Origin of the sequence: Oribacterium asaccharolyticum ACB7 (assembly GCF_000238075.1) — a bacterium.
GTDB classification, from domain to species: Bacteria; Bacillota; Clostridia; order Lachnospirales; family Lachnospiraceae; genus Oribacterium; species Oribacterium asaccharolyticum.
Genome location: NZ_JH414505.1, coordinates 405,904 through 521,246, shown reverse-complemented (window position 1 = coordinate 521,246; position 115,343 = coordinate 405,904). Strand labels below are relative to the sequence as shown.

Below are 115,343 nucleotides of genomic sequence, written 5' to 3'. Positions count from 1 at the left end.
ACAGAAAGATTAAAGTCGGGAAAAGCGATTTTTGAGACGCTTCATAAAGAACCAGTTGTAGAGAGTTTAAAGAAGAAATCGAGGAAATGATGGAAAAAAGCGAAATGAAAGATTTCACGCCTATTGTTCACAATGAAGAGAATATTTTGGAAGTGAACGGGTTAAAAAAATATTTTCCGATTAAGGGCGGATTCTTCAATACCGTTGTCGGTCAGGTAAAGGCAATTGACGGAATCTCTTTCCATATCAAGAGAGGAACGACCATGGGTCTCGTTGGAGAGTCCGGTTGCGGAAAGACCACTACCGGAAGAGCAATTTTACGTCTCGGCGGAGAAAAGACAGCAGGACAGGTTCTCTTTAACGGAAGAGAAGTTTACGATATTCCGAAGAATGAGATGAATGAGATGCGTACCAAAATGCAGATCATCTTCCAGGATCCTTTCTCCTCTCTCTCCCCCAGACTTCCGGTCGGAGAAATCATCGGAGAAGCGGTGAAGGAGCATAAGCTCGTTCCGATGAATGAATATGAGGAGTATATTGATAAGATTATGGACGAATGCGGTCTGCAGCCCTTCCATAAAGGACGCTATCCACATGAGTTCTCCGGCGGACAGAGACAGAGAATCTGTATTGCAAGAGCTTTGGCTTTGAACCCGGAATTCGTAGTCTGCGATGAGCCGGTTTCCGCACTGGACGTATCCATTCAGGCACAGGTGATTAACCTTCTGGAGGATTTACAGGAAAAGTTTAAGCTGACTTATCTCTTTATCTCCCACGACCTTTCCGTAGTGGAGCATATTTCCGATACGGTAGGTGTTATGTATTTGGGGAATATTGTGGAGTTCGGCGATACCAAGGACCTCTTTGCCAATCCGCTCCACCCTTATACGAAAGCGCTCTTCTCCGCAATCCCGATTCCGGATCCGGAGGCTAAGATGAGTCGAATCATTCTGGAAGGAAGCATTCCTTCTCCGGCAAATCCGCCTTCCGGCTGTAAGTTCCATACCCGTTGCAAGGAGTGTATGAAAATCTGCAAGAACAAAGTTCCGGAAAAGAAGGATATGGGGAATGGTCATATTGTGTACTGCCACCTTTATGACGATGTAAAAGGTGCAGAATAAAAGATAAATAATAAAAGATAAATAATAAAAGATTAATAATAACTCTAATAATACAAACCTGTTAAAAAAAAGGGGTGCCGCGTGATATGCGGCACCCTATTTTTTTTACTGTCCTACTTTTTCTTTCTAAACGAACTGTAATTCTTTCCGGCCTGTAAGGAGACACCTCTTGCCTTGGCCAGCTCAGACACGGTAACCAGCTGATAGCCTCTTTCTTTCAGAGCGGGAACAATCTGCTCCGCGGCTTCTGCAGTCTGCTTGTAAATGGAATGCATCAGGATGACGTCTCCATCCTTTACCTGCGTGAGCACAACATTGACCGTATTATGGGTATTCTTGGTCTTCCAGTCCAGTGTATCGATACTCCAAAGAATGGAAGGCTGCCCTGTGGAGGCTAAGGCAGACTTAACGCTGCCGCCGGTTGCTCCGTACGGAGGACGAACCAGACTCACGGATTGACCGGAAAGCTTACGAAGAATGGAATTGGTCTTCGAAAGAGAAGTTTCGATACCGGCTTCCGAAAGCTTTGGAAGATTTTCATGCTTATAGCTGTGGTTTCCGATTTCCATTCCGGCATCGGCCATCCGCTTTACTGTAGAAGGATACTTCTCAGCCTGGGTTCCGACATAGAAAAAAGTAGCCTTGGCATTGTACTTCTGTAATACGGCTAAGATGCGGTCTTCATAGTTTCCGGGACCGTCATCAAAGGTAAGAGCCACCATGGGCTTTTTTGAATCGACATTTCCCTCCGTAGATACAGCTTTTTCCGGACTTGCAGCGGCTTGCTCTTCCTGCGGATTTTCACCCTTTTTTACAACCGTAACCACTATTCCGTCAATGTGCTTTCCGACTCCGACGGGATTGCTGTCCTCCCCATTTTTCGCCCAGTTCTGCCACTCTCCGAGTACGGAAGTGCGATAACAAACATCATATTGCGATACCAAGTCTCCGTTTAGGAAAATGCGAATGCCCTCGAGCGGCATCTCCTGCCCTTCTCCGACAACCTGCCCGTTTTCAAAGACGCCTGACCACCCGCTTCCGGAAATATTTGCCTGATACTGAATCGTACCGCTAAGCCCCTCGGGCTGATGCTTCAACAATACCTTCATTGCGGTGGGATAGCTATCGGTACGGCTCTGCCTTTGGCCGTCATTACTGTAGGCGGAAAAGCCAAGACCCTTATACTGCAAGCTGTAGTAAGACTTCAAGCGATGTCCCGTGTTTTCTTCCGCATAGCCTTTCATCGAAAAGAAAAATAAAAAGCTGAAAAGAAGAAAAAGGGCAAAAAGAAAAAGATTTTTGTTAAGTCGGGAAGAAATCCCTCTGCAATAAGCCTGCCTCATATTTTTTCGAAACTCCTTTGCTGTTATTCCTCTATCTTTCCGTTGCATTGTTTTTACCCTGCAAGCCGAAAAGTATTTTTGTGCATAGCCAAAAGTATTTTTGGTGCATACTGAATAGGACAAAATTTTTGACACTGAAGTTACAGTATACGACAAAAAGAAAAAAAGACAAAGACAACAAGAGAATTAAGGAAAATTCTTCTTTTTATTCTATATAATCGGAAGAATTTTTGATAGAATAAAACAATACGGTTCATCCTAATGATAGTGGAGCAGGAAACCATACATGGCCGAAAGGAGAAAGAAAAATGGACAGTATTGCAGAGAGAATCAGTGAGGTGGGGATTGTTCCGGTGATTAAGTTAAAGAATCCGGAAAGAGATGCCGTGAATTTAGGAAAGAGCCTTTGTAAGGGAGGGGTTCCGATTGGAGAGGTTACCTTTCGTGCAGAAGGGGCGGACACCGCACTTCGCCTGATGAGTGCGGCAATCCCGGAGATGCTGCTTGGAGCCGGTACGGTGACCACTACGGAGCAGATTGACAGAGCAGTGGACAACGGCGCGAAGTTCATCGTATGTCCCGGCTTTGATGAGGAGCTGATTCAGTATGCACAGGAGAAAAATGTGCCGATTTATCCCGGAGTAAGCTGTGCGAGTGAATATCATAAGGCTTTAAAGTATGATTTAAAGGTTTTGAAATTCTTCCCGGCAGAGCAACTCGGCGGCTTAGCCATGATTAAAGCCTTAGCAGGCCCCTTCCCCATGTTTAAGATTATGCCTACCGGCGGTATTTCTCTAAAGAATTTAGGAGAATATTCTGCCTCTCCTCTCATTTGCGCTTGTGGCGGAAGCTATATGGTAAAGGATAAGATGATTGAAGAGGGAGCTTGGGACGAAATTACGAGACTCTGTGAAGAATCGGTTGCCATTATAAAAGAAGCAAGAAATGCATAGATCAATAGAAAAAATTTGGAGGTATTCATGGCAAAGGTAGTTTGTTTCGGAGAAGTGATGCTGCGCTTGCAGCCTTATCATTATGAGCGCTTTGTGCAGGCGGAAAATGTGCAGTTTACTTTCGGCGGAGCGGAGGCCAATGTGGCCGTTTCCCTTGCCAATTTCGGAGTCGATGTTTCCTATGTAACAAAGCTTCCCTCTCACATGATCGGGCAGGCGGCAATCAATTCTCTTAGAAGATACGGAGTGGATACCGGAAAGATTGTCCGCGGAGGAAACAGAGTCGGCATTTACTTTAATGAAAAGGGTGCCTCTCAGCGCCCCAGTATTTGCACCTACGATAGAGCGCATTCCGCGATTTCCGAAGCAAAGAAAGAGGACTTTGACTGGGAGAGTATCTTTAGCGGTGCGGAGTGGTTCCATTTTACCGGAATCACCCCTGCCTTATCTGAAAATGTTCTGGAGATTTGTCGGGAAGCCTGCCAAGTCGCAAAGAAGAAGGGAATCAAGATTTCCTGCGATGTCAACTACCGCAGTAAGCTTTGGACGAAGGAGGCGGCAAGAGAAGCCATGACGGAGCTTAGCGAGTATATTGACCTGATTCTTATTAACGAAGAGGATGCGAAGACCGTCTTCGGGATTCAAGCGGATAAGACCGATGTGCATAGCGGAAAGTTGAATAAAGAGGGCTATGAAGAGGTGGCGAAGAAGTTAATGGAACAGTTCCGCTTCTCTGAAGTGGCCATTACGCTTAGGGAAAGTAAGAGCGCCTCGGATAATGACTGGTCGGGTCTTCTCTATGACGGGAAGGAATGTCTCTTCTCGAAGGTCTATCCCGTGCATATCGTGGATCGTATCGGCGGCGGAGACAGCTTTGCGGCAGGCCTCATTTACTCCTTCTTAAAGGGAGATGACAGCAGAAAGGCGCTGGAGTTCGCGGTAGCGGCTTCCGCCTTAAAGCACAGCATCGAAGGGGATTACAACATGGTTACCGTTCCCGAAGTCGAGAAGCTTGCGGGCGGAGACAGCTCCGGAAGAGTACAGCGATAAGGCAAAGCGGAATGCAAAAGGGCGCTTAAGAAGAGGCTACTCAGCGGAACGCAAAAGGGTGCTTACAGAAGAAAGCACGGTAAACAAGGCAGGCATTGTAAAGATAGAGGGAAATATGGATAGAGAAAAATTAAAGAGAATTTACAAAAAAATGGAAGAAAGAAATCTTCCGCAAATGATTATTACCGATCCTCCCGCGATTTTCTATTTGACGGGCAAATGGATCCATCCGGGAGAAAGAATGCTTGCCTTGTATATCAGTACAAAGGGAAAGGAAAGATTCTTTGTGAACCGCCTTTTTCCGATTGAAGAGGATTTAGGCGTAGAGATTCAGTACTTTGACGACACGGAAGACAGCGTGGAGCTCCTTTCCAAGGTGGTGGACAAGGAAAGCCCCTTGGGCGTGGATAAGACCTGGTCTGCCCGCTTCCTCCTCCGCCTGCAGGAGTTGAAAGCCGCTTCTTCCTATGTAAACGGTTCCGTTATCGTGGATAAGGTGAGACAGATTAAGGATAAGGATGAGCAGGAGAAGCTGATTCAGTCGTCTTTACTGAACGATGCAGTCATGGCGGAGCTCATTCCCTATGTGGTAAAAGGGCATACGGAGAAGGAATTGAATGCGATTGCGAGGGAACTTTATAAAAAGCACGGTGCGTCCGATGTTTCCTTTGATCCGATAACCGCTTACGGAAGAGGTGCGGCGGATCCGCATCATGAGACGGACGATACGAAGGGAAAGAGAGGGGACTGTGTCCTTTTGGATATCGGCGGAGTCCTCAATAACTACATTTCCGACATGACGAGAACCGTTTTCCTCGGGGAGGTCAGTGAAAGACATAAGGAGATTTATCAGATTGTCCGGGATGCAAATCTTCGAGGCATTGCCATGGCGAAGCCCGGAAACAGGATGTGTGATGTCGACCTGGCCTGTCGAAATTATATTGAAGAAAAAGGCTTCGGAAAGTATTTTACTCACAGAACCGGACACTCTGCGGGAATTGAGGATCATGAAGTGGGTGACGTTTCTTCCGTAAATGAGGAAGTCATTGAGGTAGGACAGTGCTTTTCCGTGGAGCCGGGCATTTATATTCCGGAGGAAAATATCGGCGTGCGTGTGGAAGACCTTGTCTTAATCACGGAAGACGGCTGCATGGTATTGAACCATTATCCGAAGGATCTTCTTATCGTAAAGGAAGACGGCACCACGGAAATTGCAGAGTAAAAGAACGAGGAAAGATTTCCAAGAAAGGGAGACCGCTGTGCACTGCACGGTAAAGAGAAAGCATAGATTGGAGAAAGAGTAGAAAAAATGGCAAAGATTACGGAAGGGATGATGCCCTATCTACACTATGAAACCTATTATCGGATTGTGGGGGAGAAAAACCCGAAGAAAGCGCCTCTCTTGCTCCTTCACGGCGGGCCGGGTTCAACCCACAATTATTTTGAGCTTCTGGATGACATAGCGGATCGGGATCAGAGACAGATCATCATGTACGACCAGCTTGGCTGCGGAAAATCCTTCCTGGAGGGAAAACCCGAGATTTGGACGAAGGAGACCTGGGTAGAGGAGTTAATAGAGCTTAGGAAACACCTTAATCTCGAGGAAATCCACCTGCTTGGACAGTCCTGGGGAGGCATGCTCGCCATTATTTACGGCTCGGATTATGCACCAAAGGGCATCAAATCCATGATTCTTTCCAGTACGCTCCCCTACAACAGCGTTTGGGAAGCGGAGCAAAAGCGCCGTATCGGCTATATGGGAAAAGATGTGCAGGAAGCCTTCCGAAAGGCGGAAGAAACGGGAAATTATGAAGCGCCGGAGTATCTCAGTGCACTCAAGCTTTTTATGGAAAGATACTGCGCAGGGCCTTTCCCGGAGGACAGTCCGGAGTGCCTTAAGAGAAAGAAGATAGTCGGAACGGAAGCCTACGTTTCCGCATGGGGACCGAATGAATTTACGCCGACAGGAAGTCTTCGTGACTATGACTATAGGGAGAAGCTCCGGAGCTTTTCCTACCCGACCATGATTATTAGCGGTGCGGAGGATCTCTGCTCACCTTATATTGCCAAGCTGATGTACGATGCGATACCGAATGCCGAGTGGGAGCTCTTCCAAAATTCCAGACACATGTGTTTTGTGGATGAGCCGGAGAAGTATAAGGAGCTCCTGATCGATTGGTTAAATCGCCATGACTAAGCGGGAGTGAAGAGCAATTTCGAAAGTCGTCTGCCTTTTGGCAGGCGGCTTTTTTGTTGAGCGAAAGCACTCTATAATATAAAAAATTAATTATTTTAGACAAAATGCAAACAAAACTACTTATTTAATTATTATAAGCGGTCGATGTTCCTAAAGATATGGAAAAACTGTAATTCAGATAAGTATATATAACTATAGGATAGAAAGAAGGAGGAATCATGAAGCATTGGGCAAAAAAAGGACTTATACCTTTGAGTATTGCGGCATTGACTGCATTTTCCCCGCTGGCAGTAAGAGCGGAAGAGTCAGGGACGGCCGGAAAATGGGTGCAGACCGGTGACACATGGATTTTTCTGGATCAAAATGGACAAAAGAAAACGGGCTGGGTAGAGGATAAAGGACAGAAATACTTTATTGATCCGGTAAAAGGAACGCTGGCAACAGGCTGGGTACAGATGGAAGGAAAGTGGTACTTCCTGGACACGAAGGAAGCCTCTCTTGGAAAATTGGCGCAGGGCTGGCAGTGGATTGACGGATACTGTTATTATTTTGCTGCCGATACCGGGAAAATGGCGGAGAATGAAAAGACTCCGGACGGCTATTTTGTGTCAAGTGGCGGAAAGTGGGCCAACGAAAAAGGTGAATCCGTCTTTAAGCCGGAACTGGGCGTAAAAAGTACGGTAGAGAAAGAAAAGGAAGCGGAGAAGGAGAGAAAGCAGACCGAGGCCTTGAACGCCGGAGGACAGGACAAAGAGAGCACAGTGGCTTTTAAGGCCGCAGGCGGTTCCGGCGGAGGAAGCGGTATTCGATCCGGCGGCTCAGGAGGTTCAGGCGGCGGAGGCGGTCGTTCCGGTGGCGGATCAGGTGGATCCGGTGGAGGCGGACGTTCAGGCAGTTCCGGAAGCTTCGGCGGATCGGGAAGCGCCGGTGGAGCAGGATCCGGCAGCACTTCCGCTTGGCAAACAAGCTACAACCCCTCAACAACGAATCCGTTTGAGACAGCGGAAGAGCTCTATCAATATCACGCACAAAATGAGCTAAGGCGAAAAGAAGAGATTGAACGAAGAACGGAGGCGGAAAGAAAGCAAAGAGAGAAAGAGGAAGCGCAGCAGAAGAAAGATAGTGAAGAAGAGGCACGTCTTAAGGCGGAGAGGGACAGACTGGAGCGGGAGGCTTTGGAGAAAAAGCGTCTGGAGGAAAGAAGAGAATCCTTCTTCATAGCCGGAGTAGACCTTCATGAATCGGATTTTAGCAGTAAAAAAGTCCATGTGGAAGAAAAGACGTACAGCTACGGCTTCAAGGAATATGCAGCAGGGAGCGGAATCATTGATCGGGCGAACATTCCGGAGCAGGTAGAGAATGCGGAAGGAGAGAAGGCGTATTCTGCAGCACTTTCTTACTATGCTGTTGAAAGGGATCTCTTGGACTACTACTTGGGGAGTCATGATGCGGAAGTACAAAACATCCTGCGTGGCAACGAAGATGCTTCTCTTAAGATTTTCGGACGGAATCATAAGCTAAAGACTGTGCTGGAAGAGAAAGAGAACGGTGCCGATCAAACGGCAATCGCTCTATATAAGAAAGGAGCGGAAGCGGGAACGGCCGTTAGCAGTGCATCGAACTTAAGTGCGGATGCAAGAGGGAAGAAAATTCCCGCAAACTATAGCGAAGAAACCCTACTAAGCAGAAGAAACAGCGGAAATTTGAATTCCTTCTCCGAGTGGGCCAAGGAACAAATTGAGAACGATCAGCCGTTTATTTTGGAGCATAGCGGACTTCGCGACGTGAAGAAGAAAACTTCCGGAGTCGCATTGGTTCTTGGAGGAGAATGGACTCACGCAGGAAAGCTTACCGCACTTTACCTGACGGAACCGGACGATTTCCTGCATGGAGTAAAGCGGTATGAGGTGGAAGAAAGGGGAAATGCAGTTGTTTTAGTTCCGGGAAATCACAGTTCCGTTTATGCTACGGTGAGAGGACTGTACAGTGCGGAATTTTATACGGACGGTCTGGAAAACCACCTTTCACAATAAAATAATGACAAAATAAGAAGAGGTCTTGTCGGAAACAGAAGAGACGGAGCAGAAAGAGAAATCCTTTTTGCTCCGTCTCTTTTATTCTTAACAAGTGGTGCAGGCGAAGCCTGAGACATTTTGTTCACAACGAGTATCGTGCGCAAGGCGTGCGATATTCGTTATGAACCGTGCTGAAAATGCGCGATCCTATTCCGTCCTTGTGCAATACATAAAATAAGTATTTCCGGTCTCAAGGTGTTGCATGCCCTTTAAATTGGGACGAACCAGGTAATTGTCTTTAGAAAATACCATGGGAGCCATCGGCAGGTCCTCGAGCAGAATCTGCTCTGCCTCATGCAGGATTTTCGAACGTTTTTCTCCGTCACTTTCGGCCATGGCTTCCTGCATCAGCTTGTCATAGGATTCATTACTGTAGCGGCCGTAGTTGTTCCGATCCTTGGAACGGAAAACATTCAGAAGCTGTGAGGGCTCATTGTAGTCATAAACCCATGCAAAACGAGTCAACTGGAAGTCTCCGACGTGCTGGGTTGCGGAAACGACCTTCCACTCCTGGGTATCAATTTCCAATTCCACTCCGAGCTCTTTGAAGGCACTCTGCAGATATTCGGAAATGGTATTGTTTGCTCCGCCGGCATTGTTTAAGTATTTTACCTTCGGGAAACCTTCTCCGTTCGGGTAACCTGCTTCCGCCATCAACTTCTTGGCTTCTTCCAGGTCTTTTTCATAATCGTCCGGATGGAAGGGCGTTCCATAGTCCTGCAAGGTCTTTTCCACAAAGGAGCTTCCGTCTGCAGGATCCGTGATTCCTTCGCAAACGAAGGTGGAGGCAGGCGTACGATAGCCTTCAAAAATATTTTCGGCAATATACTTTTTATCAATGGCTAATGCAAAGGCTTTGCGAACCTTCGGATTGTCAAAAGGGGCCTTTTCCGTGTTAAATACCATCCCCGAGGTGCCGAGCATGGGATAGGTTTTAAAATCTTCGGTATTCCGAAGGGAAGCCATTTCCTCGGAAGGAATACGGCTCGTGACATCCAGACTTCCCTCCTGATAAGCATTGTAAGCGGAATTATCATCGTCCACCAGGTGGAAGATCAACTCGTTTACGCTGACTTTGTCGGCATCGTAATAATAGGGATTTTTCTTTAAGGCAATGTAGTCTCCATCCACAAACTCGCTCATCTGATAGGCTCCGTTTGAGATGTAGCTGGAAGCATTGATGCTCCAGGATTCCCCGTTTTTCTCCAGAATGTCTTTTCGAAGCGGAACCAAAGAAACAAATGCCGCAATTTTCTCATAATAGCTGAGCGGAGTAGAAAGATGAACGATAAAGGTCTTCTTATCCGGCGCTTCTACCTGCAATGCTTCCGGATTTCCCTTTGTCGCTTCTTCATAGCCTGCTACCATGTTCAACATATCGTAGCTATAGGGAGCCGCCGTCTTTTGGTCTGCCAGTCTTCTGAAAGAGTAAACGAAGTCTTCCGCACTCAGTTCTTGACCGTCCGACCACTTTAAGCCGTCCCGTAAATGGAAGGTCCAGCTGAGCCCGTCTTTCGAGGCTTCCCAGCTTTCCGCCATTGCAGGGAGGACTTTCCCGTCTTCTCCGTATTTTAGCAGTCCTTCAAAACAGTGCATAATCATAGTGCCTCCGTCCAGCGTGGAGTTCAGCTGGGGATCCATGGTTTCCGGAGAGGGACCGATGCAGACATCCAGCTTATCTATGGGACTTCCGGCGTCCGTAAGCTCTTGATTCTTTTCTTCAGCGGAACTCTCCCCGGCGGTCGTTTGAAGATTGCTGTTTTCTTTAGCGGCTCCGCAGGCTGAAAGAGATAGGGCGAGCAGCCCCAAAGAAACGGCATTTGCCAATATTTTATTCATAGAAACCTCCTCGTTCGGCAGTCAGCTGTAACAGGATGGATCAATCCGTATTTGCAAAATAACTGCAATGATTGGAAATATCTTATCATTTTATAGGAAAAATCTCAAAATGATTTCAAGCCATTTAGGAAAACAAAAGAAAAAGAAGAAAAAAACGGACTAGAGAGTAAAGATTTTGTCAGTTGATAAAGAAATAAAAGCAAAAGTGATTAATTTTTGAAATTATGTTAGAATTGAAACCAGTTTGAGAAAAAATAAGAGAATCGGATGTACCGTATAAAGGCTATGACATAGTACAAGAAAGGGGTCATAATGGGAAGAAAGATCAATCTGGGAGTGGTCGGTCTCGGACAGAGGGGGGCTGAGCTGGTAAAGAACGTGTATTCAGAGCATCCGGATGTGGAATTTATTGCACTTTGCGATGTGTATGAGGATCGAAGAGAAGATATTGCGAAGGCCCTGGAAGAGATGGGTCGGGAAAGACCGAAGTGCTTTTCCGACTACCGGGAGATGCTGGAGATGAAAGAACTGGATGCAGTTCTCATTTCCGCCTCATGGGATACCCACAGTGAAATCGCGATTGCCGCTATGCGTGCCGGAAAGGCGGTGGCTTCCGAGGTAGGCGGTGCTTATTCCGTTGCCGAGTGCTGGAGACTCGTGGACTGCTATGAGGAAACCAAGACGCCCATTATGTTTATGGAGAACTGCGTCTACGGCAGAGACGAAATGATGGTTTATCATATGGCGGAGACGGGAGTTCTCGGAGAGATTGTTCATTGTGAGGGCGGCTATAAGCATGATTTGCGGGAGGAAATCGCCTTCGGAAGAGAGAATCGCCATTATCGTTTGGATAATTACATCCATCGGAATTCGGAAAATTATCCCACGCATGAGTTAGGTCCGATTGCTAAAATTTTACATATTAATAGAGGAAACAGGATGCTGAGCCTCTGCTCTATGGCATCCAAAGCCGCAGGACTTCGAGACTATATTCAGGAAAAGAAGCCGGAAGACAAGGTACTGCAGAATACGGTTTTTCAGCAGGGAGATATTGTGAACACCATGATTCACTGCAGTAACGGAGAAAGCATTTTACTGACCTTGGATACCACGCTTCCACGCGCTTATTCCCGAGGCTTTACCGTACAAGGTACGAAGGGCATGTATATGGAAGACAATGCTTCTATTTTCCTGGACGGAGATGAGGGGGCAAAGGATCATTTTGACTGGAAGAAACAGTGGGGCAATGTGGAACGCTTCCGCGCGCAGTATGAGCACCCGCTTTGGAAGGATTACCTTAAGGCCGGAGTAAAGAAGGGTCATGGAGGAATGGATTATCTCGTTTTCTCTGAATTCATTCACTGTCTTAAGGAAGGGCTTCCCATGCCTATCGATGTCTATGATATGGCAAGCTGGATGAGCATTACGGCTCTTTCCGAGGAGTCGATTGCGCTGGGCGGACAGGCAGTGGCCATTCCCGACTTTACCAATGGAAAGTGGATTAAGAGATGAGCGAACAAATTGTAAATGATAAACGCCTGAAAGGGATTATCTCCATTATGATTTCCGCGGCGGGATTTGCCGGGATGAGCTTTTTTGTAAAGCTGTCCGGAAAGGTTCCGGTCATTGAGAAGGCCATGTTCCGAAATGTGGTAGCCTTGGTGGTTGCCTACATTATCATGCGACGTGAAGGCGTGTCCTTTTATGTGGAGAAGGAGAATCGACTTCCTCTTTTTCTACGCTGTCTTTTCGGAACGGTCGGGCTGATTTGTAATTTCTGGGCGATTGGGTATTTGAAATTGGGGGATTCCAGCATCTTACAGAAAATGGCACCGTTTTTTTCTATTGTGATGTCCATTTTCATCTTGCAGGAAAAACCGAATCTGACCAGTATTGTTTCCGTCCTGGTCGCCTTACTCGGTGCGGCCTTCGTTGTTAAACCGGGACAGGGAATCTTGGGGCTTCCGGCTCTGGTCGGCCTTCTGGGAGGATTTTGTGCCGGAACGGCTTTTACCTTTGTGCGAAAGCTTGGAACGCATGGCGTAAGAGGAGCACAGATTGTGTTCTATTTTTCCTTTATTTCCTCTATTGCGCTCTTACCTATCTGCTTTCTGCAGTTTAAGCCTTTAAGCCCGGAACAGCTGCTTTTCCTGACGGGGGCGGGTCTTTGTGCGGCCGTGGGACAGATTTTCGTAACGAGGGCTTATTCCTATGCCCCCGCAAAGGAAATCTCCGTATTTGATTATAGTCAGGTTATTTTCTCCGCAATACTCGGCTTTGTTATATTGGGAGAATTGCCGGATATTTACAGCTTTATAGGATATGCCTTGATTTTCAGCATGGCGATATGGAAATGGAAGAAGGACTAGCATGGACGAGACGATATTGCATCGGAAATCACAACGATATTTTTCTAAAGAAGAATTGCAGGAAGACTGCATTCGGAAGATACAGGAAGAGATTCTGGAGGTAAATGCGGAAAGCGGCTTTACCATTGAATTTGTAGAAGACGGAAGCAGAGCATTTTCCCGTTTCGGAAAAAGCTATGGACTATTTAAAAATGTACGAAGCCTCCTTCTTTTAAAGGGGAATCCGGGACAGCCCCACTTTCGGGAGAAAATCGGTTACTACGGTGAAAAACTCCTTCTTTTTGCGGAAGGTCTGGGCCTTAGTACCTGTTGGGTGGGAGGAACCTTTGACAGGGAGAGTTTCTCCTATGCGGAGGAGGAGCATGTGCAGGCTGTAATTCTTCTTGGCTATGCAGGAGACGGGGGACTGAGAGGAAAGCTGTTCCATTCCCTTCTTCCTACGAAAAAGAAGGATTGGACTGCCCGTATCGAAGGGGACAGGGCTTACCCCAAGTGGGTGAAGGAAGGCATGGAGGCGGTGGCTCTTGCGCCGAGTGCTTTGAACAAGCAAAAACCTTTCTTTCATTATCATAATGGGATTGTTACGGCTACGGTGGAAAACAGTTACGAAATGGATTTGGTGGATCTCGGTATTGCGAAACTCCATTTTGTATTGGGCGTAGGGTGCGGACATTTTGTTCCCGGAAACGGGGGAGAATTTGCTCCGGAAGATTAAATTGTTTGAAAAAATTTTATTCAAGGAAGGGATTTTAAGAAGCCCTTCCTTTTTTTAAACCTTTCTGACATTTCTTACAAAAAATGTTTAAGATTTTATTTAATTTTCATAATTTAAAAATTAATTATCTATTGCATTTCCCCTAGAATACGTAGTATAGTTGTTGGCGTTGTTTAAAGAAATAATTGTGGACAATTTGATGGAGCCCTCTGAAGGAAAATCGTGTTCTGTCTGAAGTCTTTGTCCGAAATCCATACCATAGGACATTTTCAAGGATTGAGCAGTAACTGCTATGGTACATTTACCCAAGGAGAATGAAGATGAGAAAGAAAAATTTGAAGATTCAGGTAGCGGCACTCGCTGTGACGGGAGCAATCGCAACAACTCCATTTGTAGCAAGAGCAGAAGAAACAAGCAGCTCGGCAGTAACCGGCACTGAGGCGACAGCTACGACCACTGCAACAGAAGCAGGCACAACAACAGCAGAAACGACGACAGCAGCTGCAGCAACACCGGCAGCTAGTACAACAACAGCAGCTCCGGCTAGTACAGCTACAACAGCAGGTACAGAGGCTACTACAGCTGCAACGACAGCAACATCCGGAACGACAGCAACAGCTCCGGCAGCAAGTGGAGTAGCTACTACACCCGCAGCAAGCACAACAACTCCGGCGGCAACAGCTACTGCTACACCGGCAGCACCGGTCACTGTTTTCGAGTCGCCAGCAGATTCGGGAACTACTGCACCGAACAATGCGAACAAAGAGGATCATGTGGATCGTGTGGTGGAGAATGATAAGCAGGGGACGGATATTCACTTTAAAGCGGATGGTCTGGCTGGAGGAATATTTCCGATTCATGATAATTATAACGGAGTGATTAATCCGGAAGATACAAAAGACGGAAAGAAATTAAAGGACACGGCAAGGGATTTTAAGTATACCGCTTTAGGCAGACTTAAAAATGATGATTTGGTTATGCATGGCGATTTGTCTATTCAAAAGGAGAGGGATACAACTCCGTTTGATAGTACAAGTGATAAAGCGAAAGACGTGGAGAAGACAGATACGTATACATTAAAGGCTGATTTGGATGTTTCTCCTGTACATAATACTATTAATGCAATAGGTACTTTGGTTGGAAATTATATAAGTAATGGAAAAGATGTTTATGTAAATAATTTGGAAACCGGGCTTCGCGCAACATTCACCATGGAGAATAATCTGGATGGAAGTTTTCATCTTCCAACTGACTTAGAGGATGCGAAAAAGCATTATGAACTTAGTTCTGCTGATGCTGATGCTGATGGGAAGCCGAAGCCGATGATTTATCGCATTAATTATGGCAATTCTTCTTTTGCAGAAGATAAGGTTACTCTTGCGATGGACTTAGACCTTACAAAAATGGGTTCATTGCCAAACCAGTACAGTTCTGCCGGTGCGGATTATAAGAACTTGTATGGTAAGGATTCTGCTACAGGCAAGGCAAACCATGTGGAGAATTTTAATCATCCGGATTCTGATTATGGAACCTATTATCAAACCAGCGTTTTTGGAAACTTGAAAGAGTTGGTAAATCATTCCGCAAAGAAGATTCAGCTGATTATGAAAGGAATTAAATTCAATTCAGCTAACGGAAATAGAGCTGAGTCCGAAAATAATACTGAGACAGAAACAGAGCGTATTACGGACAAAACTGTGACCACAGAGGGTACAGTACTTGGAACCTTAGTTGGTTATATGAATGCAGATACCGGTAAGCAAAATGTACAGGGAAAAGCGAAATTTGTTTGGGGCGCCATCCAGAACGATGCCGGTCGTGACAAGGTTGCCGGTCAGGATAACGACAAGGTTTACTTGACTGTTAAGTTTACGGATAAGGAACGTACGGTAACACCGATTACACCGGTAAATCCCGTACAGCCGGTTAATCCTGTAACACCGAGCAACGGCGGTAACGGTGGAAATGGCGGCAACGGCGGAAGCAGAACTCCGATTGTGAATCCGTCCACTCCGTCTCAGCCGGGGAATGTATTGGGAGAGGATCGTCCGACACCGTCTAACCAGGGCGAAGTTCTTGGGGAGAATCGTCCTGCACCGACTGCTGTAGAGACTGTAGAAAAGAAGGGTGAGGTTCTTGGAGAGTCCCGTCCGAGCGGAAAAAATGTTTCCGGTCGTGCTGTAGTGGCTACGGGAGACAATAACTTCACAGCACTTTGGGCATCTCTGTTCGGCCTTTCCGCAGCATCATTGGCAGGTTTTGTTGTTCTTCGCAAGAAAGAGCAGGAAGCGTAAGGGAAACCGTTTTTGATTTATAGGACAAAAAGGTATTGATAAAAACCGCTCTGCGTCAAGATCAATAAAGGCTGCATAAACGCCATCTATATAGAAAAGGATTGTATGTTTCGCTATGAGCATACAATCCTTTTTCATTAAGAGCATACACGAGTCGGGCATGAGATAACGAGCTTAGGGGGACTTCTTTCTAATCGTTGTCTTCCCTTTTCCTTCGCAATTTAAACTTTCCAACCAAGCCGTTCATTCTTTCCGACTGCTTGGAAAGTGCGGTGGATGCCAGAGCAGACTCTTCAGCCGTAGCATTGTTTTTTTGTACTACGGAGGAAATCTGCGTCAAGCCGTTACTAAGCTGTTGGATTCCATCCGCCTCTTTTTCCGAAGCATTCGAAATAGAAGAGATGATTGTGTTAATTTTTTTGGTTTGCTCGGAAACAAGAGATAAGGATTCCTTTGTTTCTGTAGATATTTTGGCACCTTTATTCACAGAGCTAATAGTTTCCTGAATTAAATTTGCCGTATTTTTAGCGGCCTCTGCGGATTTTTGTGCAAGATTACCGACCTCATCCGCAACAACGGCAAAACCTTTTCCGGCTACACCGGCCCTTGCCGCTTCTATAGCGGCATTAAGGGATAGAATATTTGTTTGAAAGGCAATGTCATCTATAGTCTTAATGATTTTACTGATTTCATGAGACTTTTCCGTGATTTCCGTCATGGCTTCGGACATCTCTTCCATCTTCAAATTACTCTTTCCTACGGCCTGTTCCGCCTGATCGGATAAGGTAAGGGCGTGGATAGACATATTTGCTGTTTCCTGGATATTAGCGGAAATTTCATCCATGGTCACACTCAATTCCTTAATAGAGGAGGCCTGGTCAGAGGCTCCGTCCGAAAGGAACTGTGCAGATTCACTTAGCTTAAAGGCGGAAGAGTTGACGGACGTGGAACTGTCTTTGATTTCTCCCATGGTATTGTTTAAATCAAGCAGTATTTCTTTGAGATTATCCAAAAGAGGGGAATACTCTCCGATATAGAGATCCGTGTTTTGAAAGTCCGTGGAAAGGTCACCCTTGGCAATTTGGGATAGTTTTTCGGATAGATCATGGATGATACTTTTTATTCGACTGACCACTCTTCCCATACTGAGGAAAATACTTCCAATCTCATCTTGATAAGCATATTGGATATCCTGAGAGAAATCTCCTACTGCCAGACGATCTCCTGCAGTCACAATGCTTTGCAATGGCTCAAGTCCTTTCCGAATAAAGAAATGACCCGCAGCGACCAGAATCAGAATTCCTAAAAGAGAGAGGGGAAGTGCAACCAGAACCATATGAGAAATGGCGGAAGTATACTCTTTTTCGGAAACGGAAATAGAAACCCACCACGTTACGCCCTCTACCTGTAAAGGCATAGCATTATATTGCAGGAGCTCCCCCTTGCTATTTGCAATATGCGTTGAGAAAGGCTCATTTTTATCAAAAAAGGACTGTAGGGTAGACATGCTGTCGGCGGGGAGTACATCCTTTAGATTTTTTTTATCTTCTTCGGCATCCATACTGTACATCACAAAGCCATTTGTATCGACTACACTACTGTAGAGAGTTTTAAAACGGGAATCCTCCTGCTCCACAATGCCGAAGGCTTCTGTATTCATATCCAGAATTACGACACCTTTGAATTCATTTCCATAGAAGATAGGCTCCACAACGGAAACAACATACTCGTTTGTTCCGAAGTTTTCATAGGCATTGGTCAAGACGAGTCCCTTACTTTCGCGTGCTCTCAGGTAATATTCCTGGTCTTTGTAATTGACATAGGCGGCATTGGTAACTTCTCTTTTCTGCACCTGTTCACTGGTCATATAGGGAGCATATTCGTCAATTCCCTTGTAAAAGGCATCCGGTTCCAAGAAGACACCGGCGCCCAGGAGAGACTCATTATTTTTGATGGCGGAATAAAGGGAATCCAGTATGGTGGTTTCCGCATTGTAACGACTCGCGGGAATCGTGGTATCAATGATTCTGGAGCGGAATATGGTGCCGCTCATATCTTTGGTTTCCAGTAAATTCCCGTAATCGTCATAGATGGTCCAGGGATTTGCCGGAACACCACCCGACAGATCGGTCTGATCGTAAATGTAAATCATCCCGTCTTTTATGGTATTTGCGGTAGTTTCCGCCTGCGTTACCACATTGTCCAGATCTGCAATACCCAGCCGGATTTTATCGTTCATATTTCCCTGCAGAGATTTGTACAATGCATTTTTTCCCATGTGAATTATAGAGATACTGACAGCTGCCAGAATCAAAATACTGAGAAAGCCGGTAATAACGGATATGCGGGAACTTAGCTTCATCTTCTTCCAGCGGGAGCTTTTTCCCGTATTCTCTCCAGTTGCTGATTTCTTTTTCATTTTTTTTCCTCTCGTAAGTCATTTTTGTGTCATTTCAGCTACTATTCCTTCGACGGAAAAACTTAAAAATCGAGATAGTTAAAACATAAATGTTTGAAAGGATAAGACTAAAGTATATTTAATGGGAATTGCGAGATAAAACGAAATGAAGGGCTGTGAAAGTGTGACATTTGCAACAAATATAGTGTAAACTGCATGTTACAGTATACCTGTAAAGAGAAAGGAGAAAGGAGGAAAGATGAAACTGGAAGCAGGAAAAGTATTTTCCATAGAAAAGGAGAATCAGCCGCTGAAGGGCTGTACGGTGTCGAAGGAGCTTGAGGGCGGCCGTAATCCGATTCTGATTTTTTCCATGGACAGGAATACCGATATCAGCCCGGAGATTTTTTCGGAGCATAAGTTTCTGATTCTCCATGCGGGAGACCTCGAGGTTTATGGGGGAAAATCCCAAAAGCTGCAGAATCCCACGGTCCTTTCACAAGGGGAGTCCATTCTCTGCAAGGTGGATGAGCCGGTAGGAATGCGAAGCAAACAGGGTGCAATTTATACGGAAATAAATATTAGGAGGGAAGATAAGATGAATGAAGTGATTAAGGCGGGTGAGGTTTTTCAATTAAAGGATTTACTTCCGTACGGGGAAGGAAAAATTGTGAATATGGATGTTGTTCACAATGAGAAAATGAAGTTCGTGCTGATGGCATTTGATGAGGGGACAGGCTTAAGCGAGCATGCGGCTCCCGGAGAGGCGATTTTCTTCGCGCTGGAAGGAGAGGCAATCATTAATTATGAGGGAACAGACCATACCATCCATGCCGGAGAACAGTTCCATTTTGCTAAAGGCGGACGGCACAGCGTGAAGGCTCTCGGGAAGTTTAAGATGGCACTTCTACTTACTTTGGAATAGTTTGATTCAAAGCTTGAAAATTCGAAAATACAAGAGAAGGCTTGAAATGGCACCTCCATTTCTGTACAATAGACTGTACAGAAATGGAGGTGCTTTTATGATAGCGGTAAACTATACAACAATGAGAAATAATTTGAAGGAATACTGCGATTTGGCTACGGATAATGGAGAAACGATCATCATTACTCGAAAAGAAGATAAAAATGTAGTTGTTTTAAGCCTGGAACAGTTCAATGAGATGGAAAAGGAATTACGAAATGCACGGTATTTAGATAAACTGGAGAGAGGATTTAAACAATTGCTGGACGGCAAGGGAACTGTGCACGAATTAATTGAGGATTAAGATGAGAAAGATATGGTCTGATGAAGCCTGGGAGGATTATCTGTATTGGCAGGGGCAGGATAAAAAAACATTGAAGAGGATTAATTCCTTAATAAAAGATATAGAGAGAAATGGTTTACAAGGAATCGGAAAATCTGAACCCCTAAAATATCGTGATGGCTGGAGCAGAAGAATTGATAAAGAAAATAGGCTTGTTTTTACCATTGTCTCCGGAGAGTTGCTGATTGTTTCCTGTAGAGGGCATTATGAAAAATGATGTTCCTGTGGTACTATATTTCGGAACAGCATACAAAGATTTGAAATTAAGAAGTAGTTTATTAAAGAGATTTTTGAAAAAAAGGAGGTACTTTTATGATTATCGATCATCTTGATAACATTCATTTTTATGCACCGCTTCTGCCGAACCTCGAGAAGGGCTTACAGGCGATTAGGGAGGAGAAGGAAAAGGCCGGAGGAGAGATTCCTGCCGGAAGATATGATTTTGACGGCGGTTTTTTTAAGGTGGAAAGAGGAAAGACCAAGGCTTTCTCCAATGGCACATATGAAGCGCACAAGAACTTTATTGATGTGCAGATTATTGAGGAAGGTTCGGAAGAAATTGCCTGGGCAATTTTAGAGGAACTTACGGAAAGTATCCCGTACAATGCGGAAAAGGATGCTGCGCGCTATACAGGAGATTTTTCTCATCAGATGAAGATTAAGAAGGGCATGTTTTGGGCAGCCTTTCCTTGGGACGGACACAGACCCGGCGCGCATTCGAAAGAAGAGCAGAACTATGCAAAGATTATTTTAAAGCTTCCATTTAAGGAGTAAGAAGGGGTTAATTTATGAATTTACAAATGATTGCAATCATTCTCTTCATTCTGATGTATGTCGTGATGATTGCAAAAACGGAGTGGAGGCTGTATGCAATCTGGAGTGTGGCCGTGCTCTTTGTCCTTTTCGGTATTTTAAAGAGAAATCCGCTCTACTGGCTTTCGGTCATCAATTGGAATGTAATCATGATGATCGGAGGCACCATGGTCATCGTTTATTACTTTATTGAATCCAAGATGCCGAACCGTTTGGCGGAGATTATTTTGGAAAAATGTCCCACGGTGATGTGGGTGATTATTCTGATGTCTCTCTTTGCCGGTGCGGTTTCCGCCTTTATCGACAATGTGGCGACGGTGCTGATGATTGCGCCGGTCGGACTTGCGATATGCAAGAAGCTGAAAATCAGTCCGGTATCGATGCTCCTTGCGATTGCCGTTTCCTCTAACCTGCAGGGGGCGGCAACTCTCGTGGGGGATACGACCTCCATTATGCTCGGCGCCTATGCGAACATGAACTTTATGCAATTCTTCTTTATGCATGGAAGGCCGGGAATCTTCTGGGCAGTGGAGCTTGGGGCATTGTTCACGGTTCCGGTCATGATTTTCCTTTTCCATAAGCTGAATCAACCGGTGGAAGCGACGGAAAAAACGGAAGTGGAAGGGATATTTCCGACGGTGGCTTTATGCGGTGTCGTAGTATGTCTGATTATCGCTTCCTTTATCCCGAATACACCGAGTACGATTAACGGCATCATTTGTTGTGTGATTGCCGTGCTTTGCATGCTCATGGATTTTCGGATGAAGAGGATGCCTGAGAATCTCAAGAAGGCTGTTCTTTCTGTTGACTTTGAAACGCTCTGTATCCTGACCGGCTTATTTCTGGTGATTCAAGGCATCACCGATGTCGGCATTATTGATATGGTGGCAAACGGCATTGCCAAAGTCGGAGGAAAGAATCTGTTCCTGCTTTATACCATCATTGTCTGGGGCTCCGTACTTTTTTCCGCCTTTGTGGACAACATTCCCTATGTGGCGACCATGCTTCCGATTATTACGGGAATCAGCCAACTGCTCGGAATTGAACCTTATCTGCTTTATTTCGGGCTGCTTTCCGGAGCGACTCTCGGAGGAAATATTACCCCGATTGGGGCCAGTGCAAATATCACGGCAGTGGGCATGCTGAAGCAGAACGGCTATACGGTGAAGTTTTCCGATTTCATGAAAATCGGGATTCCTTTTACCTTTGTTGCCGTAATGGCGGGCTATCTCTTCATCTGGTTTACCTGGCACTAGAAGATTATCTAAATTTTTATAAAGCAGAACGTACCATCGTAGATTTTGATGTACCCCTCAAAAAAGTAGACTTTTTAAGCGTAGCAGTTTTTGGCTGCTACGCTATTTTTATGAAGCAAAGAGGCGAAGACTGAGATATCTTATTTACAGGGGGTGTATAATGTAGGGGAAAGAATGTAAGGTGGAGCTTCAATAAAGGAGGCAGAAAATGAAGAAACAGACAGCAGGTAGAGAATATCTTGGAAGGATTGCTCCGCAATTTGCAGAGTTGAACGATGATGTGCTTTTCGGGAAAGTTTGGGCGAGAGAAAAGGAACTCTCCTTGAGAGACAGAAGTATGATTACGATTGCGTCTCTCCTCACCGCGGGACAGTATCCGCAGTTAAAGAGTCATCTTGCCCTCGGAAAGGAACACGGCATTCAAAAGGAAGAGGTGGTGGAAATCATCACGCAGCTTGCATTTTACTGCGGTTGGCCGAAAGCATGGAGTGCCTTTCCTCTAATAGAAGAGATTTATGGAGAGGAACCTGCGATTTCAGAAGAAAGAACCGCCATCGCGGAACATAATAGAATTACGGATCAAAACCCGAACAGCGGAAGGAAGCGCATTACGGCAATGCCGGAGACTCTCGCACCGTTTCCCGTGGGGGAGGAGAATACGACGTATCAAGACCATTTTGTCGGGAAGAGCTACCTTGCGACCCTTAGCCTTGGACAGATGAATGTTTTCCATGTGAGCTTTACTCCGGGAGCAAGAAATAACTGGCACGTGCACCGCGCGGATCGGGGCGGTGGACAACTGCTTCTCTGTACCTATGGAAGAGGCTGGTATCAGGAATGGGGAAAAGAAGCGAGAGAGTTGCATGCCGGAGATACGGTCTTCATTCCGGCGCATGTAAAGCACTGGCACGGTGCGGCATCCGACAGCTGGTTCCAGCATATTGCGGAGGAGTTGCCCGGAGAACATTGCAGTTTGGAGTGGTGTGAAGCGGTAAGTGATGAGGACTACAGTAAGTTACCGTAGAAATGAGGGATAAACACAAAATTAATAAATTATATTTATATATATAATAAATAAACTTATAAGAATAAAAACTTATATAATTTCCATCCCCGACGAAATCTTAGTATAGGCAAAAAAATCTACCTCTTCTAAGCCGGCAAAGGGGAGTGTGGAGTGAGGACAGGGAGGTTCTCTGAATAGGACGGATTTCTATGACCGCCAAAAATAAAAACGGTACATAGCGATCAATAAGTCGCCTAATAGGAGGAAATTTTATATGGTTATTCAACACAATATCGCTGCTAACAACGCTTACAGAAACTTATCTATGAATGCTACCGGTTCTCAGAAGAACTTAGAGAAGCTTTCTTCCGGATACAGAATCAACCGTTCTGCTGATGATGCTGCAGGTCTTGCTATTTCCGAGCAGATGCGTTCCAAGATCAATGGTCTTGATCAGGCTACACAGAACGCTCAGGATGGTATCGGTTTGATTCAGACTGCTGAAGGTGCTTTAACTGAGACTCACAACATGCTTCAGAGATTGGTTACTCTTTCCACACAGGCAGCTAACGGAACTTACAATACCACTGCTAGATCTTCCATCACAGAAGAGGTTGAAGAGCTGAAGAAGGAAATCACCAGAATCGCTAACACAACTGACTACAACGGTGTTAAGCCGATTGCAAGTAGTGCTACGAAGCCGATTACCCTTCAGATTGGACCAACTTCCGGCGAAATTCTTGCAGTTGCAGTAAGTGGTCTGACAGCAACAAAGCTTAGCGTTAATGATATCAAAGTTTCGACTATTTCTAAGGCTAACACTGCTATCACAAAGCTGAACAAAGCTATTGATCAGGTTTCTAAGCACAGAGCTAAGCTCGGAGCTGCTCAGAACCGTCTCGAGCACACCATCAACAACTTGAAGGTTACTTCCGAGAACATGACCTCTGCTGAGTCTCGTATCCGTGATACAGATATGGCTAAGGAAATTGCAGCTTTCACTAAGAACAACATTCTTAACCAGGCTGCTCAGTCTATGCTTGCACAGGCTAACCAGCAGCCGCAGGGTGTATTATCCTTACTGAGATAATAGACTTTCGGTTGACTAGGGACTTGCTTTGTGAAAAGAGCTGCGCTGCGTAAGCAGTGAAGCACCGGGAAGATTTTATCCGAAGTGAAAACGGAGGAGAGGGATTTTCCTGAAGCAGGTTTAACTTGTAAAATTGAAGAAGAGGCAATGCGTTAGGTAGGGACGCAGTGCCTCTTTTTTTATTCTTAACAAGCGGCGCAGGCGAAGCCTGAGACATCATGTTCATAACGAGCATCGCTCGCGAAGCCTGAGACATCTTGTTTATAACGAGCATCGCTCGCGTAGCGCGATATCTCATTTTATAAAATGGCTAAAAGCTTTTCTACATCTTCTTCTTCCGTAGACCAGCTGGTGCAGATTCGTAGGATGGAGTGTTCGTCGTCCGGATCATCCCAGTGAGTCAATTCCACGGCTTTTCCGATTCTTTCCGCCTCGTCCTTTTTCAAAAGAATAAAAATCTGGTTGGTTGGGGAAGAAACGGCCAAAGGAATCCCCTTTTTCCGTAAAGCGGAACGAATTTTATCCGCGAGTTCTATAGCATGCTTCCCAATCTGCAGATACAGATTATCGGTAAACAAAGCATCGAACTGCACGCCGAGAGCCTTACCCTTTGCAAGCAAGGCGCCGTGCTGTTTTATCGTTGTCGGGAAGAAGGGAAAATTTCTCTTTTCGGGAATCACTACAGCTTCTCCGAATAAGGCTCCGCATTTTGTACCGCCGATATAAAAGGCATCGCAAAGTTTGGCGAGATCGGGAAGACGGACGTCATTTTCCGGACAGGCCAAAGCATAGGCCAAACGGGCACCGTCAACATAAAGGGAGAGACTGTATGCATTGCAAATTTCGCGAATGTCCTTAAGCTCCTGTAAGGAGTAGAGTGTTCCGAACTCTGTGGGCTGAGAAAGGTAGACCAGCCTGGGCTGTACCATATGGGCATTGTTACCGTCTGCATGGAAATGCACCATATACTCCCGTATCTGTGCGGGATAAATCTTTCCCTCCTTATGGGGAATGGTCAGGACTTTGTGCCCGTGTACTTCGATAATGCCCGCCTCATGTGTGGCAATGTGCCCGGTGTCGGCAGAGATAACTCCCTCATAAGAACGTAAAAATGTGGAAATGACGGTGTCGTTGGTTTGTGTTCCGCCTACCAGAAAGTACACATCGCCTTCTTCCAGTTCACAGGCATTCAGGATTTTTTTCTTGGCGGCGAGGGTGAATTCATCGGTTCCGTAGCCCGGCGCTTTGATCAGATTGGTTTCGATTAAGCTTTGCAGAATCCGCTCGTGACAACCGGCCAGATAATCGGAGTTAAAATAGAGCCTTTTCTCCCCGCATTCTTTACTTTGCATAGCATTTTTCCTTCCTTTTGAAGAGAGTGTGAAAATAAAAACAAAGAGAAATAAGCAAAAAAATAATAGCTAAATTCTCCAGTGATTCGGTACTTTATCCATTATTTTACATCAAATTAGACAAAAAAGAAACCGAATGTCCCGGTGTTCCCGGATGACATTCGGTTTAAAACAAGCAAAAAACTATTTCTTAAAACGGGCAATATCGACATGGTAGATATGCTCTAAATCCGCCTTCGGTTCCCATCCCAGTGCTTTCAGCTTGGTGCAGTCCTGCACGATGCTTCTATGCGGTAAAAAGCCGTCAGACTGTTTTGCTGCATTTTCAAAAACAATCTTGATGGAAGGATTGAATTTTTGAAAAACTCTGTCAGCGAGATCTCGTACGGTCAGGAAGGTATCCGGATTGGATGCGTTATACGCTTCTCCATTTTCCCCTTTTAACAAAACGGTGAAAATGGCACTGATGGCATCGAGGGAGTACAACATACACTTTTTGGTTAGTCCGTCGGATTTCATATGCAGGTCTTTGTTTTCCACAATGCAACGTAAAATTTCATTCACCACCCTGGGTTCCTCATAGCGCTGGAAAAGGCCGTGGATTACGGTGGGACGAATAATTCTCGTGTTTAAATGATATTCCTTAGCCGCTGCATGACAGAGAAACTCGCAGGCTTTCTTCCCTAAGGGGTAGCAGCTTCTTAAGTGCAAGCTGTCGATTGCGCCGACTGTTTCTTCCGTGACAAGCGGAGCATCATCTTTCGGTAAGCCGTAGACCTCTTCCGAGGAAAGATAGAGGAGGACAGTGTCTTTTTTCTGACTACATAAGTCGAGCAGTCTCTCTATGCCGTCCACATTTGTGCGGAAGGTTTCCAAGGGGTATTGCATGTGGTATTGATTTCCGGTCGGGGATGCGGCATGCAAAATATAATCCGGAGCCTTGCAATACTCCGCTTCTTTTCCATGGGGGATGTAGTGGATTTGATCACCGGCTTCTATGTAGTCCGGAACCTGCTCCGGATTTCTGGTGGAAGCATAGAGTACGGTATCCGTCTTCTTGATTTCATTTTGCAGCAGAATCCACTTGGTGATTGCAGTACCGACCAGTCCCTTTGCTCCGGTAAGTAAGATGGTCTTCCCTTTAAAATCCCGGTCAAAAGAATGGGTCTCGATATATTTCGTGAGCTCTTCTCGCTCAATGGTGGATAGTCTCATTTATTTTTCCTTTATCAGTTCTATAATGTCTTCTGTGATTTGCTCGGGGAGCAATCGATTTTCCCGCATGAATTCTTCCGGAACATAGCTGGAAGGAATGGCTTTGAAAAAGCCTTTATTCAAGACTTTCATCTTATCCAGACTATAGTATTGGGAAATCATGCTTCCGAAACCGCCTTGCAGTATGCCGTCTTCCAAGGTAACGACCAGTCGATGCTTTTTCTTAAGTGACTCCAATAAGGTCTCATCCTTTTTATTGATGTAAAGCGGGTTAATGAGGCTGGCGTGGATGCCGGCTGCTTTCAATTTTTCTCTGACTTCCACTCCAAGCTGATAAAAACTGCCCAGAGCCAGAATCGCAACTTCTTCTCCCTCTTCCGTCATCATGTATTTTACGTCGGAGTAGTCTTTTCGCACTGCTTTTTCCGCATGACAGACCCTGGTCCAGGGAATGCGAATCGCAACGGTGCTTTCCTTTTGCTCAATACTCCAATCCAAAATCGCGAGATACTCTTCCAGATTTGTCGGTGCAAGATAAGTAAGATTCGGGATGGACGAGAGCAAAGCCATATCGTATAAGCCGACATGGGTATCATTGGTATGACCCCATACGGAGGCGTGGCTAAGGAGGAGCGTCGCCGGACATTTTCCGAGACACATCTCCTGGGCAATCTGGTCATAGGCTCTTTGATAGAAGGTACTGTTTGTCGCAAAGACGGGCTTTCCTCCGGCTTTAGCCATTGCGGCAGTCATGGTAATGGCGTTTTGTTCGGCAATACCGACATCGATGTATTGTTTTCCCGCCTTTTTCCGATTTTCTTCATGAAAACCGATACAGAGCGGCGTGGAGGCAGCCACGACCACAACGCGCGGGTCCTCTTTCATCTTGGCCAAAAGATGCTCGGCAACCAGTGCGCCATAGTTTTCCTTCGGTACAGAGGATAAAAATTCTCCGCTTTCTATAGAAAAGGGCTTTGCCCAATGCCATTTTTCTCTGTCCTTTTCGGCAAAGGAATAGCCTTTTCCTTTTTGCGTACAGCAATGAATGACCGTGGATTTCCCGCTGTTTTTTGCGGAAGAAAAAGCTTCTGTAAGGGCATCGATGTCATGGCCGTTTCGGACAAGGACATATTCCAGGCCGAGAGACTTGAAGAAGTTATTTTCGACTTCTCCGTTTTGCGCTTTCAAACGATTCAGGAGATTATGCAATCCCCCGTAATTTTCGGGGATGGACATATCGTTGTCATTGACCACAATGATAACCGGGCCATCCAGCTCCGCTACATAGTTCAGAGCTTCAAAGGCTTCTCCGCCGTCTAAAGATGCATCGCCGATTACCGCGACGATCTGTTCTTTTCCGCCCTGTAAATCCCGTACCTTGGCCATGCCTGTTGCAAGGCTGATGGCAGTGGAAGTATGCCCGATGGGAAAGAAGTCGTGTACGCTTTCCGCGGGATTACTGTATCCCGAGACATCATGGTAATGCGCTTCTTCCAGAAAGGCCTCTTTTCTTCCGGTCAGGATTTTATGGGTGTAGCACTGATGAGATACATCAAAAAGGATCTTATCCACGGGGGAATGAAAGACCTTGTGCAGGGCTACGGTTATTTCAATCATACCCAGATTCGATCCCAGATGTCCTCCGGTCTTACTGAGTTTCCGAATCAGACAGTCCCTTATTTCGGCGGAGAGGGTTTTCAATTCCTCCGAAGACAGGGCCTGTACATCTTCCGGGCTGTTTATTTTTTCTATAATCATTTTTTATCTCCAATTGGGATTCATGATGGGGGTTTGCTGAATTTCTTTTCCTTCTTCCAGGTCACGGACCTGCTGTACTCTGGGTGCATGGTGTCCCCCTATGAATTCCGTATTCAAAAAGATGTCCACTCTATGTTCCACATCTTCATATCCCATGTGTTTCTGCCCGAAGGCAATCATGTTGGCGTCATTGTGCTTACGCATATACTCCGTAACAAGGTCCGCATAGCCAAGACCGCAGAGAATCCCTTTTACTTTATTGGCGGCCATAACCATACCCGTTCCGGTGGCACATAAGAGAATCCCGTATTGACAGTCCCCGGAGGCCACCAATTTCGCTGCTTTGGCGGCAAAAACGGGGGTATCGCAGGGAATATTTTCCTCCGTACCGACATCTATGGTTTCATGCCCGAGTTCTTTCAAATGGGCAATAATTCTTTTTTTATAATCCAGACCGTTTCGGTCACTTCCGAGTGCAATTCGCATATCTTTCCTCAATTCTATTCGCTATTTTCTGAGCCAATCCGGTCTTTCGACGGAAAGCAGGGCTGTGAAGATTTCGATGTCTTCCGAAGTGGTCAGCTTAATATTTTTTTCCGATCCGATGGAATGATAGAGTTTTCGGCCCAATTCCACATAAAGAGAACAGGAAGCGACAGAATCATCAATTCCCTTTTCGATGGCTTCTTTGTGCACCTCCAGAATTTCCTTCAGGAAAAAGGTTTGTGGGGTTTGCGTGATTTTCAAGTTGTCTCTGGGAACCTGATCCATGGAAGAGAGTCCATCCATGGTTTTCAGCATAACCGCAGTACAGGGAATGACCGTAATGGCATTGCCGTATTCCCGGCATACACGGATGTTGTCGGAAATGATATCCTGACTGACCATCGGACGAATGGCGTCGTGAATCAGTACGATATCATCCTCTCCCTGATAGCGCTTTGCAATATCATATAATCCTTTTCGAATGGATTTTAAACCGGTTTCGCCTCCGGTGACTACATTTTCGAGTTTGGTAATGCCGAATTGCTTTGCATAGGCACATAAGATATCCCGCCATCCTTTTAGGCAGACTACCTCGATAGCGTCGATATTGGGATGCTTTTGAAAGGCCTCCAGCGTATAGATAATGATTGGTTTATCGTTAACGTTTAGAAATTGCTTCGGGATATCCTGGTGCATCCTGCTTCCGACCCCTCCGGCAATGATTAATGCGATGTTTTTCAACTCAGCCTCCTTTCTGATGTTTCACATACTATATTCATCGGAAAGAAGGCTGAATTTGATAAGAGAAAAAGCCTGTTTAAGTATATTGATTCGTTTCTTTTTTCATTTCTTCCCAGTGCCGCTCCATGTCCTTTACTAAAGCAATCTGGGTTCTTGCACGGTCCAGATTATGTCCCGGGCGCGCAGTATGGAAATAAACATCTCCCTCGAGATAATCGGTCAAAAAGCGCATACCGCATTCCAAAGTCATGATTTTAGCGCCTTCCGGAAGAGACTCAATTTCCTTTTTTGTAAGCTTTCCGCCGGCACCTTCTAAAAATCCCTTTACATAGGTAGAGAAGAGGGGAAGGGAGAGGGAAACTTTGGAGAGATCTTTCTCATCTTCCTCTGCAGTATTGGCTCCGAAACGAATCGCGTCTCCGAAGTCGAAGATGGAGAGACCCGGCATGACGGTGTCCAAGTCAATGATACAGAGTGCTTTTTCCGTTTTGGCATCGAAAAGCACGTTGTTTAACTTGGTATCGTTATGGCTGACCCGAAGCGGGAGCTCCTTTTTCGCAAGAAGATCCATCGCATAGGAGAGATCCTTCTCGTGATTTAAGAAGAACTGTACTTCTTCTTCGCAGTCCTTTCTTCTTCCGAAAGCGTCTTTTTCCAGGACTTCTTTAAAGCGGGCAAAACGCTTTACGCTGTTATGGAAGTCGGGAATGGTCTCGTGAAGCTTTTCTGCAGGGAAGGAGGCGAGCAGATTTTGGAAATGCCCGAAAGCACGGGCGCTTTCATAGAAGTGCTCCGGCTTCTCCACAAGATTATAGGACTTGGTATCTTCCACAAAGAGATACATGCGGAAGAAATTCTCTTCCGGATCTTCATAGTAGCCGAGTCCCGCCTTTGTGGGGACAAGACGTAAGCCTTCTCTTTCGGGGTCACCGCCCGCCTTTAGAATTTCTTTTTCCATAAAGTCGCAAACCAAGGTGACATTCTCCATGAGTTCCTTGGGCTGTTTGAAAATGTTCGTGTTCATCCTCTGCAGGATATAATCCCGATCGGCTTTTACCAGGAAAGTGTCGTTGATGTGTCCTGAGCCATAGGGAGCACAGGATTTCACCTCTCCCTGAATTTGAAATTGGGAGAGGGCGTTTTCAATTTCTTTTTTACTTAATTCTTTATTCATTTTTGATTGTCCTATTTGTTTCTACTTTCTTTCTCTACCGTAACATTCTTATTGCGGTATCCTGTCCTACGTATCAAGCCGTTCCTTTAAGAACGTGCCTTAGCCCTTAACACCGCCACCGGTCACTCCTGCAATAATCCGCTCCGATAAGAAGAGGTAGAGGATGAAGGTGGGGAGGAAAACAATGATTACCGAGGCAAACATGCCGGCCCAGTCTCCGGTATATTTCATGGAGTTAATCATGGAATAGAGTCCTACCGCAACGGAACGCACCTTGTCGGAGTTTCCGAAGATCAGAGAGATAAAGTACTCGTTCCACACATTGATGAAGTTGAAAATACTTACCGTGATAATGCCGGGCTGTGCCATCGGAAGCATAATTTTCCAGAAGGTTTTTCCGGGAGGACAGCCGTCAATCGCGGCAGCTTCCTCAAAGGCACGGGAGATATTGGCAAAAAATCCCATGAGGAAAATGGTGGTATAAGGAACATTAATACCAACATATAAGAAAATCAAGGTCAATTTATTGGCTGCCACATGGTTTAAAATATCAAGCCCCGCAACAAGGGCAAAGAGAGGCAGGACAATCATCACGACCGGAACACCCATGGATGCGACGAAGGAATGCTGTATAAGCTTATTTCCGATAAATTCAAAACGGGATAAGGCGTAAGCAGCAGGTGCGCAGACCAGGATGAGTAAGCTTACGGAGACCAGGGAGTAGAAAAGGGAATTGAAGAATATGGTGGACACATCGGAGTTCACCCAGGCCTTTTCATAATTCTCAAAATGGAAACCGCTACTTAAGAGTTTGTTCGCAAAGATTTCCTTGGTAGTGGAAAAACTTGCGATAAGCACCCAACCGAGGAGAACAATCGTAAAGAAAATCCAAAGGAGGAGAAGAAGATAGCCCGGAAAAAGGCGCAACTCCTTCTTTAAGCGGAAGGGTTCGGCATAGCTTTTTTCTTTTTTAAACAATGAAAACATAATCCCCTCCTTAAAATTCCAGCTCTTTATCCTGCAAGAGCTTATTACAAACGGTGAAAATAATGACAACGCAGATACTGAGGAGTACCCCGACTGCCGCACCGATGCCGGCATTTCGTTCCGTCACACTGTTTCCGGCTCCGAAAATCTGCATATACATGTAAACCATGGGGGTAATCGTCTGGGTATCGGCCGTTACGGTTGAAAAGAGTTGCGACCAAACGAAGAAGCCTACACTGCTGACGGACCACATGGTAATGTTTGTGTGAAACATTCCCTTTAAAAGAGGGAGAGTGATGTGTTGAAATTGCTGGATCCTGTTCGCGCCGTCGAGGGTTGCCGCTTCAAAGTAATCACTGCTGATGCGTTCGATTCCGCTGGAAAAAATGAGCATGTGATAGCCGACCATGCCGAAGCAGTAGGCAATGAGCAGAGCCATGAATTTATGGTCGTTACTGAGCCACTGGATCGAAGCCAGCTTCGGCAGATGGAGAAATGTGAAGAGGCTCTTCAACAAACCGAATTTCGGGCTGTAGACATATTGTAACCACATGGTTGCGAGCGCTACGGCGGAAACGATATTCGGCAGGTAAATCATGGCGCGGAAGAAACTCCGACCGCGGATTCCTGAGGTAATAATGACGGCAAAGAGCAGGGCCAGGGAGAGGACAATCAGCCCTCCGAAGAGCCAGATGCGAAAAAGATTCCACATGGAAATGCGGAAAAGGGTTGTGCCGAGAAGCTTTCCATAGTTTGCAAATCCCACAAACTGCCATTTGGAAAAACTGTCCGTTACCCCTTCGATGCGAAAGAAACTCATCAAAAGAGTACGTAAAATGGGATACAAAAAGATGATGATAAAAAAGAGCGCTGCCGGACTTACAAAGGCAATCAGCATGGCGGAATTCTTTTTCACGAAAAACCTCCTAGAAAGATTTCTTTTAAAAAAGGAAGTGGAGCATTGAATCGGCGCCACCTCCTTGAGATCACAGGATAGTATTATCCTATTATTTCTTTAAATTAGCAACAAATTCTTCAGCAGTAATACTTCCGCCGCAGAGCTTCATGAAGTTCTCCTTTAAAATCGGAGTCATATCTACATTGTCTTCTGCAGAGGCTGCCCAGGGATAACGAGTCTTTAACTCTTCCATAACCGGTCTTACATTCTTAAGCTGCTTCGGCCAATCCTTATTGTCGGAGTCTGCCGGAATTCCTAAAGATTCCTGAGAAAGCTTCTCGTCGAATTTGCCCTTTGTAAAGAACTGGATTAACTTGAAAGCGTCTTCCGCCTTCTTGGACTTCTTATTGATGGCGAAAACCTGTGCCCCGTAGTTGGAAGCTTCCACGCCGTCTTTTCCGCCCTTTACTGCAGGATAGCTGAAGCATCCCCAGCTGAAGTCTTCTCCGGTAATATCCTTAACCTCGTTCGGAAGCCAAGAACCGTTTAAGTAGATTGCGGCAGTTCCAAGAGCCAATTCCTGGTTCTGTCCTGCAGGCCATACGTTGGATGCGATCTGCTCGGAGAAATAGCCCTTCTTTGCAAAATCCTCGTAAGCCTTTGCGACTTCCAAAACGGAAGGATCGTCCCACTTTCCTTCTTTTACAATTTCGGAAGCTTTCTCATAGCCGTTGATTCTGGATAAGTGATAGCCGAAATTGCTTAAGATATAAGCATCGTCACTGGTAATCGGTGTGAAGCCCGCCTCTTTAATTTTTGCACAAGCCGCATCGAGCTCTTCCCAGGTCTTCGGTACTTCCTTAACACCCGCCTTGTCAAAAATTTCCTGATTGTAGAACATGGCGAAAACGTTCGGCTGGTAAGGAATGGACTTTAAAGTACCGCCTCCTACCTCACGGCAAGCATTGATTAAACCGGCATTGGCGGTCTTCTCATAATCATTTGCCTTAGCGAGCTCTTCCAGATCCAGAAGATAGTCTCCCCAGGTCTTGTTTACTCTGTCGATATCCTCGTCAAAAAGGTCGATATTGGTTCCAGCATCCAGAGCGGGCTGCAATCCTTCACGGATACCGGTTCTGCCCTTAAACTGTACATCTACAGGGATTCCCGTTTCAGCGGTAAAAGCCTCTACTGCCTCTTTTAAAACCTGACCTTGCGGCTCTGTTGCTTCCCACATGGACCAATAAACCAATCCGTCGGAAGAAGCTTCCGTTTTTTCTGCAGCACTTGTATCTTTCTCATCCGTCTTTTCCTGAGCGTTAGCAGGAGCTTCTGTCTTTGCCTCTTCTTTCTTTCCGCCGCAAGCGAAGAGCGTTAATCCGGAAAGAATGGCTACGGCAGTTCCTAAAATTCTTCTTTTCATATATACCTCCCAATTTACTTCCTCTTTTGCGCAAAATGCTAAATAAAGAGGGTGAATTTATGGTCAGTATAGGTTGAAATAACAGAAAACTCTTTGTCTTATTGCGCAAACAATTTACACGATTGATTATTATAAAACAACAAAAAACATCATTTTTTAAGTTTTTGAAAGAAAGAAAAATGATTTTCTTTGTTTTTCTTGGAAAAGAAAGATTTATCTTTGTTTCTTTTATCCGATTTCATACCAAAGCATTGCGCCGGGGGCAAGATTTGCGGAATGCTTCTCTCCCTTTCCGTCATAAAAATCGGTGCTCTGCTTTTCCTTACTGTTGTTTAGGACAGCATAAATTCCCTTTTCCGGATAGGCGTGAAGCTCACAGGCAAGATTCGTGCATTGCCATTTCCGCATTTCTTCTTCCTTGTGCGCACTATAGAGGAGGGCACGGAGGAGGAGACGGGTATTTTCCAAATTGTAGGGAAGACCTGCAATATAGATGCCGCGCCCTTTTCCATAATCGTGAGAGGATAAATGTACAGAGCCGTCACTGTATTCCAGAATCTCCGTGTCTTTTTCCAAGGCGTAGATGCTCTTCTGACTTTCTCCGAAGTTTAAGTTTTCCACAGGGAAGTCCTCGAGGAGGAAATGCTCAGTTTTGGCTGTTTTAAAATATTTGTCCGTAGAAAGACTGAAGCCCATTTCCTTATCTACACCGAAGACGTCCGCCAGCTGGAAATATTTTCCCTGGAAGGAGCAGGCGCTCGGCTCTCCGACTCCGATGAGTCCGCCGCCATGATAGACGAAAGTGCGGAGGAGGCTAAGGAGCTTTTCTTCCTTCCAGATTTCTCCGCCCGACCAGGAGGTCATAGCATCTCCGGCATTGATAAGAACATTCACATCTTTTGGAACGCCCCCCTGCAAAAGCTCGTCAAAGGAGTAGAATTCCACATCTGTGTCCATTCCGGAGAGGGCCTCCAGGATTCCGAAGTAGCTGTAGGCCTTTTGATAATAGAGGGCATGGGCAACCATGTAGGCCTGCCAGGAACGAAGCTTTCCCCAAGCGTTTACAATACCGACTTTCAGCTTTGCATAGGGCTTTGTACCTTGGACTTTTTCGTAGAGGTCACGGAATTCTTCCGCGACTTCCGCAATGTAGTCAATAAATTTCGGGAACTTATAGGCAAGGCTTAAGTAGCCGCCATAACCGATGCGGTCCACGGGTTTCCGCATAATGGCGCGACGCGCACTCACCCAGTTTTCCATGGCTTCCGGCACAGGATCATTTCCCTCGTAGAAGGTATCCGGGAAGAAATAGGGGAGGAAGCGCCCTTCGGTGTAGCGCACCCCCGGAATATCCGCGATTAAGCGGAGTGTTGCACCGCCTCCGACACTGCCGACCACGCTGTCCAGTCCGATTTCCTTAAAATACTTGCCATAGGGCTCGGTACCGATCCAGTTGTCTCCGAGGAACATCATGGCCTCTTTTCCGGCAGCGTGCACCAGATCTACCAGCTCCTTCGCTTCCTTTGCCACAAAACGGGCGATAAAGTCCATATAGTCGAGGTAAGCCTTTGTCGGGGTACGGAAGGTGCTGTGGAAATAGCCCTCATCCACAAGGTCTTCCGGGCGAAGGCGGTAGCCGTATTCTTTTTCAAAGGCTTCCAAGGCCTCTACGGAAACCGTTCCGCCGTAACCGAACCAGTCTACGAATTTTTCCTTTTCTTCGTGATTAAATTGCAGAGTAAAATGATAGAAGAAGGTGGTGAAACGCACCACATCCGTCTTAGGGTGCGCTTTAAGCCAGCGCTTTAGTTCTTCCTTTGCAAAGCGATTGCTGTAGGGCTTTCGAATATCGAAAGGAATATCCGCAGGTTTATCGCCCCAGTTGTTCGTGATGTGGTTATACATTTCCGTCGGATCCCAGAGCGCAAAGGCGAGGAAACTCAAAGTATACTCATGGAAGGGAGTGGCGTCCTCCAGGATAAGAAGGGCGGTTTCTCCATCTTGCAGAAAATAGGAAGGAAGTCCTGCTTCTGTTGTCTTTTCCGTAGAGCTTTTCGAGTTTTCTTTCGAAGCTTCCGCTTTTTCGCCGAAGTCTTTTCCAAACTTATCAGGAGAAAGTCTCCACCGGTCCGGAGAAATCACTTCTCCCGTTGTTCTGTCAATGAGCTCCCACCACTTCTTCGGGTCATGCAGGAAGTCCGGTGTGACCTGCTTTCTGAAAAAACCGTCCATATAGGGGATTTCCAGATGATGGGAAAATGCGGTTACTCTTTTGGACATGAGGTAGAACTGCTGACATTCTTCCATGTGTTCTTTGGCAAATTCATTATGGCCTCTCGCCACGAAATAGGTGCTGTAAACCTTCACCGGAAGAGAAAGGGTTTCCTCATCCAGCTTGGTTCCGTCACTGTCTCGTATCGCATCCGCTCCCAGGCGTGCAATCAATTCTTCCGTTTCTTTTAGAAAATTGTTTTCGCTGGGGAGGGTCAGTCTTCCGCTTGTTTTCTTCATGTTTATCTCCTCGTATTTCGTACTGCTGTTTCCGTATTTTGCGCTGCAAAAACTTATTCATAACGAGTATCGTGCGCAAAGCGTGCGTTATCTCGTTTAGTATCTGTTCGCATTATAAAAGAAATTCAAGAGTCTAGCTATATCCATCTATTGTACGATTGCTTACTTTATTGGTACAATTGCACATAGAGGCATTATATCATTTTTCTTTGACAAGTGGCGCAGGCGAAGCCGGAAACATCTTGTTTTGCATGAGTATCGTGCGCAGAGCAGAGGTATCTCGTTCATAATGAGTATCGTGCGCGACGTGTGCGGTATCTCGTTTAATATCGGTACTGTGCGTGATGTGACAGTTAATTGAGGACAGAAAATGGACTATCAAAGCGTTTGCTTAAAGGATTGCATGGAAATCAGGGAGATTGTTTCCCTACATTATTTTCAATATAGAAGTGACTTTTATTTTCCCGGGGAGACGCATCCTTTCTGGGAATTCGTTTGCGTGGATGCCGGGGAGATTACGGTAGAGGCAGGAGAAGAGACGCATCTTCTGAAAAAAGGAGATATTCTTTTTCATGCGCCAAATGAGTTTCACTCGGTGAAGGCGGATGGGAAGAGCAGCCCCAGTATCGTGGTCATCAGCTTTTATTGTAACAGTCCCGCTATCTGGCGTTTTCAGAAGAAGTGTCTGCGAATCAGCGATAAGGAGAAGAGTCTTCTTGCGAAAATCATTACCGAGGGGAAGGGCGTTTTTTCCGGAAGAATGGATCAACCCTACCAGAAAAAACTCCTCTTTCTGGAAGAGGAAAGTTTCGGCGGACAGCAGCTTATCCGTCAGTACCTTTCCGAGTTTTTGATTCAACTTTACCGTCGTTATTTTTCCTATCCGCTGCCGATGGAGGCCAAGGACTACTATGTGGAAAAAAGTTCCAGGCAGAGTGAAAGTTATAATCGCCTGGTGGAATACTTGGAAAGTCATGTTTATGAGAAGCTCAGTATGGAACGGATCTGTAGAGACAACCTGATGGGACGTTCCTACGTGCAGAAAATTTTCCGGGAAGTCGGAAATACCGGAGTTATGGCTCTATTTTCCAAAATGAAAATGGATACGGCGAAGCGCATGATTCGGGAGGGACAGCTCAACCTCACGCAGATTGCGGATAAACTTGAGTTTTCTTCTATTCACTACTTTTCCCGGCAGTTTAAGAAAGAGTGTAAAATGTCTCCGTCAGAGTACAGTTCGTCGATTCGTTCGCTGTCGGAGGAACGTGAAGTGTAAAATCAATTGATTCCCCTACCTTATAAATCAAAAAAGCTATAGATAAAAGGAATTTGTCTAAGAAAATAGCTTGCTCTATGCTTAAAGCAGGAGAATTTGGTCAATATTTTAGGAGGAAACTATGGAGCTGGTTAAAGATTTACCGGAGATATTTGCAAGCTTTTCCGAGCAGAGACAAAAGTCTTTTCTTTCCGTAAAGGAGTGGAAGGACAAGGGAAAGCCGGTTGTGGGATCGTACTGTACTTATTTTCCGAAGGAAATTGCGATGGCGGCCGGGGCGGCGAGCATTTCCCTCTGTGCGACCTCCGATGAAACGATTCCGGAGGCGGAGAAGGATTTACCGAAGAATCTTTGCCCGTTGATTAAGTCCAGCTACGGCTTTGCGAAAACCGACAAGTGCCCCTTCTTTTATTTTTCCGATGTGGTGGTAGGGGAAAGCACCTGTGACGGAAAGAAGAAAATGTATGAGCTGATGAGCGAGTTTAAGGATGTCTTCTTCCTTCGCCTTCCGCACGAGCAGACGGAGAAGGCGGTTGCGCTCTACAGAGACGAGATTGTGCGCTTAAAGGACTATCTGGAACAGAAGTTTGAAGTGAAGATTACGGAAGAAATGGTGCGAGAAGCGACAAGAGTCAACAATCGTGCGAACAAAGCCTTAAAGGATTTGTATTCCGTGATGAAACATGATCCGACTCCCGTTTCCGGCTACGACATTTTCAAGGTGCTCTACGGCTCCACCTTCCGTTTTGACCGCGCGGCTCTTGCGGACGAGGTCAATGCCTTACGAGAGAAAATCGAGCGGGAATATGCCGAAGGAAAACATTTTGAAAAAAGACCGAGAATCCTTATTACAGGTTGCCCTATCGGCGGAGCTACGGAGAAGGTGATTCGTGCCGTGGAGGATAATGGAGCTGTAGTGATCGGCTACGAGAACTGTAGCGGAGAAAAGGCGGTGGGCATTCAGGTAGAGGAAGATGCGGAAGATATTTATGAAGCGCTTTCCCGGCGTTATCTGGCTATCGGCTGCTCCATTATGACGCCAAACAAGAATCGTTTTCAGAGCCTTTCGGAAATGATTGACGAGTACCACGCGGACGGCGTGCTGGATATGACTTTGCAGGCTTGCCATACTTATGCCATTGAGACCAATAAGGTCCGCCGATTTGTTACGGAAGAAAAGGGTATCCCTTATATCAATGTGGAAACGGACTACTCTCAGTCGGACATCGGACAGCTGAACACCAGAGTGGCGGCCTTTATTGAAATGCTGTAAGAAGGCTTTGCTAAGCACGAAAGAGTAGCACAGAAGACGATTCTGTGACGAAAAGCTGTTCTGAAAATGGACTTAGCAGAAAGGAACTGAAAAATGGAGCGAAAATTTCTGGGGATCGATATCGGTTCCACAGCGGCCAAGGCGGTGGTACTCGATGAAAAAGGAGAAATAGAACAGGCCTTCACCGTGCCTACGGGCTGGAGCAGTTTTGAAGCCCTAAAATCCATAGGTTCTAAACTTGGTATGCCGATGGACGAGGAGCATTACGCCTGCATTGCAACCGGTTACGGGAGAAATGCGGTCGCCTTTGCGGGAAAGACCATGACGGAAATTACCTGTCACGCGAAAGGCGCGATGACACTTTTCGGGGAAAATCCCATGAATGTGGTGGATGTCGGCGGACAGGACACGAAGGTCATCACCTGTCAGGGGAAGGCGGTGGAAGAATTCTTTATGAACGATAAATGCTCCGCCGGAACGGGAAAGTTTTTGGAAGTCATGGCAAATCGCTTAAATATTTCTCTGGAAGAATTGAATGAGCTTGCAAGAAAGCATACGGAAGAGGTGAAAATCAGTTCAATGTGTACGGTATTTGCGGAGTCGGAGGTGATTTCTCTTGTAGGGCAGGGCGTTCCTCGGGAAAATATCGCTTACGGCATTCTGCAGTCTGTTGCCGGAAAGGTTTCCCAGATGCTCGGAAAACTCCGGAATCAGGACTTGGACGTGTATCTTACGGGCGGACTCTGCGAGGCGGAGTATTTTCAAGAGCTTCTTTCTGATGTCCTTGGAAGACCAATTCACTCCGACAAGTATGCACGCTACGCCGGCGCCCTCGGGGCGGCAGTCTTTGCGAAGGAGCAGGCGGAGAAGGGGCGGATTTAGGGTTTTACTTAGAATAATTCCCCCGCATACCCTATTGCACAAAGTCGCTCTCGCTCGGTTCCGAGCTAACGGCACTAAGCATCAAACTTCGCTTTTGCTCGTTTTCTGCAAGTGCCGAGCTCTCCAAACGCTTTGTTCCACAGGGTATGCGGGGGAATTTATTCATAATGGGTAAAACGCATAAAAGAGCTCGCTTACAATGGATTTTATGCTTAGTTTATCTTCTGGAACTGTTTAAATCCTATACCTTCGTCAGAACATAATCGAGATCCATACTGCACTCGCCGTTTTCCAGACGGAAGCAGGGAAGTCCGATACGGCCTTCATCGGCATAATCGGGTTTTTCGGCCTGCTCACGGAAGGGCTTAAAAATGTCTTCCTGTACCCAAAAGGCCAGGAAACGCTTTAAGTTGTATAAATCTCCGTTCACATCGATAAATTCGTATTCCACTCCCTTTTCCTTCAGAATCTTCTGACTCTCTACACACTTCGGGCAGAGGTGGCTACCATAGAATTGTAATTTCATAAGTACTCCTTTCTTGGTCAAGTTAGACCCTTGTAAAAACCCTTCGTTTTATTACGACAAGAATAAATGGGATGTCTTAGACTTCGCTTCCGCCACTTGTTAAGAATAAATATTTCTATATATTATCCATGATTCTAACATGAATTGCAAATAATCTGAAGTAAGCTTTGCTGAAACAATTTTTTAATTATTGCAAAATGGGGGACAGTTTAGAATTAAAGAATAAAATGAAAGAAAAACAAATATCGATATAAAATATTCCGATATAATCATTATTGATGGATTTTTTGCTTGTGGTATAATGAAAAAAGTAAAATCGAAGGAGGAAATAGAGATGAAAGACTACTATCTGCGCCTTACGGATTTAGAGATAAACGGTTTAAAAAATGTAAAAAACGGAAAATTAAATTTTGTAAATAAAAGAAAGGCATTTAAAGCCAGCGTTCTTGGACTCTATGGGCAGAACGGTACCGGAAAGACTGCTCTTATCGATGCCTTACATATTTTAAAACTGCTCCTTTCCGGAAAGCCGATTCCGGATGAGTATTGTAACTATATCAATGTGGATTCACAGGAGGCAAAGCTCTCTTACCGTTTCCGGATTTATGTTTTGGAAACGGAAATTTATGATGTAGATTACGAAGTTTGTTTGACAGTGGACGAGCAGGGAGAAGAATCGTTTTCTACTTCCGGGGTAGCAGAGGGGGAGCTCTCCTATTTATCGGAAAGAGGAGGAAATCTGTGGAATTCCCTGGGAAAAAAGAAGCGTCGATTGGAAATAAAAAGTGAAAAGCTGAGTTATGCCTATACGGATGGGGAGAAGAGGATCAAAAAGCATACTTTTCTGCAAAGCACAAGGACGGAATTGATTGCTCCTAAAAAGTATTACGCTCTCCTCTTTGGAAGGAAAAAGGAAACAGCGGAAAGGTTGAAGCTCATCAGTTTAATGGCAAAACAGAACTCGCAATCTTTATTCTTTTCCGATGATTTTTTTGAAGAGGCTTTACTACAAGCTTTAAAAAGGGATAATGAGAAACAAAAGTTTTGCGTCGAACTTTTGTTCAGACTATTAAATTACGGTCGTACCGAACTTTTTGTTCTTGGCGCGTCCAGCACGGGGAAGATTAATTTAGGAGAGCTGCCTATCCGGTATAACGCTTCGGAAAAGCAGGAACACGGGATAACGGGAGAATATTTTCTGTCTTTAGATGAGGCGACTGAACTACCGGAAGAACTTTTTCCGGAGACGAAGAGATTGATTCAAAACATAAATGGTGTTTTGGAGCAGATTATCCCCGGCCTTACCATCTCCGTAGCGGACCTAGGTACTATTATGCTTATGGAAAACGGAGAAGGAAAAAAGGGCCGCCGCATACAGCTTATGTCCAATAAAAACAGTAAAGAAATCCCGCTTCGTTGTGAATCGGAAGGAATCAAAAAGATTGTCTCCGTGCTGCATCTTCTAATAGGAATGTATAATCAGTCCTCTATTACAGTGGCGATTGATGAGTTGGATGCCGGGATATTCGAATATCTTCTTGGGGAAATCCTGCACATCCTCTCGGAAAAGGGAAAGGGACAATTGATTTTCACCTCACATAATTTGCGCCCATTAGAAACGATAGACCGGGGCTTTATTGCTTTTACAACAACGAATCCCGAGAACCGCTACATTCGCTTTACCAATATCAAAACAACCAATAATCTACGGGATTTCTATTTCAGAGATATTGTCCTCGGCGAGCAAAATGAGCCGGTTTATGAGATGACCAACAATGCGGAGATTGCCTTAGCTTTGAGAGAGGCGGGTGAGTAGCTTGACTCGGAAAAAAATTGTCTTCATTATTGTGGAAGGTCCATCGGATGATGAAGCCCTTGGGGTAATCTTTAGCCGTGCTTTCGATAAAAATGCTGTTTATGTGGAAGTGATGCATGGAGATATCACCAGTGTAAAAGGAAATCATAGTGGAAATATTGTAGGAAAAGTTGGAGATTTACTGAAACAATATGCGAAGTCCAATCACTACAGTAAAAGTGATTTTCTGGAAGTGATTCATATTATGGATACGGATGGCGCATTTATTTCCGAGGAAAATGTGGTAGAAGATCATAGCCTTAGAACATTGCAATACAGTTTGTCAGAGATTCGTTGTAAAGATGCCGCCTTAATTCGCAGTCGAAATAAGCAAAAAAGTGAAAATATGGATAAGCTGAGCAGGCAAAGTCAAGTTTGGGATTCCGTTCCTTATCGATGCTATTATATGTCTTCTAACTTAGACCATGTCTTACACAATCTCTTAAACTGTTCTTCGGAGGATAAGGAGAGAAATGCTTTTCTCTTTGCTAAAAAATATAAAAATGCTCTGGGAGAATTTTTGCAATTTCTTTGCAAATCAGATTTTTCCGTAAACACAGGCTATAGGGAATCTTGGGATTTTATTAAAGAAGGACTGCACTCTTTGGAAAGACATAGTAATCTCGGACTTTGTTTTAAAGATATTTCTCTAAAATAATCTGAAGTAAGCTTTTAGCTTTATAGTGTGATATAATCTCCATATACAAGAAAGTGGCAACTTTCTTGTATTGGTCTTGGAAAATGCGTATGCAGTGAAAGGAGAAGTAAGGATGATTAAAAAGAGCTACGAAAGAGAATTGGAAAAACTTGGAGCATTTGAAATTAGCTTTGATATGTTGAAGCTGTCAGAAAAGAATGAGAAGCATTTGAAATTTTTAAATGCCGGAAGGGGAAATCCGAATTGGATTAATTCCTTGGGCAGATTAGCTTTTGCACGACTGATGGAATTCGGCGTGGCAGAAAGCAAAAGGACTCTGGACAAGGGAGACTTGGCGGGATATGTAGACTCTAAAGAAATTGCGGAAAGGTACAATGCATTTCTAAATCATGGCGATGAGGTGGATGTATTCCTGAAAAAAATAGTGGAGTATAGCGCAGAGCATCTGGGATTAGATAAGGAAGCTTTGATTACGGAACTTACAAACGGAATTATCGGAAACAATTATCCGGTACCTAGCCGTTGTCTTGAGAATACGGAGCACATCATCAATGCATTTCTCCAAAGTATTCTGTACGGGAAGGCTGACTTAAGAAAGGAAACGAAGGTATTTCCGGTAGAAGGCGGTACGGCTGCAATCGTCTATATTTTTGATGCTTTAAAGCACAATGGTCTGCTCAATGAGGGTGACCGCATTGCCATCAACACGCCGGTGTTTACCCCCTATATTCAGATTCCGAGACTATCGAATTTCGATTTAGCGGAAATCAATCTTCTTGCAACGGAAGAAAATGACTGGCAAATTCCGGATTCAGAATTTGAAAAGCTTTTGGATCCTTCCATCAAGGCATTTTTTCTGGTAAATCCGTCTAATCCGGGTTCCCGCAGTCTTACAGATGAGACTTTGGAACAGTTAAGAAAAGTAGTTAAAAAGCGCCCTGACCTTATTATTATCACAGATGATGTATATGGAACCTTTGTCAATAACTTCCGTACAGTTTATTCCGTTTGCCCGAGAAACACTATTTTAGTCTATTCGTATTCAAAGCTTTACGGGGTTACAGGATGGAGACTCGGCGTGATAGCCATTAATGAAGACAATGTTTTTGATGAACTGATTAAGAAGGTTCCGGATAAGAAGAAAAAGGAGCTGGAAAGCGATTATTCGATTGTCACACTTAATCCTTCGGAAATGAGCTTTATTGACAGGATATGCGCGGACAGCAGATCCATCGGATTGTATCATACCGCCGGACTCTCCACTCCGCAGCAGATTATGATGGTTCTTTTGTCTATGACTCATTTGGTTCTTGAAAATGAAAAGGATCAGTATATTGAAGGCTGTAAAGAAATTGTGGCTATGCGTTACCACAATCTGATGTCTACTTTAGGTTTGCCGGAGGATAACAGTGACTGCAATGCTAAGTATTATTCCCTGCTTGATATCTACCAACTTGCCGAGAAAAGTTATGATAAGGACTTCGCAACATGGCTTAGAAATCACTTTGAGGAAATCGATTTTCTTTTGCACCTGGCAAAGGAAGATGGTGTTGTGTTGATGGAAGGAGTTGGTTTTGGAGCAACTCCGGGTACAGTTAGAGTTTCTGAAGCAAACTTAGCGGACAATGATTATAAGAAAATAGCAAATCGTATCCTGTCTCTTTTGAAGGAGTATCACGAAAAGTATGCAAAAGAGAAAAAGGATAAATAGGATAAATAGGATAAGGGGGATTTAATATGAATATAGGATTAATCTCACATGAAGTGTTGGAAACAGCACAGCATATTACGATAACAGGTTTTTCCGATATAGCCCATTATTTGATTGCCAATCCGGTTATTTCTATCTTTGTATGTCTTGCACTAGGGTATCTTATTGGAAAGCTAAAAATCAAATCCTTTACTATAGGAGCCACTGTAGGAACTTTGCTGGTAGGACTTCTCATATCCCTAGTATTTAAGGGGGCGGGAACCTATCAGATTGACGGAACTGTGAAGACAATCTTTTTCTCACTGTTTATTTTTGCTATCGGATATGAGGTTGGACCTTCGTTTTTTGCAAGTTTAAAAAGCTCCGGTCTTAAGATTATTATCTTATCCCTTTTCTTCGCCGTGGCAGCCTTTGTCGTTTCTATAGTTTTGTTTAAGGCTTTTGGTATCGGAGCGGGAGAAGCCGGCGGAATTTTGGCCGGTAGCCTTACACAGTCTGCAATCCTGGGAACAGCGGATTCCACGATGAAGGGAATGCTTTCAGGCACAGAACTGAAAACAGCGGAAAGTCAGATGGCAATTGCCTATGCTCTTACCTATGTTTTCGGAACCGTTGGGGTAGTGGTATTTTTGAAAAACGGTGCAGCGAAGTTAATTGGTGTAAATTTGACAGATACTGTTAAGAAGAAAATAGATCAAACAAATTTCCATGAGTCTTCTTCGGAAAATACTGTTGTTGGAAATATCAAAGCACGTGCATTTTGCATAGAAAATGGTGCAGAATTTATTGGTAAAACAATAGGTTCGGTGGAAGAGCAGTACGGGGATGATCTTACAATAACGCAAATCATTCGAAAGGGTAAAAAGGTGAACCTTGCATCGGATGTGCAGCTCCTGGAAGGGGATACGGTTACGATTATCGGACTTCTTGATGCAGTATTGCATTTTGAAGCTCCGGGCATGAAGGAAACGGATGATTCGGAAGCCCTTAAGCTTGATGTGATAAAGCAGGAAATTGTTTTGACTAATCATTTCTCTTTGGATGTGATAAAGCATCTTTCAGAAAATGGAATTGTCATTTCAGAGAGGAAGAGAGACAACAATGTCCTTTCTGAAGATCAGGCGTTAAAAGCTCTCGACCACTTGACCTTGGTGGGACCGAAAGCCTTGATTGCTAAGGTTGTAAAGAAACTTGGTTATGTGAAGGATACAGGTACCGAGACAGATGTATCCTTCATCAGCATGGGGCTTGTAGTCGGTTTATTAATCGGTGCAATCAGCTTCGTAGTATCCGGAATTCCGATTACACTCGGATCCGGCGGAGGTGCCTTGATTGGAGGGCTTTTATTCGGATATTATCAGGACAAACATTCTAACTATGGACTGATGCCGAAAGCAACACGGTGGTTTTGCAAGAGTGTGGGACTGAATCTATTTATCGCCATTGTGGGGCTTACATCCGGTGCATCCTTCTTATCTGCCCTGCAATCGATGGGCGTAAAGGTACTTTTAATCGGTGTTTTGGTGACTATTTTGCCTCATATTGCTTCCGTTTACTTCGGGAGATTTGTATTAAAGCTGGATGCTGTAGATATCATTGGAGCTCTGTGTGGTGCCGGAACCTGTACCGCAGCGCTTAACGGAGTTGTGGAGGAATATGAGTCCAGTATTTTTGCAGTAGCATATACACCGGGATATGCAATGGGAAACATTCTACTGACGGTCTTAGGCCCTCTAGTTGTTGCAATGTGTATACATTAGCTGTCTCGCGTAGGTGAACCTGTGAATAAGACAGGTGTTTACGAGTTACTTAAAACAAAAGGGATTGAGCACGAAATTACTGAGCATGAGGCAGTTTTCAATATGGAAGAGCTGGGTGCGGTTGAACTGCCTTATCCTGATTAAGTACACTTATTTATCCCTGATAGAGAAGTGGAGAAATAACCCGCTTCTCTTTTTTATTGCAAGGAGAAGACAATGAGCTTAGAGTAAAATTTTAGTTGAAAAAAATAGGCAGAGAACGAAGCCTCTTCCTCATCATACAGAAATAACCCATTCTATGGTTGACAAAAATACTACGGTCAGGAGCTGTATGAGGAATTCCATGTTAGAAGAAAAGGGCAACGTTTCAAGGAAATAGAGCAAGAAATCTTTGCGTGGGCTTAGGCTCTGCACGAAAAAGACGGTCGCGAGGCTTCCGTAAGGAGCTGCACTCTAGCAACGAAGGCGGGCGCATGTTTGAGCCCGAAGGGCGAGTTTGCGCAGGAGCCTGAGTGAAAAAGCGAGTGCAGCGAGAAGGAAACGTAGTGTGTCTTTGAGGCAGAGCCTAAACCGAAGCAAGACATTCATTAGTCTGATGGAGTTGCCAGAGATTCCTTGACAGTAACGTTTGACAGCCCCTTTCTTTTTGTTTATAGTCTGATGAGATTATGAAGAGAAAGGCTCTTCAGAAAGAGGACAAAATGTTTGAGAATTTAGAAGAAGTAAAGAAGCATTATGAGGAAATCATGGAGAATCTCACGATTCCCGAGGTGGTTTCCGATATCAACCAATATAAGAAGCTGATTTTAGAGCAGAGTAACTTAGAGCCCGTTTATAAAGCCTATATTGCTTTTCGAAAGGCGGAGGAGAGCGAGAAGGATGCTCTTTTCATTTTGGATAATGAAAAGGACAAGGACTTAATCGAAATGGCGAAGGAAGAGCTTTCTACGGCGAAAGAAGATCAGGAGCGCCTTACGAAGGAAATTCAGCTTTTATTACTTCCGAAGGATGAAAATGACGACAAGAATATCGTTATGGAAATCCGCGGAGGTGCCGGCGGAGAAGAGGCGGCTCTATTTGCAGGTTCTTTATACAGAATGTATACGAGTTATGCTGAAAAACGAGGCTGGAAGACGGAGCTCGTTTCCTTCAATGAAACGGGACTCGGCGGTCTGAAGGAAGTGGTATTTATCGTAAACGGACAGGGGGCTTATTCGAGACTGAAATACGAGTCCGGTGTACACCGCGTGCAGAGAGTTCCGGAAACGGAGAGCGGCGGAAGAATTCATACCTCCACCGCGACCGTGGCCGTTATGCCGGAAGTGGAAGATGTAGAGGTGGAAATTAACCCTGCCGATGTGAAGATGGAGGTTTTCCGTTCCTCCGGTGCCGGCGGACAGCACATCAATAAAACCTCATCCGCAGTGCGCCTTATCCATGTTCCTACCGGAATGGTTGCGGAGTGTCAGGAAGAGCGTTCTCAGGTACAAAACAGAGAAAAGGCGATGCGTCTTCTTCGTGCAAGACTCTATGAGATTGAGCTTGAGAAGCAGCAGAAGGAAAATGCGGAGGAAAAGCGCTCGCAGCTTGGAACCGGAGACCGCTCGGAGAAGATTCGTACCTATAACTTCCCGCAGGGAAGAGTGACGGATCACCGCATTAAGCTCACTCTTTACAATATTGATGCCGTTTTGGGCGGAGACCTGGATCTTGTTATTGATCCTTTGATTACCGAAGATCAGGCAGAGAAGCTCGCCCGGTTGGAAGAGAATCCGTAAATTTGGGGAAATCGCTTAGTCGGAGGAGAATTCGCCAATTTGCAAAAAATCGCTTTGCCTGAAGAAAATTCGTAAATTGGCAAGAAAGCCTTACGAAAGTATGGAGATTCCTGCAGAAGCCTTGTAAGGTATGAAATAAGAGATAGAATGGAAGCTGTTATTTTTACAAGCCTGAAAAACGGTCGGTTTACTGTAAAACAGGCGGAGTTAACGTAAAAAGAGCAAAGCGGTCATCGTAATAGAGTAGAGGCTGTCATAGTAACAGAGCAGGTATCGCCCTAGCAAGAGAACAGATTTGGCTAACAGGGTAGATTGAATGCAAAATTAAAAAAGTAGAGGGAAAATGGAGAATTTCAATACGGAAAATCAAAGCAGAAAGAGAGGCAGAAGGGAGGGACGGAGTATCCTTCCTTTCTTTCTTATCTTTTTTATTTTTATATTGGGGATTGCCGGTTTCGGCGGCTACTATTATGTGAAAAAATATATGCCGACCAAGGAACGGGCCGATTTAAACAGTTATTTTTCCGTTTCCGGTGATAATGTGGAGCTGTATCTGAATCATGAAAAGGTGAAGGACGGGGATCAGCTCACCATAGGACGGATGCGGGACGGAGAAGTATATTTGCCTTACGGATTTGTTGTGCGGAATTTGAATATTCGCTTTTATTATGATGATGTGGAGAAGAACCTTCGTTATGCGCTTCCGGAAGAACTCCTTCTTTTTACAGACGGAGAAAAGGGGGAAAGCGGAAAAGCCGATTTCTTTACGGACGGGAAAAGCATTTTCATAAGCCTGTCCTTAATTGAAAAACATACCGCACTTTTAAGCCGGAGCTATACGGATACGGAGCATAAGCGTGTCTTTTTGGAAAATGAATTTACACCCGCTACAGTAGCGAGTCTCAAGAAAAAAGAGGCGGTTCGTTTGCAGGGGGGAGTAAAGAGCCCGATTCTTACGGATTTGGAGGAGGGAGCCAAAGTCATTATCCTGGAAAAAATGGAGAAGTGGTCCAAGGTGGAAACGGAGGACGGCTTTATCGGCTATCTTCGGAACAGCCGTTTAAATAAAGAAACAAGCGAAGAGCGAAGTAGTGGCTTTAAGGCTCCGGAATACAGTCATAAAAATCTGGGAGAGGGGGTAAAGCCGGTGCTGGCTTTCCACCAGATTAGCAATGTTGAGTCAAACAAGGGCTTGCAATCTTTACTCACGAATGCGACAGGAGTGAATATTCTCGCACCGACCTGGTATGCGATAAAGGATAATGAGGGAAATCTAAATTCCTACAGTGATGCGGCTTATGTTGCACTTTCCCATAGTACGGGAAGAAAGGTATTTGCCACATTAAACAACTTTGACGCCGGAAAAATTGACTTAAAGAGTCTTCTTTCCAGTGGAACAAAGCGTAGCAAACTGATTGAAGCATTGATTCAAGATATGCAGGAAAAGGGCATAGACGGCATCAATGTGGATATTGAGTTGCTTCCGGAAAAAGCGGCAAGAGATTACCTTGAATTTATGAGGGAACTTTCCATTGCCTGCCGAAAGAACGGTTTGTACTTAAGCGTAGACTGTTATGTTCCTTTCAACTATAACGCCTATTACAATATTCAGGAGCTGGGAACGATTTGCGACTATGTTGTCATCATGTGTTATGACGAGCACTATGCCGGATCGGAAGAAGCCGGTTCGGTATCCTCTCTTTCCTATGTGAGCCGTGGAATCGAGGAGACGGCGGCCGTCATGGATAAGGACAGAATTATCATTGCGCTCCCCTTCTACACCAGAGTCTGGATTACGGATCAGTCCGGAAAATTGCGCTCCGAAGCGCTTTCCATTAAGGCGGCAGCGGCTTGGATTCAGGAGAAAAATGTTTCCCTCGAATGGCTTAGCGACATAGGGCAGAACTATGGCAGCATTCAGGACGGAAACGAGAAGAAAGAAATCTGGATGGAAGATGAGAAGTCGATGAAGGAGAAGATGAAGCTCCTTAAGGAAAATGGCATTCAGGGCGTTGCGGCATGGAAGCTCGGACAGGAGCCGGAGGGATTTTGGTCTATCCTGACAGGGGAGTAACATATGGAAACAAGGATATTTTCGAAAAAGGATATAGAGGAAGCAGCACAGATTTTGAAAGCAGGCGGACTGGTGGCTTTCCCGACGGAGACGGTTTATGGCCTCGGGGGAAACGGACTCGATAAGGAGGCGGCACGTAAAATTTATGCGGCAAAGGGGCGTCCCTCGGATAACCCCTTAATTCTTCATGTTTCGAAGATGGAAGAAGTGTATCCCCTTGTCGAAAGTGTTCCGGAAAAGGCAAAGCGCCTGATGGAGAGCTTTTGGCCGGGCCCGCTCACACTCATTTTAAAAAAATCGAAAATCGTTCCCTTGGAAAGCACAGGGGGCTTAGATACGGTGGCACTCCGTTGCCCGGACAACGGAGTGACCTTGGAGTTGATAGAAAGGGCGGGGCTTCCTGTAGCCGGGCCATCCGCGAATCTTTCCGGAAGTCCCAGTCCGACGGAGGCTTCCCATGTGTACCATGACCTCGCGGGAAGAATCGAGGGAATTCTCGATGACGGGGCGGTCGGAATCGGGGTGGAGTCCACGATTTTGGATATGAGCACGGATAGGCCTACTTTATTAAGACCGGGCGCAATCACGTTGGAAGACCTCACGGAGGTTCTGGGAGAAAAACCGGAGATTGATCCGACTTTGCTCGGAAAAAAGATGGAAGACGGGTTTATTCCGAAAGCACCGGGAATGAAGTATCGCCATTATGCGCCAAAGGCGGAAATGATTCTATTCATAACGAGTACCGTACGCAAAGCGTGCGATATCTCGTTTTGTTCTTTAGAGAAAAAAGAATCGGAGAGAAGGGAATCGGAAGATAAGACTTCGGAGAAAAAGAGGTCTGAAGACAGGATCTCGGAGGGAAAAGAATACGAATACAAGGTTTCGAAAAGAATAGAGGAGTACCTTGAAGAGGAAAGCAAGGGATTTCCTCGGGAGAAAATTGCTATTCTCTGTGCGGAAGAAACAAAGCATTTCTATCAGGAAATGGCGGAAAAAGAGGGAATAATCCTGAAAGTTTTGGGAAGACGGGATGAGCCCCTGTCCATGACGCATAACTTATTTCGCATTCTTCGGGAATGTGACGAGGAGGGAATCGAACTCATTCTTTCGGAAGGCTATTCGGAGGAAGGAATAGGATTTGCCCTTATGAATCGGATGAAAAAGGCGGCAGGGCAGAAAATCATAGCTGTATAATACTCTAAGGAGAGAAAATCGCCGGAAAGGAGAGATATGAAGATTGTAGTTGTAGGCGGTGTTGCAGGCGGAGCCGGTGTTGCCGCAAGAGCAAGAAGAATCGATGAAACGGCAGAAATTGTGATGTTTGAAAGAGGAGAGCATCTTTCCTTTTCCAATTGTTGTCTACCCTTTGCCCTGAGCGGAATCGTGGACAAGAGCGATAAATTGGTGCTGATGACTCCTGAGGGATTTTGGGAAAAATATAGGATTAAGGCTCTGGTAAAACATGAGGTAACGGAGATTCTGCCGGACAAGAAGGAAGTAAAGGTAAAGAATCTTCTTACCGGGGAATGCTTTACGGAGAGCTATGATAAGCTTGCCCTTGCACCGGGGGCGAATGCCATTTTGCCTGCTTCTATCAAGGGAATCGATCGGGAAAATGTCTTTGTGCTAAAGAATGTCAGTGACATCAAGAAAATTGAAGTCTTTGTTTCCGAAAAGAAGGTCAAGAAGATATCGGTTGTCGGTGGCGGTTTCATCGGTCTTGAGGTAGCGGAAAACTTTCGAGCGGCCGGCAAGGAAGTGAGCCTTGTGGAAGGTCTTTCCCGGGTACTAAAGCCTCTGGATGAAGAGATGGCGCAATTTCTCCATAAGGAACTCCTGGATAATGGGATACAGCTTTATCTGGGGAAGACGGTCAGTGAGATAGGAGAAGGGGAGGTCGTTCTTTCGAGTGGAGAGCGACTTCCTGCTGAAGCCGTGATCATGGCTATCGGTGTCAGTCCTGAGACGAAGCTCGCAAAGGACTGCGGAATTGAACTGGGGCAGACGGGCGGTATTCTTGTAAATTACAATTATCAGACCAATTATCCGGACATCTATGCTGTAGGAGATGCTATTGAACTGACAAACAGACTGAGCCATGATAAAAGCAGACTTCCGCTCGCCGGACCTGCCCAAAGACAGGCAAGAGCCGCCGCTGACCATATGTTTGGAGAAACACACAGTAACAGGGGGGTTATCGGGTCGAGCTGTCTTCATCTTTTTAAGCTCAATGTGGCCAATACCGGTTTAAATGAAAAGGATTGCAAAGAGCACGGCTATCACTACGATTTTGCCTACACTCTTTCTACAGACAAGGTTGGTCTCATGCCGGATGCGCATCCACTTTTCTTTAAGCTGATTTTTGAAAAGCCGACAGGAAGGATCTTGGGAGCCCAGGCTGTCGGAAAGGGGAGTGCGGATAAGCGGATCGATGTGATTGCGGCAATGATCAGTATGAATGCCACTCTGGAGGATTTGAAGGAACTGGAACTTTGCTATTCTCCTCACTATTCCACGGCAAGAGATGTGGTGAATCAGGCAGCCCTTGTGGCCTTAAATCTTTTACATGGAAAATTCAGACAGGTTCCGGTTTATAAGGTCAGAGAACTGGTGGAGAGCAAGGCTTGTATTATCGATGTCAGAGAAGAAAAAGAATTTGCAAGAGGGCACCTCATTCATGCGGTCAATATTCCCATGTCACAATTCCGTGAGAGATTGTCCGAAATTCCGAGGGATGTTCCGGTCTATTTACATTGCCGCTCCTCGCAGCGCAGTTATAATGTAATCTGCGCCTTGCAGAAGCTTGGTTATACGAATCTTTATAATATTTCCGGATCCTTTCTTGGAATCTCTTTCTATGAGTATTATAGGGACAAGACGGAAGGCAGAAAACCGATTGTGACGGAGTATAATTTTAACTGATACGAAATTCTCTATTGCGATTTAATGTGATATTCGCTATAGAAGTTTAATGAGAAACTCCGTAAAGCGGCTGAATGTAGAATCACTTATCGAGTCCTCCAAAAACTTTTATACCCTCTTTCTCTAGGAACTCTGTATTTATAGGAGTACAATGTAGATGAGTAGGATGGCAACCTACAGAAAGGGGTGCCTATGAAAAAAGAGAAGGAGGAAAGAAACATTCATTTGAAAGAACAAATGATGTTTTCGGAATTACTGGATCGTTTAGAGAAAAGAAGCAAAACAATTTATAGAGAATATGACGGGAAAGAAGAGGCAGCTGAGGGATTTGGCAGCCTCTTTTCTGACTTACAGGAAGAAATGAAGCTTTGTGAGGAGGACAGCCCGGAAAAGCGGAATCCTCGTTTTGACCCGGAACCCTTACCGAAGGCGGGAGAACTTTTGATTGAAGGAGAGAATCTTTGCCTGCTCGGTATTTCGGAATCGGACTATCGAGGCTATATGGAAGTAGAGTATGATGCTTCCTTTTTTAAGGATGCCTTCCGGGATGAGAGTTTTTTGAGAAAACTGTGGGAGGGATTTTTTCAGCCGAATCGTGCTTACTACAGTATTTTCAATTTAAACTCTGTCTTCTTAGGCTACTGCGGAATTTTAAATTTACAGGCAAAGCCTTGGGAATTGGCGATTGCACTTAAACTGCAGTATCAGGGGCACGGTATAGGTCCGGAGAGTCTGCTCCTTCTTATGAAAGCTTTAAAGAGACGAACAGGGGAGAGAGTCTTCCGCGGAAGAGTAGATGCGGATAATGAGGCCTCTATCAGTATGATGCGAAAAATCGGCGGAAAGGCGCATGGAATCAGCGAAGTTTTTCTCCATGGGGAAGAACTGAAAGCCTATGAAAAGAAAAAGGACTATCTGGTCGATGATCGCTTAAGAGAATTGGCAAAAGAATTTCAGGTGGAGCCGCGGGAACTCTTGGGGCACGCCTTGGAATTTTGGGTAGAACTTCCTGAATAACGTTAGAGTGAGATAGCAGAAGCTTTCTACAGGGATGTATGTTTGGAATAAACAAGATGTCTCGGGCAATGCCTGCGGTCTTTGTGCAGAAAAAGGTCTTGGAAGTTTTGCTCCAAGACCTTTTTCTATGGTATACTTCATTGCAGAACAATGCACAATAATGTACAACAATGCAGAACAATGCACAACAACAATGCACAAAGGAGGGCAAAGAAATGGAACAGGAAAGCAGAATTGCAGTGATGGCAATTATTGTAGAAAACAGGGATTCCGTGGACGAGTTAAATACGCTTTTACACGAGTATGGAAATTATATTGTGGGAAGAATGGGTCTGCCCTATGAGAAGAAAAACCTGCATATCGTATCCATCGCCCTGGATGCGCCCAATGATACCATTTCCGCTCTGGCCGGAAAGATAGGAAATATTTCCGGAATCAGTGTAAAAACAGCCTATGCCAACGCATAAGGAGACGGAGAAAGGGGTTTCCGAACTCTTGCAGCTTCTTTTCGAAAAGCATCACTTAAGCCTTTCCTCTTATGAGAAAATTCTTCGGGAAAGGACGAAGGAGGAAGAGGAGCTTGCAAGGAGTCTGGCAAGAGAATGCACGGAGAAGCATTACGGACGCGGCGTCTATACGAGAGGGCTGATAGAGTTTACGAACTTTTGCAAGAATAACTGCCATTATTGCGGAATTCAAAGAGACAATGGCGAGGTGGAGCGTTACCGCCTTTCCAAGGAAGAGATTCTTTCCTGTTGTGAGGAAGGGTATCGATTGGGTTTTCGGACGTTCGTGATGCAGGGGGGAGAGGATCCCTATTTTACGGATGAGCGAATCGTAGACATTGTTTCTGCGATAAGGAAAGCTTACCCCGACTGTGCAATTACCCTGTCCATCGGGGAAAAGTCCGGAGAGTCCTATGAAAAGTATTTTAAGGCGGGAGTAAATCGTTATCTTCTTCGTCATGAGACGGCGGATGAAGCGCATTATCAGTACCTGCACCCGAAGGAGCTGAGCTGGAAGAAGAGGATGCGCTGTCTGAAGGAACTAAAGGAAATCGGCTTCCAGGTGGGATGCGGTTTTATGGTGGGATCTCCCGGACAGACTGTAAAGACCCTGGCAAAGGACCTCTACTTTATCCAGGAATTTCAACCGGATATGTGCGGAATCGGGCCTTTTATTCCGCAACATGCCACAAAATTTGCAAAGGAAAAGGCGGGAAGTCTCGGGGAAACCTTGTTTCTTCTTGCACTTCTTCGTCTGATTAAGCCAAATCTCCTTCTTCCGGCTACGACGGCTCTCGGCACGATTGATGAGCATGGCAGAGAACTTGGCATTCTTTCCGGGGCAAATGTACTGATGCCGAACCTTTCGCCGAAAGAGGTCAGGAAGAAATATCTTCTTTATGACAACAAAATTTGTACGGGAGATGAGTCGGCACAGTGCAAGGCGGACTTAGAGAAGAAAATGAAAGCAATCGGAGCGGAGCTTTTAGTGGATAGGGGGGATGCGAGAAAAGAGAAAGAGAGCGAGAGTAAAAGAAACAGACGGACTTGCTGTCAGCGAGAGAAATAAAAGCAAGTGCGGAAAAATCAGTTCAAATTAGTCTATTTATTATCTGAACGGAATGTATCTTTTTTTGAATAGAACATGTCTTTAGCGGAATAGCTCATTTTTTTAAAAATGAATCATTTCGATATTTGACGTGAGAAGCATTTGAAAAAGGATTTCGGACCGAAAGAAGGGAGTATCATGAACTACAATCCAAAATCTTTACAAGCGGAAGAATTCATTTCTCATGAGGAAATTCTTGAGACTCTTCGTTTTGCGGACGAGAAGAAGAACGACAGAGCCTATATCGAATCTATTTTAGAAAAAGCAAAACCCATTTACAATCCAAACGGAAGCTTACATTGCGGAGGACTGAACCATAGAGAAGCCTCTGTCCTTTTGGCCTGTGAAATTCCGGATTTGAATGAAAAAATGATCAAACTTGCGGAAGAGATTAAGCTGGCCTTTTACGGAAATCGTATCGTGCTTTTTGCCCCGCTCTACCTTTCCAACTACTGTGTGAACGGCTGTACCTATTGCCCGTATCATGCGAAAAACAAGACCATTGCAAGAAGAAAGCTCACGCAGGAGGAAATCAGACAGGAAGTCATTGCCTTACAGGATATGGGGCATAAAAGACTGGCTCTTGAGGCAGGAGAGGACCCGGTACATAACCCGATTGAATATATTTTAGAGAGCATCAAGACCATTTACAGTATTCATCATAAAAATGGAGACATTCGCAGAGTCAATGTCAATATTGCCGCAACCACGGTGGAGAACTATAGAAAGTTAAAGGAGGCCGGAATCGGAACGTATATCCTCTTCCAGGAGACCTACCATAAGAAGGCTTATGAAGAACTTCACCCCACAGGACCGAAACACGACTACCGTTATCATACGGAGGCTATGGACAGAGCCATGGAAGGGGGAATCGACGATGTGGGAATCGGCGTGCTCTTCGGACTCGACAAATATCGCTATGAATTTGCAGGACTTCTCATGCATGCGGAGCACTTGGAAGCGGTGCACGGTGTTGGACCGCACACGATTTCCGTACCGAGACTGAAGAAGGCGGACGACATCGATCCGACGCAATTTGATAACGGGATTGACGATGAGATTTTCTCGAAAATTATTGCCTGCATCCGGATTGCCGTACCCTATACCGGCATGATTATTTCCACAAGAGAGTCCGAAGAAGTGCGAAAGAAAGCACTTTCTATGGGGATTTCCCAGATTTCCGGTGCGTCCAGAACCTCGGTTGGCGGCTATACGGATCAGGAAAGGCCGCATGATACGGAGCAGTTTGACGTTTCCGACCAAAGAACCTTGGATGAGGTCGTAAAGTGGCTCATGGATCTCGGCTATATTCCCTCCTTCTGCACGGCTTGCTACAGAGAGGGAAGAACCGGTGACCGCTTTATGGCACTTTGCAAATCAGGACAGATTCAAAACTGCTGTCACCCGAATGCCTTAATGACCTTGGCAGAGTACCTGACCGACTATGCAAGTCCCGAAACCGGAAAATGCGGAGAAGAGCTTATCGAGAAAGAGCTTGCGACCATTCCGAATGCAAACCGGAGCAGAATTGCCGGGGAGCATATTAAGAGTATCTACAAATCAAACAAGAGAGACTTCTATTTTTAAGTTCAGTAGAGGAGCCATTTTAGAAAGATCATATTTCTTATTTTTGCGTGTCCCCATATGGCAATGCAAAATGAAGAAAGTTTAACTCAATGATCTTCATTTAAGGAGGAACTATGAGCTTGCAGGATACACCGCAGAGTGAGCGAATCCATATCGGCTTCTTCGGGAGGAGAAACGCGGGAAAATCGAGCCTGATTAATGCCATTGCGGGACAGCCGGTTTCCCTCGTTTCGGAGACGCCCGGAACAACAACAGACCCTGTGCGAAAAGCCATGGAAATCTTACCCCTTGGACCGGTGCTTCTCATTGACACCCCGGGAATCGATGACGAGGGGAGTCTTGGAGAAATGCGTGTCGCGCGCAGTAAAGAGGTGATTCGGGAGACGGATATTGCACTGCTTGTTTTGTCCGCGAAGGTCTTTCTGGAGGAAAATGCCTCGTTTTTACAAAGGGGGCTTGATAGTGGGAAGCCCCCTGTTTTTCGATTGCTTAAAGCTTTGAAAAGGGAACAGTTTCTTCTTCCGGAGCGGGAAAGAGCGCTCTTGGCCGATTTCCGGGAGGAAGATATCCCCGTCATGCTGATTTTCAGTCAGGTGGACAGGCTATCCGAAGCGGAACGGGAAGCACTTCAGATAGTCATTAAAATTCTGCGGGAAGAAAAAACAAAGTATGGCATTTTGGAAGTCCGGTCTTCCTCCGGACTAAGCTTAGAGGGCATCGAAGAAATAAAAAGTGCACTGGGAGTCTTTCTTCCGAAACAAAAAGAAAGGAGACTTTTTTCGGGCCTTGTGGAAGCGGGGGATTATATCGTTCTCGTAAGCCCGATTGATGAGTCGGCGCCGAAAGGAAGGCTCATTTTACCGCAGCAAATGGCAATACGGGATCTTCTCGATTACCATGCGATTCCGCTTGTTGCGCAGCCGGAAGAATTAAAGACGATTATGGAGAGTTTAAAGGGAAAGGTAAAGCTTGTTGTGACGGATTCTCAGGCCTTTAAAGAGGTAGAGTGCATCCTGGAGAAGGCGGTTCCCTTGACCTCCTTTTCCATTCTGATGGCAAGGTACAAGGGCTTTTTGTCTTATGCTTTAGAGGGCTGTGCGGTTTTGGATTCTCTGGAGGAGGGAGATAAGATTTATATTGCGGAAGGCTGTACGCACCATAGGCAGTGCGGAGACATCGGCACGGTGAAGCTTCCCAAGATGCTGGAAAAGTACAGCGGAAAGAAGCTGGACTTTGTTTTTACGGAGGGGAAGGGCTTTCTTTCCGAAGAGAAACAGAAAGAACTAAAGCTTATGATTCATTGCGGTGCTTGTATGCTTAGCGAAAGAGAAGTACAATCCAGATATCGGGATTTTCTGGACAAGGGAATTCCTATTTGCAATTATGGTCTTGCTATGGCAAAGATGAACGGGATTTTAGACCGGGCAGTTGCGATGCTGTAGTAAGGGAGAGCAGAGTAAGGAGAGGAAAGGACTTTTCATGGTGCGTTTGATACATACGGCGGATTTACATTTGGATACTACTTTTTCGTCGCGCTTTTCCAAAGAAGAGGCGGAAGAGAGGAGACAGGGACTGCTCCTGGCATGGAATAAACTTTTGGACTTCGGGGCGGAAAAAAGGGTGCAGGCGGTTTTAATCGCGGGAGATTTGTTTGACAGCCCCGTAGTTTCCCGTTCCACCATGGATATTTTCCTTTCTTCTATCAGGAAAAATCCCGAAATTTCCTTTTTTTATCTAAGGGGAAACCATGATACAAAAAATACTTTTCTTTTCCAGGAGCATCTCCCGAAAAACTTGTTTCTTTTCTCCCATGAAGGGAAAAAATACCGCTTAAATGAAAAGCTTGTTCTTGCGGGGCAGGAATTTTACGGGAGAGGAGAGCAGGAAGAAGAGAACTACTTCTTTGATTCCGAAGAAGAGGAGGAGCAGGCTTTGGAGGAGGGGATGAACTGTTTCCCGGAAAAGGAAGAGCCTGCGCAGGGGATTTGGAATTTCAAGGAAGAAGATTGTAACCTACTTATGTTACACGGCATGCTAAGGGAGTCCTCCGTTTCCAAAGAGACGTCGGAAGAGAAAGCTAGCTCCGAGAGGACGCCGGAGGCAGTGCAAACGGAAGACGGTATTTCTCTAAGGGCGCTGAGCAAATATCCGATTCACTACCTGGCACTCGGACATATCCATAAGAGGGAAGAGGGCAGATTCGGTGCACTCCGCTACCTCTATCCCGGTTGCCTGCAGGGAAGAGGATTTGACGAAGAAGGAGAAAAAGGCTTTTATTATCTGGAAATTAACGAGCAGAATAAGGAAATCCGCACGGAATTTGTTCCGCTAAAGGATGGGGAGTTTCGTATTATCGAGGTACTGCTTTCCGAAGAAGACGGAAGCTTAGAGGCTCTTGAGAAAATAACGGAAAGGATTCGAGAGGAAAATGCAGGAGAAAAGGACAGTCTCAGGATTATTTTAAAAGGAGAAAAAAGCCCTGAGGGAGAGCGAAATCTCCGCTATCTGGAGAAGCAATTAAGCGAAAATCATGCCTATGTAGAGATAAAAGAGGAGTGTCGCTTAAAGCTTCATAAAGAGGATTTTATGCATGAAAAGAGCCTGAAAGGAGAGTTTCTCCGTATGGTCAGTGACAGTGAAAGCTTGAGTGAAGAAGAAAAAGAAAAGATTATCCTTCTGGGGATAGGGCTTCTGCAGGGGGAGGAATTATGATTATCAAATCTTGTCATATTGCACAATTTGGAAAGTGGAAGGAGAAGGACTTCTCCTTTTCGGATGCGTTGAACCCTTATCTCTGGGAAAACGGGGAGGGAAAAACCACCTTAATGCATTTTTTCCATATCATGTTTTACGGTTTGTCCGGAGAAAGAAAACAGGATATTCTTGAAAATGAAAGAAAGCATTTCATGCCTTTTCAGGGCGGAAATTTTGGCGGAAATATTCATTTTCAGGAGAAGGGAAAAAATTATATTTTGGAGCGAAGCTTCGGCTTAAGAAAGGCGGAAGACAGCTTTCGCCTCTTAGAGGAAGGCGGAAAAGAAAGTAAAGACTACAGTGAGAATATCGGAGAGGAAATTTTTTCGTTAGACAGCGAAGCCTTTCAGAAGGTATGTATGATCAGTCACGAGGATCTTTCCTTACGGTTTAACTCCAGTATTCACGCGAAGCTCGGCAATGTTTCGGATGACCGGGAGGATATGCAGAAGTTCCAAAAGGTACAGAATACCTTGAAGGATGCCATTAATGCGCTTTCTCCCAATCGACGGACCGGCGCGATTTTTAAGAAAAAAATGGAGGAAGAAAGTCTCTCCGCATCTCTTTACAGAAAGAAAGAGGAAGAGGAAGCGGTGCTTTCTCTGGAAGAGGAAGTCCTCTCCCTGGAAGAGCAATGGAAAGAGAAAACAAAGGAAGAGGAAAGGCTGGAAGAGGAGGTTCAAAAGGGAATCCTTGAAAAGGAAGCGCTGGGGAAAAAGGTAGAATACCAGAAGCTGCAGGAAGAATTGGAAAAAGCCCATTATCGTTATGAAAATGCGAAGAAATGGTACTATCAGAATCGCTTGGAGAGCTTGAGCGAGGAAGAACAGGACAGACTGTGGAAGGAAGAACTGCAGGAATTGAAGTCCAAGATTAATGCTTTAAAGAAGGAGGCGGAGAAACCGAAGGAAGAAGCTTCTTCAGGGAAGGAAACTGAAGAAAGGGAAAGAAGAAACCCTTTGATTTATATTTTGTCCGTGACGGCACTTGCCTTTTTGCTTCTCTTTTTCTTTAAAATCAGCGGGGGAAATCTGCCGGTACCGGGAAGCCTTTCGCTATTAATCGCCATTCTCCTTTTTGCGATTGCTTTTGCCATTTACTATGGAGAAAGGGAGAGAAGAAACGCTTATCTGGGAAGACGCCTTGCGGAAGAAGAGAAGAGAGGAAAGGAAGAGTCGCTCCGTCTCTCGTCTTTGGAGGAACTGCTCTCCCACTATCATAAGGTAGAAGAGATGCTTTCTTTGGAAGCGGAAGAGAAGGAAAGGCAGGAAGCGCTTTCCGCCTTTTTGGCACAGGGAGAAAATAAGAAAACCGTAGAGAATTCCGTGGCGGACTTTGTTTCTTTGGAAGAGGCGCAAAGCAGGCTGGAAAGACATCGAAAAGAACAGGAGCTACTGAAGGACAACATCCGGGAAAAGAGAGAAGAGAGAGAAGACAGGGTGGAGATTCTTAAGGCTCTTTCCGAACAGGAAAGAACGCTTCAAGCTGTTCGGGAAGAACGACAGGCTATGGAAGAACGAATTCATATCCTGCAGCAAACCAAGGACTATCTGGAAAAGGCAAAGGATGCCTTTGCATCAGAGTACAGAGGCCCGATTCTTTCCGCTTTCACGAAATATTTTCAAGAATTAACAAAGACCAAGATGCAATTCGCCATCACAAATGACCTTGAAATTGAATTTATCGAGGGAGGAATGCGGAGAAGCTTGGCCTACCTGAGTGAGGGCTTGCAGGATTTGTGCCGTTTTGCGATGAAACTTGCTATTTTTGATGCGATGTTTCCGGACGGAAAGGCTGTACTATTCCTGGATGACCCTTACAGCCATTTTGATGATGAAAAAGGAGAAAGGGGACTTGCTCTTTTAGACGGTCTTTCCGAAAAGAGACAGATTCTTTACTTTACCTGTTCCGCATCCAGAATGCCGTAACGCCCGGAAGTCGGATAGGCAGTGAGTTGGCAAATTTTTTTTGGAAAGCAGAGGGAAAATTTTTATATTTATTAACTTTGTATAAAAATTATAGAATAAATAGTCAAAAAATAGTCAAACTTTAGAAGAATTTCACAAATTAGAATAGACTAATTATAAGATTTTCTATGATACAATCCTTTCATATTCCAAACGAGACGCACGCTTTATGCATGATACTCGTTATGAATGAAAAAAAAGAGATACCGCATGCTCGGCAAGCGATACTCGTAAAGAATAAAAGCTTTTTGGAAGCTTATGAAATCATTATTATGAAAAAGGAGATTCTATCATGGAAAAATTAGATCAATTTTATGGACTGTTTATTGACGGTGCATTTTGCGAAAGTTCGGATAAGGCTAGATTTAAAACCTATTCCCCGGCGACCGGCGAAGTTCTTGCGGAGGTTGCGGAAGCTACGAGAGAAGACGTGGACCGCGCAGTATCTTGTGCATGGAAAGCCTTTGCATCCTGGAAGAAGCTGGATAAGGTAAGCCGCTCCAAGATTCTACTGGACATTGCGGATATTATCGATGCCAATAAAGAGCATTTGGCCAGAGTGGAAAGTATGGATAACGGTAAGCCGGTAAGAGAGACTCTTGCTGTAGATGTTCCCTTGGCGGCAGACCATTTCCGCTACTTTGCCGGAGCAATTCGTACGGAAGAGGATTCTGCAACCTTCTTCGATGAAAATACCCTTTCCCTTATTATCCATGAGCCAATCGGGGTCGTGGGACAGATTGTACCTTGGAACTTCCCCTTCTTAATGGCGGCATGGAAGCTTGCGCCGGTACTTGCGTCCGGTTGCTGCAGCGTATTAAAGACCAGCTCTTCCACACCGCTGAGTGTACTGGAGCTGATGAAGCTGATAAAAGATATCGTACCGAAGGGTGTGATTAATGTCATTTCCGGCTCCGGATCCAAGTCCGGCCAGTATATGCTGGAGCATAAAGGCTTCAGAAAGCTTGCTTTTACAGGCTCTACAGAGGTGGGATACAGCGTGGCAAAGGCGGCGGCGGACCGCTTGATTCCGGCAACCTTGGAGCTTGGCGGAAAGTCGGCTAATATCGTTTTCCCGGATTGTGATTTCGATATGGCAATTGACGGATTGCAGCTCGGAATCCTCTTTAACCAGGGTCAGGTATGCTGTGCGGGTTCCCGTGTATTTGTCCATGAGGATATTTACGACAAATTTGTGGAAGCGGCAGTGGAGCAGTTTAACAAGGTTAAGGTCGGAAATCCGTTGGAAGCGGACACGCAGATGGGAGCACAGATTAATGCAAAGCAGGTACAGAAGATTCAGTCCTGTGTAGATATTGCGGTGCAGGACGGAGCGAAGATTGCCTGCGGCGGAAGAGTCTTTGATGAAGGAGAACTGAGTAAGGGCGCCTTCTATCGTCCGACACTTCTTATCAATGTGGACAATTCGATGCGTGCAGCCAGAGAGGAAATCTTCGGGCCGGTTGCGGTAGTGATTAAGTTTAAGACCGAGGAAGAAGTGATTGCCATGGCAAACGACTCCGAGTACGGTCTTGGCGGAGCGGTTTGGACAAGAGACATCAACAGAGCAATGCGTGTGGCCAGAGGCATTGAGACGGGACGAATTTGGATCAATACTTACAATGCTATACCCGCAGGAGCACCGTTTGGCGGCGTGAAGACCTCCGGTGTGGGAAGAGAGACGCATAAGGTAATCTTAGAGCACTACACACAGATGAAGAACATCTATATCAATCTGAAGGAAGAGCCGTCCGGTTTCTATCCGAAGAAATAAGACAGCAAGGGGCTGTAAAAAAATCAAAATAGTTTTCCAAGCAATATAGGTCTAAATTTGGGGCACGCTTTCGCTAGCTTCTCCTGACTGAGCAGTGGTTTTGTTAACCACTGCTCACTTTGCTTCGAAAAGTAACTTCCTTCGGAAGTTGGTCTGTAACAGGACGACTTTTCTGATGAAAAGTCTGTCCTTACGGATACTACGCGAAAAACTTCGATTCTCTTGTTTTTCGCAAGTATCGGGCTCAGACTACCCCTCATTTAGACCTATATTGCCGAAAATCTATTTATTATTTTGATTCATAACGAGTATCGTGCGCAAAGCGTGTGATATCTCGTTTTTTACAGCCCTTTTTCTATTTATAAAATGAGAGAAAGAATTAAGAAAATAGTTCTAGGATTTTGTCTTCCGTTTTATATAGTAGCAACTGAGCACAAATAGAAAGTGAGGACAAGCATTTTGAAAAAGAAATTATGGATTCCCCTCTTGGGATTATCACTTGCATTGGCTGCTTGCGGAAACCAAGCCGGCAATACGAAAGAAAATACAAGTAACGAAGCGACAGAAAAAGCAGAAGTGAAGGAAAGTGAGAAGGCGGAGTCTTCGGAAAAGTCTGAAAAGAACGAAGAAACGGTAATGGAAACAGACAGTCGTGCGGGAGCGGGGGAGTCCGATGCTCCAATCAGTAAGGCTAAGCTCAAGTTGAAGTATTCCAATCTGGTGGATACGGAAACAAGAGAGAGGGTGGAAGCGGCTTTAAAGAATGCCGGACTTAAGGAGGATAAAATCAAGTCTTTTTTTGCCGCAGTGGACGAATACAATAACGCAGTGGGAAAAGAGAACCTGGTACAGGAGATGACTACGATTGACGCCGGATTTCCGAGCCTGGACAGTGATAAACTCGTAGATGCCTGGCTGGATAAGGGAGGATATGTCGGACGGAACTGCAGAATCACCGCGTTCTCCCTGATGGGAGACTTTATTACCGTAGGAAATCCGACTCCGGGGGAAACGACCATGCTTTTCTCCGACTTTGATGCCATTTCCGCGAAAAAAATCTTTACCGGAGAGGCAAAGAAGAACTATGATACTGTTTTTTCCTATATCGATGTGGAAAATACAAAAGACACGGCTGTCTTATCCGCGGATATCGTTCAATCCTGGAAAGAGAAAGAAATTTCCTTCCACAATGATAAGATGCACATGATTTCCGTCTTTATGACCATGGATGATGGACTGAATAAGGTGCAGGAGTTTATCGGACATGTCGGCGTTTTGGTACAGGACGGTGATAAGTTCTTGTTTATCGAGAAGCTGGCCTTTGAACTGCCCTACCAGGTAGATGAGTTTTCTTCTTTACAAGAGGTAAATGACTATCTGATGGGCTACTATGATAAGGATGCGGACGGGCTTACGGCAAAACCCGTTATCTTCCAAGATGGAGAGGTTATGAAGGAATACAGGGTTTTGGACTGATAAAAAAATATTGACAAAGGGATGTTCATTCTGTATCATTAGTCTGTTGCAATAGAAGCGACACAGTTAGGAGCAGTCTTAACTTGCCGGCGTGGCGGAATAGGTAGACGCACAGGACTTAAAATCCTGCGGGACATAAATCTCATACCGGTTCGACCCCGGTCGCCGGCAGCAAAGGAGAATAATCGGTGAGAGATCTCGCCGGTTTTTTTATACCTTTCCTGTGCAGAATATGGAGATGTACCCAAGTGGTTGAAGGGTCCGCACTCGAAATGCGGTAGGTCGGGTAACCGGCGCGAGGGTTCAAATCCCTCCATCTCCGTGATTTTAAAACGCTAGATTTTAAGCCTTTAATGGCTTGTGGTCTAGCGTTTTTGCTTGTTTTTACTTCCTTTTTTGTAAGATGCTTTTACAACTCTCATCACTTCTCTTTGTGTGGGCTGCTCCTCAAATAAGGCGTAAGCATCTGCCCATTTACCATTTTTCTAAGCCGATACTTCCCGGAAGGAAGCTGGTCAACGCCTTTAGGAAGTTTATTCATACTTGCCTCCTATGAATTCTCGTATAGGTATTCCGGCGCTATGTCCGTTTCATCATCCCATACTACAGTTCCGTCCTCGACGTGAGCCGTAGAAAAGAAATCCTCATTTTTAAGTTTCTCGTATATCGGTTTGTGAAGTTGCGGAAGAAAGTCGAAAATTCCTTTTTTACCGTCTATAAAAGTAAGCAGAAGCTTATGGTTTTTTGCTACTTGAACATCTTTAACTATCCACTTTGGAATATGCATAGTGTTGTCCTCCTTTTATTTTAGTGGATCTATTTTGTAAAGTGGCTGCTCTGATATTGCTAAGTCCCAATTTGCAAGCAGTTCGTCCTTATGGATTTCAGCCCAAGCGCTAATTAATTTAATTTGTTTCTTTGGTATTTCACCTTCTATAAGGTCTCCGTCCAAAGTGAAAGTAGCATAGTAGCCTTGATAGCTTGCATGGAAATGGGGTGGATTGTGTTCCCCATTGTTATACATTCTGATAATGATTCCATAAAACATAGATATTGTTGGCATAGTATTAATCCCCCTATCCTCCTAATCTCTCCAGTAAAGCCTCCTGTAGTACTTGGGAAAAGTTTATACCTTGTGCTAAGGCTTTCTCATTCAGCCACACGGGGATAGTGAGGTTTTTTCGCACAGACTTATTGAAGTGTAACTTTGCATACTCATCAGCATCAACACTGATAAGATTTACAAAATAATCCGACGGCTTACCTGCCCCCAATTCTTCTGCATAGGCAACAGGATCTACTGTATCAACAGGAGAGGAGACAGGGAATGGATCGCCGTCACGTTTCAAACCAACAAGCTGTAAAGCTAAGCACTCAACAGCCATGTTCATGGCATCGTTTAAATCGTTTCCACAGGTCGCAACATCAAAATCGGGGAATAAAACGGAATATCTCCCGTCGTCTTCTTTGTAAAATATTGCCGGATATATACTTAACATGGTTAGCTCCTCTCTATTCCTGCTTGTTTGTAGATAGAACACTCGGTAAACTTAGTAAGCTCCTTAGTGTGGAAGGGGATTGTTACCTTGCCCTTTTTAATCGGGTGCTTGTACTGCCTGTGTGAGCCTTCTTGACTTACAAGGTACCAGCCGTCTTTTAATATGATTCTTTCCATTTCCTTGGCTTTCTTCGGCATAATACTTTCCCCTCTCTATTTCTTTAGGTATAGTCTATCCCAGGAACACGCATTAAGTCAATACGCATAACCCTAAGCCTGTAATCTCTCCATTAAAGCTTCCTGCAGTACCTGCGAGAAGTTTATACCTTGTGCTAAGGCCTTTTCATTCAGCCATTCCGGAATAGTGAGTGTTTTTTTTACGGCTTTGTTCAAATTCTGTTTTCTGTAGATCTCTGTATCACAGGCTATAAAGTTCTGAAATTCTCCAGCCTCTAAGGGAAGTTTTTCGGAGGGTGCCGGAATAGACAAGCCTTTATCCTCATAACTAACTAAGGTCATGGCCAAGACATCTTCTGCCATATAGAGGGCATCACCTAAGTCGTCTCCACAGGTGTAGCAACTTTCCAAGTCTGGGAAGTTTACGGAAAATTGTCCATTGTCTTCAGGTGTAAATACTGCCGGATAAACGTATTTCATATATTTTCTCCTTCCGGAAGAGGGGCTATCTCAGCCCCGCATCCTTTAAAATTCTGTTTAGTGTTCCGGTTGCTATCTCTTTTGATTGGTGTCTCGGTAGTCTGAAGCTTTTCCTTGTGATTTCACTGTATCATTCATCATGTTCTTTACCATGTTCTACTAGGTAGCAACCATTTTTCTTCAAGAGTTTACTTAGTTCTGAAACTTTCATTTTCTTTCTCCTCTCTTAATACGTGTTATACACGTGCAAAATAAGTATGTCAAGACTTTTTATATGGAATGTAGATGAAGATTTGGAATGTGTACCGGTCAAGACTGATTGCGCCTACTATTAGTCTTACGGCATTCCGGTTATCCCTACACTCGGAAAGCTTGGAGTCCGGTCTTTTTGTGGATATAAACAATTTCTAAAAACCTTGACAGGGATAGGGGCGGGTGATACTCTGTAGAGAACGTTAGCACTCGAACTATATGATTGCTAACAGGGTTTCGAAGGGCAAGAAGAAGGTACTCCGGAAGAGTTTCTCGCCGGATAGGAAAGACATGGCGGAGGGATTCTCGAGTTTCCGTTTCGCCTTTCAAAAGGATGGGTATGAAAATGAATAAATTAGTGGAAGCACTAAAGAAATGGATAGAGAAAAGAGAAGAAGGAGTAGAGAAAAAAGGAAGAATTTCCGCAATTTCCAGGGAAATTCCGAAGACCAAGGGAGAGGCCTGTTCGGAGAAGAAGAGCGGAGAAGAGGATAAAAATGCTGAACAGGCAAAGTCAAACGAAAAGACAGGGGAGGCTTTGCAAGCATTTTCCGAAGAAGAAAAAGACAGAGGAGGACAGGCTATGCGAGTAGTACCGGTTTACAACATGATGATTTTGCCCAATTCCTATATTTATTTTCAGATTGATAATTTCAGGACTTTGGCAGGAAAGACGGTAGAAGAGGGCGATAAGCTTCTTTTGGCCGTTTTACATAAAAATGAGGTGGATACCAGGGCACTTCACAAGGAAGAAGTGCATCCTATCGGCGTGGAAGGGACGATTAAAGAAATCAGTAAGGACGGTTATGCGGTAGTGGAAACCGGAAATCGAGTGCGTATTGATGCACTTTCTCAGGTGGAAGGTGAACCGCTCCTTTTGCAAACCACGCCCTTATATGATGTGGAAGATGTGGATCGAGAGGAAGCGGCTAAGAAATTACAGGAGATTAAAGAGGAGTTAAAAGGCTTGGTGGAGCGCTTCCATGCAGGAAAAGTCATGGCGGGGATGATCGACCACCATCAGGCGATACAGGAGGTGGCGTGTGTGCTTTCTCCCTGGCTAAGTCTCAACAATGAAGAAAGATATCGCGTTTTGCAGGAGGATAGACTTTCCGTCCGCACGAAAATGCTGGAGCAGATAATCTATGAATATATCGAGGTGACGAAGGTTACCACCGATGCAAGAACCCAGCAGCAGGAAGATTATCAGAAGCTGTATAAGGAGCAGGCGCTCCAGAAACAGATTGATTACCTCCAGAAAGAGCTGGATGAGATGCATCCGGAGAAGGTTTCCGACCTTCGAAAGTTTGAGCTGCGTATTGCGGAAGCCGGGATGAATGAAACGGCAAAGAAGGAAGCCGGAAAGATTTTAAATCGACTGAAGAATGAGGGGACGAACGGACAGGAAGCCGGTATGCTCTATGATTATCTGGATTTTGTGACCGGACTTTCCTGGAAGAAGGAAGAACAGAAGGAAATTGACCTGGATGAGGCGGAGAAGATTTTATCGGAGGACCATTTCGGCTTAAAGAAGGTTAAGGAAAGGATGATTCAGCAGATTGCGGTCATGAATCTGAAGAAGCAGCAGTCCGGCTCCATTCTTCTCTTTGTGGGAGCTCCCGGTACAGGGAAAACCAGTATCGGAAAGAGCATTGCGAAAGCGCTGGGAAGAAAATATGTTCGCGTGAGTCTTGGCGGTGTACGAGACGAGGCGGACATTCGCGGGCACAGAAGAACCTATCTCGGTGCCATGCCCGGTCGAATCATGGACGGCATACAAAAGGCAGGTGTTTCCAATCCGGTCATGGTACTGGATGAGGTGGATAAGCTTTCCGCCTCCTATAACGGTGATCCAGCTGCGGCCCTTCTTGAGGTTTTGGATCCGGAGCAGAATAATACTTTTACCGACCACTACATGAATGTGCCTTATGATCTGTCCGATGTGCTCTTTATCTGTACGGCAAATTCTCTGGATACCATACCGGCGCCGCTCTTAAATCGTATGGAAGTCATCCAGTATCAGGGTTATACTCCGAAAGAAAAGTTTGAGATTGCAAAGCGCCACCTCCTTCGAAAGTCCTTAAAGGGGGTAGGTTTACAACAGGAAAATGTGGAAATTACGGACGAAGCCCTGGAAAATATTATCTCCGATTATACGAGAGAAGCCGGCGTCAGAGGCTTAAAGAAGAGACTGGATACCTTATGCCGCATTGCGGCGGTCCATCTTGTTAAGGGGAAGGGAGAGAAGATTTCCGTAGGAAAGGGAGACCTTAGAGAATATCTGGACATGAACCCGCTGCATAGAAGAGAAGTAAAGGAAGAAGGAAAGCCGGGGATTGTTACAGGTCTTGCCTGGACCGCGGTAGGCGGAGAAATCCTCTATATCGAAAGTATGTTCACGAAGGGTGAAGGGAAGCTGAATATCACCGGACAGCTCGGCGATGTGATGAAGGAGTCTGCACAGATTGCCATCAGCTTGGTAAAGTCCATGTTCCCCGATAAGGCGAAGCTCTTTAAGGAAAATGATTTGCATATTCACGTTCCGGACGGGGCAACTCCGAAGGACGGACCCTCAGCGGGAATTACGCTTACTATTGCCCTTGCCTCTTTAGTGACGGGACAGGCTGTCAGTCCGCGGATTGCCATGACCGGAGAGGTTTCTCTGGAAGGCTTGGTGAACCCCATCGGCGGACTTCCGGAAAAGCTCATGGCGGCGGAACGTGCCGGTGTAAAGACCGTTCTGATTCCGAAGGCAAACGAAGATGATCTTCGGGACGTTCCGGATGAGGTCAAGGAGAAGCTGCAGATTCTTCCGGTAAAGACAGTGGAAGAAGGCTTGGAACTTTGTGAGATAAAATACACGAAATCCGGACTGGAAGTCGTTTAGAAAAAGAGAAAATTGTTCAAAAAGATGCCTCATTCTTTATGGATGAGGTATCTTTTTTAGTGCAAAAAATTAAATTTATTAAGAATGGGCAGAAAAACTATATTTTTTTAAAATAGAATCTATAATTAAGCTTGTTTTTTGTAACTCGTTGTCTTGGGTTTTAGGAGGAGAGCCTATGTTAAGTAAAAAGGAACGAGTCCTTGCCGTACTCGAAAGAGAAGCGGTAGACAGGCCGCCGATTTCCGCATGGAGACATTTTACGGAATCGGAGCACGATGGAGTGGATCCCTTTGTGGAAGCGATGTTGAACTGGCAGGAAAAGTGGGATTTCGATTACATGAAATTACAGCCCAGAGCCTCTTATTATGAAGAAGCTTTCGGAGCGGAGTTTGATTATACGAAATACGCGGGAGTTCTTCCGACCTGCATTAAAGCACCGATTGAGAAGGAATCCGATTTTGACGCACTTACGGAAGTATCCGGGAGTCATAAAATCTTTCAGGAACAGGCGGAAGTGATTCGGAAAATACGGGAAAAGGTAGGAGATGAGATTCCGATTTTCCAAACAATCATGTGTCCGACCAGTATCTTACAAAAAATCTGCAATATCAATCCGATCGGCAGATACCGGGAAGCAAGCCGCGAGGATTTGCTTGTGCAAACGATGAAAAATCATCCGGAAAAGGTGCATCACGCGCTAAAAGTGATTACAAAAACACTGCAGAATTATGCGGAAGAGCTAAAGAAAGCCGGAACCTTCGGCGTATTCTATGGGGCGACCGGATTGTCCCGTGACTCTTACCTTCATTATTCCGAGTGGGAAGAATTTGTGAAGCCCTATGATTTTGAGGTTTTCGAGGCGATGCGTCCTATGAAACTGATGGTGCATGCCTGCGGAATCTATGTGCATCCGGAGTATTTTGCCCATTATCCGATTGATATTTTACACTGGCCGGAAAGTGCAATAGGAAATCCCTCTTTAGACAGCTCGAAAGAGTGGCTGGATCCGAAAATCACACCCATGGGGGGCTGTGATGAGCGGTTATTCGGGCAACATAAGGAGATAGAAATCAACCTTCGAACGAGAGACGCCGTAAAGCGGATGAAGGGTATTCCCTTCTTCCTTGCACCGGATTGTTCCCTTGCACTCAATACCTACGATGAAGAACTCAAAGCTTTTATAGAGGCGGGAAAGGAGACCGTATGACTTGGCAAGCTACATTTACTTGCGTAGTATTCTTGATTACATTGATTTTACTGGTTTGGCAAAAGGTTCCCATGGTCATTCTCGGAGCTGCAATTCCGGCCGTGCTTGCCATAGCGGGTGTTATTGATCCGAAGGAAGCTTACTCGGATTTCGGAAATACTACGGTTGTATTCTTTATGGGACTCGTTGTGGTCGGTGAAGCCTTCTTTAAAACGGGTCTTGCGGAATTCCTCGGCGGAAAAATCATCGGACTCCTCGGAAAGACGGAAAAGGGTCTAATCCTGGGGACGGGCATTGTTGCCGGCGGTCTTTCTTCTTTCTTAAATGATACCGGTTCAACGGCCTGCCTTATGCCGATTGTAGGCTCCATGGCAGACAAGGCAAATGTCAAGAAGTCCAAGCTTCTTATGGCTCTTGCCTATTTTGCATCTCTTGGCGGAACCGTTACCCTTGTCGGAACAACGCCCCATATCGTGGCAAACGGTATTTTAAAGGACAACGGACTTCGTGAATTCGGGTTTTTTGAGTATACAAAAATCGGTTTACCGCTCCTTATCATCGGTATTCTGTATATGTGCTTTTTCGGCGTAAAACTTCTTCCGGAAAAGGATGTAGAAAGTGCTGCGGTAAACAGAGTCAGTGAAAAGAATCCCGGAAAGATGCTTCTCGTGGCTGTTATCTTTATCGGTGTACTGGTTTCCATGGCCACCAATATTATTCCCATGCATATTGCCGGGGTTATCGGAGCCATTTTGGTTGTGTTGACAGGTTGCATTACCGCGGAGGAAGCCGTTAAAGCATTCCCGACTTCGACAGTCTTTATCGTAGGCGGTATTTTCCCGTTGAGTAAGGCGCTGGTCTCCACAAAGGCTGCGGAATTCATGGTTCAGGCGGTGCAGCCCGTTCTGTCTCATTTTCCGCCCATCATTTTGCTCGGAGCGATTACATTCCTGATGATTTTCGTAACGCAGTTCCTGATGAACAGTTCGGCAACGGTACTGGTTCTGCCAATCGCCATTCTTCTTTCTCAGGCAGCAGGCATTAACCCTCTGGCATCCGCCATGGCTGTTTCCGTCTGCGCATCCGGTGCCTTTGCGACGCCTTTCGGAACGGCTCCGAATCTCCTGGTATGGGAGGCAGGCGGCTATTCCATTAAGGACTATTTCCGTTGCGGTTTCCCGATGTGCATCATCTTCGGACTGGTTGTGACCATTCTTTGCGGAATTTTCTATTTGTAAGGGGAAAAAGAAAAAAAGGGGATTAAGGAAAAGAAAAAGGGGGAGCTGAGAGCTCTTCCTTTTTTGTGTTTAAACATTTAGAGAAATACCAATGTCTTTTAAAATACTTGTGAAAGATAAGCGAAAGTTTAAGAGTGTCTCAAAATGAAACATATGATAAGGTGCTTTGTTTAATATAGTAATAATGCACTAAAATCTATCCGTATATTTTTAACAAAATTAGTGATATTGCACGAATGTTATAGAAAAATTATTGTAAATATTCTAATATAGACACATGCATTAGGAGAAAACATTTTATGTTTTCCATCGTAAAAATATTAGGAGGTATGTGAATGAAGAAAAGAAGTTTAATTGCCAGTTTACTCTGTGTGGCATTATTAAGTGCCTGCGGTGGAGGTGCAGCAAAGACAGAAAGTAATGATGCAAAAGCAAGTGGAGATAAAGTTCAAATTGCTGTTTGCGGCCCAATGACCGGGGATAATTCAGAATATGGAATCGGATTTTACAATGCTGCAGTATTAAAGGCGAAGGAATGGAACGACAATGGAGGCGTTTTAGGAAAGCAGATTGAAATTGTACAGTATGACGACAAGAATACCGCTGAAGAAGCGACAACCATTGCACAGAAAATCATTTCCGATAAAAAAATATTAGGCGTTATTGGACACTTCTCCTCCGGCGTATGTATGACAGCAGCTCCTATTTACCAAGAAAACAAGGTTATCGAAATTTCTCCGTCTGCTTCTCACCCAGATTATTCGGGAATTGGAGATTATATCTTTAGAAATAATACAGTTATTTCTAAGGAGGCCGCTGCAAGTGTTGATATTGCAGTGAACGACTTAGGAAAGAAAAAAGTCGGTATCATTAGCATCATGACAGATTGGGGAACCAATACTTCTTCTATCATTAAGGAGTTGGTTGCAAAGACAGATGCAGAAGTCGTTGCACACGAAGAAGTTATGGAAGGATCTGACGATTATACTCCGGCTATTACTAAGTTAAATGAGGCCGGTGCAGATGTGGTAATCTGCTGTGGAATGTACAATTTGGTTGCACCGGTTGCCAAGCAGTACAAACAGATTAATCCTGATATCAGCATTGTGGGATTTTCCAATGCATACAGTCAGCAGCTAATCGAGCTTGGCGGAAGTGCAGTGGAGGGGGTTTGCTTCCCGGTTATCTTCTTCTCCGAGTCTGATGATCCGACCATTAAGTCTTATGTAGAATCTTACAAGACGGCTTATGGAAATGCTCCGTCCGCCCTTACTTCTCAGGCTTATGATTCAGTAGGTATCCTTCTTACTGCAATTAAGGATGCAAACACAACCGATTCCGAGGCAGTAAAGAATCAGCTCTATAAGACTGCTTATCAGGGAGTAACCGGAGAAATCAAGTTTGATGAGAACGGTGATGTAGATAAGCAATTCGTAAAAGTAACCATTAAAGATGGTAAATTCGTAAAAATGGATAAGTAATAAAGTCTAGTCTATTTGAGAAGGATGGGAAAGAACATGAAACATGTTTTTTCCCATCCTAAAATAAAGAGATATTTTGATATCTATACAGGAGTAGCTATGGTCACACAGCAAATTATTAATGGTTTAGCGTTAGGAATGGGATATGCTCTAATTGCTGTAGGATATTCCTTGGTGTTTGGAATTCTTCGTCTTGTCAATTTCTCGCACGGCGCAATTTATGCTTTTGGCGCAGAGATGGCTATGGTTTTTATAGGCATGCATTTTGGAATAGTTCCAGGCATAGTTGCAGCAATGCTGCTGACAGGAATTCTGGGAATAGCAATTGATAAAGCGGCATTAGAACCTTTGCGGAAGAAAAAGTCCCCGCCGATTGCTTCTTTGATTACCACTATCGGTATTTCCAATATTATAACGAATCTCTTAATTATCTTTTTGGGTTCGGAAAAAAGAAGCTTTCCATCTATATTTGGAGAGGGAAACGTGATGATTGGAAAGTTTCCAATTTCTATCACCCAAATCATGATGTTTGTGGTGTCTGTTCTTCTTATGGGAATTCTCATGTTTATCGTATTTAAGACGAAAATAGGACTTGCCATGAGAGCCTGTGAACAAAACCCGAAAGCGGCAAATCTGATGGGAGTAAATGTGAATTTTATTATCTCCTTCACGTTTTTCCTGGCGGGCGTTTCGGCAACAATTGCCGGTGCACTGGTAAGTGGATATTATCAGATTGTATATCCCAACATGGGATTTATGGCGGGGCTTAAGGCCTTTGCTGCAGCAGTTTTAGGCGGCATCGGCAGCCTTCCCGGAGCTTTAATTGGTGGACTTATGGTCGGCGTTTCGGAGAGTATGGCAGCCACATTCCTGGGGTCAACCTATAGAGATTCCATCGCCTTTATCATTTTGATTCTTGTGCTTTTACTAAGACCGCAAGGATTATTCGGACGGAAAGGGATAACGAAGGTGTAAGTTATGGCAGAGAATAAAGATAGAAATACTTCTACAGCAAAAGAAAGGAAGAGCTTTGCTATTGCTGAAATGTTGAACTTGCATCAGTTGGAAAAATGGGTACATGAGAAGAAACAGATTTTACTTCCTGCTTTGATTCTTTTTTTACTGGCTTTTCCGTTTATTTTGTCTAACCAGTACTTACTGACCGTTAGTATAAAAATCGGAATTTACAGTATTTTGGCTCTGGGATTAAATGTTTTAACAGGATATACCGGACTCGTTTCTTTGGGACATGCAGGATTTGTGGCTATTGGAGCTTATAGTAGTGCGATTCTTTCCATGAAAGCAGGGCTACCATTCTTTCCGTCAGTTCTTTTAGGTATGCTTTTAGCCGGTGCAATTGGCGTAGTTCTGGGGCTTCCCAGTCTTCGTGTAACAGGAACGTATCTCTCCATTATTACTTTGGGGTTCGGAGAGATTATGAAAATGATTCTGATGAACTGGCAAAGCGTTACAGGCGGAACCTTGGGAATAAAGAACATTCCGAAACCTGAGATTTTCGGAATGGAATTAACTGTTCAGAATTACGGATTATACTATCTTGCTCTTTTTTTCCTTATTCTTGTCAGTGTATTCTGCTTCTTTTTGGTTCGTTCCAAGACAGGTAGAGCATTAAGAGGAATCAAGGGAGATGAGCTTGCTTCCACTATGATGGGAGTCAATGTAAATTTTTATAAGATACTGGCTATGGTCATTTCCGCCATGATTTGTGCTTTGGGCGGTTCTCTATATTCCCGTTTAATTGGCTATGTGGATCCGAACACCTTCAACTTTGATGTATCTACGATGATACTCAGTATCGTGATTTTAGGAGGAATGGGAACACAGAGAGGGATGTATATCGGTGCTATTTTGCTGATTGCCTTTCCGGAAGTATCTCGTTTCCTTATGGAGTACCGTTTCGTACTGTACGGCGTGATTCTGGTATTGATGATGCGTTTCCGCCCGGCAGGTTTATTAGGATGGAAATCCAGGCTTCCCTATCCTCTTTCCCGTCAGGCTAAGGAGGATTTGGCAAAAGAGAGTAAGGAGCTAGTATGAGTACGGATGAAATGCTTTTAGAGGTTAAAAATCTGTCCAAGCAATTCGGTGGTATTAAAGCTGTTGATAACGTGAATCTACAGATTAGAAGAGGAGAAATAATCAGTGTTATCGGTCCCAACGGGGCAGGAAAAACAACTGTTTTCAATCTGCTGACAGGAATTTATAAGCCGGATTCTGGAGAAATATATTTTAGAGGGGAAGCCATTCATCATCTTCCGCCGATTGAAATTGTACATAAAGGGATAGCCAGAACATTCCAAAATATTCGACTTTTTCATGACATGAGAGTAATAGAAAATGTTCTGGTGGGAACTCATCACAGAACAAAATATACATTTTTGGATTCCAGCTTTAGAACGAAACGCTTTAGAAAAGAGGAAGATGAAAGAGTAATACAGGCGATTAGGCTTTTGCAGCTTTTAAAGCTGGATCATAGAAGAGATGAATATGCGGCAAACCTTCCCTATGGAGATCAAAGAAAGGTAGAAATCGCGAGAGCAATTGCTACCGGAGCCAAGCTGATTCTACTGGATGAGCCTGCAGCCGGTATGAATCCCCAGGAATCCTTGGAACTTATGGGATTTATCCGGGAGCTTAGAGATATGGGATATACCATTTTAATGATTGAGCATGATATGAGTGTGGTAATGAACATTTCCGACAGAATCTATGTAATCGATCATGGAAAGCCTATTGCAGACGGTTTGCCAAAAGAAATCGCAAATAATAAGCAGGTAATAGAGGCGTACTTGGGAGGGCTGCAAAATGCTGAAAATTCAGGGACTTAATACGCATTATGGGGCAATTCACGCCTTAAAGGGAATTGATCTGGAAATTCATAAGGGAGAGGTTGTTTCCTTGATAGGAAGCAATGGTGCAGGAAAGAGTACCCTGTTAAGCACTGTAACAGGAATTCAGAAGGCCAGTAGCGGAAAGGTGATGCTTTATGATGAAGACATTACCAATATCGCTCCCTACCAGTTAAGTAAGAAGAAAATCAGTATTTCTCCGGAAGGAAGAGAAGTTTTTCCGGATTTGACGGTGCTTGAAAATTTAAGAATTGGAGCATTCTCCATCAGTAATAAGGGAGAGATTGAGAAGAACTACGATCGAGTATTCGCTTTGTTTCCGAGATTAAAAGAAAGAATCAAGCAACAGGCCGGAACTCTTTCCGGCGGTGAGCAGCAGATGCTTGCGGTTGGACGTGCACTGATGTCTTCTCCGGAGCTCTTGTTCTTGGATGAACCGTCTCTGGGTCTTGCACCCAATATTGTTTTATTGATTTTTGACATGATTAAGGAAATACAGAAGCAGGGAGTAACCATACTTCTTGTAGAGCAGAATGCAAACTTGGCATTACAGACTTCTAATCGCGCCTATGTATTAGAGAATGGACTCATTACTATGCAGGGAGATGCGAAGGAAATTGCAAACAATCCTAAAGTAAAGGAAGCATATTTAGGAATAGGATAAAGAAAGGATAAAGCATGAAAAAGATTATTAACAAGCCGGAAGATGTAGTAAAAGAGTGTCTCATGGGCTTACAGATGGCAAATAGTGACACCTTGGAATATATCCCGGAAAAGGAAGTTATTTATCGCAAAAATATGGATAAGAAAGTTGCAGTTATTTCCGGGGGTGGAGCTGGTCATGAACCACTTCATGCCGGCTTTGTAGGAAAAGGAATGCTGGATGCAGCAGTTTCAGGAAATGTTTTCTCCTCTCCAAGTCCGGACCGCATTGAAGCCGCTATTGAGAAGGTGGAAAAAGGACAGGGTGTACTATTTGTAATTAAGAATTACTCCGGCGATATTATGAATTTCGGTATGGCACAGGATATGGCTGAAATGGAAGGTATCCAGGTAGAAAGCGTTGTAGTAAAGGATGACGTGGCAGTGCCGGACAGTACCTATTCCACAGGAAGAAGAGGAATTGCAGGTACCATGTTTGTTCATAAAATTGCAGGTGCTATGGCTGAAACAGGAGCTCCTCTTAGTGAAGTGGCAGGAGTGGCAAGAGAGGTGGTCGCAAACCTTAGAAGTATGGGTATGGCGATGAGCCCCTGCATTTTACCTGCGGTAGGAAGACCTGGATTTACTTTGGGAGAAAATGAAATTGAAATCGGCATGGGTATTCATGGAGAACCCGGAGTAGAAAAGACTACCATGAAGACCGCAAAAGAGATTGCGGAGATTTTGCTTCAGAAAATTCTGGATGATTATGATTATGAAGGCAGTGAAGTAGCGGTACTGGTAAATGGTTTAGGAGGAACTCCTCTTATGGAACTTTATATCCTGAACTATGAAGTACAAAAATTATTGAAGGAAAAGAATATCACCTCATATAAGACCTTTGTGGGGAACTATACCACTTCCTTAGAGATGACAGGATGCTCTCTTTCTTTATTAAAGCTGAACGACAAGATGAAGACGCTTTTGGATGCGTCCTGTGATACCCCGGCTTTTAAGATTGATTAATGAGGAGGAAATATGAATTTTACATTAACCAGTAAAGATTATATGGACTATATTGTTGCCGTTAATCAGGAATTAAATGAAAAAGAGGAGTACATTACCAATCTCGATCTTGCAACGGGTGATGGAGACCATTGGGCAAATCTACACATGGGCTTTACAAAGCTTACCGAAGAAAAGGAAAGATTGGAGGCCTTGGACATAAGCTCTGAATTAAAAGAAATCGGAAAGATTATGATGGCGGTAATCGGAGGCTCTTCCGGAGTTCTCTACGGCAGTGCTTATCTGCATGCTTCCAAAGTGATGAAGGATAAGGACTCTATCCATAAAGAGGAACTTTTTGAAATTTTAAACGCAATGCTCAATGCAATTATGGAAAGAGGACAGGCTAAGCCCGGATTTAAAACAATGATTGACAGCTTGTATCCTGCAGTAGAAGAGTATAAGGCTGCTTTGGAAGAGGGAGTAAGTGTTGATGATTTGTGTAAGAGAGTAGCGGCTGCAGCAGAAAAGGGTGCAGAAGAAACCAGAAATATGGAATCTATTAAAGGAAGAGCAACCTATCAGAGTAATAAGGGAATGGGGCATCTGGATCCCGGTGCGGTTACTATGGCGTTGCAAATCAAGGTCTTAATGGACAAAGCATTAGAAAAAAGAGGGAATTAGATGCAAGAATCCAAAAGAAACCTAGTTAAAATGGCATTTTCGGGAGAAAAAATGCAGGAAGTCCCTGCAGGATTTTGGCATCATTTTCTCCCGGAAAAGGAACAGTTTGCCAAGCCCGGTGATAAGGCTGCACAAGAAAGAGCCATAGAAGGGCATAAAAAGTTTTTTGAGGAAGTTAAGCCGGATATCATGAAGATTATGAATGATGCATTTATCGGACATCCGACTGTGATGGAAAATCCTCTTAGAAACGGTGAGGACCTTCTTGCTATAAAAAGTCTCCCGGAAGATCATCCTTGGATTACGGAGCAGGTGGAACATCTGAAAAAGATGACAGAGTTTTTTTCAGACAAGGTAATGTGTTTTTATAATATTTTCTCTCCTGTGCAGTGGATTCGAATTCGATTAGAATTTTTTGATTTGGATTTTGAACGCTTTGTGTATCTGGCGGAAAATTATCCCAAGGAATTGCAGCATGCGGGAAAAGAGCTCGGAAAGGATATTCAGACTTTGGTAAGAAAACTTCTTACTGAAACAAAACTGGACGGCATTTATTATTGTGTGCAAAATGTACAGAGCCCGAAATATGACCAAAAAACATACAAGGAAATCGTGGGAGAGGACGAGCTTGCTGTCTTAAAACTGGCAAATGAATTAAGTCCTTATAACATCCTCCACATTTGCGGCTATGCACATCACAAAAACAATTTAGATTTCTATAGAGACTATGAAGCGGGAGCTTATAACTGGGCAGTACATACGGAAGGCGTCAGCTTATCGGAGGGCAGAAAATTATTCCCCGGAAAATGCATACTCGGCGGTTTTGATAACAATCCTAAAACACTGATAACAGAAGGAGATAGAACGGATGTAGAAAAATTTGCTGAGGATTGCATAGAGGAGAGTAAATATCGCTCCTTCATTCTCGGAGCAGATTGTTCGGTACCGAACAGCATCTCAAATGAACGCTTACGTTGGATAACGTATTGTGCACAGAAGAATAGAGAACAGGGAGAGTAAGCATGGAAAACAGAAAAGAATTAATGAATGCCTTTTTGGCAAATGAAGAAGGCGAAAGAGTTATTGGAGGATTCTGGCATCATTTCGTGTCCTTTCATAATCACTATGGGTGGGAAGATTCGAGCATTATGAGGACGGTTGTTGCTGAACAAAAAAAATATATCGATGAGGCAAAGCCGGATTTCATCAAAATTATGTCTGATGGGTTCTTTGGACATCCGTCTCTTTGCAAGTCTACTATTACTACACTGGAGCAGTTAAAAGAAGTACAATCCGTTGGGGAGAATCATCCATGGATTCAAGCACAAGTAGATTATGTAAAGGAAATCTGTGCTCATGCAGGGAAAGATGTATACAAGTACTACAATATCTTTTCTCCGCTACAGTACATTCGTCTTCGCTTTGAGGAATACGATGAGGATTTTACAAAGTTTACCAGACTTTTCAAGGAAGATCCCCAATCCATGATTATGGTTGCAAAGCGTATCGCAGAGGACACAAAGGCACTCGTAAAGAGGCTGTTTACAGAAACGGACGTAGACGGAATTTACTACAGTGTGCAGTGTGTACAGGACAAAAGTTTTACAGAAGAAGTGCATAAAGAAAGAGTACAGCCATTGGATCTGGAAGTTTTAAATGAGATTCTTAAGTATACAGATAATGTACTCCTCCATATTTGCGGATATGGAAAGTATACAAACCATCTGGAATGGTATAAAGATTATCCCGTAAAGGCTTTCAACTGGGCGATTTATTCCGAGAATATTTCTCTAGCGGAAGGGAAAAAGATATTGAACAATAAGCCTGTTTTCGGCGGCTTTGACAATGCGGAGGGAAGCCTTCTGTATACCGGAACAAGAGAAGAGATAAAGAAAGAAATTTATCGTATTCTGGATGAGAGTGGCACGAAAGGAGTAGGACTAGGTGCTGACTGTACCATCAGAGAGGATATCGATTTGGAAAGACTGCAGTGGATTAAAGATATTTCCGCAGAGTATGCAAAGGAAAAGAAATAAATTCTGACAGTAGTATATAGTGCTTTAAAAAGGTCAGAAAGACAAGTGCTCAGATTGCAATTTTTATGTAATTCAATTTGAGCACTTTTTAGTATAATGAATGCATTCTAACAACAAAAATAAACTGGAAGAGATGCTGTTCAATTCTGTTTTATCAATGAATTAAAGCAATGGGAGAGAGCGATGGCGGTCAAGTCTTATTTGAATCAATTTGCAAATATAGTCTCGGATGTATTAAATATCGATGTAATTATTGTGGATTCGAATCTGAATTTGCTTGGCCAAAAGCTGGTCTTTTATGATATGTATCAAAAAATCGACTATGGATCCCTCATTTATACGGTTATTGAAAGCGGTGAACAGTTCTATGTAAAAAACAGAGAGTCTGTCCCTAAATGCAAAGAGTGTAAGGGGTATGCGCAATGTAAAATTGACGGTTTTGTGGGAGTTCCTATCCGAGATAAGACGGAGGTGATAGGAGCTCTTGCTTTAATTGTCAGCAAAAAAAGAGGGAAGAATTTTTTTGAAAAAATAGATTCTACTTTTCTCTTTATGGACAATATGGCAGAGCTTATAGGAAAACGAATTATTGAACACCAATCCAAAAAGAAAATACGGGAAAGACTGACAAGGGCGGAATCTATTATTGCAGCGATTCCGGAGGCCTTGTTGTATTGTGACCGTTTTGGAAATATCATTTATCACAATGCGTCTTTTCAATCCATTTTTCAGTTAAAAAATCCCATTAACAATATTCGGGATTTGTCGGAGGAGTTGGAAAAATATCTACAAAAGGGGAAAGGAATAGAAGAGGCTAAAATAACGATAGAAAAAGGCACATATTCTTTTTATGGAACAATCAGTTTGATTCCTGTAAGCGTAGAAGATGATAAAAAAGAATTTTTGTGTAAGTTTAAGTCCTATAGTCAAATACAAAAAGAATCCAATGTATATTCCACAAGCACTATGGTGACATTTTCCTGGCTTTCTAAATATGTGGGAAAGGAAACCATAGAAGAATGTAAAAATATGGCTTTGAAAAATGAGTGCTTATTGATAAAAAGTGAGGACAATGCTCTTAATGAGCTGATTGGAAAAGCTATTATAAACTATTCTGAACGTCGTTTGAAGCAACTCAAGGTCATCTATATGCAGAATGTATACAGAGAGCTGATGAATACCTTTATGTTTGATGATAGAGGAATGCTTTGGCAGATGCAGGGAGGCAGTCTGATTATTGTACAACCTGAAAAAATGCTATTGATTGCTCAGGAAAAATTAGCAAGATATCTGGAAAAGGAATTAGAAAAGGTGAAGAAAAGAGAACAAGAACAGCTTTCCATTCAATTTGTTTTTTGTACAAGTGAGAACCTGGAAGACTTAGTTCGAGAAAAGCTTTTTTCTTACCGGCTATACTCCATCATTGTGCAAAATAAAATAGTGGATTTTCAGACCGTATATAATAATAAGGCTGTTTTTGAACGGTTTTTTCATAGTGCCGTGTTGTATTATAGTAAAATGTATGGCAAAAAAGAATCCTCCGGAATTGATGAATTATATCAAAAACTCTGGAAATTAATAGGGTAAAAAAGATTTAAGTACGATAGAAACCTATTTAGAAAGTTATTTTAAAAATGATGGAATAGATGAAAAAGAGTTGGGCTTAATTAGTTATGAAGGCACTGTCAAAGACATGGAAAGAAATGGCTTGGAACAGTTAATTAAAGGAGATTATACGGTGAAACAAATTTGTCAGCGTTTAGGAATATCCAGAAGCAGCTTTTATCGAAAGATAGAACAATATCAGTTGGATTACAAAAAGCGAAAAGAATAAATAGTATAATAAATTTTTGAACAAAAGGGGGGAATAGATAATTGATATGTACCCTCTTTTTTGTAGGCCAAATTCTTAAGTGTTTATAATTAAATTTAAACCTATCAATAAATATACGAAACAAACAAATTGTTGACAAATAGAAAGCAAAAGAATAATATTATGCACAAGGGAACGTTCCCGCATGAGTTTGAAATCGCTGTAATGAAGTACGAAGGAATATATAAATGATTACAATTAAAGACATTGCGGGTTTAGCCGGGGTATCAAAATCAACAGTATCCAGAGTTCTTACCGGAACGGGGTATGTGAATGACGAGACACGGGAAAAAATCGAAAAAGTTATAAAAGAAAATAGTTATGAACCGTCGGAGTCAGCCAGGAGTTTACCTAAAAGGATTACTAATACAATTGGAGTAGTGGTTCCGGAGATAGATAATAGTTTTTATACGGAAGTTTTAAATGGCATTAGCCAGGTGGTTGATCAGAATAACTTTAATATTATATATTTTAATACAAACAATAGTCTTGCAAAAGAAGAAAAAGCACTTCAGATGCTTAAAGCGCAGAGGGTCCGTGGGGTTATCCTAGCTCCAGCAGTTGACTATTCTGAGCCGGAGGCTACTAAAAAACTCAAGTTGTTGTTAGAAAAAATAAATGCGCCGGTAGTTTTGTTAGATAGAGATATAGACGGTATTAGCCTAGATAAAGTAGTGTATGACAATTTTGGAAGCGCTTTTGCAGCAACGGAGGCTTTAATTAAGGCGGGGAACAAGACGGTAGGAATAATAACAGGAGACTTGAATTTAAAACATGCAAGAGGGAGATATGAAGGCTATTTGGAAGCGATGAAGCAATACAATATTCCGGTTATTGAAAAGTATGTACTGCATGGTGATTTCATGGCGGATACTGCCTACTCTTTAGCTTGGAAAATGTATGAACAAAGGGATATCCCTGATGGCATAATATCATGCAACAATAGAACAACGTTGGGATTCCTGAGAGCAACAAGAGAGAGAAAAATGAAGCTGGGTAGAGAAATCGCCTTTGTGGGAATCGATCATATTGACGTGTTAGACATTATTGACTACAAATATTCACATGTAACGAGAGATACTGTGGAAATGGGAAGAGCTACCATGCAGCTTCTAATGGATAGAATAAAGAATCCTCTAAAGATGAACACGGTACAAATAGTGCCATATAAATTAGTTTTAAAGGGAACAGAACTTAGGAAATAAAAGAATAGGGATAGTTGCATTATTATTTTATGCTATGTGGGAACGTTCCCACATAGCAAATGTCAATATTATTGCATAGCTTTTGGTTTTTGCGCGGAATATGAAAGTTTGGATATAAAAAATGGGGGTAGAGGAGAATGGAGAAGTATCTTATAGCTCATGATTTAGGAACATCCGGAGATAAAGCCACTTTGTTTTCCGAAGATGGAACGTTGATTAAAAGTGTAATGTTTGCTTACGACACACACTTTTTCAATAGTACATGGGCAGAACAAAATCCTTTAGACTGGTGGAAGGCTTTTTGTTGTGCGAATCATGAGTTGCTAAAGGATGTAGATAAAGAAAGAGTAGCCGGAATTGCCTTTAGTGGTCAGATGATGGGATGTGTTGTAGTTGATAAAGAAGGATTAGTGCTAAGACCGGCTATTATATGGGCAGATCAAAGAAGCCTCCAGGAAGAAAAATGGATAAGGGATAATATAGAGGAGTGGGAGTTTTATCAAATTACAGGACATCGGATCAGTTCGGCTTATAGCATTGAGAAGTTAATGTGGATAAAACAAAATGAGCCGGATATCTATGCAAAAACCTATAAGATGCTACAGCCAAAGGATTACCTTATTTATAGGCTAACAGGGCGATTCATAACAGATTATACGGATGCATCGGGAACAAATTGTATGGATCTGAAAGCACTCTGTTGGTCAGATAAAATTTTGGATATTACAGAAATAGATAGAGAAAAGCTTACGGAAATACATGCTTCAACTTATGTCGCCGGCGAACTGGGGAAGAAAATTAGCGAGGAATGTGGCTTAGCGCAGGGAACACCCATCGTAGTTGGGGGAGGAGACGGGTTATGTGCTGCAGTAGGGGCGGGAAGCGTGAGAGAAGGAGATGCCTTTAATTACCTGGGCTCATCTTCTTGGGTCGCTCTAACGTCCAATAAGCCAATTTATGATAAAGACATGAAAACTTATAACTGGGCTCATATGATTGAAGGGAAATACTCTCCTAATGGAACAATGCAAGCTGCCGGAAATTCATATCAATTTATAAGAAAAATTCTGTGTAAAGACTTAGAGGAAAAGGCTGATTTACAGAATATCAGTGTTTATGAATTAATGAATCAAGAATTGAAGCAAAGTAGTGTTGGTGCGAATGGCCTGTTATATCTGCCTTATATCTTGGGGGAGAGGAGTCCAAGATGGAATCCGGATGCAAGAGGTGCCTTTATCGGATTAAAGATGGAACATCAAAGAAAAGATTTAATTCGAGCGGGTGTTGAGGGCATCATAATGAATCTGGCGATTATATTGAATGTTTTTCAAAATGATGAAATCGATATCAGGTCCCTGAATGTAATAGGCGGTTTGGCTAAAAGTAAGGAGATTAGGCAAATTATTGCGGATATCTACGGACTGGAAATAAGAAAACTCAACTGGGTTGATGAAGCGACATCCATGGGGGCGGCAGTAGCAGCTGGGGTCGGAGTTGGAGTGTTGAAGGACTTTACGGAAATTTCAAAATTTATAAAGGTTGAAGATGTGATTCAACCGCAAATGAATTGCCATCAGAAATATCAAAGTTTAAGAAAAGTTTTTGATCAAAGTTACTATGCTTTACTGGATACTTATCAAACATTAAGTAAGTGGAAAATAGAATAAATATAGGAGGATATGTATTGATATGGAAGGATTGAAGAAACATGAATTGGCGAACATGATAGACCAAACTCTTTTAAAGCCCTTTGTAACATTGGAAGATATGAGAAAACATTGCGAAATGGCTGATCAGTATGGTTTTAAAACAGTAGCAATTAATAATGCAGTTGTTGAGTATTGCTCTGGGTTATTAAAGAACAGTAAAACGGTGTGTGATGCTGCGGTTAGTTTTCCGCTGGGACAATGCACCTTAGAAACCAAGGTTTTTGAGACTTCTGATGTAATCAAAAAGGGAGCAAAAGAAGTTGACTATGTTGTGAACTTGGTAGAGCTGAAGAGCGGGAATTGGAACTATATTGAAAAAGAGATGAATTCAATTGTGCAGATATGTCTGCAAAATAATGTCATATCCAAAGTTATTTTTGAGAACTGTTATTTGACACAAACAGAAAAAGAAAGACTTTGTGAAATTGCATTAAAAGTAGGACCTGATTTTATAAAGACTTCAACCGGCTTCGGTACTGGTGGTGCAACAATTGAAGATGTCAAATTGATGAAAGCAATGGTAGGGGAAAAAATAAAAATAAAAGCGGCCGGAGGCATTAGAGATTTAAAAACAGCCCTCGAAATGATAGCTGCAGGGGCATCTAGAATAGGAACCAGCTGTGGAACGCAAATTATAGATGAGATGGGATAAATAAACAGCATCTTGATTCCAAAGGATGCTTTGAAGCGTGGCAGCTATTAAGCTTTTAAAATCATGGAGGACCCTGGATGAAAAATGCTTTAGCACACATTGGAGTGTTGGTATTTGATTTAAAAATCTCTCAAAACTTTTATGAGAATATTTTGGGATTTCATAAAGTTTGGGAGAATACAAATTCGTCTCCCTATGGAGATGTGCAAGTGGTTTTTGTTGAGAAAGATGGCTTGATCATTGAACTGATTAAGATGCCTAAATTAGAAGAAAGGGGGGATGGAGTTGTAGATCATTTCGCTATTTCGGTAAAGGATTTAGAGAAAGTGATAGAAGAGCTACAAGGGAAAAAAGTGACGTTTGAAGAGGGAAGTTACTGTGAAGCGCCACATGTTTTTGAGAACGGCTCAAAATGGATAATGCTAAGAGGACCGAATAACGAGCGAATTGAATTAAATGAGCGTTTATAATCACGTTTATTGGAAGAGCATAACAATTTTATTTGCGAATGCGGGAAAGGAAAAGAACAATGAAAAAAATCATAGCTTTTACTTTAGTTGCGGGAATGTTAGTGGCTTTATCAGGATGTGGAAAAACAAACCAAGGAGCCGATCAAACTCAGAAGCAGGCGGATGTAAAAACAGAAGCTGAAAAGGCGGAAACTACGGATAAAAAGAGTTTTAATATTACTTGGGTTTCTTGCTCAACGGAGTCGGAATTCTGGCAATATCAAGAAATTGGCATGAAGAATGCAGTTAAAGATATGGAAGCGGAGCATGGTATATCTATTAACTTCACTACTGTAGGACCGGCAACAGAAGCGGAAACGGAAAGTTATATTAGAGCATTTGAAAATGCGATTGCTTCAAAACCGGATGCGATTATAAGTGCAACTCAAGTTCCTGATTCTACACGTTCTATTTCGAAAGAAGCTATGAATATGGGAATTGTGGTGAATTTTACCAACTGCGGATTGGAAACTATTGATTCGACAGAGTATGCAGATTGCTACAATCAGTATTACACAACAATTAGTGCGGATGTAGGAGATTTGGCGGGGAAAATCATGCTGGAACAGCTAGATGCTGCAGGAATTCCTAAAAAGGGAATTATTGCTATGGAATTCTCCAATGTTAATCCTTCTTTACAACCAAGAATGGATAATTTCAAGGCTTACATTGAAGCTAATTCTGAGATAAAAGTTTTAGATACATTATATAACAATAATAGCCTTGAACAGGCTCAAGCGGATATTGAGAACCAAATTGCGACGTACGGTGATCAGCTAATTGGTGTTTATGGTGCAAATAATATTTCGGGAGATGGAATTGCGTTAGCTGTAGAAAATGCCGGAATTAAAGATAAAGTAATCACTATCGGAGTCGATTCTGATCCTACAGAGATTAAAGCACTTGAGAATGGAACATTGGATTGCATTATTGTACAGGATGCATACGGCCAAGGTTATGCGTCATTAAAGAACGCGGTTGAAACTTTACTTCAAGGTAAGAATCCTGAATCGGAACAAAAGGTCACAATGGCTCCGGAAGCAGTTACAACTAAAAATATGAAGGAAGAAAAGTATGCTGCATTACTTAACCCGAGTCTTTTAGCAAAGTAAAAGAAACTATAGCTGAGACTTGCAATTGAATTATGTAGTAATGCGTTATGTTTGTTTCAAGTTTCGTTGAAGGTTTTGTGCCTCGGCGAAACTTGGAACAAAATAGGAGTCCGGATATTGTTTTGGGGCTAACAGCCTTTTGTGGTGGGGAGAGACATGGAAGATTCAATTATTTTGAAAATTGATAATATAGTAAAGACCTATCCCGGGGTTCGAGCGCTTAAAGGAATTAGCACTACAATTAAAAAAGGCGAAGTTAGAGCTTTGGTTGGGGAAAATGGCGCAGGGAAATCCACATTGATTAAATGCATTATGGGAGTAGAAGAGCCGACCGAAGGAAGCGTTCAAATTAACGTGAATGGAGAATTTTGCTCTGCAAAATCTGTTTTAGATGCTGCGAAATTGGGAATGTATGCCAACTACCAGCATGTAAATATTGCTAAAGATTTAACTGTGGCTGAAAATTATTATCTTGGCCATTTACCAAAGAATAATCTGGGAATTGTGGATTGGAAAAAGCTAAACGCTGAGAGTCAAAAAATTATTGATAAGTTTAACTTGGCAATTAATCCACAAGATGTTATTAGTCAATTGCCTGTTGCTATGCAAGCAATGATTACAATTAGTAAAATTTCGGTGAATCAAAATATTCGATTGGTTATTTTTGATGAACCCACAGCGCTTCTGGAAAATGATAAAGTGCAGACGTTGTTTCATTATATTAAAGAATTAAAAGAGCAAGGGGTGAGTATAATTTATATTTCTCACCGTTTGGAAGAAGTAATAGAAATTTGTGATACAGTGACCATCATGAAGGATGGAGAACATGTAGAAACAAAGAATGTAAGTGAAGTGAATAAGGACTACCTGATTGCTAAGATGGTTGGGCGTAAGATGGTGGATATTTATAATATTCAACATCAAAAACCGGGAGATGAAATTCTTAAGGTGTGTAATTTGTTCGGGGAAAAATTTAAGGATGTCAGTTTTTCTTTGCACAAAGGGGAAATCCTGGGATTTTTTGGATTGGTGGGAGCTGGCCGAAGTGAAGTAATGCGGGCTATTTTTGGAGCTGAAAAAATTTATTCCGGAGATATCTTTATCTCAGGTAAGAAAATAAAAATAAACTCAGTTAGGGATGCAATGATGCATAAAATAGGATTTTTAACGGAAGACCGGCGGAGCGACGGTTTGGCACTTTCCCAAAGCGTGGAATTAAACATCAATATGTATTCCTATGACTTGATTAGCTTTCTTGGTATTGTGGATTTAAAAAAAGAAAGAAAAAGAGCGATTGAATATCAAGAAAAAATGAGAATAAAAACTCCAAATGTGAAGCAAATTGTAAATTATCTTTCCGGAGGAAATCAACAAAAGGTTGTCATCTCGAAGTTATTGTGTAGAGACCCGGATATACTCATTTTTGATGAACCCACAGTGGGGATTGATGTAGGTGCCAAGGAAGAAATCTTTAAATTGATTGAGAGTTTGGCGGCGCAAGGAAAAGGAATCATCATTATTTCTTCTTATTTGCCGGAAGCAATGGGGCTTTCTGACAGAATGGTAATTATGGCAGAGGGGCATATTGCGGGCTCAGTTGAAGCGGATGAATTAAAACAAATGAGAGAAGAAGATATTTTGAGAGTGGCGTCTACGATTTATGATGAGGAGGTGGCACAGTGAAAGTAGAAGAAAAGGGACTCGCCAAGAGGGATAGCTTAAAAAAGATTATGATGAAAACGGAAGTTTCCATTATGTTTATTATTGGTATATTATTTATTTTTGCGTCTTTAGGAACACAAAATTTTTTGACAAGCTATAACTTAACTAATATTTTAAAACAGTGTGCCATTATTGGAGTGATATCGATTGCACAAACTTGCATTATTATAACGGGTGGAATTGATATCAGCTGTGGTGCAATTGTTGGATTTTCTACGCTCATGGTTGCTATGGGACAGGCTAGATGGGGAATGGGAATTGTTCCTTCAATCTTTGTTGCAGTTGTAACTGGAGTAATATGGGGAGCAGTAAATGCTGCATTAATACATGAGTTTAAAGTCCCTGCATTTGTAGCAACCTTAGGGACGCAAACAATTATAAGAGGCTTGATTAAAGTGATATCCAATGGAGGAACAGTCTCAGGTATTGCACCTCAGTTTGCTGACTTTGCAAGTAGCAACATTCTATTTATTCCAAAGTTGGCTTTTGTTTGGGGGACAATTTCAGTACTGGTATTTTTGCTATTACGCTATACGATATTTGGACGTAACTTATTTGTGTTAGGAAGTGGAGTGGAAGTAGCAAGATTAAATGGTATTTCTATTCGGAAAACGACTTATGCGGCATATGCCTTTGCAGGACTTTTGTATGGTATTGCTGGAGTTATGCTTGCTGCAAGAATTAACTCTGCAATTCCGACTGCAGGAGAGGCATATGAGACAAACGCTATTGCAGCTAGTGTACTTGGAGGTGCTTCTCTTGCCGGAGGACTGGGTTCTATAGCTGGAACAGCACTTGGTACAGTATTAATTATATTGATTGACAATGTGGGCACACAATTTGGGATTCATTCTTTTGTGATGCAGGTAATCACTGGATGTGTTATTGTAGTCGCTATTGTGGCAGACCAACTTAAAAAACATCCAATTGGACTGATGAATCATTTAAAAAGATCGAAGAAAACGACTACTTAGCACAGAGAAAAATGCTCTTAGATCATTTTGAAAATCAGGCAGAAAAAATAACTGCCTGATTTTTCTTTAATAATTTATAGCCTATTGGAGATACCTTATTATAATGATTAAAGTGAAATGGAATATTTATCTATTTCAAATCAGCTATAATGAAAAGAAAGGAGCTATTATGGGAAAAAATATTGTTGTAATAGGGAGCATGAATCAAGATATTATTATGAAAATAAGTCGAATGCCCGATTTGGGTGAATCCATGATGGTGGATGAATGCATTTTGGCGGCTGGGGGGAAAGGCTCTAATCAGGCTGTTCAAGCAGCTAAGCTGGGAGCTAATGTGTCTATGATTGGATCTGTAGGAAAAGATACAATGGGAGAGTTTCTCTTAACTGAAGCAGAGAAATTCCATGTGGATGTCACGCATGTAAAAAGGTCCAATGCCCCTACCGGAATGGCGGATGCCCATGTATTACCGGATGGCCATTTGTTTTGTACGGTTGTAAAAGGGGCAAATTTTGAATTGAAAATAGAAGATGTTACTATGGCGGAATCTTTATTGAAAAGTGCAGATATAGTCATTCTGCAAAATGAGATTCCGAGAGAGGTAGATTATTATGTGGTAGATAAGGCGGAAGAATTTGGGTACAAAGTTATTTATAATGCTGCACCGGCTAGAGAGATGAGCCGACATTACATTGCCAAGTGTGATATTGTGGTAGTGAATGAGGTTGAGGCCGGATTTTATTGTGGGACAAAAATTGATTCTGTAGAAGAAGCAAAAGTTGAAGCATTAAAAATGAGTATGGAAATGGGAAATGATTGGATTATTACGCTTGGTGCAACAGGATCGGTTGTTGCAAGTAATCAGGAAGTCATCTTTATTCCCTCCTACAGAGTAAATGCAATTGAGTCATTGGGGGCAGGAGATTCCTATATTGGAGCCTTAGCTTACGCACTTTTAAGCGGAATGAGTCTGTTTGAAGGCTGTAGGTTTGCGACTGCCTGCAGTGCATTAACGGTAATGAAGTGTGGCGCACAAATTGCCATGCCTACAAAGATAGAGGTAGAAGAGTTTAGAAAGTCTCATACTCTCTAATACAGAGTATATGCATTCCATCGCAAATCTTGCATTACTAATACAGCGGACAATGCAGCTCTTAATCATTCGACATTTGATGTGAAACAAAATGATATCATTCAGATGGATAAAAAAGGACAGTATATTCCTTTCTGAACTAAGATGGTATTTCTGAAATATTATACCCCATCGGCTGAAAATCAGCTGCATTTTTGGGGCCAGGACGATAGAATTGCTTATATTTTAGCAATCAATGATGTTCTGAGCGACTATATAGAGCCGATTGTTTTGGAAAAGGAGGGAACAAAATGAGTACGACACTTCACTCATTTATGGATATCTTTGAAACAACGATTGAGGATGGAGATACTTCTTTTTAGCTTAATAAAATTGTAATCCCCCTTATTCAGAGAGACTACGCTCAAGGACGTATTGATAAAGACATCAATAGAGTGAGAAGTCGCTTTCTTTAGGCGCTTTATAGGGCTGTTACTGGGGAGCCATTTGCACTTTACTTTGTTTACGGTGACATTGATGAAGAAGGAACTATGACACCTTTAGATGGTCAGCAGCGTTTAACAACATTGTTCCTCTTGCATTGGTATGCGGCTAAAAAAGAAAAAGTTTATGAAGATAAGTACGCATTTCTCAGTAGGTTCAGTTATGAAACACGTTATAGTGCAAGATATTTCTGCGTAGAGCTTGTGAAGTTTATGCCATCTTTTGAAACCACGCACTCTTCTGATATAAAGAATCAAGCATGGTTTCCCTTTGACTGGAAGGATGATCCTACTATTAGCTCCATGCTTGTAATGTTGGATGCGATTGATGAGCGCTTCAAGGATGTACCGGATATATGGGAGCGGTTGGAAAATAAAGCGATTACCTTTTATTTCCTGCCAATAAGAGATATGGGTTTCACTGATGAGCTTTATATTAAAATGAATTCCCGTGGGAAGCCGTTGACCGTATTCGAACATTTCAAAGCAGAACTGGAGAGAGAAACTAAACATTTCCTCAGTATTTTTGTAAACAGCTTCTTCAAGATTTTTTTAATACAGAAAATCTAAACTACGACACTTAAATACTTGATATTGATGATCTCATCTCCAGCGTGATGTACTTCTCTGAGCTCCGCTTGTTATAGAGGCCAAGCTGTTTAAGGCGGATAAGGAAGGCTGTGTACGACACGCCCATGACGTCTGCCATCTTCTGTGCCAGCAGCTTATCCTCCAGGCGAAGCAGGTTGCTCCCGTAGATAGAGATCGGTTTCCCTGCGGTAAAGCGGTTCACATTGTTCAGTACCATGTATCGGGGCATCAGAAGTGCCGCGGCCAGCCGGTCCACCTGGCTTTCCCGAAAGCTCGACAGATTGTCGTGCCTGTGAATTCATATACTCCTTGTTATAATAGAGTAGTAGTGATTTAAGCCCCTCTCCAAGGGCTATAGGAACCTGCTAAAATCTGTTGCGCTCAGATGCGTGCGACACCGTCCTCATGGGCAGCCTTGGCCACAGCCTTGGCCACGGCATCTCTTACCCTAGGATCAAAAGCCTCCGGCAGGGTGTAGTCTGTATTAAGTTCCTCGTCACTCACCAGTCCTGCGATGGCATAGACGGCAGCAATCTTCATGCCCTCAGTAATGGTGCTGGCACGGGCGTCCAGAGCACCGCGGAAGATGCCGGGGAAGCAGAGAACGTTGTTGACCTGGTTGGGGAAATCACTCCGTCCGGTGGAAACGACGGCGGTGCCGTGCTGATCATCGTGGAAGATAGGAATATCGCAGGACTGCTTCAGCCGCTCTTCAATCTCAAAACAACGGGGAGCGGAGATATCCTCCAAATTGACACCACCGAAGGAACCAGCAAGGAGCGTCACGACATTTACAATGTCATCCACGCTCTTAGAACGCACGCACAGGGGAATGGCGTCCACACCGCCAAACTCCTTGAAGAGCACACACTTGCCTTCCATGACGGGCATACCAGCTTCGGGGCCAATGTCACCCAGGCCCAGGACGGCGGTACCATCGGTCACCACTGCCACGGTGTTTCAGCGGCGAGTCAGCTCATAGGATTTGTCAACGTCTTTCTGAATTTCCAGGCAGGGCTGCGCTACGCCGGGGGTGTAAGCCAGCGCCAATGCCTCTTCAGAGTCCACCGGTGCGCGGGAGACCACCTCCAGCTTGCCTTTGAGCTGATAGTGTAGCTTTAAAGATTCCTTTGCGTAATCCATATGAAAAACCCTTCTTGGTTGATTTGATTTAGTGAGTCAGAAGTTCTTTTGCGGAGATGCCGGGAGTTGTCATGGAGTAGGCGTCCAAGATTTTCTCCATGTCGTCCTGGCTCAGAATGCCCTTCTGGACGATCAGGTCCCTGACGGATGTGCCGGTTTTGATGGCTTCCTTGGCAATGTCGGCAGCGGGCTGATAGCCGATGTGAGGAGTCAGGGCGGTGATGATGCCAACGGAGTTGTCCACAAGGCTCTTGCAGCGCTCCCGATTGGCGGTGATATCGACGATGCAGTTGTCCGTCAGTGTATTTACGGCATAAGTGAGGAATTCCACCGCATGAGTCAGGTTCCAGAAAATGATGGGTTCAAATGCATTCAGCTCCAACTGGCCGGCTTCGGCTGCCATGGTAATGGTCAGGTCATTGCCCATAATGTTAAAGGCCACCTGGTTGACTACTTCGGGGATCACCGGATTGACCTTGCCCGGCATAATGGAAGAACCGTTCTGGCGAGGGGGCAGGTTAATCTCACCCAGGCCGCAGCGGGGACCGGAAGAGAGAAGCCGTAAGTCGTTGCACATTTTGGAGAGGTTCACCGCACAGGTTTTTACAGCGCCGGATACGGCAACAAAACCATCGAGGTTCTGCGTAGCGTCAACCAGGTTGAATGCCTGGACGAACCGCAGGTTGGAGACCATGGAGAGATTCGGCACAATACGCTCGAGATACATTTTGTCGGCGTTGATGCCGGTGCCCACGGCGGTACCGCCCATGTTGAGGCAACGCATCTCATCCTCTGCACGCTCTAGTCTGGAAATGTCGCGGCGGATCGCTTCGCTGTATGCTTTGAACTCCTGGCCCAGGCGAATGGGGACTGCATCCTGGAGCTGGGTTCGGCCCATCTTGATGACGTCGTCGAACTCTTCTGCCTTTTTAGTCAGGGCATCGTGGAGACGCTCAAGCTGAATCTGTGCCTTGATAAGCAGTTTCAGGACAGCCATTTTACCGGCGGAGGGAAACACATCGTTTGTGGACTGTCCACAGTTTACATGGTCGTTGGGGTTGACCAAGGTGTAGTTGCCCTTCTCGCCGCCTAGGAGCTCGATTGCGCGGTTGGCAATGACCTCGTTGGCGTTCATGTTCAGGCTGGTGCCAGCGCCGCCCTGAATGGGATCTACGATGAAAGCATCATGAAGATTACCAGTGGTAATTTCATCACAAGCCTTCACAATGGCATCGGCCACATTCTTGTCCAACAGACCAACTTCTGCGTTGGTAATCGCTGCAGCCTTTTTGATCTCGGCGATGGAGTTGATAATCTCTGGGTGCATAGTTAGACCCGTGATATGGAAGTTTTCCGAAGCGCGGAGAGACTGAACGCCGTAATAGACGTCACGGGGAAGGGAACGCTCACCGATGGAATCATGTTCTGAGCGGAATTGCTGAGTAGTCGTCATAATAATGGCCTCCTAGATTTTTTGGCGGATGTTTGACTTTTTTTGACTTGCCATCAATATAACGCAGTTCTATGATATTCTCAAATACCAATACAATTATAATTAATATAGATTACAAACTATAATGTGGGAGACTATGTTTCAATCAATGCGCTATGTTTATGAGGTCTATAAGGAGATGAGTTTCTCACGGGCTGCGAAAAATCTGTTTATCAGTCAGCCATCGTTAAGCGCGGCGGTTAAAAAGGAAGAGGAAAAAGTTGGGTCACAGATTTTTGAACGCAGCACGAATCCCATACAGCTTACCGAAATTGGGCAGGAGTATATCCGCTCTGTGGAGCGCTTGATGGATGTGGAGAACAGTTTTGCTAACTATATCAGCGATCTGGCAGAGCTAAAGAATGGTTCGCTGTCTATCGGTGGAACAAATTTTTTCATTTCCTATGTCCTGCCGCCCTTGCTGAGTCGTTTTACTGCTCTTTACCCCTTAATCCATATCAGACTTGTGAAAGCTACCACATCGGAGCTTACAGAGAAGCTCAACACGGGCAGCTTGGATTTACTGTTGGACAACAGCGTTTTGGGCCCCGAGATCTACGACCGAAAGACAATTCGCGAAGAACATCTGCTGATCGCGGTGCCAGTGAGTTTTTCTACCAACAACCAAGTGAAACAGTACGCGCTTACCGCTGCAGATATCAAAAGGGGGACACATCTGGACTCCTCTGTAGCACCTGTACCGATGGGGGCATTTCAGAATGATCCGTTTCTTCTCCTGCACGAACAAAATGATACACGCGAACGTGCCATGAATATTTGCAGAGAAAGTCACTTCACGCCTCAAATATGGCCGGAGTTGGACCAGCAGATTACTGCGTATAATCTTGCGTGCTATGGTATGGGAATTGCCTTTATAGGTGACTCTCTTGTGCAGAACGTACCTGAAGCAAAAAATCTTCTTTTTTACAAATTGGATAACCGTGAGGCAGTACGAAAAGTGAGTCTTTACTATAAGCGCAATCGATACCTCTCCAAGGCTGTTACAACGTTTATGGACATGATATGAAAAGGAAGAAAATAACACATATTAGGATTTCAACTAGCTGGGTTGATGAAATTTTTCTATTAAGCAAAATAAGGCCTCAATTCTTGAGTATTTCTCAAGAATTGAGGTCTTTGCATATTACGTTCTGCCAAATATGTAATTGTAGATTAGTCTGGAGCACAAGATGACCGTGTCATGGGATGTTCGCAAAAAGGACTCCTAATTTCTCGCGGTTATAATATTGTTGTCACCGTCCAGAGCGGTTTCCCCATAGGAGCGGAGGTTGAAGTATTGTAATTTGAGTACCATTCCGCAATAAGAGATAGACCACCCTTTGAAGCGGGCAAAATCGGCATTACCCTTTAGATGCTAAGTAACAGAGAGAGGCGAAACCAGATGCCCTAGTCTCTGGAGGATAAAGACGGCTTCTTTGACGGGTAGAAATCTCACGGTATGCGGAGAACAGTCTGCTTTGCGTTAGAGCTCCGGATTGTAAGGCTCGCTCTTCTTGAGCATTGCCAAGGGAATCTAAGGGGCATTGTCCCGTAGCAGTCAACGATCTAAAATTTCAACATACGCTTTCAAATAATCCACATGCTGTCCGTTTTCCATAGCAGTTATAAGAAACTGAGCCAATGCAATGCCGGTTTTGTGATGGGTTTGTAATTGGGGCAGTTTTTCTTCAAAATTCCTTTGATAATTTTGCTCTGCAATTTCTTTTATGAGAAACGTACATCACGTCTTGTCTGAGGTATTTTCCCAAAGTGCTGGCTCGTTAGAACCATTTTCGCGAATAATGCCACGGCTTTCCGTTGCAAGATCGTTTGTGTCCCAATAGCGAACGTAGAGGGATGGATTTTTTACATACCGAAGTGTTTTTTCCCGATCCGTATAATTAAATGGAACGATGCAGGAAAACAGGACTGGTTCAAATGAAAAATCGCTCCAATTCGACGGAAGAATTTCTCGAATTTGCATTAATTTTCGTAATACGGTATCATACATCTGTTGGTATTCTTGAATTTTTTGTTCCAAATCAACTTTTACTTGTTCAAACGTTTGATAGTATTCCGCTAAACCGAACTGATCAAACTGTTTCATTTTTGAAATTGGTATTCCTAAGTTTCGATAAAACACAATATCAGCAACATGAATTAAATCTGCTAAAGAATATTGACGATTGCAATGATTACTCCAGTGCACTGACTCCGGAACTATCTGTAATGAATGCAATTTATCCGTTTGATCGTGCGGTTGAATATTCCGTTTGCAGCGGAGTTACCACAGTGTGTATTTGCCTAGGGAGTGACAGCGTGGTCGGCGGAATGGCAAGTACCATTTCCCTAAAAGGAACCGTTGCAGATGAAATGGCGATTTGCAAAACAACCGCAATGAAGTGTTCGTTTGGAGAAAATCCCCAAAAGGCGGATCTCGGGTTTAAATCACGGATGGGAATGGCGTATCACCTTCGAAAATGCCTAGAAGATGCAAAGGACTATGGTCACCGAAAAAAGAAGCCGCTTCAAAGGGAGATTATTTTAAGCATAACATTGGAATGGAAAATATGCTGTTGGTGCTGGAGAAAAAGATTCCCCTCCACGCACATGTGCACCGCTCCGATGACATTTGCACCGCGATTCGCATTGCACAAGAATATGATGTGCGCTTAGTATTGGTTCATTGCACGGATGGAATATCGGTAAAAGATTATCTGGCAAAGTTTGACTATCCTGCGATTTGTGGCCCCGCTATGTATCCAAAATCAAAGCAGGAAAGCTGGGCAAGAAGCTTTGCTACAGCAGGAGAATTAAATCGTAAGGGCATAAAAGTATGCATCACGGCAGATCATGATGTAACGCCACTTTGCCACCTGTCAGTGTATGCTGCTATGACAGTCCGATATGGATTGGATGAGTTGGAAGGGCTAAAAGCCATTACAAAGTATCCGTTTGCCTATGATAGCCATGTGAACCAAGTTATACATCGAAGGCGTGCCGATGATTCAAACGAACAAGTAAATAGTAACGCTGTTCTGCCCAAAATGCAGGCGTGAAACAATTATTAGTGTAGTAAAACAGATTTAAGCTCTTACATCGCACTCTCAAACACCCCCGCGGCAGTCTCCTGCCGCGGGGGTGTTTACTTTCTTTACTTATTTTTTCTTATCTATTTCCTGATTGCTTTCTGCTTCTTTTTCCCTAAATTAATAGGTATAATTATCGACTTCAACCTTATCTACTTCCTGATAGGGGGCAAGGGTGGAAATCATTTTTACCGGCTCGTCATAGTTGTTCACAACATAGTGTACTTCACCCGGTTCGATATGAATCATTTGTCCCGGTGAAAGATGGTTCACAACACCGTCAACAATCACATCGATTTTTCCTTCCAGAATATAGAAATTCTCTTCCATGACATTGTGATAATGTGCTTTGAAATCCTTTCCGGGCTGGAACTGAACCAGCGCAAAATTCATTCTCGGTCCTTTCATTAAGTATTTCGGCCCATTCAAATTTTCATTTCGGTACTCATAATCCTTCTCATCAACTACGTACATTTTTTCCCTCCTATTTTCTAATGATTTATTGATTAAGAAATGCCCGGTGCAATCCACATATTCTTGGTCAATTTTCTATCGCAAAGCTCTAATTGCGCTTTGTAAACTTCTCTCCAAATAGGGTACATCTTTTGATATACCGCGTGATTTTCGGCATTCGGTGTATAAACTTTATCCCACTTCACACATTCTTTTGCAGCGCTTGCAATATCTTTGTAAATTCCGACTCCGTATCCTGCGAGAATGGCGGCGCCGAGTGCGGTCGCCTCTTTTACAACCGGGACTCTTACCTCCAGATTTAATACATCGGCAAGAATCTGGCACCAGAGAGGACACTTGCTGGCTCCTCCGGCAAAAACAACATGACTTGGCGCCTTACCTGTGGAGGCCTGAACCAGCTCCATGTGCCCCTTCGTTACCAGTGCCGCATTTTCCAGAATGGCACGGTAAAAGGTGTAACGATTAAATTTCTCCGCATCCAACTCAAAATTCAAGAAAGAAGGAGCGGCGTGCTTCCATTGGATGAAATTCATCACATCGGAGAAGGTACACATCATGCCGTAACAACCTGCGGGAATTTTTTCCGCTTCTTTGTTCATCAAGTTGTAGGGGTCATGGTCATCTCCACTTTGTTTCGCGAGTTCCTTCTCCTGCTGGCAGAAGGCGTCTCTATACCAGCGCATAACGAGTCCCGGTTTAAAGGCGAGTGCTTCGAACTGCCAAAGATTCGGTACAGCGTGGCAGTTTACACGGACTCTGCATTCCGGATCGGTTTGTCCGCTTTCCGTATTATATTCATACTGCCAGAAGCTTCCGCCAAAGATGGTCGCATCTCCCGGGTTCACGGCTCCGACGCCGATGCATCCCAGTTGGCAGTCTCCACCGCCTACAATGACAGGGGTTCCTGCGGCAAGGCCGGTTTCTGCTGCGGCACTTTCCGTGACATAACCTGCCTTAGTACCGCATTCCTGTACCGGTGGGAAAATGTCATCTCTTAATCCGCATTGCTTGGCAATTTCAGGATTCCAGGAACGCTTCTTTAAATCAAAGATTCCGGTTGTGGAACCGTTGCTCGGCTCAACTGCCAGCACGCCGGTAAGCTTATGAATCAGCCAGTCGTTAAACATACCCAGTACAGTGGTTTCTTCATAAATATGAGGTAGTTTGTTTTTGATCCAAAGAAGGCGGGGGAGTGCGCCGAGTGCATAGGTCTGTCCGGATTCGCTGTACAGGACTTTCTCTAAAGCGGGATTCTGCCGAATCAACTCGGCAACTTCATCGACACTGCGGCCGTCAACATTTGCACATGCCCAGATTTCTTTTCCTTCTTTATTATAAAGAACAATGCCCTCTCTCATGCAAGTAGTGGATATACCGGCAATATCTTTATTGTCAATCTTTGTCTTCTCAATGAGTCTTTTTATGCAGCTTGATGCCAAGTTCCAGTTGAAAGTCCAATCGAAGTCCATGCTTCCCGGCCAGCGAGGATCTTCATGATGTTCCCATTCCTCCTGTACACAGTCAATCTGTCGACCGCTTGTGTCAAACAATACGGCTCTGATACTGCCGGTTCCGGCGTCGATTGCAAGCAAATATTGTTGATTCATAAATGTGCTCCTTTACCTAGTTTTATTTTTAGATTAATGAGTTTGCGGTTCCCTCATCGGTAATTAATACATCCAGATAACGTCCGTTTAAGGCGGAACGAATGGCATTCACTTTTTCCTGACCGGCGGCTACACCGATGACATTTTCCAACTGCTTCACCACATCCAAAGAGGTGCTGATGGTTCGCCCTTCCAAAGAGGAATTCACGACATCCCCATTTTTATCAATAAAATGACTTAGTACATCCCCTACGGCGCCGTTGTTTTCCAAAATCAGAAATTCGTTCTGACTTAAAATACCGGACTGTAAAATGGTGGCTTTCGGATTCATGGCACCGATTCCGACGACGGAAAGGTGAGAAGAAGGAATCAATTGCTCTATTTCTTTCACGGATTTTTCCGCCTTTATCGCGCTTGCCATCTCTTTGGTTGAAGTAATTAAAGGAGAAGGAATCAGGTATAACCTGGAATTAAAGGTGGAAGAACTGGCGTTAGGCAAATAATAGCTGACTCCTCCGGTTAAGGAGACAAACGACGGCGTATATTCGGTGTTGATAGCCAGATGATTCAGGATTCTCCCTGTGGTGTCTCCGTATCCGATATTGATAAAGGTATCGGCATTGATCCGGTTCGAGATATACATTGCGGCGGCTCTGGCAACATTTTCGTTTACGGCCAAAGTCTGAACGGAATCGGGAACAATAAAACAGTCCTTTAAATCGAATTTTTCAATCAGATTTTGTTCCAGCTGCATTCTCTTATCAATATTGGAACGGATTCGGAACTGGATAATTCCGCTTTGCTTTGCCTTTTCCAAAAGCTTAATGACACGCATACGGCTTATCCCGAGAACTTCGGAAATATTTTGCTGTGTCATATTCTCGGAATAGTAGTACCAAGCGGTTTTGGCCATTAGGCTTTCTTCATAATCATAGATTTCCATAATTCCTTCTTATATAAATGTTTGAAAACAAAACAAATGTTAACAGTTGAAGTATAGCAATCAAAGAATCCTCTGTCAATAAACTATTGCAAGAATGCGGCAAAATACTTCTAATTAAAAAGAGGCGGAAAACTCCGAATTTAATGGCTTGTACTCTTGAATAAGGATATATTGCGAGAGTGGCGGGTTAAGGTTTTGGGAAGACAAAAATCAGTTGACAACATTGAGGAAATCCAGTATCATACTGCTAAGAACAAAAGTTATACTCATAAACAAATGATGCAATAAGGGTATGGAAATGAAAGAGACAACTGCAATGGATCATGAAAAAGACCAAGCTGTACCGGGATTGTCGAATAGCTTACTCTCCGTAAAAGGAATCTGTAAGACCTTCGGTAGCAATGCGGTGCTGAAAGGAATTGACTTAGATCTTCGCTCGGGGGAAGTGATTGCTCTGATCGGAGGAAATGGTGCCGGTAAGAGTACTTTGATGAAGATCATCATGGGAATTTATCAGGCGGATTCGGGAGAAATTTATGTGGCCGGGGAGAAGACGGAACTGGTTAATCCTTCGGTTGCGTTGTCCAAGGGAATTTACATGGTTCCGCAGGAACCGATGCTGTTTCCGAACATGACGGTAGAAGAGAATGTCCTGATGGGATTTTCCGAGAGTTCTTCCGAGTTGAAGAAGCGCCTTTCGGAAAAGGTAAAGGAACTCAACTGGAATGTTAATTTACAGCGGAAAGCGAGCACGCTTTCCATTGCGGAACAGCAGCTGGTAGAAATTTTAAGAGGTATGATGCGAGAGGCGAGAATTTTGATTCTGGATGAGCCTACGAGTGCCTTGACCTTTGATGAAGTGCAGTCTCTCTTCAAAGTAATCCGTAACTTCGGGAAGAAGGGAATCGGCATTATTTACATCACGCACCGCTTGAACGAGGTCTTTGAGATTACGACGCATGTTTCCATCATGAAAGACGGGATGATTACCGTGAACGGCCCTGTTTCGGATTTCACAAAGGAAGATCTTGTGAACGGTTTATTGCCTCCGAATCTGGAGAAGAAGACCGAGGAACGACAGGAAGAAAAGGCGTTTGAACGCGGAAATCTGGATCCGGTGCTGGTGGTTGACAATCTTAGCGGCTATGGCTTCAGCCATATCAACTTTTCTCTATATCCGGGAGAAATCCTGGGCATTGCCGGTCTTGTTGGGGCGGGCAGAACGGAGCTTGTAAGTACCATTTACGGCCGGGATCAGGTGCTGTCCGGAACGGTGAAGCTCAGCGGTAAGGATATTACAGGGCTTTCCACTCGGAAGGTGCTGGAAGCCGGAATCAATTATGTGCCGGAAGACAGACACTATCAGGGATTGTTTAAGATTAGCTCTATCTCCGCCAATACAAGTTCGGCACTCCTGAATGGTCCGAAACTGGGACGCTTCTTCCTGAATCGGAAAAAGGAGGATGAGATTGCCAAGAGCTATGCGGATGACTTCAGGACCAAAATAGTAGGTTTGAATGATGAAATCGGAAGTCTTTCCGGCGGAAATCAGCAAAAGGTCATTATTGCAAGATCTCTTTCTACAAGTCCCAAAGTGGTTATTCTGGACGAGCCGACAAGAGGAATCGATGCGGCGGCAAGAGGAGATGTTTACAACATTATTCACCGTTTGAAGCGAAGCGGAGTTGCGGTGTTGCTCGTATCGTCCGATATGGAGGAAATAGAGGAGCTCGCAGACCGCGCCATCATCATGTTCCAGGGAAGAATTACGGGAACATTTTCACGGGAAGAGCTGACGCAGGATAGATTAACCTCGGCCTCCTTCGGCTTTAAGGGAGAAAAGGAGGTGTCCGAGTGAAGTATTTAAATGAATTAAAGAAAGCGAGATGGCTGTCCAGCTTCCTCTTTCTTATCGCCTTATTCCTTGTTACGGGAATGGTTAATCCGGACTTTTTGACCTACTCCAATATTGTTACTTCTTTTAACGGATCTGTCGTATTTACCTTACTGGCAATCGGAATCGCCTTTGTGATTATGACCGGAGAAATCGATGTATCTATCGGTGCGGTGATGGGGCTTACGGCGACAATAGCCGGACAGATTGCGAAAAGAAACGGAAGTATCCTGGAAATGCTGGTATTTGCGGTGCTAATCGGGATGCTTGTCGGGGCCATGAACGGAATCGGGGTTTCGTTTTTCCATGTGCCTTCTCTGATTTTTACCTTGGGCATAAACGGAGCCTTAAGAGGCCTCATCTATGTTGTATCCGGCGGAAAAACAACGGAAAACTTTGCCGGAGCCTTTACGAAAATCGGAAATCAGGTTTTGTTTGCGGAAGTGACGATTTATCTTGCAATCATAGTCGTGATTATTGCGGTGATTCATTTGCTGCTTACGAAAACGAAAAAGGGAAAGTACTTTATTGCGGTAGGAGATAATCCGAACGGTGCGACGCTGGTCGGGATTTCCGTGATGAAGACCAAAATGCTCGCTTATATTATCTGTGGCATTTTTGCGGGAGTTGCAGGAGTGGTTTTTGCTTCCAAATACGGACAAGTCAATATCGTGGCCGGAACCGGCTATGAGATGTCCGCCATTGCGGCCTGTGTGCTGGGAGGAATCTCTCTCTCCGGAGGGCTTGGAAATATACTGGGTGCTGCTTTCGGTGCAGTGATTATGTCCTCGGTAAGCCGTATGCTTGTATTTATCCATCTTCCCTCCAATTTTAATAACACGCTGACGGGAGTCATGCTTTTGATTATTGTTGTGGCGGATGCTCTGGTACAGAGACATGCTGTGGAATCTGCCAGAAGAAAAAGACTGTTGTCCAGAACAGCAGCCTTTGATGCTAAGGTGGGAGGTAAAAAGTAATGAAAAGTATAAAAGGCCTACTGAAGCATTGGGAATTTATTCTCTTATTGCTGTTTGTGTTGGAGATAGGTATTTTCGGTGTAGCGAATCCGGCAAAATTCTTCCGGGCAAGTTCTATTTTAGCAAGTGTAACAAATTATATCAGTGTTTGTATTATTGCTTTGTTCGTTACTTTTGTTATGATTACCGGAGGAATTGATATTCAGGCAAGTGCCTTAATCGGTCTGACGTCTATTTGTATCGGTGTTTTGTGGAGTGATGTGGGATTAAATATCTGGACTGCCGTACTGCTTGCGATGCTTCTGTCCACGCTTTGCGGAGCCTTGTCGGGATACTTTATCGCATACTGTGGAGTACAGCCGATGGTTGTAACCTTGGGCGGAAGCTTACTGTACTCCGGTCTGGCACTGCTCATTTCCGGCCTTTCCAAGACGCCTGCTTATCAGGGTATCAGCGGATTTCCGGCAAAGGCTGCGAACGGTAGCTTCACAGGTTTCCGTTTCCTCGGAAAAGGGATGCTCTTCGGAACCATACCTGTGCCGGTTGCGATTTATGCGGTTTTGATTTTGCTTTGTTTCGTACTTTTACATAGAACAAAATATGGAAGAAAGGTTTTTCTTATCGGTGTGAATCCTGAAGCTGCGGAGTATTCCGGAATTAACAGTAAATTAATCGTGATGAGTACTTATATTTTGACCAGTATCGGTGCATCTATTGCAGGAGTGCTCTTGACAGCGAACATTGATTCGGCTAAGTATGATTTAGGATCGACCTTTACACTTTCCATCATTACGGCGGTAGTGCTTGGCGGAACCTTGTCCACCGGAGGAAAAGGAAGTATTCTCGGAACGGTATTGGCATCCTTGATGATTTGTATTATGCGATACGGATTACCGCTTTGCTTTGGAATCAAGACGCAGTCCTTGGACCTGCCGATTGGAATCATGCTCCTGATTGTCGTAATAGGAAGAGAATTGGCTAAAAATAAACTCATTCTTCAGCTCTTTAAGAGAAGAAAATAAAAAGGTAAAAAATGAGGGAGAAATCCCCATAATTTTTCTATAAGAAAGGAAGGTTTATTATGAAAAAACTGTTGTCAGCTGTATTAACAGCAAGTATGGTGATGTCCTTAGTTGGATGTGCCGGCGGAGGAAACACATCGGGAGGAGCATCTACCGAGACAACCAAGGCAGAGGCTAAAACGGAGGCTGCTGCAGAAGCTAAGGCTGATCAGGCATCCGGTGACATTAAGTCTATCGAGGGAAAGACGGTAGCTTTTATTCCGAAGCTTACAGGAAACTCATTCTTTGAGGCTGCAAATAACGGCGCACAGAAGTATGCTAAGGAATGGGGAATCACAGTTGACTATATGGGAAGCGCTAATGCAACCGTAACAGATCAGCTTGAAGTTATCCAGCAGGCGATTGATGCCGGCGTAGATGCCATTGCCATTTCTTCTGTAGATGCTACAGCATTGGATGAGAAGCTGAAAGAGGCACAGGATGCAGGAATCGTAGTTTGCACTTGGGACTCCGATGTATCTCCGGATGCAAGATCCATGATGGTTTCTCAGGGTACTGCCGATGTTTTAGGACCAATGCTTGTAGATATGGGTGTTGAAGCTCTTAAGAACCGCGGTGTTGATCCTGAGGGAGAAGTTAAGTACGCTTGGCACTATTCTCAGGCAGCAGTAGCAGATCAGAACTCTTGGTATGTTGCAGGTGAGAAGTATATCAAGGAAAAGTATCCGAAGTGGGTTGCTGTACATGATCCGTACTATTCCGAGCAGGATTCTCAGAAGTCCGTAACCATCGGTGAGGCTGTTCTGGATGATAACCCCGATATCGATTTGATTATCTGTAATGACTCCACAGCACTTCCCGGTCAGTGCCAGGCTGCACAGAACAAGGGATTAACCATGAAGGACGTAACCATTACCGGTTTCTGTACACCTTCCGGAATGACTGCATATCTTGATGCAGGAATCTTGGAGAGATGGGGACTTTGGGATTGTGGTGTTCAGGGTGCTTTAGGATGCTATTTCGCAGCATATCTTGCAGCAGGAAATACCATTAAGGCAGGAGATACCATTGATGTTCCCGGTATCGGTGCTGTAAAGACTGTTCCGAACAGCGAGCTTGTACCCGGAACAGAGACAGCTCCGGAGAACAACGGTGTAGTACTTCTTCCGGAAAGAGTTGTATTTACGAAAGAGAATGTAAAAGATTATAATTTCTAAGTTATAGTGAAGGATAACAGTTTGCATATTGGCTAAGCAGGGTAAGAGGGAGATAAAGAATGGCGGATTTAGATGAATTAAAAGTCGCGAAAAACTATTATGTGGATGTTCCGTTTGCAAATCAGGGGGATTTCCAGGTAAAAGGATGTAATGGTCTGGATTGGGGCATGAAGAAGCACTTGTCCAATATCTTTAATCCGAAGACCGGTAAGACAGTGATGTTTGCATTTGACCATGGTTATTTCATGGGATCAACAGCAGGCTTGGAGCGTTTGGATCTTAAGATTCCGCCTTTGGCACCTTATGTAGATGTCTGGATGGCTACGAGAGGAGCTCTCAGAACCTGTATTCCTGCAAACTTAACAAACGGCGTTGCACTTCGTGTTACTTCCGGATCATCCATGGTGCAAGAGGATCTTAGCCAGGAAGTTGTTGCAGTGGATATTGAAGATGCAATTCGTATGAATGCAGACTGCATGGCAGTGCAGACCTTTATCGGTGCTGACGGTCAGCTTTCCAGTTTGGAGAACCTTTCCAAGGTTGTCAATGCCGGCTTCCGGTACAGCATTCCGACAATGGGTGTTGTAGCTGTCGGAAAACAAATGGAGAGAACAGACAGATTCTTTAAGCTTGCGACAAGAATCGTTGCGGAATTAGGTTGCCAGATTGTAAAGACCTATTACTGCGATAACTTTGAAGAAGTGGTTTCCGCTTGTCCTGTTCCCATTGTGGTTGCAGGCGGCAAGAAGCTTACAGAGAAGGATGCTCTGGAAATGACCTATAAGTGCATCCAGGGCGGTGCAGCCGGTGTAGACATGGGAAGAAATATTTTCCAGAGTACTCATCCGGTTCAGATGGCACACGCTGTGCATGAGGTCGTTCACAACGGTCTCACCGGTGCGGAAGGATATGAACTCTTCCAGACATTGGTTAGCGAAAGTAAATAATATCAAATTTCTAAACGAGTCATCGTAATACTCGTTGTGAAGGAAAGCAGCCACGGGCAGGGATTTAATCCCTCCTGTGGCTGCTTTTTGCTTGTTAATGGACAAGGATGAGAAACAGAAATACGTTAGAATTTATTGGGCTATGGGAAGTTCTGAACAATGAAAATTTTAACCGTGTGCAATTCGACACGTTTAGAAATGAGGCAGGACTGAATAGATTTACAATGACACCACAAAAATGGATTGATTCTACAAATGCTATTGGTATAATTTCAAAGTCCGGAAGATATGGTGGAACATATGCACATTATGATCTTGCGATGGAGTTCGCTTCATGGATTTCACCAGAATTCAAGCTTTACATTATCCAGGATTATAAAAGGCTTAAGTCAGATGAAAACTCAAAATTATCATTGGGCTGGAGTCTTAATCGAGAAATTTCTAAGATTAACTATAAAATCCATACAGATGCAATCAAAGAATATCTCTTAAAGAATCTTACCAACGAGCAGTTATCTTATCAATACGCAAGTGAAGCTGATATGCTCAATGTTGCCTTATTTAACAAAAGAGCAAAACAGTGGCGTGAAGAAAATCCGGACCTAAAAGGGAATATGAGAGACTATGCGAGTTTAAATGAGTTATTGATACTTGCCAATATGGAAAGCTACAATGCAATTCTTATCGGAAAAGGCATGGATCAAAAAGAAAGAATGATAGAACTAAGAAAGCTTGCAAGAACCCAGCTGCTGTCAATTGAAAAGTTGAACAATACAGGAATGAAGAGTTTAGAGGATAAGTCAAAGAAATAGAGAGGTATGTTTTTCATAGTGGTATTTATTTTACGCTTTATTACGGCACTTGCTGCAAGGTGCAGTCAGATGCTGAATATCAGTGAACTTGCAAGAGATGCGGAGCTGAATCAAAAACAGGTGAAAGACTGGCTCGGGATATTGGAAACCTTGGGAATTCTGTTTTACTTGTATCCGTATTCCAATAATTTATTAAATCGTCTTGTTAAAACACCGAAAGTATATTTTTACGATACGGGACTCGTGGCCTATCTGACCAAGTGGAGCGGGACGGAGAACTTCATCCTATAGAAATTAAAAAGTCTGCCAATCCGGCAGCGGAAATTCTTCGTGTCTTTCCGGTCTTAGACAAGTCATCTTTAAAAAGGGGAAATGGTGCGGTCATCTGCTTAAAGACAGACATATCTGCATTTAATAAAGAAAACTACATCGTTCCGGTTTGGATGATATAAAGATATCTTCTCCCATTTCATATTCATTTTATAAATGCCCTGTATTCTGTTTAGAGAAACGCTATATTGGAAAAGGAATTTTTTCTTTTTTCGAGAGAGATAGCTTAAGAATTAGGACGTATAATGATAAAGTAATTGAAGGAGGAAGATTCATGGTTAAGACTCAATTTAAGGGAGCATTTCTTGTACTTGGCTTATGCGTAAGCTTAAGCTTTACAGCATGCCAAAATAAGGGAGCTGCAGAGCAGACTTCGACGGAAACGAAGTCGGCAGAGGAAAAAGCTACAGGAGAGCAAGGACTTGTGGTCAGTCCGGAAGACGCGGGAGTATCGGTAAATAAGGACAGTAATGGAGACAGCTTTAAGCCGGCAGACTATACTTTGCCGGTAAAGGATGAGTATATCTATGAATATCTGGGCTTAAAATTCAAGCTTTCCGAGAAGATTAGGGAAGCTATGAAGGCAAAGGACATCGTGATGTTGGATGATCAAAGCCCCATCGACCAGGACTTAAAGTATGGATTGTTGAGCTTTAGTAAACTGACAGAAGAGCAGAAAAATGCGGAAGTTGCTAAGATGGGAGATGGCTACGAAAAGTGGCAGGAGAGCCTGAACCGAATCGGTACCATCGGGATGTTCGAAAAGAGCCTTTCTGAAGAAGAAATCGGGAAGATTACAAAGTGCGACAGCCATACGAAGCTGGGAGAGTCCAAAGACGGAAAATACAGCTATTATCTTAGTGTAAATAGCACAGCGGATGCAGAGACGATAGAGGAATTGAAACAGACAACGGTAGAGATTACGGAGAAAAAAGACCGTCCGGAAAACGGCTTTGTTTTGTCCGAAAAGTCCGATTTGGAAGGGGATATGGTTTTTTCTGCTGATTCCCAAAATGCAGTTACGGACTTAAGTAATCTGCAGACCAAGGATATTGACGGAAAAGAGTTCAGCGGAAAGGATTTTTCCGATTACGACCTTACCATGGTCAATGTCTTTGCCACCTGGTGCAGTCCCTGCGTGCAGGAAATTCCGGACCTTGCGGAAATTCAGAAGGAAATGAAGGACAAAGGCGTCAATATCGTTGGGGTGGTGACGGACACGGTGGATCAGACCGGAGAAAACCGGGAGGCTTTGGAGAAGGCGAAGCTGATTCGGGAAAGAAGCAAGGCGGAGTATCCCTTCCTGCTTCCGGATCAGAGCGATTTTAACGGCAGACTCAGCGGGATTCAGGCCTTTCCGGAGACTTTCTTCGTGGATAAGAAGGGACAGATTGTAGGAGAGACCTATTCCGGTTCCCATAATAAAAAGGCTTGGATTGAAATTATAGAGAAGGAGTTGGCTAAAGTAAAGTAGACTGGTTAAAGTAAAGTAGACTGGCTAAAGTAAAGTAGACGGACTAAAGTAAAGTAGACTGGCTAAAGTAAAGCAGTAAAGAGGGAATATGAAACAGAAAATTTTAAAGTCCCGGTTGACTTCCCTGGTTCTCCTATGCATAGGCATCGCCATGATGTACATAGGGGTGCATCGGGGAGAAGCACTGGTGGTAATGAATAAGGCAATTAGAGTGTGCATGGAGTGTATAGGCATTGGATAAGTTAAAAGAATTCATCAACGGAAAATCAAAAAAAGATAAATATAAAGCAAGAAACAATCTACGACACATCTTTCAATCCTTTTGGTTTTTAGTGACCAATTCCTTCTTTGAGGGATTTAAAACGGGAAAAATTTATAGTGGAGAATTAAAGCAACTTTGTGTTCCCGGAATGAATTGTTATTCCTGTCCGGGAGCCAAGGGTTCCTGCCCTATTGGGGCTTTACAGGCGGTGATTGGCAGCCCGAATTACAAGTTCAGCTACTATGTGGTGGGCTTTCTCTTTTTCGTGGGGGCACTGATAGGGAGAGGCGTTTGCGGATACCTTTGTCCCTTTGGACTGGTGCAGGATTTATTGCATAAGATTCCCTTTGTGAAGAAGATAGAGACCTTTAAGTGGGATAAGCCGCTACGAAAAGCGAAGTATCTTATCTTACTGGTCTTCGTCATTCTCCTTCCTCTGTTTTTGGTGGATATTATAGGACAGGGAGCGCCTTATTTTTGTAAACTGATTTGTCCCGTGGGAATGCTGGAGGGAGGGATTCCTCTGGTTTGGATGAACACTAGTATGCGGGGAGCCGTAGGCTTTCTCTATGCATGGAAGGGCTTGATTTTGCTTCTGACCATCCTCCTTTCCATAATCATTTACCGACCCTTCTGTAAGTATATCTGTCCCTTGGGCGCGATTTATTCTCTCTTTAATTCCGTGTCCTTTTTCCGTTATACTTTGGATCATCAGAAGTGTATTCACTGCGGAAGATGCAAGGCAGTTTGCGAGATGCAATGTGATCCGGTACAAAACTGCAATGATTTGGAGTGTATCCGCTGCGGAAAATGTAAGAACGCCTGCCCGGTGGATGCGATTGCCTGCGGGGTGACGAATCTGGATGTGTCGAAAGAAACGGTAAAAGCAAAGGCATAGAGAGAGCAGTGGGGTAAAGTCTTGCCCCAAGCTCTAAGAGTATGGCACGAAAGAAGATGAACGAGGTGGGAGGGACTATGAACATCCTTGTCGTGGAAGATGATCAAAGTATCCGAGAGGGCATCGCAGCGTTCCTCTCGGAATTTGGCTATACTATGGTGGAAGCGAAAGACGGCCGAGAGGCCCTTTCAAAATTCAACAAAGAGATTCATCTTGTCATTTTGGATATTCAAATTCCCTTTGTAAACGGTCTCGAGGTCTTAAAGGAGATTCGGAGGCAGAGCAAGCTTCCTGTTCTCATTCTTACCGCCTTTAGTGATGAGGAATGTAAGATTGATGCTTTCACACATCTTGCAGACGGCTATATGGAAAAGCCCTTTTCCCTGCCGCTTTTAAAGGCGAGAATCGATTCTTTAATCCAAAAGAGTTACGGGCAGATGGATAAGTTTCTTTATAAAAATGTAGAGGTGGACTTTTCCGGCTACACCGCTAAATTGGATGGAAAGCCTGTGGACATGAATGCCAAGGAAGTGGAGATTTTAAAGTATCTTTCCGAAAATGAAGGTCGGGCACTCAGCAGGACGCAAATACTGGACCATGTGTGGAAGGAAACGGAAGAAATCCCCTTCGACAGAGTGATTGATGTGTATATCAAGGAGCTAAGAAGAAAACTCAAGCTGGACTGCATTTTTACCATCAGAAATGTGGGCTATAAGTTGGAGAAAGAATGAAAAATTTAAAGCTATTTCCTAAAATGTTCATACAGCTTTTTTCTGTTCTTGGAATCATTATTCTCTTGATTCATCTCTTGGTCTTTTTCTTCTTTCCCATAAGCTATCTTGAGCAAAGGAAGGAAGCCATTACGAATCGGGCAAATGAAGTTTCCGACGGCATGGAGGGAAAGTCCCTTACAGAAATAGAGAATACTTTGGCTCTTTACTCTAAAAGCAGTGATATTCAGGCTTTCGTGAAGAAAGGTGCGGAGAGCCAATCGATTCCCGTTGACGCGAATATTCCCATAGATGATACGGTTCCCATTGATTTTGACAGTAAGACGAACTCGATGATTATAGAAGAAAGGGAGATTAAAACGAATACGGGAGAGAGGCTGAGCTTACTGTTTATTTCCACTGCGGATATGCAAAAGGAAGCGAAGGCACTAAGTCTTCAATTCTTGCCCTATTCTCTTACGATTTCCCTTTTGTTTTCCATAGTGGTTTCCTTAGTGTATGCGAAAGCGATTAAAAATAATATCTCGGAAATTAAAAACGAGACAGACAAGATGATTGCTTTAAATAAAGAGGCGTGTTTGCCGGTTGACACTAAAGATGAAGTTGGTGAGTTAAAGGCCCAAATCAATACTCTGTATCGAAGTCTCTTGCAAGCCATTGAAAATGTAGAAACAAAAAATCAGGAGATTTTAAAGCTGGAAAAGCTGAAATATGACTTTTTAAAGGGAGCTTCCCATGAGCTGAAAACCCCTCTTGCGAGTCTGAAAATCATTCTGGAAAATATGCAGTACAATATCGGAAAGTATAAGGATAGAGACCTCTATATCGGAGAATGTATAGCCACTGTAGACAGCCTTAGCCAAAGTATTTCCCGGATTTTATCCGTGTCTTCTTTGGAAAATTTAAAAGAGGATGAAGAAAGTCTGGAGATTCAGCCTGTACTGCTTAGCGTTTTAGAAAAATACGAGGTTTTACTGCAGCAGAAAAAACTGCATTTACAAAATCGTTTAGCGGATGAAAAGATCTATATCGGAAAGCCGGCTCTAAAGATTATTTTATCCAACTTATTGAGCAATGCGGTAAAATATACGGAAGAAGGGGGAACTATAGAGATTTATGCGAAAGAAGGCCTGCTCTATGTGGAGAACAGTTCTGCGAGCTATGGAAGTGAAGTAGGTGCCGGACTTAAAAAAAACAGTGAAAAATCTCTCGATACGGATAAACTCTACGCTATGAATTTTGATTTAAATAAGGAAAACAGCAACGGTCTGGGCTTATATATTGTGAGCACTTTACTGAAGAACTACAAGATTCCCTATGAGGCCTCGGAAAGAGACGGAAAATTTATCTTTTGTATAAAGTTATCAAGATAGAGAAGCTTAAAGGAGGAAGTATGTTCATCTTAGAATTAAACCAAGAGGGCATGGGAATGGAAATCGCCGTATTCCGTACTATCGAAGAGGGAAGAGCCTTTATTTCTCAAGTGGACGGCTACCGCTGCGAGGAAGAAGAGGGCTTTGTCTATGAAAGCTTGGACATCAGGAAGCTTCCGAAGTATTTGGAGCTGCATTACAATGGCAACATCGTTCCTTTTAGCAAGTTCATGTTTACCGAAGAGGGGGATATAGACATTTTCTGGAAAGAAATACCGGATTTGAGTTCTCCCGGAGACGGCATGGTGGAAGGCTGTACTCGAGTGGATGCTTATGCGATTCCCAATGAGGAAGTGAAAGACTATATCGAAAAGAGGGAGCTTCAGTACAAAAAAATAAAAGGGTTCTTAGAGGAAAAGGGCTATGAGACGGACAGAGCCTACTTCGGTTCGGAAGATGGAGAAGCCGTGCTTTACAGAAAAAAGGGAACGGAAGACTGGCATTTTTTGACGCATATGGATCCGGGCTTTGTAGAAGATGATGCAGAGGAACTACTTAAGGAAGCGGAGCTTAATAGAGTAAAGATTTTGTCAGTTGATAAAGAAATAAAAAGAGAGTAATCATTAATCCTTTGATACAATGGTTTCGACTAAAAAACTATGCAAAGGAGACTACTCTCATGGATATTGTAGCACTATTAGAGGTTTTGGTAAAAGGTTTACTTGATGCAGAGAACAAATTTTTTGAAAATCCTAAGGACTTTAGTTCTCTGGAGAGGTCTGTGAAAAGCTCTACAGAGGCTTTTTCTGCTTCTTTCTTGGGTGAAGTTCTTTCAAGAATGAACTCAATGCTTAGTGATTGCGGAGCCAGAAAAGAGCGTTTTAACATTCAGAGGGTCGATAAGCGGACGCTGATTACCTCTGTTGGAGATGTGGTGTTTGATTGTACGTATTTCAAGAGGAAAGCAGAGCAAGGAGGTCACTCATACTTGCTGGAAGAACTTA

Annotated in this window: 105 protein-coding genes, 2 tRNA genes and 1 pseudogene (1 of these 108 running past the window's edge); 81 read left to right on the top strand and 27 right to left on the bottom strand. The window is 43.9% G+C overall.

All coding sequences use genetic code 11. The annotated features are described in order from the left end of the window. Positions 1 to 13, top strand: partial view of an ABC transporter ATP-binding protein gene (locus HMPREF9624_RS07245; protein WP_009428264.1) — the end only. It extends 1,127 nt beyond the left edge of the window; only the last 13 of its 1,140 coding nucleotides appear in the window; the start codon falls outside the window, past its left edge; it ends in the stop codon at positions 11 to 13. Positions 14 to 86: 73 nt separating this feature from the next. Further along, positions 87 to 1,121: an ABC transporter ATP-binding protein gene (locus tag HMPREF9624_RS07240; RefSeq protein WP_195891136.1), complete on the top strand. Its 1,035-nt coding sequence runs from the start codon at positions 87 to 89 to the stop codon at positions 1,119 to 1,121. A gap of 113 nt (positions 1,122 to 1,234) precedes the next feature. On the opposite strand, the gene HMPREF9624_RS07235 is transcribed toward HMPREF9624_RS07240, so the two are convergent. Then, positions 1,235 to 2,512, bottom strand: coding sequence for a polysaccharide deacetylase family protein (locus HMPREF9624_RS07235; RefSeq protein ID WP_242822632.1), 1,278 nt, complete (start codon positions 2,510 to 2,512; stop codon positions 1,235 to 1,237). Positions 2,513 to 2,772: 260 nt separating this feature from the next. Here HMPREF9624_RS07235 and eda point away from each other — a divergent pair, with 260 nt between their 5' ends. From eda to HMPREF9624_RS07210, 5 genes are all read left to right on the top strand, one after another. Further along, on the top strand, positions 2,773 to 3,417 hold the full coding sequence (eda, locus tag HMPREF9624_RS07230) for a bifunctional 4-hydroxy-2-oxoglutarate aldolase/2-dehydro-3-deoxy-phosphogluconate aldolase (protein ID WP_009429476.1): 645 nt from the start codon (positions 2,773 to 2,775) through the stop codon (positions 3,415 to 3,417). A gap of 27 nt (positions 3,418 to 3,444) precedes the next feature. Then, positions 3,445 to 4,467, top strand: coding sequence for a sugar kinase (locus HMPREF9624_RS07225; RefSeq protein ID WP_009537195.1), 1,023 nt, complete (start codon positions 3,445 to 3,447; stop codon positions 4,465 to 4,467). Between the two features lie 115 nt (positions 4,468 to 4,582). Continuing rightward, the gene (locus HMPREF9624_RS07220) at positions 4,583 to 5,689 is read left to right on the top strand and encodes a M24 family metallopeptidase (protein ID WP_009537194.1); all 1,107 of its coding nucleotides are present in this window, start codon (positions 4,583 to 4,585) and stop codon (positions 5,687 to 5,689) included. Positions 5,690 to 5,776: 87 nt separating this feature from the next. Then, positions 5,777 to 6,664, top strand: a complete 888-nt coding sequence (gene pepI, locus HMPREF9624_RS07215) for a proline iminopeptidase (protein WP_009537193.1) — start codon at positions 5,777 to 5,779, stop codon at positions 6,662 to 6,664. 218 nt (positions 6,665 to 6,882) lie between these two features. Continuing rightward, positions 6,883 to 8,697: an IdeS/Mac family cysteine endopeptidase gene (locus tag HMPREF9624_RS07210; RefSeq protein WP_009537192.1), complete on the top strand. Its 1,815-nt coding sequence runs from the start codon at positions 6,883 to 6,885 to the stop codon at positions 8,695 to 8,697. 189 nt (positions 8,698 to 8,886) lie between these two features. On the opposite strand, the gene HMPREF9624_RS07205 is transcribed toward HMPREF9624_RS07210, so the two are convergent. Continuing rightward, positions 8,887 to 10,578 (bottom strand): peptide ABC transporter substrate-binding protein, encoded by a 1,692-nt coding sequence (locus HMPREF9624_RS07205; protein WP_009537191.1) that lies wholly within the window; start codon positions 10,576 to 10,578, stop codon positions 8,887 to 8,889. A gap of 312 nt (positions 10,579 to 10,890) precedes the next feature. On the opposite strand from HMPREF9624_RS07205, the gene HMPREF9624_RS07200 reads away from it, so the two are divergent. The 4 genes from HMPREF9624_RS07200 to HMPREF9624_RS11430 all read left to right on the top strand — a co-directional run bounded on the left by HMPREF9624_RS07200 (position 10,891) and on the right by HMPREF9624_RS11430 (position 15,956). Further along, positions 10,891 to 12,090 carry a Gfo/Idh/MocA family protein gene (locus tag HMPREF9624_RS07200; protein ID WP_009537190.1) on the top strand — a complete coding sequence of 400 codons (1,200 nt, stop codon included), beginning with the start codon at positions 10,891 to 10,893 and terminating at the stop codon, positions 12,088 to 12,090. Next, positions 12,087 to 12,947, top strand: coding sequence for a DMT family transporter (locus tag HMPREF9624_RS07195; RefSeq protein ID WP_009537189.1), 861 nt, complete (start codon positions 12,087 to 12,089; stop codon positions 12,945 to 12,947). Before HMPREF9624_RS07200 ends, HMPREF9624_RS07195 begins: the two co-directional genes overlap by 4 nt. A gap of 1 nt (position 12,948) precedes the next feature. Next, entirely contained in the window at positions 12,949 to 13,662 is a 714-nt protein-coding gene (locus HMPREF9624_RS07190; protein WP_009537188.1) for a nitroreductase family protein, read from the top strand. A 320-nt stretch (positions 13,663 to 13,982) separates the two neighbouring features. Further along, on the top strand, positions 13,983 to 15,956 hold the full coding sequence (locus tag HMPREF9624_RS11430) for a hypothetical protein (RefSeq protein ID WP_009537187.1): 1,974 nt from the start codon (positions 13,983 to 13,985) through the stop codon (positions 15,954 to 15,956). Positions 15,957 to 16,146: 190 nt separating this feature from the next. On the opposite strand, the gene HMPREF9624_RS07180 is transcribed toward HMPREF9624_RS11430, so the two are convergent. After that, positions 16,147 to 18,375 (bottom strand): methyl-accepting chemotaxis protein, encoded by a 2,229-nt coding sequence (locus tag HMPREF9624_RS07180; RefSeq protein WP_009537186.1) that lies wholly within the window; start codon positions 18,373 to 18,375, stop codon positions 16,147 to 16,149. Positions 18,376 to 18,613: 238 nt separating this feature from the next. On the opposite strand from HMPREF9624_RS07180, the gene HMPREF9624_RS07175 reads away from it, so the two are divergent. The 7 genes from HMPREF9624_RS07175 to HMPREF9624_RS07145 all read left to right on the top strand — a co-directional run bounded on the left by HMPREF9624_RS07175 (position 18,614) and on the right by HMPREF9624_RS07145 (position 23,826). Further along, positions 18,614 to 19,279 (top strand): cupin domain-containing protein, encoded by a 666-nt coding sequence (locus HMPREF9624_RS07175; RefSeq protein ID WP_009428006.1) that lies wholly within the window; start codon positions 18,614 to 18,616, stop codon positions 19,277 to 19,279. 97 nt (positions 19,280 to 19,376) lie between these two features. Continuing rightward, positions 19,377 to 19,622, top strand: a complete 246-nt coding sequence (locus HMPREF9624_RS07170) for a type II toxin-antitoxin system Phd/YefM family antitoxin (RefSeq protein WP_009429868.1) — start codon at positions 19,377 to 19,379, stop codon at positions 19,620 to 19,622. A gap of 1 nt (position 19,623) precedes the next feature. Further along, positions 19,624 to 19,878, top strand: coding sequence for a Txe/YoeB family addiction module toxin (locus HMPREF9624_RS07165; protein ID WP_009429064.1), 255 nt, complete (start codon positions 19,624 to 19,626; stop codon positions 19,876 to 19,878). A gap of 95 nt (positions 19,879 to 19,973) precedes the next feature. Then, positions 19,974 to 20,435, top strand: a complete 462-nt coding sequence (locus HMPREF9624_RS07160; RefSeq protein ID WP_009537185.1) for a YhcH/YjgK/YiaL family protein — start codon at positions 19,974 to 19,976, stop codon at positions 20,433 to 20,435. 14 nt (positions 20,436 to 20,449) lie between these two features. Further along, positions 20,450 to 21,730: an ArsB/NhaD family transporter gene (locus tag HMPREF9624_RS07155; RefSeq protein ID WP_009537184.1), complete on the top strand. Its 1,281-nt coding sequence runs from the start codon at positions 20,450 to 20,452 to the stop codon at positions 21,728 to 21,730. Positions 21,731 to 21,938: 208 nt separating this feature from the next. After that, positions 21,939 to 22,754: a carboxymuconolactone decarboxylase family protein gene (locus HMPREF9624_RS07150; protein WP_009537183.1), complete on the top strand. Its 816-nt coding sequence runs from the start codon at positions 21,939 to 21,941 to the stop codon at positions 22,752 to 22,754. Positions 22,755 to 23,010: 256 nt separating this feature from the next. Continuing rightward, entirely contained in the window at positions 23,011 to 23,826 is an 816-nt protein-coding gene (locus tag HMPREF9624_RS07145) for a flagellin N-terminal helical domain-containing protein (protein WP_009537182.1), read from the top strand. A 299-nt stretch (positions 23,827 to 24,125) separates the two neighbouring features. Here HMPREF9624_RS07145 and HMPREF9624_RS07140 read toward each other — a convergent pair whose 3' ends face one another. The 10 genes from HMPREF9624_RS07140 to gnpA all read right to left on the bottom strand — a co-directional run bounded on the left by HMPREF9624_RS07140 (position 24,126) and on the right by gnpA (position 36,371). Next, on the bottom strand, positions 24,126 to 25,178 hold the full coding sequence (locus tag HMPREF9624_RS07140; protein WP_009537181.1) for a threonine aldolase family protein: 1,053 nt from the start codon (positions 25,176 to 25,178) through the stop codon (positions 24,126 to 24,128). A gap of 183 nt (positions 25,179 to 25,361) precedes the next feature. After that, complete coding sequence (locus HMPREF9624_RS07135; protein WP_009537180.1) at positions 25,362 to 26,393, bottom strand: NAD-dependent epimerase/dehydratase family protein; 1,032 nt, start codon at positions 26,391 to 26,393, stop codon at positions 25,362 to 25,364. Then, on the bottom strand, positions 26,394 to 28,151 hold the full coding sequence (locus HMPREF9624_RS07130; RefSeq protein ID WP_009537179.1) for a 1-deoxy-D-xylulose-5-phosphate synthase: 1,758 nt from the start codon (positions 28,149 to 28,151) through the stop codon (positions 26,394 to 26,396). A gap of 3 nt (positions 28,152 to 28,154) precedes the next feature. After that, positions 28,155 to 28,637 carry an RpiB/LacA/LacB family sugar-phosphate isomerase gene (locus HMPREF9624_RS07125; protein WP_009537178.1) on the bottom strand — a complete coding sequence of 161 codons (483 nt, stop codon included), beginning with the start codon at positions 28,635 to 28,637 and terminating at the stop codon, positions 28,155 to 28,157. 21 nt (positions 28,638 to 28,658) lie between these two features. Further along, positions 28,659 to 29,378 carry an IspD/TarI family cytidylyltransferase gene (locus tag HMPREF9624_RS07120; RefSeq protein WP_009429539.1) on the bottom strand — a complete coding sequence of 240 codons (720 nt, stop codon included), beginning with the start codon at positions 29,376 to 29,378 and terminating at the stop codon, positions 28,659 to 28,661. Between the two features lie 76 nt (positions 29,379 to 29,454). Further along, the gene (locus tag HMPREF9624_RS07115) at positions 29,455 to 30,552 is read right to left on the bottom strand and encodes a phosphotransferase enzyme family protein (protein WP_009537177.1); all 1,098 of its coding nucleotides are present in this window, start codon (positions 30,550 to 30,552) and stop codon (positions 29,455 to 29,457) included. A gap of 99 nt (positions 30,553 to 30,651) precedes the next feature. After that, positions 30,652 to 31,539, bottom strand: a complete 888-nt coding sequence (locus HMPREF9624_RS07110; protein ID WP_009537176.1) for a carbohydrate ABC transporter permease — start codon at positions 31,537 to 31,539, stop codon at positions 30,652 to 30,654. 10 nt (positions 31,540 to 31,549) lie between these two features. After that, positions 31,550 to 32,455, bottom strand: a complete 906-nt coding sequence (locus HMPREF9624_RS07105) for a carbohydrate ABC transporter permease (protein WP_009537175.1) — start codon at positions 32,453 to 32,455, stop codon at positions 31,550 to 31,552. A 91-nt stretch (positions 32,456 to 32,546) separates the two neighbouring features. Continuing rightward, complete coding sequence (locus tag HMPREF9624_RS07100; RefSeq protein WP_009537174.1) at positions 32,547 to 33,860, bottom strand: ABC transporter substrate-binding protein; 1,314 nt, start codon at positions 33,858 to 33,860, stop codon at positions 32,547 to 32,549. Between the two features lie 228 nt (positions 33,861 to 34,088). Then, positions 34,089 to 36,371, bottom strand: a complete 2,283-nt coding sequence (gnpA, locus tag HMPREF9624_RS07095; RefSeq protein WP_009537173.1) for a 1,3-beta-galactosyl-N-acetylhexosamine phosphorylase — start codon at positions 36,369 to 36,371, stop codon at positions 34,089 to 34,091. 370 nt (positions 36,372 to 36,741) lie between these two features. On the opposite strand from gnpA, the gene HMPREF9624_RS07090 reads away from it, so the two are divergent. The 3 genes from HMPREF9624_RS07090 (at position 36,742) to HMPREF9624_RS07080 (ending at position 39,802) form a co-directional block, all read left to right on the top strand. Further along, positions 36,742 to 37,647 carry a helix-turn-helix domain-containing protein gene (locus tag HMPREF9624_RS07090; RefSeq protein ID WP_009537172.1) on the top strand — a complete coding sequence of 302 codons (906 nt, stop codon included), beginning with the start codon at positions 36,742 to 36,744 and terminating at the stop codon, positions 37,645 to 37,647. Positions 37,648 to 37,768: 121 nt separating this feature from the next. Beyond that, the gene (locus HMPREF9624_RS07085; protein WP_009537171.1) at positions 37,769 to 38,920 is read left to right on the top strand and encodes a double-cubane-cluster-containing anaerobic reductase; all 1,152 of its coding nucleotides are present in this window, start codon (positions 37,769 to 37,771) and stop codon (positions 38,918 to 38,920) included. 93 nt (positions 38,921 to 39,013) lie between these two features. Then, positions 39,014 to 39,802 (top strand): acyl-CoA dehydratase activase, encoded by a 789-nt coding sequence (locus HMPREF9624_RS07080; protein WP_009537170.1) that lies wholly within the window; start codon positions 39,014 to 39,016, stop codon positions 39,800 to 39,802. A 241-nt stretch (positions 39,803 to 40,043) separates the two neighbouring features. On the opposite strand, the gene HMPREF9624_RS07075 is transcribed toward HMPREF9624_RS07080, so the two are convergent. Further along, positions 40,044 to 40,328, bottom strand: coding sequence for a glutaredoxin domain-containing protein (locus tag HMPREF9624_RS07075; protein ID WP_009537169.1), 285 nt, complete (start codon positions 40,326 to 40,328; stop codon positions 40,044 to 40,046). Positions 40,329 to 40,662: 334 nt separating this feature from the next. On the opposite strand from HMPREF9624_RS07075, the gene HMPREF9624_RS07070 reads away from it, so the two are divergent. The 20 genes from HMPREF9624_RS07070 to HMPREF9624_RS06980 all read left to right on the top strand — a co-directional run bounded on the left by HMPREF9624_RS07070 (position 40,663) and on the right by HMPREF9624_RS06980 (position 65,597). Next, positions 40,663 to 42,144, top strand: coding sequence for an AAA family ATPase (locus HMPREF9624_RS07070; protein ID WP_009537168.1), 1,482 nt, complete (start codon positions 40,663 to 40,665; stop codon positions 42,142 to 42,144). Next, the gene (locus HMPREF9624_RS07065; protein ID WP_242822631.1) at positions 42,137 to 42,841 is read left to right on the top strand and encodes a hypothetical protein; all 705 of its coding nucleotides are present in this window, start codon (positions 42,137 to 42,139) and stop codon (positions 42,839 to 42,841) included. The genes HMPREF9624_RS07070 and HMPREF9624_RS07065 overlap by 8 nt, the downstream gene beginning before the upstream one ends. A 112-nt stretch (positions 42,842 to 42,953) precedes the next feature. Then, the gene (locus HMPREF9624_RS07060; protein WP_009537166.1) at positions 42,954 to 44,552 is read left to right on the top strand and encodes a bifunctional aspartate transaminase/aspartate 4-decarboxylase; all 1,599 of its coding nucleotides are present in this window, start codon (positions 42,954 to 42,956) and stop codon (positions 44,550 to 44,552) included. A 26-nt stretch (positions 44,553 to 44,578) separates the two neighbouring features. Beyond that, positions 44,579 to 46,312, top strand: coding sequence for an aspartate-alanine antiporter (aspT, locus tag HMPREF9624_RS07055; RefSeq protein ID WP_009537165.1), 1,734 nt, complete (start codon positions 44,579 to 44,581; stop codon positions 46,310 to 46,312). A gap of 21 nt (positions 46,313 to 46,333) precedes the next feature. Continuing rightward, positions 46,334 to 46,456, top strand: coding sequence for a YbaK/EbsC family protein (locus HMPREF9624_RS12105; protein WP_278208989.1), 123 nt, complete (start codon positions 46,334 to 46,336; stop codon positions 46,454 to 46,456). Between the two features lie 557 nt (positions 46,457 to 47,013). Next, on the top strand, positions 47,014 to 48,090 hold the full coding sequence (gene prfA / locus HMPREF9624_RS07050) for a peptide chain release factor 1 (RefSeq protein ID WP_009537164.1): 1,077 nt from the start codon (positions 47,014 to 47,016) through the stop codon (positions 48,088 to 48,090). A gap of 343 nt (positions 48,091 to 48,433) precedes the next feature. Further along, the gene (locus HMPREF9624_RS07045; protein ID WP_009537163.1) at positions 48,434 to 50,164 is read left to right on the top strand and encodes a glycosyl hydrolase family 18 protein; all 1,731 of its coding nucleotides are present in this window, start codon (positions 48,434 to 48,436) and stop codon (positions 50,162 to 50,164) included. Between the two features lie 3 nt (positions 50,165 to 50,167). After that, positions 50,168 to 51,358: an L-threonylcarbamoyladenylate synthase gene (locus HMPREF9624_RS07040; RefSeq protein ID WP_009537162.1), complete on the top strand. Its 1,191-nt coding sequence runs from the start codon at positions 50,168 to 50,170 to the stop codon at positions 51,356 to 51,358. Between the two features lie 36 nt (positions 51,359 to 51,394). Further along, positions 51,395 to 53,086, top strand: a complete 1,692-nt coding sequence (locus HMPREF9624_RS07035) for an FAD-dependent oxidoreductase (protein ID WP_009537161.1) — start codon at positions 51,395 to 51,397, stop codon at positions 53,084 to 53,086. 192 nt (positions 53,087 to 53,278) lie between these two features. Next, positions 53,279 to 54,103, top strand: a complete 825-nt coding sequence (locus tag HMPREF9624_RS07030; protein ID WP_009537160.1) for a GNAT family N-acetyltransferase — start codon at positions 53,279 to 53,281, stop codon at positions 54,101 to 54,103. A 215-nt stretch (positions 54,104 to 54,318) separates the two neighbouring features. Next, positions 54,319 to 54,570 (top strand): TM1266 family iron-only hydrogenase system putative regulator, encoded by a 252-nt coding sequence (locus HMPREF9624_RS07025; protein ID WP_009428667.1) that lies wholly within the window; start codon positions 54,319 to 54,321, stop codon positions 54,568 to 54,570. Beyond that, entirely contained in the window at positions 54,557 to 55,678 is a 1,122-nt protein-coding gene (gene hydE, locus HMPREF9624_RS07020; protein ID WP_009537159.1) for a [FeFe] hydrogenase H-cluster radical SAM maturase HydE, read from the top strand. Before HMPREF9624_RS07025 ends, hydE begins: the two co-directional genes overlap by 14 nt. 177 nt (positions 55,679 to 55,855) lie before the next feature. Further along, the gene (gene hydG / locus HMPREF9624_RS07015; RefSeq protein WP_009537158.1) at positions 55,856 to 57,304 is read left to right on the top strand and encodes a [FeFe] hydrogenase H-cluster radical SAM maturase HydG; all 1,449 of its coding nucleotides are present in this window, start codon (positions 55,856 to 55,858) and stop codon (positions 57,302 to 57,304) included. 113 nt (positions 57,305 to 57,417) lie between these two features. Continuing rightward, entirely contained in the window at positions 57,418 to 58,746 is a 1,329-nt protein-coding gene (locus tag HMPREF9624_RS07010; protein ID WP_009537157.1) for a GTP-binding protein, read from the top strand. Between the two features lie 37 nt (positions 58,747 to 58,783). Beyond that, on the top strand, positions 58,784 to 60,016 hold the full coding sequence (locus tag HMPREF9624_RS07005) for a metallophosphoesterase family protein (protein ID WP_009537156.1): 1,233 nt from the start codon (positions 58,784 to 58,786) through the stop codon (positions 60,014 to 60,016). Next, entirely contained in the window at positions 60,013 to 61,986 is a 1,974-nt protein-coding gene (locus HMPREF9624_RS07000; RefSeq protein WP_009537155.1) for an ATP-binding protein, read from the top strand. Before HMPREF9624_RS07005 ends, HMPREF9624_RS07000 begins: the two co-directional genes overlap by 4 nt. Positions 61,987 to 62,317: 331 nt before the next feature. Further along, positions 62,318 to 63,799 (top strand): aldehyde dehydrogenase family protein, encoded by a 1,482-nt coding sequence (locus HMPREF9624_RS06995; protein WP_009537154.1) that lies wholly within the window; start codon positions 62,318 to 62,320, stop codon positions 63,797 to 63,799. A 459-nt stretch (positions 63,800 to 64,258) separates the two neighbouring features. Then, positions 64,259 to 65,275: a DUF4300 family protein gene (locus HMPREF9624_RS06990; protein ID WP_009537153.1), complete on the top strand. Its 1,017-nt coding sequence runs from the start codon at positions 64,259 to 64,261 to the stop codon at positions 65,273 to 65,275. A gap of 85 nt (positions 65,276 to 65,360) precedes the next feature. Then, positions 65,361 to 65,446 (top strand) — tRNA-Leu (locus HMPREF9624_RS06985). Positions 65,447 to 65,509: 63 nt separating this feature from the next. Beyond that, a tRNA-Ser gene (locus HMPREF9624_RS06980) sits at positions 65,510 to 65,597 on the top strand. 228 nt (positions 65,598 to 65,825) lie between these two features. On the opposite strand, the gene HMPREF9624_RS06975 is transcribed toward HMPREF9624_RS06980, so the two are convergent. From HMPREF9624_RS06975 to HMPREF9624_RS12305, 6 genes are all read right to left on the bottom strand, one after another. Then, on the bottom strand, positions 65,826 to 66,062 hold the full coding sequence (locus tag HMPREF9624_RS06975) for a DUF2442 domain-containing protein (RefSeq protein WP_009427691.1): 237 nt from the start codon (positions 66,060 to 66,062) through the stop codon (positions 65,826 to 65,828). A gap of 15 nt (positions 66,063 to 66,077) precedes the next feature. Further along, positions 66,078 to 66,338: a DUF4160 domain-containing protein gene (locus tag HMPREF9624_RS06970; protein ID WP_009537152.1), complete on the bottom strand. Its 261-nt coding sequence runs from the start codon at positions 66,336 to 66,338 to the stop codon at positions 66,078 to 66,080. 13 nt (positions 66,339 to 66,351) lie between these two features. Further along, complete coding sequence (locus HMPREF9624_RS06965) at positions 66,352 to 66,774, bottom strand: type II toxin-antitoxin system HicB family antitoxin (RefSeq protein ID WP_009428338.1); 423 nt, start codon at positions 66,772 to 66,774, stop codon at positions 66,352 to 66,354. Between the two features lie 2 nt (positions 66,775 to 66,776). Continuing rightward, positions 66,777 to 66,971, bottom strand: coding sequence for a type II toxin-antitoxin system HicA family toxin (locus HMPREF9624_RS06960; protein WP_009429558.1), 195 nt, complete (start codon positions 66,969 to 66,971; stop codon positions 66,777 to 66,779). Positions 66,972 to 67,043: 72 nt separating this feature from the next. Continuing rightward, entirely contained in the window at positions 67,044 to 67,430 is a 387-nt protein-coding gene (locus HMPREF9624_RS06955; protein ID WP_009537151.1) for a type II toxin-antitoxin system HicB family antitoxin, read from the bottom strand. Positions 67,431 to 67,455: 25 nt separating this feature from the next. Next, a complete protein-coding gene (locus tag HMPREF9624_RS12305) occupies positions 67,456 to 67,551 on the bottom strand; it encodes a type II toxin-antitoxin system HicA family toxin (RefSeq protein WP_255348639.1) in 96 nt (31 codons plus the stop codon). A gap of 471 nt (positions 67,552 to 68,022) precedes the next feature. Here HMPREF9624_RS12305 and lon point away from each other — a divergent pair, with 471 nt between their 5' ends. The 23 genes from lon (at position 68,023) to HMPREF9624_RS06840 (ending at position 93,633) form a co-directional block, all read left to right on the top strand. Then, a complete protein-coding gene (gene lon, locus HMPREF9624_RS06945) occupies positions 68,023 to 70,569 on the top strand; it encodes an endopeptidase La (RefSeq protein WP_009537150.1) in 2,547 nt (848 codons plus the stop codon). Between the two features lie 175 nt (positions 70,570 to 70,744). Beyond that, positions 70,745 to 71,776, top strand: coding sequence for a uroporphyrinogen decarboxylase family protein (locus HMPREF9624_RS06940; protein WP_009537149.1), 1,032 nt, complete (start codon positions 70,745 to 70,747; stop codon positions 71,774 to 71,776). Next, the gene (locus tag HMPREF9624_RS06935; RefSeq protein WP_009428807.1) at positions 71,773 to 73,014 is read left to right on the top strand and encodes an SLC13 family permease; all 1,242 of its coding nucleotides are present in this window, start codon (positions 71,773 to 71,775) and stop codon (positions 73,012 to 73,014) included. Before HMPREF9624_RS06940 ends, HMPREF9624_RS06935 begins: the two co-directional genes overlap by 4 nt. Positions 73,015 to 73,349: 335 nt before the next feature. After that, positions 73,350 to 74,495 (top strand): ABC transporter substrate-binding protein, encoded by a 1,146-nt coding sequence (locus tag HMPREF9624_RS06930; RefSeq protein ID WP_009537148.1) that lies wholly within the window; start codon positions 73,350 to 73,352, stop codon positions 74,493 to 74,495. Between the two features lie 99 nt (positions 74,496 to 74,594). Then, positions 74,595 to 75,470 carry a branched-chain amino acid ABC transporter permease gene (locus tag HMPREF9624_RS06925; RefSeq protein ID WP_009537147.1) on the top strand — a complete coding sequence of 292 codons (876 nt, stop codon included), beginning with the start codon at positions 74,595 to 74,597 and terminating at the stop codon, positions 75,468 to 75,470. A 3-nt stretch (positions 75,471 to 75,473) separates the two neighbouring features. Beyond that, positions 75,474 to 76,553 carry a branched-chain amino acid ABC transporter permease gene (locus tag HMPREF9624_RS06920; protein ID WP_009537146.1) on the top strand — a complete coding sequence of 360 codons (1,080 nt, stop codon included), beginning with the start codon at positions 75,474 to 75,476 and terminating at the stop codon, positions 76,551 to 76,553. After that, complete coding sequence (locus tag HMPREF9624_RS06915; RefSeq protein ID WP_009537145.1) at positions 76,550 to 77,344, top strand: ABC transporter ATP-binding protein; 795 nt, start codon at positions 76,550 to 76,552, stop codon at positions 77,342 to 77,344. The genes HMPREF9624_RS06920 and HMPREF9624_RS06915 overlap by 4 nt, the downstream gene beginning before the upstream one ends. Continuing rightward, a complete protein-coding gene (locus tag HMPREF9624_RS06910) occupies positions 77,322 to 78,029 on the top strand; it encodes an ABC transporter ATP-binding protein (protein ID WP_009537144.1) in 708 nt (235 codons plus the stop codon). Before HMPREF9624_RS06915 ends, HMPREF9624_RS06910 begins: the two co-directional genes overlap by 23 nt. Before the next feature lie 14 nt (positions 78,030 to 78,043). Next, complete coding sequence (gene dhaK / locus HMPREF9624_RS06905) at positions 78,044 to 79,033, top strand: dihydroxyacetone kinase subunit DhaK (protein ID WP_009537143.1); 990 nt, start codon at positions 78,044 to 78,046, stop codon at positions 79,031 to 79,033. A gap of 12 nt (positions 79,034 to 79,045) precedes the next feature. Continuing rightward, positions 79,046 to 79,696: a dihydroxyacetone kinase subunit DhaL gene (gene dhaL, locus HMPREF9624_RS06900; RefSeq protein WP_009537142.1), complete on the top strand. Its 651-nt coding sequence runs from the start codon at positions 79,046 to 79,048 to the stop codon at positions 79,694 to 79,696. Continuing rightward, positions 79,697 to 80,716 carry a uroporphyrinogen decarboxylase/cobalamine-independent methonine synthase family protein gene (locus HMPREF9624_RS06895; protein ID WP_009537141.1) on the top strand — a complete coding sequence of 340 codons (1,020 nt, stop codon included), beginning with the start codon at positions 79,697 to 79,699 and terminating at the stop codon, positions 80,714 to 80,716. A gap of 2 nt (positions 80,717 to 80,718) precedes the next feature. Then, entirely contained in the window at positions 80,719 to 81,732 is a 1,014-nt protein-coding gene (locus tag HMPREF9624_RS06890; protein ID WP_009537140.1) for a uroporphyrinogen decarboxylase/cobalamine-independent methonine synthase family protein, read from the top strand. 183 nt (positions 81,733 to 81,915) lie between these two features. Next, a complete protein-coding gene (locus HMPREF9624_RS06885; RefSeq protein WP_009537139.1) occupies positions 81,916 to 83,319 on the top strand; it encodes a sigma 54-interacting transcriptional regulator in 1,404 nt (467 codons plus the stop codon). A gap of 106 nt (positions 83,320 to 83,425) precedes the next feature. After that, positions 83,426 to 83,566, top strand: coding sequence for a helix-turn-helix domain-containing protein (locus HMPREF9624_RS12300; protein WP_242822630.1), 141 nt, complete (start codon positions 83,426 to 83,428; stop codon positions 83,564 to 83,566). Between the two features lie 227 nt (positions 83,567 to 83,793). Next, positions 83,794 to 84,810, top strand: a complete 1,017-nt coding sequence (locus tag HMPREF9624_RS06880) for a LacI family DNA-binding transcriptional regulator (RefSeq protein WP_009537138.1) — start codon at positions 83,794 to 83,796, stop codon at positions 84,808 to 84,810. Positions 84,811 to 84,947: 137 nt separating this feature from the next. After that, on the top strand, positions 84,948 to 86,477 hold the full coding sequence (xylB, locus tag HMPREF9624_RS06875) for a xylulokinase (RefSeq protein ID WP_009537137.1): 1,530 nt from the start codon (positions 84,948 to 84,950) through the stop codon (positions 86,475 to 86,477). Positions 86,478 to 86,499: 22 nt separating this feature from the next. Further along, positions 86,500 to 87,171, top strand: a complete 672-nt coding sequence (gene deoC / locus HMPREF9624_RS06870) for a deoxyribose-phosphate aldolase (RefSeq protein ID WP_009537136.1) — start codon at positions 86,500 to 86,502, stop codon at positions 87,169 to 87,171. A 77-nt stretch (positions 87,172 to 87,248) separates the two neighbouring features. After that, positions 87,249 to 87,641, top strand: a complete 393-nt coding sequence (locus HMPREF9624_RS06865; RefSeq protein WP_009537135.1) for a VOC family protein — start codon at positions 87,249 to 87,251, stop codon at positions 87,639 to 87,641. 59 nt (positions 87,642 to 87,700) lie between these two features. After that, positions 87,701 to 88,792, top strand: coding sequence for a substrate-binding domain-containing protein (locus HMPREF9624_RS06860; protein WP_009537134.1), 1,092 nt, complete (start codon positions 87,701 to 87,703; stop codon positions 88,790 to 88,792). 156 nt (positions 88,793 to 88,948) lie between these two features. Further along, positions 88,949 to 90,475, top strand: a complete 1,527-nt coding sequence (locus tag HMPREF9624_RS06855; protein WP_009537133.1) for a sugar ABC transporter ATP-binding protein — start codon at positions 88,949 to 88,951, stop codon at positions 90,473 to 90,475. Further along, a complete protein-coding gene (locus tag HMPREF9624_RS06850) occupies positions 90,472 to 91,488 on the top strand; it encodes an ABC transporter permease (RefSeq protein ID WP_009537132.1) in 1,017 nt (338 codons plus the stop codon). Before HMPREF9624_RS06855 ends, HMPREF9624_RS06850 begins: the two co-directional genes overlap by 4 nt. A 169-nt stretch (positions 91,489 to 91,657) precedes the next feature. Continuing rightward, complete coding sequence (locus HMPREF9624_RS06845) at positions 91,658 to 92,581, top strand: ribokinase (RefSeq protein ID WP_009537131.1); 924 nt, start codon at positions 91,658 to 91,660, stop codon at positions 92,579 to 92,581. Between the two features lie 512 nt (positions 92,582 to 93,093). Next, the gene (locus tag HMPREF9624_RS06840) at positions 93,094 to 93,633 is read left to right on the top strand and encodes a GmrSD restriction endonuclease domain-containing protein (protein ID WP_278209032.1); all 540 of its coding nucleotides are present in this window, start codon (positions 93,094 to 93,096) and stop codon (positions 93,631 to 93,633) included. Positions 93,634 to 93,643: 10 nt separating this feature from the next. Here HMPREF9624_RS06840 and HMPREF9624_RS06835 read toward each other — a convergent pair whose 3' ends face one another. The 3 genes and pseudogenes from HMPREF9624_RS06835 to HMPREF9624_RS06825 all read right to left on the bottom strand — a co-directional run bounded on the left by HMPREF9624_RS06835 (position 93,644) and on the right by HMPREF9624_RS06825 (position 96,250). Next, positions 93,644 to 93,910 (bottom strand): ImmA/IrrE family metallo-endopeptidase, encoded by a 267-nt coding sequence (locus tag HMPREF9624_RS06835; protein WP_036594902.1) that lies wholly within the window; start codon positions 93,908 to 93,910, stop codon positions 93,644 to 93,646. Positions 93,911 to 94,035: 125 nt separating this feature from the next. Beyond that, positions 94,036 to 94,797: pseudogene (locus HMPREF9624_RS06830) on the bottom strand (NAD(P)-dependent malic enzyme). Between the two features lie 28 nt (positions 94,798 to 94,825). Next, positions 94,826 to 96,250, bottom strand: coding sequence for an aspartate ammonia-lyase (locus HMPREF9624_RS06825; RefSeq protein WP_009537127.1), 1,425 nt, complete (start codon positions 96,248 to 96,250; stop codon positions 94,826 to 94,828). Between the two features lie 136 nt (positions 96,251 to 96,386). Between HMPREF9624_RS06825 and HMPREF9624_RS06820 the strand changes: the two genes are divergently transcribed. Continuing rightward, entirely contained in the window at positions 96,387 to 97,316 is a 930-nt protein-coding gene (locus HMPREF9624_RS06820) for a LysR family transcriptional regulator (RefSeq protein ID WP_036594899.1), read from the top strand. 714 nt (positions 97,317 to 98,030) lie between these two features. Here HMPREF9624_RS06820 and HMPREF9624_RS11425 read toward each other — a convergent pair. Further along, entirely contained in the window at positions 98,031 to 98,396 is a 366-nt protein-coding gene (locus tag HMPREF9624_RS11425; RefSeq protein ID WP_009537125.1) for a hypothetical protein, read from the bottom strand. 373 nt (positions 98,397 to 98,769) lie between these two features. Here HMPREF9624_RS11425 and HMPREF9624_RS12185 point away from each other — a divergent pair, with 373 nt between their 5' ends. Continuing rightward, entirely contained in the window at positions 98,770 to 99,348 is a 579-nt protein-coding gene (locus HMPREF9624_RS12185) for an amidohydrolase family protein (RefSeq protein ID WP_408637221.1), read from the top strand. Further along, on the top strand, positions 99,323 to 99,379 hold the full coding sequence (locus HMPREF9624_RS12375) for a hypothetical protein (protein ID WP_408637223.1): 57 nt from the start codon (positions 99,323 to 99,325) through the stop codon (positions 99,377 to 99,379). The genes HMPREF9624_RS12185 and HMPREF9624_RS12375 overlap by 26 nt, the downstream gene beginning before the upstream one ends. A gap of 119 nt (positions 99,380 to 99,498) precedes the next feature. Here HMPREF9624_RS12375 and HMPREF9624_RS06805 read toward each other — a convergent pair whose 3' ends face one another. Genes HMPREF9624_RS06805 through HMPREF9624_RS06795 form a run of 3 tightly spaced genes read right to left on the bottom strand, consistent with a single transcriptional unit; the run spans position 99,499 to position 102,402 of the window. After that, the gene (locus HMPREF9624_RS06805) at positions 99,499 to 99,852 is read right to left on the bottom strand and encodes a cupin domain-containing protein (RefSeq protein ID WP_009429420.1); all 354 of its coding nucleotides are present in this window, start codon (positions 99,850 to 99,852) and stop codon (positions 99,499 to 99,501) included. Positions 99,853 to 99,884: 32 nt separating this feature from the next. Then, the gene (gene lsrK, locus HMPREF9624_RS06800; protein ID WP_009537123.1) at positions 99,885 to 101,459 is read right to left on the bottom strand and encodes an autoinducer-2 kinase; all 1,575 of its coding nucleotides are present in this window, start codon (positions 101,457 to 101,459) and stop codon (positions 99,885 to 99,887) included. 28 nt (positions 101,460 to 101,487) lie between these two features. Beyond that, the gene (locus tag HMPREF9624_RS06795) at positions 101,488 to 102,402 is read right to left on the bottom strand and encodes a sugar-binding transcriptional regulator (protein WP_009427752.1); all 915 of its coding nucleotides are present in this window, start codon (positions 102,400 to 102,402) and stop codon (positions 101,488 to 101,490) included. Between the two features lie 298 nt (positions 102,403 to 102,700). Between HMPREF9624_RS06795 and HMPREF9624_RS06790 the strand changes: the two genes are divergently transcribed. The 14 genes from HMPREF9624_RS06790 to HMPREF9624_RS06730 form a co-directional block, all read left to right on the top strand. Then, entirely contained in the window at positions 102,701 to 104,260 is a 1,560-nt protein-coding gene (locus HMPREF9624_RS06790; protein ID WP_009537122.1) for a sugar ABC transporter ATP-binding protein, read from the top strand. Next, positions 104,257 to 105,273: an ABC transporter permease gene (locus tag HMPREF9624_RS06785; protein WP_009537121.1), complete on the top strand. Its 1,017-nt coding sequence runs from the start codon at positions 104,257 to 104,259 to the stop codon at positions 105,271 to 105,273. The genes HMPREF9624_RS06790 and HMPREF9624_RS06785 overlap by 4 nt, the downstream gene beginning before the upstream one ends. Further along, entirely contained in the window at positions 105,273 to 106,295 is a 1,023-nt protein-coding gene (locus HMPREF9624_RS06780) for an ABC transporter permease (protein WP_009537120.1), read from the top strand. Before HMPREF9624_RS06785 ends, HMPREF9624_RS06780 begins: the two co-directional genes overlap by 1 nt. 59 nt (positions 106,296 to 106,354) lie before the next feature. Beyond that, complete coding sequence (locus HMPREF9624_RS06775) at positions 106,355 to 107,512, top strand: substrate-binding domain-containing protein (RefSeq protein WP_009537119.1); 1,158 nt, start codon at positions 106,355 to 106,357, stop codon at positions 107,510 to 107,512. Positions 107,513 to 107,571: 59 nt separating this feature from the next. Beyond that, the gene (lsrF, locus tag HMPREF9624_RS06770; RefSeq protein ID WP_009537118.1) at positions 107,572 to 108,459 is read left to right on the top strand and encodes a 3-hydroxy-5-phosphonooxypentane-2,4-dione thiolase; all 888 of its coding nucleotides are present in this window, start codon (positions 107,572 to 107,574) and stop codon (positions 108,457 to 108,459) included. A gap of 107 nt (positions 108,460 to 108,566) precedes the next feature. Next, on the top strand, positions 108,567 to 109,271 hold the full coding sequence (locus tag HMPREF9624_RS06765) for a KilA-N domain-containing protein (RefSeq protein WP_009537117.1): 705 nt from the start codon (positions 108,567 to 108,569) through the stop codon (positions 109,269 to 109,271). A 6-nt stretch (positions 109,272 to 109,277) separates the two neighbouring features. Beyond that, positions 109,278 to 109,562, top strand: coding sequence for a DUF4143 domain-containing protein (locus HMPREF9624_RS11995; protein ID WP_009537116.1), 285 nt, complete (start codon positions 109,278 to 109,280; stop codon positions 109,560 to 109,562). Positions 109,563 to 109,875: 313 nt separating this feature from the next. Next, positions 109,876 to 111,075 carry a TlpA family protein disulfide reductase gene (locus tag HMPREF9624_RS06755; RefSeq protein ID WP_009537115.1) on the top strand — a complete coding sequence of 400 codons (1,200 nt, stop codon included), beginning with the start codon at positions 109,876 to 109,878 and terminating at the stop codon, positions 111,073 to 111,075. Positions 111,076 to 111,163: 88 nt separating this feature from the next. Beyond that, positions 111,164 to 111,316, top strand: coding sequence for a CD1871A family CXXC motif-containing protein (locus tag HMPREF9624_RS12095; protein ID WP_009537114.1), 153 nt, complete (start codon positions 111,164 to 111,166; stop codon positions 111,314 to 111,316). Continuing rightward, entirely contained in the window at positions 111,309 to 112,235 is a 927-nt protein-coding gene (locus tag HMPREF9624_RS06750) for a 4Fe-4S binding protein (RefSeq protein ID WP_009537113.1), read from the top strand. Before HMPREF9624_RS12095 ends, HMPREF9624_RS06750 begins: the two co-directional genes overlap by 8 nt. 77 nt (positions 112,236 to 112,312) lie before the next feature. After that, entirely contained in the window at positions 112,313 to 112,966 is a 654-nt protein-coding gene (locus HMPREF9624_RS06745) for a response regulator transcription factor (RefSeq protein ID WP_009537112.1), read from the top strand. Then, positions 112,963 to 114,339, top strand: a complete 1,377-nt coding sequence (locus HMPREF9624_RS06740) for a two-component sensor histidine kinase (RefSeq protein WP_009537111.1) — start codon at positions 112,963 to 112,965, stop codon at positions 114,337 to 114,339. The genes HMPREF9624_RS06745 and HMPREF9624_RS06740 overlap by 4 nt, the downstream gene beginning before the upstream one ends. Positions 114,340 to 114,359: 20 nt before the next feature. After that, positions 114,360 to 114,959 (top strand): hypothetical protein, encoded by a 600-nt coding sequence (locus HMPREF9624_RS06735; RefSeq protein ID WP_009537110.1) that lies wholly within the window; start codon positions 114,360 to 114,362, stop codon positions 114,957 to 114,959. 59 nt (positions 114,960 to 115,018) lie between these two features. Next, the coding region (locus tag HMPREF9624_RS06730; protein WP_009537109.1) for a UPF0236 family transposase-like protein at positions 115,019 to 115,343 on the top strand (325 nt) is incomplete at its 3' end.

Bases quoted from the DNA above. Each gene is read 5' to 3' on its own strand.
- HMPREF9624_RS07240 (WP_195891136.1), top strand. From the start codon at position 87: ATGATGGAAAAAAGCGAAATGAAAGATTTCACGCCTATTGTTCACAAT.
- HMPREF9624_RS07235 (WP_242822632.1), bottom strand. From the start codon at position 2,512: ATGCAACGGAAAGATAGAGGAATAACAGCAAAGGAGTTTCGAAAAAAT.
- eda (WP_009429476.1), top strand. From the start codon at position 2,773: ATGGACAGTATTGCAGAGAGAATCAGTGAGGTGGGGATTGTTCCGGTG.
- HMPREF9624_RS07225 (WP_009537195.1), top strand. From the start codon at position 3,445: ATGGCAAAGGTAGTTTGTTTCGGAGAAGTGATGCTGCGCTTGCAGCCT.
- HMPREF9624_RS07220 (WP_009537194.1), top strand. From the start codon at position 4,583: ATGGATAGAGAAAAATTAAAGAGAATTTACAAAAAAATGGAAGAAAGA.
- pepI (WP_009537193.1), top strand. From the start codon at position 5,777: ATGGCAAAGATTACGGAAGGGATGATGCCCTATCTACACTATGAAACC.
- HMPREF9624_RS07210 (WP_009537192.1), top strand. From the start codon at position 6,883: ATGAAGCATTGGGCAAAAAAAGGACTTATACCTTTGAGTATTGCGGCA.
- HMPREF9624_RS07205 (WP_009537191.1), bottom strand. From the start codon at position 10,578: ATGAATAAAATATTGGCAAATGCCGTTTCTTTGGGGCTGCTCGCCCTA.
- HMPREF9624_RS07200 (WP_009537190.1), top strand. From the start codon at position 10,891: ATGGGAAGAAAGATCAATCTGGGAGTGGTCGGTCTCGGACAGAGGGGG.
- HMPREF9624_RS07195 (WP_009537189.1), top strand. From the start codon at position 12,087: ATGAGCGAACAAATTGTAAATGATAAACGCCTGAAAGGGATTATCTCC.
- HMPREF9624_RS07190 (WP_009537188.1), top strand. From the start codon at position 12,949: ATGGACGAGACGATATTGCATCGGAAATCACAACGATATTTTTCTAAA.
- HMPREF9624_RS11430 (WP_009537187.1), top strand. From the start codon at position 13,983: ATGAGAAAGAAAAATTTGAAGATTCAGGTAGCGGCACTCGCTGTGACG.
- HMPREF9624_RS07180 (WP_009537186.1), bottom strand. From the start codon at position 18,375: ATGAAAAAGAAATCAGCAACTGGAGAGAATACGGGAAAAAGCTCCCGC.
- HMPREF9624_RS07175 (WP_009428006.1), top strand. From the start codon at position 18,614: ATGAAACTGGAAGCAGGAAAAGTATTTTCCATAGAAAAGGAGAATCAG.
- HMPREF9624_RS07170 (WP_009429868.1), top strand. From the start codon at position 19,377: ATGATAGCGGTAAACTATACAACAATGAGAAATAATTTGAAGGAATAC.
- HMPREF9624_RS07165 (WP_009429064.1), top strand. From the start codon at position 19,624: ATGAGAAAGATATGGTCTGATGAAGCCTGGGAGGATTATCTGTATTGG.
- HMPREF9624_RS07160 (WP_009537185.1), top strand. From the start codon at position 19,974: ATGATTATCGATCATCTTGATAACATTCATTTTTATGCACCGCTTCTG.
- HMPREF9624_RS07155 (WP_009537184.1), top strand. From the start codon at position 20,450: ATGAATTTACAAATGATTGCAATCATTCTCTTCATTCTGATGTATGTC.
- HMPREF9624_RS07150 (WP_009537183.1), top strand. From the start codon at position 21,939: ATGAAGAAACAGACAGCAGGTAGAGAATATCTTGGAAGGATTGCTCCG.
- HMPREF9624_RS07145 (WP_009537182.1), top strand. From the start codon at position 23,011: ATGGTTATTCAACACAATATCGCTGCTAACAACGCTTACAGAAACTTA.
- HMPREF9624_RS07140 (WP_009537181.1), bottom strand. From the start codon at position 25,178: ATGCAAAGTAAAGAATGCGGGGAGAAAAGGCTCTATTTTAACTCCGAT.
- HMPREF9624_RS07135 (WP_009537180.1), bottom strand. From the start codon at position 26,393: ATGAGACTATCCACCATTGAGCGAGAAGAGCTCACGAAATATATCGAG.
- HMPREF9624_RS07130 (WP_009537179.1), bottom strand. From the start codon at position 28,151: ATGATTATAGAAAAAATAAACAGCCCGGAAGATGTACAGGCCCTGTCT.
- HMPREF9624_RS07125 (WP_009537178.1), bottom strand. From the start codon at position 28,637: ATGCGAATTGCACTCGGAAGTGACCGAAACGGTCTGGATTATAAAAAA.
- HMPREF9624_RS07115 (WP_009537177.1), bottom strand. From the start codon at position 30,552: ATGAATAAAGAATTAAGTAAAAAAGAAATTGAAAACGCCCTCTCCCAA.
- HMPREF9624_RS07110 (WP_009537176.1), bottom strand. From the start codon at position 31,539: ATGTTTTCATTGTTTAAAAAAGAAAAAAGCTATGCCGAACCCTTCCGC.
- HMPREF9624_RS07100 (WP_009537174.1), bottom strand. From the start codon at position 33,860: ATGAAAAGAAGAATTTTAGGAACTGCCGTAGCCATTCTTTCCGGATTA.
- gnpA (WP_009537173.1), bottom strand. From the start codon at position 36,371: ATGAAGAAAACAAGCGGAAGACTGACCCTCCCCAGCGAAAACAATTTT.
- HMPREF9624_RS07090 (WP_009537172.1), top strand. From the start codon at position 36,742: ATGGACTATCAAAGCGTTTGCTTAAAGGATTGCATGGAAATCAGGGAG.
- HMPREF9624_RS07085 (WP_009537171.1), top strand. From the start codon at position 37,769: ATGGAGCTGGTTAAAGATTTACCGGAGATATTTGCAAGCTTTTCCGAG.
- HMPREF9624_RS07080 (WP_009537170.1), top strand. From the start codon at position 39,014: ATGGAGCGAAAATTTCTGGGGATCGATATCGGTTCCACAGCGGCCAAG.
- HMPREF9624_RS07075 (WP_009537169.1), bottom strand. From the start codon at position 40,328: ATGAAATTACAATTCTATGGTAGCCACCTCTGCCCGAAGTGTGTAGAG.
- HMPREF9624_RS07070 (WP_009537168.1), top strand. From the start codon at position 40,663: ATGAAAGACTACTATCTGCGCCTTACGGATTTAGAGATAAACGGTTTA.
- HMPREF9624_RS07060 (WP_009537166.1), top strand. From the start codon at position 42,954: ATGATTAAAAAGAGCTACGAAAGAGAATTGGAAAAACTTGGAGCATTT.
- aspT (WP_009537165.1), top strand. From the start codon at position 44,579: ATGAATATAGGATTAATCTCACATGAAGTGTTGGAAACAGCACAGCAT.
- prfA (WP_009537164.1), top strand. From the start codon at position 47,014: ATGTTTGAGAATTTAGAAGAAGTAAAGAAGCATTATGAGGAAATCATG.
- HMPREF9624_RS07045 (WP_009537163.1), top strand. From the start codon at position 48,434: ATGGAGAATTTCAATACGGAAAATCAAAGCAGAAAGAGAGGCAGAAGG.
- HMPREF9624_RS07040 (WP_009537162.1), top strand. From the start codon at position 50,168: ATGGAAACAAGGATATTTTCGAAAAAGGATATAGAGGAAGCAGCACAG.
- HMPREF9624_RS07035 (WP_009537161.1), top strand. From the start codon at position 51,395: ATGAAGATTGTAGTTGTAGGCGGTGTTGCAGGCGGAGCCGGTGTTGCC.
- HMPREF9624_RS07030 (WP_009537160.1), top strand. From the start codon at position 53,279: ATGAAAAAAGAGAAGGAGGAAAGAAACATTCATTTGAAAGAACAAATG.
- HMPREF9624_RS07025 (WP_009428667.1), top strand. From the start codon at position 54,319: ATGGAACAGGAAAGCAGAATTGCAGTGATGGCAATTATTGTAGAAAAC.
- hydE (WP_009537159.1), top strand. From the start codon at position 54,557: ATGCCAACGCATAAGGAGACGGAGAAAGGGGTTTCCGAACTCTTGCAG.
- hydG (WP_009537158.1), top strand. From the start codon at position 55,856: ATGAACTACAATCCAAAATCTTTACAAGCGGAAGAATTCATTTCTCAT.
- HMPREF9624_RS07010 (WP_009537157.1), top strand. From the start codon at position 57,418: ATGAGCTTGCAGGATACACCGCAGAGTGAGCGAATCCATATCGGCTTC.
- HMPREF9624_RS07005 (WP_009537156.1), top strand. From the start codon at position 58,784: ATGGTGCGTTTGATACATACGGCGGATTTACATTTGGATACTACTTTT.
- HMPREF9624_RS07000 (WP_009537155.1), top strand. From the start codon at position 60,013: ATGATTATCAAATCTTGTCATATTGCACAATTTGGAAAGTGGAAGGAG.
- HMPREF9624_RS06995 (WP_009537154.1), top strand. From the start codon at position 62,318: ATGGAAAAATTAGATCAATTTTATGGACTGTTTATTGACGGTGCATTT.
- HMPREF9624_RS06975 (WP_009427691.1), bottom strand. From the start codon at position 66,062: ATGCATATTCCAAAGTGGATAGTTAAAGATGTTCAAGTAGCAAAAAAC.
- HMPREF9624_RS06970 (WP_009537152.1), bottom strand. From the start codon at position 66,338: ATGCCAACAATATCTATGTTTTATGGAATCATTATCAGAATGTATAAC.
- HMPREF9624_RS06965 (WP_009428338.1), bottom strand. From the start codon at position 66,774: ATGTTAAGTATATATCCGGCAATATTTTACAAAGAAGACGACGGGAGA.
- HMPREF9624_RS06960 (WP_009429558.1), bottom strand. From the start codon at position 66,971: ATGCCGAAGAAAGCCAAGGAAATGGAAAGAATCATATTAAAAGACGGC.
- HMPREF9624_RS06955 (WP_009537151.1), bottom strand. From the start codon at position 67,430: ATGAAATACGTTTATCCGGCAGTATTTACACCTGAAGACAATGGACAA.
- lon (WP_009537150.1), top strand. From the start codon at position 68,023: ATGAAAATGAATAAATTAGTGGAAGCACTAAAGAAATGGATAGAGAAA.
- HMPREF9624_RS06940 (WP_009537149.1), top strand. From the start codon at position 70,745: ATGTTAAGTAAAAAGGAACGAGTCCTTGCCGTACTCGAAAGAGAAGCG.
- HMPREF9624_RS06935 (WP_009428807.1), top strand. From the start codon at position 71,773: ATGACTTGGCAAGCTACATTTACTTGCGTAGTATTCTTGATTACATTG.
- HMPREF9624_RS06930 (WP_009537148.1), top strand. From the start codon at position 73,350: ATGAAGAAAAGAAGTTTAATTGCCAGTTTACTCTGTGTGGCATTATTA.
- HMPREF9624_RS06925 (WP_009537147.1), top strand. From the start codon at position 74,595: ATGGTCACACAGCAAATTATTAATGGTTTAGCGTTAGGAATGGGATAT.
- HMPREF9624_RS06920 (WP_009537146.1), top strand. From the start codon at position 75,474: ATGGCAGAGAATAAAGATAGAAATACTTCTACAGCAAAAGAAAGGAAG.
- HMPREF9624_RS06915 (WP_009537145.1), top strand. From the start codon at position 76,550: ATGAGTACGGATGAAATGCTTTTAGAGGTTAAAAATCTGTCCAAGCAA.
- HMPREF9624_RS06910 (WP_009537144.1), top strand. From the start codon at position 77,322: ATGCTGAAAATTCAGGGACTTAATACGCATTATGGGGCAATTCACGCC.
- dhaK (WP_009537143.1), top strand. From the start codon at position 78,044: ATGAAAAAGATTATTAACAAGCCGGAAGATGTAGTAAAAGAGTGTCTC.
- dhaL (WP_009537142.1), top strand. From the start codon at position 79,046: ATGAATTTTACATTAACCAGTAAAGATTATATGGACTATATTGTTGCC.
- HMPREF9624_RS06895 (WP_009537141.1), top strand. From the start codon at position 79,697: ATGCAAGAATCCAAAAGAAACCTAGTTAAAATGGCATTTTCGGGAGAA.
- HMPREF9624_RS06890 (WP_009537140.1), top strand. From the start codon at position 80,719: ATGGAAAACAGAAAAGAATTAATGAATGCCTTTTTGGCAAATGAAGAA.
- HMPREF9624_RS06885 (WP_009537139.1), top strand. From the start codon at position 81,916: ATGGCGGTCAAGTCTTATTTGAATCAATTTGCAAATATAGTCTCGGAT.
- HMPREF9624_RS12300 (WP_242822630.1), top strand. From the start codon at position 83,426: ATGGAAAGAAATGGCTTGGAACAGTTAATTAAAGGAGATTATACGGTG.
- HMPREF9624_RS06880 (WP_009537138.1), top strand. From the start codon at position 83,794: ATGATTACAATTAAAGACATTGCGGGTTTAGCCGGGGTATCAAAATCA.
- xylB (WP_009537137.1), top strand. From the start codon at position 84,948: ATGGAGAAGTATCTTATAGCTCATGATTTAGGAACATCCGGAGATAAA.
- deoC (WP_009537136.1), top strand. From the start codon at position 86,500: ATGGAAGGATTGAAGAAACATGAATTGGCGAACATGATAGACCAAACT.
- HMPREF9624_RS06865 (WP_009537135.1), top strand. From the start codon at position 87,249: ATGAAAAATGCTTTAGCACACATTGGAGTGTTGGTATTTGATTTAAAA.
- HMPREF9624_RS06860 (WP_009537134.1), top strand. From the start codon at position 87,701: ATGAAAAAAATCATAGCTTTTACTTTAGTTGCGGGAATGTTAGTGGCT.
- HMPREF9624_RS06855 (WP_009537133.1), top strand. From the start codon at position 88,949: ATGGAAGATTCAATTATTTTGAAAATTGATAATATAGTAAAGACCTAT.
- HMPREF9624_RS06845 (WP_009537131.1), top strand. From the start codon at position 91,658: ATGGGAAAAAATATTGTTGTAATAGGGAGCATGAATCAAGATATTATT.
- HMPREF9624_RS06825 (WP_009537127.1), bottom strand. From the start codon at position 96,250: ATGACGACTACTCAGCAATTCCGCTCAGAACATGATTCCATCGGTGAG.
- HMPREF9624_RS06820 (WP_036594899.1), top strand. From the start codon at position 96,387: ATGTTTCAATCAATGCGCTATGTTTATGAGGTCTATAAGGAGATGAGT.
- HMPREF9624_RS11425 (WP_009537125.1), bottom strand. From the start codon at position 98,396: ATGAAACAGTTTGATCAGTTCGGTTTAGCGGAATACTATCAAACGTTT.
- HMPREF9624_RS12185 (WP_408637221.1), top strand. From the start codon at position 98,770: ATGCCTAGAAGATGCAAAGGACTATGGTCACCGAAAAAAGAAGCCGCT.
- HMPREF9624_RS06805 (WP_009429420.1), bottom strand. From the start codon at position 99,852: ATGTACGTAGTTGATGAGAAGGATTATGAGTACCGAAATGAAAATTTG.
- lsrK (WP_009537123.1), bottom strand. From the start codon at position 101,459: ATGAATCAACAATATTTGCTTGCAATCGACGCCGGAACCGGCAGTATC.
- HMPREF9624_RS06795 (WP_009427752.1), bottom strand. From the start codon at position 102,402: ATGGAAATCTATGATTATGAAGAAAGCCTAATGGCCAAAACCGCTTGG.
- HMPREF9624_RS06790 (WP_009537122.1), top strand. From the start codon at position 102,701: ATGAAAGAGACAACTGCAATGGATCATGAAAAAGACCAAGCTGTACCG.
- HMPREF9624_RS06780 (WP_009537120.1), top strand. From the start codon at position 105,273: ATGAAAAGTATAAAAGGCCTACTGAAGCATTGGGAATTTATTCTCTTA.
- HMPREF9624_RS06775 (WP_009537119.1), top strand. From the start codon at position 106,355: ATGAAAAAACTGTTGTCAGCTGTATTAACAGCAAGTATGGTGATGTCC.
- lsrF (WP_009537118.1), top strand. From the start codon at position 107,572: ATGGCGGATTTAGATGAATTAAAAGTCGCGAAAAACTATTATGTGGAT.
- HMPREF9624_RS06765 (WP_009537117.1), top strand. From the start codon at position 108,567: ATGAGAAACAGAAATACGTTAGAATTTATTGGGCTATGGGAAGTTCTG.
- HMPREF9624_RS11995 (WP_009537116.1), top strand. From the start codon at position 109,278: ATGTTTTTCATAGTGGTATTTATTTTACGCTTTATTACGGCACTTGCT.
- HMPREF9624_RS06755 (WP_009537115.1), top strand. From the start codon at position 109,876: ATGGTTAAGACTCAATTTAAGGGAGCATTTCTTGTACTTGGCTTATGC.
- HMPREF9624_RS12095 (WP_009537114.1), top strand. From the start codon at position 111,164: ATGAAACAGAAAATTTTAAAGTCCCGGTTGACTTCCCTGGTTCTCCTA.
- HMPREF9624_RS06745 (WP_009537112.1), top strand. From the start codon at position 112,313: ATGAACATCCTTGTCGTGGAAGATGATCAAAGTATCCGAGAGGGCATC.
- HMPREF9624_RS06740 (WP_009537111.1), top strand. From the start codon at position 112,963: ATGAAAAATTTAAAGCTATTTCCTAAAATGTTCATACAGCTTTTTTCT.
- HMPREF9624_RS06735 (WP_009537110.1), top strand. From the start codon at position 114,360: ATGTTCATCTTAGAATTAAACCAAGAGGGCATGGGAATGGAAATCGCC.